Annotated in this window: 103 protein-coding genes and 6 tRNA genes (1 of these 109 cut by a window edge); 57 read left to right on the top strand and 52 right to left on the bottom strand. The window is 63.2% G+C overall.

What is annotated here, in order from left to right; all coding sequences use genetic code 11:
* Together ctaA and MB818_RS02970 are read left to right on the top strand one after the other, a co-directional pair.
* A protein-coding gene (gene ctaA / locus MB818_RS02975; RefSeq protein ID WP_238903868.1) for a heme A synthase crosses the window boundary here: on the top strand, window positions 1-468 show its 3' portion. The gene continues 675 nt to the left of window position 1, outside the view; only the last 468 of its 1,143 coding nucleotides appear in the window; its start codon lies off the left edge, out of view; the stop codon is at window positions 466-468.
* Window positions 469-474: 6 nt separating this feature from the next.
* On the top strand, window positions 475-1,944 hold the full coding sequence (locus MB818_RS02970) for a carboxypeptidase M32 (RefSeq protein WP_234215616.1): 1,470 nt from the start codon (window positions 475-477) through the stop codon (window positions 1,942-1,944).
* 93 nt (window positions 1,945-2,037) lie between these two features.
* On the opposite strand, the gene MB818_RS02965 is transcribed toward MB818_RS02970, so the two are convergent.
* Entirely contained in the window at window positions 2,038-2,388 is a 351-nt protein-coding gene (locus MB818_RS02965) for a DUF6614 family protein (protein WP_234136842.1), read from the bottom strand.
* A gap of 119 nt (window positions 2,389-2,507) precedes the next feature.
* The gene (gene gyrA / locus MB818_RS02960; protein WP_238903865.1) at window positions 2,508-5,246 is read right to left on the bottom strand and encodes a DNA gyrase subunit A; all 2,739 of its coding nucleotides are present in this window, start codon (window positions 5,244-5,246) and stop codon (window positions 2,508-2,510) included.
* A 190-nt stretch (window positions 5,247-5,436) separates the two neighbouring features.
* Between gyrA and MB818_RS02955 the strand changes: the two genes are divergently transcribed.
* Window positions 5,437-5,706, top strand: coding sequence for an usg protein (locus MB818_RS02955; RefSeq protein ID WP_234136840.1), 270 nt, complete (start codon window positions 5,437-5,439; stop codon window positions 5,704-5,706).
* A 20-nt stretch (window positions 5,707-5,726) separates the two neighbouring features.
* Here the strand turns inward: MB818_RS02955 and MB818_RS02950 are convergent, their stop codons facing one another.
* Window positions 5,727-6,680 carry a radical SAM protein gene (locus tag MB818_RS02950; protein WP_234215618.1) on the bottom strand — a complete coding sequence of 318 codons (954 nt, stop codon included), beginning with the start codon at window positions 6,678-6,680 and terminating at the stop codon, window positions 5,727-5,729.
* Between the two features lie 158 nt (window positions 6,681-6,838).
* Between MB818_RS02950 and zwf the strand changes: the two genes are divergently transcribed.
* The 4 genes from zwf to dmdB all read left to right on the top strand — a co-directional run bounded on the left by zwf (window position 6,839) and on the right by dmdB (window position 12,374).
* Complete coding sequence (gene zwf, locus MB818_RS02945) at window positions 6,839-8,296, top strand: glucose-6-phosphate dehydrogenase (protein ID WP_238903863.1); 1,458 nt, start codon at window positions 6,839-6,841, stop codon at window positions 8,294-8,296.
* A complete protein-coding gene (gene pgl / locus MB818_RS02940; RefSeq protein WP_234136837.1) occupies window positions 8,293-8,964 on the top strand; it encodes a 6-phosphogluconolactonase in 672 nt (223 codons plus the stop codon). The genes zwf and pgl overlap by 4 nt, the downstream gene beginning before the upstream one ends.
* A gap of 9 nt (window positions 8,965-8,973) precedes the next feature.
* The gene (gene pgi / locus MB818_RS02935; protein WP_238903861.1) at window positions 8,974-10,593 is read left to right on the top strand and encodes a glucose-6-phosphate isomerase; all 1,620 of its coding nucleotides are present in this window, start codon (window positions 8,974-8,976) and stop codon (window positions 10,591-10,593) included.
* 161 nt (window positions 10,594-10,754) lie between these two features.
* Window positions 10,755-12,374: a 3-methylmercaptopropionyl-CoA ligase gene (dmdB, locus tag MB818_RS02930; protein ID WP_238903858.1), complete on the top strand. Its 1,620-nt coding sequence runs from the start codon at window positions 10,755-10,757 to the stop codon at window positions 12,372-12,374.
* A 547-nt stretch (window positions 12,375-12,921) separates the two neighbouring features.
* Here dmdB and MB818_RS02925 read toward each other — a convergent pair.
* Window positions 12,922-12,996: transfer RNA gene (locus MB818_RS02925), tRNA-Asn, on the bottom strand.
* Window positions 12,997-13,073: 77 nt separating this feature from the next.
* On the bottom strand, window positions 13,074-13,991 hold the full coding sequence (locus tag MB818_RS02920) for an MBL fold metallo-hydrolase (protein ID WP_234136834.1): 918 nt from the start codon (window positions 13,989-13,991) through the stop codon (window positions 13,074-13,076).
* A 41-nt stretch (window positions 13,992-14,032) separates the two neighbouring features.
* Between MB818_RS02920 and MB818_RS02915 the strand changes: the two genes are divergently transcribed.
* The gene (locus tag MB818_RS02915) at window positions 14,033-15,358 is read left to right on the top strand and encodes an ATP-binding protein (RefSeq protein ID WP_234136833.1); all 1,326 of its coding nucleotides are present in this window, start codon (window positions 14,033-14,035) and stop codon (window positions 15,356-15,358) included.
* Window positions 15,359-15,378: 20 nt separating this feature from the next.
* Here MB818_RS02915 and MB818_RS02910 read toward each other — a convergent pair.
* Window positions 15,379-15,454: transfer RNA gene (locus tag MB818_RS02910), tRNA-Ile, on the bottom strand.
* A gap of 106 nt (window positions 15,455-15,560) precedes the next feature.
* On the opposite strand from MB818_RS02910, the gene purM reads away from it, so the two are divergent.
* From purM to rnd, 3 genes are all read left to right on the top strand, one after another.
* Window positions 15,561-16,607, top strand: a complete 1,047-nt coding sequence (purM, locus tag MB818_RS02905) for a phosphoribosylformylglycinamidine cyclo-ligase (protein WP_234215627.1) — start codon at window positions 15,561-15,563, stop codon at window positions 16,605-16,607.
* A complete protein-coding gene (gene purN, locus MB818_RS02900) occupies window positions 16,604-17,200 on the top strand; it encodes a phosphoribosylglycinamide formyltransferase (RefSeq protein WP_234215629.1) in 597 nt (198 codons plus the stop codon). Before purM ends, purN begins: the two co-directional genes overlap by 4 nt.
* A gap of 120 nt (window positions 17,201-17,320) precedes the next feature.
* Window positions 17,321-18,478, top strand: coding sequence for a ribonuclease D (gene rnd, locus MB818_RS02895; RefSeq protein WP_238903856.1), 1,158 nt, complete (start codon window positions 17,321-17,323; stop codon window positions 18,476-18,478).
* A gap of 57 nt (window positions 18,479-18,535) precedes the next feature.
* On the opposite strand, the gene MB818_RS02890 is transcribed toward rnd, so the two are convergent.
* On the bottom strand, window positions 18,536-19,060 hold the full coding sequence (locus MB818_RS02890) for a hypothetical protein (protein WP_234136829.1): 525 nt from the start codon (window positions 19,058-19,060) through the stop codon (window positions 18,536-18,538).
* 145 nt (window positions 19,061-19,205) lie between these two features.
* Between MB818_RS02890 and MB818_RS02885 the strand changes: the two genes are divergently transcribed.
* A complete protein-coding gene (locus MB818_RS02885) occupies window positions 19,206-19,616 on the top strand; it encodes a SufE family protein (RefSeq protein WP_234170217.1) in 411 nt (136 codons plus the stop codon).
* Between the two features lie 6 nt (window positions 19,617-19,622).
* On the opposite strand, the gene MB818_RS02880 is transcribed toward MB818_RS02885, so the two are convergent.
* A complete protein-coding gene (locus tag MB818_RS02880) occupies window positions 19,623-20,333 on the bottom strand; it encodes a helix-turn-helix transcriptional regulator (RefSeq protein ID WP_238903854.1) in 711 nt (236 codons plus the stop codon).
* Between the two features lie 95 nt (window positions 20,334-20,428).
* Between MB818_RS02880 and MB818_RS02875 the strand changes: the two genes are divergently transcribed.
* Window positions 20,429-21,058, top strand: coding sequence for a glutathione S-transferase family protein (locus tag MB818_RS02875; RefSeq protein WP_238903852.1), 630 nt, complete (start codon window positions 20,429-20,431; stop codon window positions 21,056-21,058).
* 17 nt (window positions 21,059-21,075) lie between these two features.
* On the opposite strand, the gene MB818_RS02870 is transcribed toward MB818_RS02875, so the two are convergent.
* The 3 genes from MB818_RS02870 to MB818_RS02860 all read right to left on the bottom strand — a co-directional run bounded on the left by MB818_RS02870 (window position 21,076) and on the right by MB818_RS02860 (window position 23,743).
* Complete coding sequence (locus MB818_RS02870; protein WP_234162601.1) at window positions 21,076-21,741, bottom strand: DUF1638 domain-containing protein; 666 nt, start codon at window positions 21,739-21,741, stop codon at window positions 21,076-21,078.
* An 85-nt stretch (window positions 21,742-21,826) separates the two neighbouring features.
* The gene (locus MB818_RS02865) at window positions 21,827-22,867 is read right to left on the bottom strand and encodes a Hint domain-containing protein (protein WP_234162600.1); all 1,041 of its coding nucleotides are present in this window, start codon (window positions 22,865-22,867) and stop codon (window positions 21,827-21,829) included.
* 177 nt (window positions 22,868-23,044) lie between these two features.
* The gene (locus MB818_RS02860) at window positions 23,045-23,743 is read right to left on the bottom strand and encodes a corrinoid protein (protein ID WP_234145181.1); all 699 of its coding nucleotides are present in this window, start codon (window positions 23,741-23,743) and stop codon (window positions 23,045-23,047) included.
* Window positions 23,744-24,011: 268 nt separating this feature from the next.
* Here MB818_RS02860 and MB818_RS02855 point away from each other — a divergent pair, with 268 nt between their 5' ends.
* Window positions 24,012-25,100, top strand: a complete 1,089-nt coding sequence (locus MB818_RS02855; protein WP_238903851.1) for a PA0069 family radical SAM protein — start codon at window positions 24,012-24,014, stop codon at window positions 25,098-25,100.
* A 13-nt stretch (window positions 25,101-25,113) separates the two neighbouring features.
* Here MB818_RS02855 and MB818_RS02850 read toward each other — a convergent pair whose 3' ends face one another.
* The 3 genes from MB818_RS02850 to gltX form a co-directional block, all read right to left on the bottom strand.
* Window positions 25,114-26,295, bottom strand: a complete 1,182-nt coding sequence (locus MB818_RS02850; RefSeq protein ID WP_238903849.1) for a hypothetical protein — start codon at window positions 26,293-26,295, stop codon at window positions 25,114-25,116.
* A 305-nt stretch (window positions 26,296-26,600) separates the two neighbouring features.
* Window positions 26,601-27,896 carry a citrate synthase gene (locus MB818_RS02845; RefSeq protein WP_234136820.1) on the bottom strand — a complete coding sequence of 432 codons (1,296 nt, stop codon included), beginning with the start codon at window positions 27,894-27,896 and terminating at the stop codon, window positions 26,601-26,603.
* Window positions 27,897-28,019: 123 nt separating this feature from the next.
* On the bottom strand, window positions 28,020-29,426 hold the full coding sequence (gene gltX / locus MB818_RS02840) for a glutamate--tRNA ligase (protein ID WP_234136819.1): 1,407 nt from the start codon (window positions 29,424-29,426) through the stop codon (window positions 28,020-28,022).
* An 81-nt stretch (window positions 29,427-29,507) separates the two neighbouring features.
* On the opposite strand from gltX, the gene MB818_RS02835 reads away from it, so the two are divergent.
* Entirely contained in the window at window positions 29,508-31,550 is a 2,043-nt protein-coding gene (locus tag MB818_RS02835; protein ID WP_238903847.1) for a ComEC/Rec2 family competence protein, read from the top strand.
* Here MB818_RS02835 and lexA read toward each other — a convergent pair.
* From lexA to MB818_RS02805, 6 genes are all read right to left on the bottom strand, one after another.
* Window positions 31,544-32,239, bottom strand: a complete 696-nt coding sequence (lexA, locus tag MB818_RS02830) for a transcriptional repressor LexA (protein WP_234136817.1) — start codon at window positions 32,237-32,239, stop codon at window positions 31,544-31,546. The two genes, MB818_RS02835 and lexA, sit on opposite strands and share 7 nt — an antisense overlap.
* A gap of 79 nt (window positions 32,240-32,318) precedes the next feature.
* Window positions 32,319-33,488 carry a molybdopterin molybdotransferase MoeA gene (locus MB818_RS02825; RefSeq protein ID WP_238903845.1) on the bottom strand — a complete coding sequence of 390 codons (1,170 nt, stop codon included), beginning with the start codon at window positions 33,486-33,488 and terminating at the stop codon, window positions 32,319-32,321.
* A complete protein-coding gene (gene moaC / locus MB818_RS02820) occupies window positions 33,485-33,958 on the bottom strand; it encodes a cyclic pyranopterin monophosphate synthase MoaC (RefSeq protein ID WP_255699839.1) in 474 nt (157 codons plus the stop codon). Before moaC ends, MB818_RS02825 begins: the two co-directional genes overlap by 4 nt.
* Window positions 33,958-34,770 (bottom strand): indole-3-glycerol phosphate synthase TrpC, encoded by an 813-nt coding sequence (trpC, locus tag MB818_RS02815; RefSeq protein WP_234162595.1) that lies wholly within the window; start codon window positions 34,768-34,770, stop codon window positions 33,958-33,960. Before trpC ends, moaC begins: the two co-directional genes overlap by 1 nt.
* Window positions 34,767-35,786 carry an anthranilate phosphoribosyltransferase gene (gene trpD / locus MB818_RS02810; protein ID WP_234136813.1) on the bottom strand — a complete coding sequence of 340 codons (1,020 nt, stop codon included), beginning with the start codon at window positions 35,784-35,786 and terminating at the stop codon, window positions 34,767-34,769. Before trpD ends, trpC begins: the two co-directional genes overlap by 4 nt.
* The gene (locus MB818_RS02805) at window positions 35,783-36,364 is read right to left on the bottom strand and encodes an anthranilate synthase component II (protein WP_234145190.1); all 582 of its coding nucleotides are present in this window, start codon (window positions 36,362-36,364) and stop codon (window positions 35,783-35,785) included. Before MB818_RS02805 ends, trpD begins: the two co-directional genes overlap by 4 nt.
* Window positions 36,365-36,524: 160 nt before the next feature.
* On the opposite strand from MB818_RS02805, the gene MB818_RS02800 reads away from it, so the two are divergent.
* Window positions 36,525-37,967 carry a divergent polysaccharide deacetylase family protein gene (locus MB818_RS02800; protein ID WP_238903841.1) on the top strand — a complete coding sequence of 481 codons (1,443 nt, stop codon included), beginning with the start codon at window positions 36,525-36,527 and terminating at the stop codon, window positions 37,965-37,967.
* 88 nt (window positions 37,968-38,055) lie between these two features.
* On the opposite strand, the gene MB818_RS02795 is transcribed toward MB818_RS02800, so the two are convergent.
* From MB818_RS02795 to fabI, 6 genes are all read right to left on the bottom strand, one after another.
* A complete protein-coding gene (locus MB818_RS02795) occupies window positions 38,056-38,580 on the bottom strand; it encodes a HutD/Ves family protein (protein ID WP_234162593.1) in 525 nt (174 codons plus the stop codon).
* Entirely contained in the window at window positions 38,580-40,091 is a 1,512-nt protein-coding gene (gene trpE, locus MB818_RS02790; protein ID WP_234136809.1) for an anthranilate synthase component I, read from the bottom strand. The genes MB818_RS02795 and trpE overlap by 1 nt, the downstream gene beginning before the upstream one ends.
* A gap of 9 nt (window positions 40,092-40,100) precedes the next feature.
* The gene (locus MB818_RS02785; RefSeq protein WP_234136808.1) at window positions 40,101-41,945 is read right to left on the bottom strand and encodes a peptidylprolyl isomerase; all 1,845 of its coding nucleotides are present in this window, start codon (window positions 41,943-41,945) and stop codon (window positions 40,101-40,103) included.
* Window positions 41,946-42,036: 91 nt separating this feature from the next.
* Entirely contained in the window at window positions 42,037-43,212 is a 1,176-nt protein-coding gene (locus MB818_RS02780) for an aminotransferase (RefSeq protein ID WP_238903839.1), read from the bottom strand.
* A 72-nt stretch (window positions 43,213-43,284) separates the two neighbouring features.
* Complete coding sequence (gene gpt / locus MB818_RS02775) at window positions 43,285-43,800, bottom strand: xanthine phosphoribosyltransferase (protein ID WP_234136806.1); 516 nt, start codon at window positions 43,798-43,800, stop codon at window positions 43,285-43,287.
* Between the two features lie 15 nt (window positions 43,801-43,815).
* Window positions 43,816-44,622, bottom strand: a complete 807-nt coding sequence (gene fabI, locus MB818_RS02770) for an enoyl-ACP reductase FabI (protein ID WP_234145196.1) — start codon at window positions 44,620-44,622, stop codon at window positions 43,816-43,818.
* Between the two features lie 134 nt (window positions 44,623-44,756).
* Here fabI and pdxH point away from each other — a divergent pair, with 134 nt between their 5' ends.
* From pdxH to MB818_RS02740, 6 genes are all read left to right on the top strand, one after another.
* Entirely contained in the window at window positions 44,757-45,362 is a 606-nt protein-coding gene (pdxH, locus tag MB818_RS02765) for a pyridoxamine 5'-phosphate oxidase (RefSeq protein ID WP_234215642.1), read from the top strand.
* Between the two features lie 120 nt (window positions 45,363-45,482).
* The gene (locus tag MB818_RS02760) at window positions 45,483-46,010 is read left to right on the top strand and encodes a cold-shock protein (protein WP_234136803.1); all 528 of its coding nucleotides are present in this window, start codon (window positions 45,483-45,485) and stop codon (window positions 46,008-46,010) included.
* A gap of 10 nt (window positions 46,011-46,020) precedes the next feature.
* Window positions 46,021-46,488: a DUF192 domain-containing protein gene (locus tag MB818_RS02755; RefSeq protein WP_234175677.1), complete on the top strand. Its 468-nt coding sequence runs from the start codon at window positions 46,021-46,023 to the stop codon at window positions 46,486-46,488.
* A 43-nt stretch (window positions 46,489-46,531) separates the two neighbouring features.
* Window positions 46,532-46,608 (top strand) — tRNA-Pro (locus MB818_RS02750).
* 708 nt (window positions 46,609-47,316) lie between these two features.
* Complete coding sequence (locus MB818_RS02745; protein WP_234136801.1) at window positions 47,317-50,961, top strand: vitamin B12-dependent ribonucleotide reductase; 3,645 nt, start codon at window positions 47,317-47,319, stop codon at window positions 50,959-50,961.
* Window positions 50,962-51,513: 552 nt separating this feature from the next.
* Window positions 51,514-51,759 carry an EF-hand domain-containing protein gene (locus MB818_RS02740; protein WP_234136800.1) on the top strand — a complete coding sequence of 82 codons (246 nt, stop codon included), beginning with the start codon at window positions 51,514-51,516 and terminating at the stop codon, window positions 51,757-51,759.
* 48 nt (window positions 51,760-51,807) lie between these two features.
* On the opposite strand, the gene MB818_RS02735 is transcribed toward MB818_RS02740, so the two are convergent.
* The gene (locus tag MB818_RS02735) at window positions 51,808-53,352 is read right to left on the bottom strand and encodes a trimethylamine methyltransferase family protein (protein WP_234136799.1); all 1,545 of its coding nucleotides are present in this window, start codon (window positions 53,350-53,352) and stop codon (window positions 51,808-51,810) included.
* 418 nt (window positions 53,353-53,770) lie between these two features.
* Between MB818_RS02735 and MB818_RS02730 the strand changes: the two genes are divergently transcribed.
* From MB818_RS02730 to MB818_RS02715, 4 genes are all read left to right on the top strand, one after another.
* A complete protein-coding gene (locus MB818_RS02730; RefSeq protein WP_238903837.1) occupies window positions 53,771-54,289 on the top strand; it encodes an outer membrane beta-barrel protein in 519 nt (172 codons plus the stop codon).
* Between the two features lie 356 nt (window positions 54,290-54,645).
* On the top strand, window positions 54,646-56,016 hold the full coding sequence (gene cysS / locus MB818_RS02725; RefSeq protein WP_238903835.1) for a cysteine--tRNA ligase: 1,371 nt from the start codon (window positions 54,646-54,648) through the stop codon (window positions 56,014-56,016).
* A gap of 115 nt (window positions 56,017-56,131) precedes the next feature.
* Window positions 56,132-57,766 carry a citramalate synthase gene (gene cimA, locus MB818_RS02720; RefSeq protein WP_238903833.1) on the top strand — a complete coding sequence of 545 codons (1,635 nt, stop codon included), beginning with the start codon at window positions 56,132-56,134 and terminating at the stop codon, window positions 57,764-57,766.
* Window positions 57,763-58,545: a squalene/phytoene synthase family protein gene (locus tag MB818_RS02715; protein ID WP_238903831.1), complete on the top strand. Its 783-nt coding sequence runs from the start codon at window positions 57,763-57,765 to the stop codon at window positions 58,543-58,545. Before cimA ends, MB818_RS02715 begins: the two co-directional genes overlap by 4 nt.
* A gap of 128 nt (window positions 58,546-58,673) precedes the next feature.
* Here the strand turns inward: MB818_RS02715 and MB818_RS02710 are convergent, their stop codons facing one another.
* Complete coding sequence (locus MB818_RS02710; RefSeq protein WP_234136794.1) at window positions 58,674-59,891, bottom strand: MFS transporter; 1,218 nt, start codon at window positions 59,889-59,891, stop codon at window positions 58,674-58,676.
* 104 nt (window positions 59,892-59,995) lie between these two features.
* On the opposite strand from MB818_RS02710, the gene MB818_RS02705 reads away from it, so the two are divergent.
* Together MB818_RS02705 and MB818_RS02700 are read left to right on the top strand one after the other, a co-directional pair.
* Window positions 59,996-60,628, top strand: coding sequence for a DNA-3-methyladenine glycosylase family protein (locus MB818_RS02705; protein ID WP_234145147.1), 633 nt, complete (start codon window positions 59,996-59,998; stop codon window positions 60,626-60,628).
* Window positions 60,625-61,290: an alpha/beta hydrolase gene (locus MB818_RS02700; protein WP_238903829.1), complete on the top strand. Its 666-nt coding sequence runs from the start codon at window positions 60,625-60,627 to the stop codon at window positions 61,288-61,290. Before MB818_RS02705 ends, MB818_RS02700 begins: the two co-directional genes overlap by 4 nt.
* A 19-nt stretch (window positions 61,291-61,309) precedes the next feature.
* Here the strand turns inward: MB818_RS02700 and MB818_RS02695 are convergent, their stop codons facing one another.
* The gene (locus MB818_RS02695; protein ID WP_234215650.1) at window positions 61,310-61,906 is read right to left on the bottom strand and encodes a pseudouridine synthase; all 597 of its coding nucleotides are present in this window, start codon (window positions 61,904-61,906) and stop codon (window positions 61,310-61,312) included.
* Window positions 61,907-62,121: 215 nt separating this feature from the next.
* Here MB818_RS02695 and MB818_RS02690 point away from each other — a divergent pair, with 215 nt between their 5' ends.
* Window positions 62,122-62,706 (top strand): HNH endonuclease, encoded by a 585-nt coding sequence (locus MB818_RS02690; RefSeq protein ID WP_011047847.1) that lies wholly within the window; start codon window positions 62,122-62,124, stop codon window positions 62,704-62,706.
* A gap of 14 nt (window positions 62,707-62,720) precedes the next feature.
* Here MB818_RS02690 and MB818_RS02685 read toward each other — a convergent pair whose 3' ends face one another.
* The 4 genes from MB818_RS02685 to rocF form a co-directional block, all read right to left on the bottom strand.
* Window positions 62,721-63,056, bottom strand: a complete 336-nt coding sequence (locus MB818_RS02685) for a zinc ribbon domain-containing protein YjdM (RefSeq protein WP_234136790.1) — start codon at window positions 63,054-63,056, stop codon at window positions 62,721-62,723.
* A 161-nt stretch (window positions 63,057-63,217) separates the two neighbouring features.
* Complete coding sequence (ocd, locus tag MB818_RS02680; protein ID WP_234136789.1) at window positions 63,218-64,282, bottom strand: ornithine cyclodeaminase; 1,065 nt, start codon at window positions 64,280-64,282, stop codon at window positions 63,218-63,220.
* Window positions 64,279-65,208 (bottom strand): citrulline utilization hydrolase CtlX, encoded by a 930-nt coding sequence (gene ctlX / locus MB818_RS02675; protein WP_238903827.1) that lies wholly within the window; start codon window positions 65,206-65,208, stop codon window positions 64,279-64,281. The genes ocd and ctlX overlap by 4 nt, the downstream gene beginning before the upstream one ends.
* Window positions 65,205-66,131 carry an arginase gene (rocF, locus tag MB818_RS02670; protein WP_234136787.1) on the bottom strand — a complete coding sequence of 309 codons (927 nt, stop codon included), beginning with the start codon at window positions 66,129-66,131 and terminating at the stop codon, window positions 65,205-65,207. The genes ctlX and rocF overlap by 4 nt, the downstream gene beginning before the upstream one ends.
* A gap of 106 nt (window positions 66,132-66,237) precedes the next feature.
* Between rocF and MB818_RS02665 the strand changes: the two genes are divergently transcribed.
* The gene (locus MB818_RS02665) at window positions 66,238-66,663 is read left to right on the top strand and encodes an Lrp/AsnC family transcriptional regulator (protein WP_234136786.1); all 426 of its coding nucleotides are present in this window, start codon (window positions 66,238-66,240) and stop codon (window positions 66,661-66,663) included.
* Between the two features lie 101 nt (window positions 66,664-66,764).
* Here MB818_RS02665 and MB818_RS02660 read toward each other — a convergent pair whose 3' ends face one another.
* Window positions 66,765-67,226 (bottom strand): disulfide bond formation protein B, encoded by a 462-nt coding sequence (locus tag MB818_RS02660; RefSeq protein WP_234175688.1) that lies wholly within the window; start codon window positions 67,224-67,226, stop codon window positions 66,765-66,767.
* Window positions 67,226-67,804: a YqaA family protein gene (locus tag MB818_RS02655; RefSeq protein ID WP_234145154.1), complete on the bottom strand. Its 579-nt coding sequence runs from the start codon at window positions 67,802-67,804 to the stop codon at window positions 67,226-67,228. Before MB818_RS02655 ends, MB818_RS02660 begins: the two co-directional genes overlap by 1 nt.
* Window positions 67,805-67,938: 134 nt before the next feature.
* On the opposite strand from MB818_RS02655, the gene MB818_RS02650 reads away from it, so the two are divergent.
* Window positions 67,939-68,024: transfer RNA gene (locus MB818_RS02650), tRNA-Leu, on the top strand.
* A gap of 495 nt (window positions 68,025-68,519) precedes the next feature.
* Here the strand turns inward: MB818_RS02650 and MB818_RS02645 are convergent.
* From MB818_RS02645 to MB818_RS02625, 5 genes are read right to left on the bottom strand one after another with little or no spacing between them, the layout of a single operon-like run.
* A complete protein-coding gene (locus MB818_RS02645) occupies window positions 68,520-68,873 on the bottom strand; it encodes a hypothetical protein (RefSeq protein ID WP_238903825.1) in 354 nt (117 codons plus the stop codon).
* A 24-nt stretch (window positions 68,874-68,897) separates the two neighbouring features.
* On the bottom strand, window positions 68,898-71,753 hold the full coding sequence (locus MB818_RS02640; protein ID WP_238903823.1) for a type I restriction endonuclease subunit R: 2,856 nt from the start codon (window positions 71,751-71,753) through the stop codon (window positions 68,898-68,900).
* Window positions 71,750-72,373, bottom strand: a complete 624-nt coding sequence (locus MB818_RS02635; RefSeq protein ID WP_238903821.1) for an abortive infection family protein — start codon at window positions 72,371-72,373, stop codon at window positions 71,750-71,752. The genes MB818_RS02640 and MB818_RS02635 overlap by 4 nt, the downstream gene beginning before the upstream one ends.
* Window positions 72,374-72,385: 12 nt before the next feature.
* Window positions 72,386-73,582 carry a restriction endonuclease subunit S gene (locus tag MB818_RS02630; RefSeq protein ID WP_238903819.1) on the bottom strand — a complete coding sequence of 399 codons (1,197 nt, stop codon included), beginning with the start codon at window positions 73,580-73,582 and terminating at the stop codon, window positions 72,386-72,388.
* 9 nt (window positions 73,583-73,591) lie between these two features.
* Window positions 73,592-75,175 (bottom strand): type I restriction-modification system subunit M, encoded by a 1,584-nt coding sequence (locus tag MB818_RS02625; RefSeq protein WP_238903817.1) that lies wholly within the window; start codon window positions 75,173-75,175, stop codon window positions 73,592-73,594.
* A 213-nt stretch (window positions 75,176-75,388) separates the two neighbouring features.
* Here MB818_RS02625 and MB818_RS02620 point away from each other — a divergent pair, with 213 nt between their 5' ends.
* The 6 genes from MB818_RS02620 (at window position 75,389) to MB818_RS02595 (ending at window position 81,295) form a co-directional block, all read left to right on the top strand.
* Window positions 75,389-76,552: a tyrosine-type recombinase/integrase gene (locus MB818_RS02620; RefSeq protein WP_238903815.1), complete on the top strand. Its 1,164-nt coding sequence runs from the start codon at window positions 75,389-75,391 to the stop codon at window positions 76,550-76,552.
* Window positions 76,553-76,984: 432 nt separating this feature from the next.
* Window positions 76,985-77,239 (top strand): helix-turn-helix transcriptional regulator, encoded by a 255-nt coding sequence (locus MB818_RS02615; protein ID WP_238903813.1) that lies wholly within the window; start codon window positions 76,985-76,987, stop codon window positions 77,237-77,239.
* On the top strand, window positions 77,229-79,511 hold the full coding sequence (locus tag MB818_RS02610; RefSeq protein WP_238903810.1) for a virulence-associated E family protein: 2,283 nt from the start codon (window positions 77,229-77,231) through the stop codon (window positions 79,509-79,511). Before MB818_RS02615 ends, MB818_RS02610 begins: the two co-directional genes overlap by 11 nt.
* Window positions 79,512-79,846: 335 nt before the next feature.
* The gene (locus MB818_RS02605; RefSeq protein WP_238903809.1) at window positions 79,847-80,560 is read left to right on the top strand and encodes an HNH endonuclease signature motif containing protein; all 714 of its coding nucleotides are present in this window, start codon (window positions 79,847-79,849) and stop codon (window positions 80,558-80,560) included.
* Window positions 80,547-80,957: a hypothetical protein gene (locus MB818_RS02600; protein WP_238903807.1), complete on the top strand. Its 411-nt coding sequence runs from the start codon at window positions 80,547-80,549 to the stop codon at window positions 80,955-80,957. The genes MB818_RS02605 and MB818_RS02600 overlap by 14 nt, the downstream gene beginning before the upstream one ends.
* Complete coding sequence (locus MB818_RS02595) at window positions 80,957-81,295, top strand: hypothetical protein (RefSeq protein WP_238903805.1); 339 nt, start codon at window positions 80,957-80,959, stop codon at window positions 81,293-81,295. The genes MB818_RS02600 and MB818_RS02595 overlap by 1 nt, the downstream gene beginning before the upstream one ends.
* A 147-nt stretch (window positions 81,296-81,442) precedes the next feature.
* Here MB818_RS02595 and MB818_RS02590 read toward each other — a convergent pair.
* A tRNA-Thr gene (locus tag MB818_RS02590) sits at window positions 81,443-81,518 on the bottom strand.
* 413 nt (window positions 81,519-81,931) lie between these two features.
* On the opposite strand from MB818_RS02590, the gene MB818_RS02585 reads away from it, so the two are divergent.
* From MB818_RS02585 to MB818_RS02565, 5 genes are all read left to right on the top strand, one after another.
* Window positions 81,932-82,351, top strand: a complete 420-nt coding sequence (locus MB818_RS02585; protein WP_234162581.1) for a GNAT family N-acetyltransferase — start codon at window positions 81,932-81,934, stop codon at window positions 82,349-82,351.
* A 254-nt stretch (window positions 82,352-82,605) separates the two neighbouring features.
* Window positions 82,606-83,574, top strand: a complete 969-nt coding sequence (locus MB818_RS02580; RefSeq protein ID WP_234136782.1) for a TAXI family TRAP transporter solute-binding subunit — start codon at window positions 82,606-82,608, stop codon at window positions 83,572-83,574.
* A gap of 123 nt (window positions 83,575-83,697) precedes the next feature.
* Window positions 83,698-86,307: a TRAP transporter permease gene (locus MB818_RS02575; RefSeq protein ID WP_238903803.1), complete on the top strand. Its 2,610-nt coding sequence runs from the start codon at window positions 83,698-83,700 to the stop codon at window positions 86,305-86,307.
* Window positions 86,304-86,741 carry a universal stress protein gene (locus MB818_RS02570; protein ID WP_234136780.1) on the top strand — a complete coding sequence of 146 codons (438 nt, stop codon included), beginning with the start codon at window positions 86,304-86,306 and terminating at the stop codon, window positions 86,739-86,741. The genes MB818_RS02575 and MB818_RS02570 overlap by 4 nt, the downstream gene beginning before the upstream one ends.
* Window positions 86,742-86,834: 93 nt before the next feature.
* Window positions 86,835-87,887 (top strand): catalase family protein, encoded by a 1,053-nt coding sequence (locus MB818_RS02565; RefSeq protein ID WP_234166551.1) that lies wholly within the window; start codon window positions 86,835-86,837, stop codon window positions 87,885-87,887.
* A gap of 52 nt (window positions 87,888-87,939) precedes the next feature.
* Here the strand turns inward: MB818_RS02565 and MB818_RS02560 are convergent, their stop codons facing one another.
* From MB818_RS02560 to MB818_RS02550, 3 genes are read right to left on the bottom strand one after another with little or no spacing between them, the layout of a single operon-like run.
* Window positions 87,940-88,983: a lipocalin-like domain-containing protein gene (locus tag MB818_RS02560; protein WP_238903801.1), complete on the bottom strand. Its 1,044-nt coding sequence runs from the start codon at window positions 88,981-88,983 to the stop codon at window positions 87,940-87,942.
* The gene (locus MB818_RS02555) at window positions 88,973-91,387 is read right to left on the bottom strand and encodes an FtsX-like permease family protein (RefSeq protein ID WP_238903799.1); all 2,415 of its coding nucleotides are present in this window, start codon (window positions 91,385-91,387) and stop codon (window positions 88,973-88,975) included. The genes MB818_RS02560 and MB818_RS02555 overlap by 11 nt, the downstream gene beginning before the upstream one ends.
* Window positions 91,384-92,034, bottom strand: coding sequence for an ABC transporter ATP-binding protein (locus tag MB818_RS02550; protein WP_238903797.1), 651 nt, complete (start codon window positions 92,032-92,034; stop codon window positions 91,384-91,386). Before MB818_RS02550 ends, MB818_RS02555 begins: the two co-directional genes overlap by 4 nt.
* Before the next feature lie 157 nt (window positions 92,035-92,191).
* On the opposite strand from MB818_RS02550, the gene MB818_RS02545 reads away from it, so the two are divergent.
* Together MB818_RS02545 and MB818_RS02540 are read left to right on the top strand one after the other, a co-directional pair.
* Complete coding sequence (locus MB818_RS02545; RefSeq protein WP_238903795.1) at window positions 92,192-92,497, top strand: hypothetical protein; 306 nt, start codon at window positions 92,192-92,194, stop codon at window positions 92,495-92,497.
* A gap of 97 nt (window positions 92,498-92,594) precedes the next feature.
* On the top strand, window positions 92,595-93,029 hold the full coding sequence (locus MB818_RS02540; protein ID WP_234136774.1) for a potassium channel family protein: 435 nt from the start codon (window positions 92,595-92,597) through the stop codon (window positions 93,027-93,029).
* On the opposite strand, the gene cls is transcribed toward MB818_RS02540, so the two are convergent.
* The 3 genes from cls to MB818_RS02525 are packed head-to-tail and all read right to left on the bottom strand — an operon-like array spanning window position 93,026 to window position 96,692.
* Window positions 93,026-94,438: a cardiolipin synthase gene (cls, locus tag MB818_RS02535; protein ID WP_238903794.1), complete on the bottom strand. Its 1,413-nt coding sequence runs from the start codon at window positions 94,436-94,438 to the stop codon at window positions 93,026-93,028. The two genes, MB818_RS02540 and cls, sit on opposite strands and share 4 nt — an antisense overlap.
* 50 nt (window positions 94,439-94,488) lie before the next feature.
* Window positions 94,489-95,619: an acetoin utilization protein AcuC gene (locus MB818_RS02530; protein ID WP_238903792.1), complete on the bottom strand. Its 1,131-nt coding sequence runs from the start codon at window positions 95,617-95,619 to the stop codon at window positions 94,489-94,491.
* Window positions 95,616-96,692, bottom strand: coding sequence for an AI-2E family transporter (locus MB818_RS02525; protein WP_234136771.1), 1,077 nt, complete (start codon window positions 96,690-96,692; stop codon window positions 95,616-95,618). The genes MB818_RS02530 and MB818_RS02525 overlap by 4 nt, the downstream gene beginning before the upstream one ends.
* Before the next feature lie 156 nt (window positions 96,693-96,848).
* On the opposite strand from MB818_RS02525, the gene MB818_RS02520 reads away from it, so the two are divergent.
* Together MB818_RS02520 and MB818_RS02515 are read left to right on the top strand one after the other, a co-directional pair.
* Window positions 96,849-97,277 carry a hypothetical protein gene (locus tag MB818_RS02520; protein WP_234136770.1) on the top strand — a complete coding sequence of 143 codons (429 nt, stop codon included), beginning with the start codon at window positions 96,849-96,851 and terminating at the stop codon, window positions 97,275-97,277.
* Window positions 97,278-97,313: 36 nt separating this feature from the next.
* Window positions 97,314-98,162, top strand: coding sequence for a YihY/virulence factor BrkB family protein (locus MB818_RS02515; protein ID WP_234136769.1), 849 nt, complete (start codon window positions 97,314-97,316; stop codon window positions 98,160-98,162).
* 360 nt (window positions 98,163-98,522) lie between these two features.
* Here MB818_RS02515 and MB818_RS02510 read toward each other — a convergent pair whose 3' ends face one another.
* The 3 genes from MB818_RS02510 to MB818_RS02500 form a co-directional block, all read right to left on the bottom strand.
* Complete coding sequence (locus MB818_RS02510) at window positions 98,523-99,224, bottom strand: RlmE family RNA methyltransferase (protein WP_238903790.1); 702 nt, start codon at window positions 99,222-99,224, stop codon at window positions 98,523-98,525.
* A 72-nt stretch (window positions 99,225-99,296) separates the two neighbouring features.
* Window positions 99,297-100,559, bottom strand: a complete 1,263-nt coding sequence (locus MB818_RS02505; protein ID WP_238903788.1) for a SulP family inorganic anion transporter — start codon at window positions 100,557-100,559, stop codon at window positions 99,297-99,299.
* A 68-nt stretch (window positions 100,560-100,627) separates the two neighbouring features.
* Complete coding sequence (locus MB818_RS02500; protein WP_234136766.1) at window positions 100,628-101,740, bottom strand: Ppx/GppA phosphatase family protein; 1,113 nt, start codon at window positions 101,738-101,740, stop codon at window positions 100,628-100,630.
* Between the two features lie 181 nt (window positions 101,741-101,921).
* Between MB818_RS02500 and MB818_RS02495 the strand changes: the two genes are divergently transcribed.
* The 6 genes from MB818_RS02495 (at window position 101,922) to MB818_RS02470 (ending at window position 108,155) form a co-directional block, all read left to right on the top strand.
* Window positions 101,922-103,805, top strand: coding sequence for a PhoX family protein (locus MB818_RS02495; protein ID WP_238903786.1), 1,884 nt, complete (start codon window positions 101,922-101,924; stop codon window positions 103,803-103,805).
* A 250-nt stretch (window positions 103,806-104,055) separates the two neighbouring features.
* Window positions 104,056-104,352 carry a virulence factor gene (locus tag MB818_RS02490; RefSeq protein WP_011047594.1) on the top strand — a complete coding sequence of 99 codons (297 nt, stop codon included), beginning with the start codon at window positions 104,056-104,058 and terminating at the stop codon, window positions 104,350-104,352.
* A gap of 26 nt (window positions 104,353-104,378) precedes the next feature.
* The gene (locus MB818_RS02485; RefSeq protein WP_238903784.1) at window positions 104,379-105,308 is read left to right on the top strand and encodes a methylenetetrahydrofolate reductase; all 930 of its coding nucleotides are present in this window, start codon (window positions 104,379-104,381) and stop codon (window positions 105,306-105,308) included.
* A gap of 10 nt (window positions 105,309-105,318) precedes the next feature.
* Window positions 105,319-106,380 carry a methyltetrahydrofolate cobalamin methyltransferase gene (locus MB818_RS02480; protein ID WP_234136763.1) on the top strand — a complete coding sequence of 354 codons (1,062 nt, stop codon included), beginning with the start codon at window positions 105,319-105,321 and terminating at the stop codon, window positions 106,378-106,380.
* A 564-nt stretch (window positions 106,381-106,944) separates the two neighbouring features.
* Window positions 106,945-107,337: an integrase core domain-containing protein gene (locus MB818_RS02475; protein ID WP_238903782.1), complete on the top strand. Its 393-nt coding sequence runs from the start codon at window positions 106,945-106,947 to the stop codon at window positions 107,335-107,337.
* Between the two features lie 293 nt (window positions 107,338-107,630).
* Window positions 107,631-108,155: a DUF3833 family protein gene (locus MB818_RS02470; RefSeq protein WP_234136761.1), complete on the top strand. Its 525-nt coding sequence runs from the start codon at window positions 107,631-107,633 to the stop codon at window positions 108,153-108,155.
* Window positions 108,156-108,565: 410 nt separating this feature from the next.
* Here MB818_RS02470 and MB818_RS02465 read toward each other — a convergent pair whose 3' ends face one another.
* The gene (locus MB818_RS02465; protein ID WP_234136760.1) at window positions 108,566-109,096 is read right to left on the bottom strand and encodes a hypothetical protein; all 531 of its coding nucleotides are present in this window, start codon (window positions 109,094-109,096) and stop codon (window positions 108,566-108,568) included.
* 130 nt (window positions 109,097-109,226) lie between these two features.
* Here MB818_RS02465 and MB818_RS02460 point away from each other — a divergent pair, with 130 nt between their 5' ends.
* The 3 genes from MB818_RS02460 to MB818_RS02450 all read left to right on the top strand — a co-directional run bounded on the left by MB818_RS02460 (window position 109,227) and on the right by MB818_RS02450 (window position 110,892).
* The gene (locus MB818_RS02460; RefSeq protein WP_234237245.1) at window positions 109,227-109,445 is read left to right on the top strand and encodes a hypothetical protein; all 219 of its coding nucleotides are present in this window, start codon (window positions 109,227-109,229) and stop codon (window positions 109,443-109,445) included.
* A gap of 2 nt (window positions 109,446-109,447) precedes the next feature.
* A complete protein-coding gene (locus tag MB818_RS02455; protein ID WP_234136758.1) occupies window positions 109,448-109,927 on the top strand; it encodes a hypothetical protein in 480 nt (159 codons plus the stop codon).
* Window positions 109,928-110,088: 161 nt separating this feature from the next.
* A complete protein-coding gene (locus MB818_RS02450; protein ID WP_234215975.1) occupies window positions 110,089-110,892 on the top strand; it encodes a competence protein CoiA in 804 nt (267 codons plus the stop codon).
* A gap of 98 nt (window positions 110,893-110,990) precedes the next feature.
* Here MB818_RS02450 and MB818_RS02445 read toward each other — a convergent pair.
* Window positions 110,991-111,080: transfer RNA gene (locus MB818_RS02445), tRNA-Ser, on the bottom strand.
* A gap of 122 nt (window positions 111,081-111,202) precedes the next feature.
* Here MB818_RS02445 and MB818_RS02440 point away from each other — a divergent pair.
* Window positions 111,203-112,042 (top strand): DUF2059 domain-containing protein, encoded by an 840-nt coding sequence (locus tag MB818_RS02440; RefSeq protein WP_238903779.1) that lies wholly within the window; start codon window positions 111,203-111,205, stop codon window positions 112,040-112,042.
* Complete coding sequence (locus tag MB818_RS02435) at window positions 112,042-112,845, top strand: DUF2059 domain-containing protein (RefSeq protein ID WP_238903777.1); 804 nt, start codon at window positions 112,042-112,044, stop codon at window positions 112,843-112,845. The genes MB818_RS02440 and MB818_RS02435 overlap by 1 nt, the downstream gene beginning before the upstream one ends.
* The last annotated feature ends 27 nt before the right edge of the window (window positions 112,846-112,872 follow it).

Genomic DNA, 112,872 nt, shown 5'->3' with positions numbered 1-112,872 from the left:
CTGTTCGGTCTGGCGACGGGCTGGCTACATCTTGCATTCCTGCAAATCCTGATCGGCGCGCTGGTGGCGGGCCTCGATGCCGGGCGAAACTATGTCGACTGGCCGCTGATGGCGGGGCAGGTGATCCCGCCCGACCCGCTGGAACTGAGCCCGGTCTGGCGCAACTTCTTTGAAAACCCCGGACTGGTGCAGTTCATCCACCGTATCGTCGGCTATCTGCTGCTGGCCTATGGGGTGATGGCCTGGCTGCGCGGGCGCCGCAGCGCGCATGCGCAGACCCGATTTGCCTTCAACGCAGGCTTTGCGGCGTTGAGCCTACAGGTGGTGCTGGGCATCGTCACCGTCCTATATGCCGCGCCCTGGCAGATCGCCATCCTGCACCAGTTGCTGGCGGTCGGGGTGTTCGTGCTGATCCTGCGGGCGCGGTTCCTCTGCGCCTATCCGATTGTAACCTCCATCCGGGGATAAGACATCATGAGCGCATTCGAACAGTTGATGGCGCATGCCCGCGAGACGGCGGCGCTGGACCAGATCGCAGGGCGGCTGGGCTGGGATCAGGAAACCATGATGCCGCGCGGCGCGGCGCCGCAACGGGCCGAGGAAAGCGCCGCCATCGCCGGTGTGCTGCATGCCCGTCGCACCGACCCGCAGGTGGGCGACTGGCTGGCGGCGGCCGCGGCGCCGGACGAGGCCGGTGCCGCGCAGCTGCGCGAGATCCGGCGCAGCTTCGATCGGACCGCGCGCGTGCCCGCCGATCTGGCCCGTGCGCTGGCCCGCACCACGGCACGGGCGCAAGGCATCTGGGCCGAGGCGCGGGCGACCGAGGACGTGGCGGCGTTTCTGCCCGTGCTGAAGGAGGTCGTTGCGCTGCGCCGCGAAGAGGGGCAGGCGCTGGCCCAGGGCGGCGATCTCTATGACGCGCTGCTGGAGGAATACGAGCCCGCCACCAGTGCGGCCCAGATCGCCGAGACCTTTGACACCATGCGCCCGCGCCTGGTGGCGCTGCGTTCTGCGGTGCTGGACCGTCCGATGCCACAACGGCTGGAAGGGCAGTTCGACGAAAACGCCCAGATGAAGCTCAGCCGGCAATTGGCGCGCAGCTTTGGCTATGACATGGCGCATGGCCGGGTCGACAAGGCGGTGCATCCGTTCAGCTCCGGTTCCGGTCTCGATGTGCGGATCACCACGCGGACCAATCCGGCCGATCCGTTCAACTGTTTCTACTCGACCATTCACGAGGTGGGCCACGCGGCCTATGAACAGAATATCGACCGCGCCTATCTGCTGACCCCGCTGGGACGCGGCGTGTCGATGGGCGTGCATGAAAGCCAGAGCCGGATTTACGAGAACCAGCTGGGCCGCAGCCGCGCCTATACCGGTTGGCTGTTTGGCCAGATGCGCGAGGCGTTTGGCGATTTCGGGATTGCGGATCAGGACGCGTTCTATGCCGCCGTCAACACGGTGCATCGCGGCTATATCCGCACCGAGGCGGACGAGGTGCAGTATAACCTGCATATCATGTTGCGCTTCGATCTTGAGCGGGCGCTGATGGCGGGAGATCTGACGGTCGACGATCTGGAGGCCGCCTGGAACGACCGCTTTGCCGCCGATTTCGGCTATCAGGTGGACAAGCCCTCGAACGGGTGTTTGCAGGATGTGCACTGGTCGGTTGGCCTGTTCGGCTATTTTCCGACCTATGCGTTGGGCAATGTCTATGCCGGCTGTCTCTATCAGGCGCTGCGTCAGGCGGTTCCGGGGCTGGAGACGGACCTGGCACAGGGCGAGACGACGGCTGCGACCGGCTGGCTGGCAGATCGGGTGCAGCGTCATGGCGGGCTTTATGCACCGCGCGAGGTGATCGCGCGGGCCAGCGGTATGGAGCCGGGGCCCGAGCCTCTGCTCGACTATCTCGAGGCCAAATTCAGCGCGCTTTACGGGCTTTGAGTCCGTGTTTGGACGGCGCCGTTTTCCGTCGCGGAAAACGGCCCGGAAAACGAATGTTTTCCGAGCCGGAAATCTACGATTTCCGGTCTGCGCTCAAAGCAGCGCCATGCGCTCGGCTCGCTCGGGGTCCGGGAAGGGGCGGTAGAGGCCAAAGTCGGACCGGGCGATCAACGCGCTGACCGCGCCATAGAGGCGCTCGACCTCTTCATCATGCTCGCCAAGCACCCGAAAGGCACGGTCGAGTTGGGCCATGTCATCAAACTCGATCTCGAGCAGGAAATCGCGGCAGCTGTCGGCGGCCAGGTTCAGCTTGCGCCGCAACAGCCGCCAGTCGTGCACCACACCGCGTGCCTTGAGATACTGCATCCAATGGTCAAGTGCTGCGGCAAAGGCCAGTGCCTTGGCCTCGTGTTTCAGGTCGATTGCGCAATGGTAGAGGTTCATGGCCGGAACGTCCTGTGTGACCGTTCGCTCCAGTCTGCCGTGACAGCACTTGCCAACAGGTTAAAACGCAAAAGAAAAGGCGCGGTTTCCCGCGCCCTTTTCCATCTCGCCCGGCGTGGTTATTCCGCGCCGTCCTCTTCTTCGTCGTCGCGCTCGGCGATCCAGGCGACGCTGACGACCTCTTCACCCTTGCCGGTGTTGAAGACCCGGACACCACCGGCACCGCGCGAGCGGAAAGAGATGCCTTTGACCGGACAGCGGATCGACTGGCCCTTGGAGGTGGCCAACATGATCTGGTCCTCAAGCTCGACCGGGAAGGTGGCGACAATGGCGCCGCCCCGCATCGCGCCGACCCCCTGGCCACCGCGCCCGCTGACGCGGTAATCATGGGCCGAGGTCAGATTGCCGATGCCCGCGCGGTTGATGGTCACCAGCAGATCGTTGGCGGCCAGCATCTCTTGATAGCGTTCCTCGGACAGGGTGCCTTCGGCGACTTCGCCCTCGGCGTCATCGCTGGCGTCGTCCTCGGTCACATCGTTGCCCAGTTCGCCCCGGAACCGTTTGATGAAGGCATTGCGCTCCCACGGTTCGGCGCTGAAGTGGCGGATGACGGACATGGAAACGACCTCATCGCCTTCATTCACCAGCCTGATCCCGCGCACACCGGTGGATTCACGCGAGTTGAAAACGCGCACATCGGTGGAACGGAAGCGGATCGCCCGACCCGAGTTGGTCACCAGCAACACGTCATCGTCTTCGGAACAGATGCGCGCATTGACCAGGCGAATGGACCCGTCTTCGGGCAGTTTCATCGCGATCTTGCCATTGCGACGCACATTGGTGAAATCCGACAGTCGGTTCCGACGCACGTCTCCGCCAGTGGTTGCAAACACGATTTGCAGGTTTTCCCATTCCTCGTCCGGCACATCGACCGGCATGATCGCGGCGATTGAAACCCCGGTCGGGATCGGCAGGATGTTGACGATGGCCTTGCCCTTGCCGGTGCGCCCCGATTGCGGCAGGCGCCAGGTCTTGAGCTTGTAGACCATGCCATCCGTGGTAAAAAACAAGAGCTGCGTATGCGTGTTGGCCACGAAGAGGGTGGTGACCACGTCCTCTTCCTTGGTCTGCATGCCGCTCAGACCCTTGCCACCGCGTTTCTGAGCACGGAAATCGGCCAGCGGGGTACGCTTGATATAGCCGCCCGAGGTCACGGTCACCACCATGTCCTCGCGCTCGATCAGGTCCTCGTCGTCCATATCGCCGGCCCAGTCGACGATCTCGGTGCGGCGGGGCACCGCGAATTGCTCGCGCACTTCGCGCAGCTCGTCGGCGATGATCCCCATGATCCGCTCGCGCGATCCCAGAATCTCAAGGTATTCCTTGATCTTGCCGGCAAGAACCTCAAGCTCGTCGGTGACTTCCTTGACCCCCAGTTGGGTCAGGCGCTGCAAGCGCAGGTCAAGGATGGCGCGGGCCTGCACCTCGGTCAGGTTATAGGTGCCGTCCTCGTTCATCTTGGACAGCGGATCGTCGATCAATCGCAGGTATCCGGCGATCTCGGCGGCGGGCCAGCGCCGCGTCATCAGTTTCTCGCGCGCGTCCGCGGCATCGGCAGACGAACGGATGGTGGCGACCACCTCGTCGACATTCGACACCGCAACCGCCAGGCCGCACAGGATATGGCTGCGTTCGCGCGCCTTGCGCAGCTCATAGGCGGTACGGCGGGCGACCACTTCCTCGCGGAAGTCGATGAAACAGGTGAGAAAGCGGCGCAGGGTCAGCTGTTCGGGCCGGCCGCCATTCAGCGCCAGCATGTTGCAGCCAAACGAGGTCTGCATCGGTGAAAAGCGATAGAGCTGGTTCAGAACCACCTCGGGCGTGGCGTCGCGCTTGAGTTCCACCACCACGCGCACGCCGTTGCGGTCGCTTTCGTCCTGCACATGGGCGACGCCTTCGATACGCTTTTCGCGCACCGCCTCGGCGATCTTTTCGATCATCGCGGCCTTGTTCACCTGATAGGGGATCTCGTCCACGATGATGGCATAACGGTCCTTGCGCAGCTCTTCGACGCGGGTCTTGGCGCGGATGATGACGCTGCCGCGCCCCTCCAGATAGGCCTTGCGCGCACCCGAGCGGCCCAGCATCACACCGCCGGTGGGGAAATCGGGGCCGGGCACATAGTCGATCAGCTGCTCGCTGGTCAGGTCCGGGTCGTCGATCAGCGCCAGGGTGGCATCCACCACCTCGCCCAGGTTGTGGGGCGGGATGTTGGTGGCCATGCCCACGGCGATGCCGCCGGCGCCGTTGACCAGCATGTTGGGGAAGCGCGCCGGCAGCACCGTGGGTTCACGGTCCTTGCCGTCATAGTTGTCCTGGAAATCGACGGTTTCCTTGTCGATATCGCTCAGCAGAAAGGCGGCGGGCTTGTCCATCCGCACTTCGGTATAACGCATGGCGGCGGGGTTATCGCCGTCCATCGAGCCAAAGTTGCCCTGACCGTCCAGAAGCGGTAGCGACATCGAGAAATCCTGCGCCATCCGCACCAGCGCGTCATAGATCGCGCTGTCGCCATGGGGGTGATATTTACCCATGACATCACCCACCGGACGCGCCGATTTGCGATAGGGTTTGTCGTGGCTGTTGCCGGTCTCGTGCATGGCGTAGAGGATGCGCCGATGCACCGGTTTCAGCCCGTCGCGCAGGTCGGGGATGGCACGACTGACGATGACCGACATCGCATAGTCGAGATACGAGGTGCGCATCTCGGATTCGATGGAAACGGTCGGCCCCACATAGGCGCTGCGCGCAATGGGGGTTTCGTCTTCGTTTTCAGGGGTTTCTGGCGTATCGCTCACGTAAACTGCCCGTTTCTTGTGCAGGTTCTATATATTGTGGGCGCATCTTAACAGACCCCGTACATAAGGTGCAATGCATAGAGCGAAATTAGGCTGGCAGCCACGACGCCACAGTGCCAACATGCTGTTTTTATGGATTTTTTATTAGAATCAGGCATCCTGATTGAACCGGGGGCAACTGGAGGTTCAAATGGCTGCAACAGAAACCGAGCTGATGCTGAAAGGGTATGGGCTGACCACGGCGGAATTCTTCTATCACATGCCGGACCATATCCATGTGCTGAATACCTTTGTCTGGCAGGATTATGACCTTGCGCCGGACCATCCCAGGCTGTTCGGCTTCATCGAATTCTGGCAGCGCGAGATCGACGGCCCGCTGCATTCGGTGCGGTTTACCCACCGCAAGATGATCTCGCCGGGTGAATGGCGCAATGTCGTGGGCGAGTTCCGGCTGCACTGAGCCGTTCCACCTCGGCGGCTTCAGGCCGAGCAGCTGGCCCCGCCCAGCACGCAGAACTTGGCGCAATGGGGGTGGTTCAGCTGAACCGGGCGTTCCGCCTCGGCCAGCGTCTGGCCCAGTTCGAATTCGGGCGCATAGGGCAAAAGGGTGCAGGCCAGCACCACAGGATGCGCCGCGCCCTTGCGTTTCACCACCATGCGCGAACTGGCGCACATGACCGTTTCGGGCGATTTGCCCAGGATTTCCCAGCAGGCAGTGGTGATCTCAGGCACTTCGACCCGTTCGTCCATCTCGGGGAACAGCACGGTCTGGCCGGGATCTGTCGCGTCGATCGCAAATCCGTGTTCGGTATAAAGCGCGGCATAACCCGCGCGCGCCTCGGCCTCGCTTTCACCCCAGACTGTGCGTCCGGCCACGGTCATTCGCGCGCCGCAATCGCGTAGCCAGGCCATCCCAGCAAGTGTCCGGGCAAAACTGCCGGTACCGCGTTCGGCGTCATGACAGGCGGCGCTGTGATGATCGACCGAAATGCGCAGGGTCAGCCTGTCACCGAATTCGCGCACCAGCGCCGCCAGCCCCTGCCGCATCGCCTTGCGCATCATCGGGCGCATGGCATTGGTCAGAATCAGCACCTCAAATCCACGCACCAGCGCCGCCCGCGCCATGCCGATGATCTGAGGATTCATGAAAGGTTCGCCACCAGTGAAGCCGATCTCGCGCACCGGCCAGCCGCGCGCCGCGATCTGATCCAGATATCCGCTGACTTCATCCTCGGTGATATAGACCAACGCGTCGTTTTTCGGGCTCGACAGGATATAGCAATTGGCACATTCGATATTGCACAGGGTGCCGGTGTTGAACCACAGCGTCTCAGGACGGGTCAGGGCCACGCTGGCCCGTTGCTGCCCGTCTGCTGTCACGAAACTGTCCTGAAACTTGCCGATATTGGCGGTCTGTTGCGCGTGATCCTTCATCTATCCTGCCTGTGCCTGCTTATGGGCTTGATCTAGCAGTAATCACACGGGAAAAGGAAGCGGGATCAGATGGTTTGACGGGCTTGTGATGCCGGGAGAGCTTGGAGTTGTTTGCGCTAACAGTGGACAGAACCCCGGCAAGGCGATAAGGAGCAGCCATGGTATCGCGCGTCATTCCGGTGGAACCCTTCGATCTGGTCGTCTTTGGCGGTACCGGCGATCTGGCCCGTCGCAAGATCCTGCCCGCGTTGTTCCGTCGCTCGGTCGCGGGCCAGATGCCCGATGGCAACCGCATCATCGGTGTCGCACGTCAGGACATGGGTGCCGAGGCGTATCGTGCCCTGATCGCTCAAGGCCTGCGCGAGCTGTGGCCCGAGGCGGTGCAGTCTCCCGATGCGCTCAACCGTTTCCTATCGCGGCTCGATTACATGGCGCTGGATGCCACCCGGCCCGAGGGCTGGGACGGACTGGCCGCGGCGTTGGGGCACGGCGTTCGCGCCTTTTACTTCTCGGTCGGGCCGGGTCTATTCGGCGCGCTGGCCGAACGGCTGCATCAGCACGGGCTGGTCAGCCAGGACACCCGCATCGTGGTCGAGAAACCCTTCGGCCACGATCTGGCCAGCGCGCAGGCGTTGAACGCCACGTTGGCCGCGCATTTTCATGAACGCCAGATCTATAGGATCGACCATTACCTGGGCAAGGAGACGGTACAGAACCTGATGGCGGTCCGCTTTGGCAACATGCTGTTCGAACCGCTCTGGAACAGCCAGTATGTCGACCATATCCAGATCACCGTGGCCGAAACCGTGGGGGTCGGCGGCCGGGCCGATTACTATGACCGGGCCGGCGCGATGCGCGACATGATGCAGAATCATCTGATGCAGCTCTTGTGCCTGATCGCGATGGAGCCTCCGGCCAAGTTCGATCCCGACGCGGTGCGCGATGAAAAGCTCAAGGTGATCCGGGCACTCGACCCGGTCAAGCCGCATCATATCGTGCGCGGGCAATACGCGGTGCCGGTGGGCGGTGCCGGACAGGGCTATCGCGACGAGGTGGGCGATGCCCGCTCGATCACCGAAAGCTATATCGCGCTGCGCGCCCATATCAGCAACTGGCGATGGGCGGGGACGCCGTTCTACCTGCGCACGGGCAAGCGGCTGGTGGCGCGGTCCTCTGTCATCAACGTGATGTTCAAGGACGCGCCGCATTCGATTTTCGGCGAAGAGGCCGGGCGGCATGCCAACGTGTTGTCGATCCGGCTGCAACCCAATGAGGGCATCACGCTCAAGGTGACGATCAAGGAACCGGGGCCGGGCGGCATGCGGCTGGTCGATGTGCCCCTGGACATGAGTTTCGCCAAGGCGCTTGGCCCCGAGAACCAGAACCCGCCCGATGCCTATGAACGGCTGATCATGGATGTGATCCGGGGCAACCAGACCCTGTTCATGCGCGGCGACGAGGTCGAGGCCGCCTGGGCCTGGACCGACCCGATCATCGCGGGCTGGCAGGCCCGTGGCGATGTGCCCAAACCCTATGATTGCGGCAGCACCGGCCCCGGCGACGCCGAGCTGCTTATGAGACGCGACGGTCGCCGTTGGCAGGGGATAAACCCATGAATATCCAAGACTATCCCGACCGCGAAATGCTCGCCATCGACCTCGCCAACCACCTGGCCGGAGAGTTGGAGGCGACACTGCTGACCCATGACCGCGCCACGCTGGCAGTGGCGGGCGGCACCACGCCCGGCCCGGTCTTCGACGTGCTCTGCGCCGCCGATCTGGACTGGCACCGGGTCATGGTGCTGCCGACCGACGAACGCTGCGTGCCGCAGGACCATCCGCGCGCCAATGCCCGGCTGATCACAGAGCAGTTGCTGGTCAACCGCGCCGCCAGCGCCAGCTATTTGCCGCTATACCTGCCCGGCGCCGAACCCGAGGATTGTCTGGCCGAGGTCGAGACGCTACTGACCCCGGCGCTGCCCCTGTCGGTGCTGGTGCTGGGCATGGGCGAGGACATGCACACCGCCTCGCTTTTCCCCGGCATGCCGGGGCTTGAGGCGGCGCTGGACGGGGACGCGCCGGTGCTGGCCGTCGCCCGACCCGAAACCCAGCCCGAGGCCCGGATCACGCTGACCGCCCCGGTGCTGAACGGGGCGCTGTCAAAGCACCTGATCATCTATGGTGCCGCCAAACGCAAGGCGCTGGAACGGGCGATGTCCTTGCCCCCCGAAGAGGCGCCGGTGGCGGCGGTTCTGGACGGTATCACGGTCCATTGGGCGGAATAGGTTTCTTCCATGTTTCAAGATTTGCACGCGCTTCACACTGACCGGTCGGGCCGCCGCATCCTCGACCTTTTCGCCGCCGACCCTGGGAGGGCCGAACGGTTCTGTGCCGATCTGGGTGAGATGCGGCTGGATTACTCCAAGACCCTGATCGACGCGGATATCCGGGCCGCGCTGATCGCGCTCTGCGAACAGGCCGGGTTGGCCGCGCGCCGCGAGGCGATGTTTTCGGGCGACGCGATCAACGAGACCGAGGGCCGCCCCGTGCTGCACACGGCGCTGCGTAATCTGGATGGCGGGCCGGTTCTGGTCGAGGGCCGCGACGTGATGCCCGAGGTGCGCGCGACCCTTGCACGGATGCGGGTGTTTGCCGATGCGGTGCGGACCGGCACGCTGAGCGGGGCAGGCGGTGCTTTTACCGATGTGGTCAATATCGGCATCGGTGGCTCCGATCTGGGTCCGGCCATGGCCACGCTGGCGCTTGCGCCCTATCACGACGGGCCACGCTGCCATTTCGTGTCGAACGTGGATGGGGCCCATATCGCGGATACCCTGCGGGGGCTGGATCCGACGCGTACTCTGGTGATCGTCGCCTCCAAGACCTTTACCACCATCGAGACAATGACCAATGCCCGCACCGCCCGCGACTGGATGCAGCGCGGCGGCGGCGACCCGGCGCGGCAATTCGCGGCGCTCTCCAGCGCGACGGACAAGACCGCCGATTTCGGCATCCCGGACGCACATGTGTTTGGCTTCGCCGATTGGGTCGGCGGGCGATATTCCATGTGGGGTCCGATCGGGCTGAGCCTGATGATTGCCATCGGCCCCGACGATTTCGACGCCTTCCTGCGCGGCGGGCAGGCGATGGACGATCATTTCCGCAGCGCGCCCTGGGCCGAGAACATGCCCGTGATGCTGGCCCTGACCGGTATCTGGCATCATCAGGTCTGCGGCTATCCCAGCCGCGCGGTGCTGCCCTATGACCAGCGGCTTGCACGTCTGCCGGCCTATTTCCAGCAACTCGAAATGGAATCGAACGGCAAATCGGTTGCGATGGACGGCACCGCGCTGGATCAGGCCGCCGGTCCCATCGTCTGGGGTGAGCCGGGCACCAATGGCCAGCATGCGTTCTATCAGCTGATCCATCAGGGCAAGCAGATCGTTCCCTGCGAATTCATGGTGGCCGCCCGCGGACACGAGCCGGAGCTGGACCACCACCACCGCCTCCTGCTGGCCAATTGCCTGGCCCAGTCCGAAGCGCTGATGCGGGGCCGGTCCCTGTCCGAGGCGCGCGCCATCGTCGCGGGCCGGGGTCATGACGATGCCGAGCTGGACCGCCAGGCCCGTCATCGGGTGTTCGAGGGCAACCGCCCTTCGACCACGCTGATCTATCCGCAACTGACGCCCGACATGCTGGGACGGATCGTGGCGCTTTACGAACACCGGGTGTTTGTCGAAGGCGTGATCCTTGGCATCAACTCGTTCGATCAATGGGGTGTCGAGCTGGGCAAGGAACTGGCGACCTCTCTGGGCCCTATTGTCGAGGGCACGCAGCCCGCCACCGGCAAGGATGGGTCGACCGCCGCGCTGGTGGCCTATGCGCTGCGTCATCGTGACCACGGGCTGACGTAGGGTTCCGGTCCGTCAAAGGGACACAAAGTTATTGTCACGCGGCCCGCTGATTGGCAGGGTCCGGCATTGGGCGGGGCCGCGTCGACGCGGCCACGAAGAGGAGACATGTGACACCGCGCAGGGCGCGGCCGTCACCGGAAGAACAGGGAAGGAACCCAAGAATGCTGGGACAGATGATGTATCAGCCGCTGCTGATCTCGTCGCTGATCGACCATGCGGCGCGTTATCACGGCGAGGCGCCGATCTGGTCGGTCAGTACCGAAGGCGGGGTCGAGGAGACCAATTGGGCCGGGATCGCGGCCAATGCCCGTTGTCTCGGCTCGGCCCTGACCGGGGCCGGCCTGGCGCCACAGTCACGGGTGGCGACTCTCGCCTGGAACAACCGGCGGCATCTGGAGATCTATTACGGCGTGTCCGGCGCCGGCTTCGTGCTGCATACGATCAACCCGCGCCTGTTCCCCGAACAGCTGGTCTATATCCTCAACCATGCCGAGGATCGCATCCTGTTCTTCGATGCCACCTTTCTGCCGCTGGTCGAGGGGATTCGCCCGCATCTGACCACCGTCGAACGGCTGATCCTGATGGGGCCGCGCGACGAGGCAGCGGCGGCACGGATCGAGGGGCTGGAATTCTACGACGAGTTCGTCGCCACGGGCGATGCAGGTTTTGAATGGCCCGATCTGGACGAGCGCACGGCCTCGAGCCTGTGCTACACATCCGGGACCACGGGCAACCCCAAGGGGGTGCTCTATTCTCACCGTTCCACCGTGCTGCACAGTTTCGGGTCGAACACCCGCGATTGCATCGGCTTTTCGGCGCGCGACGTGGTGATGCCGGTGGTGCCGATGTTCCATGTCAACGCCTGGGGCACGCCCTATGCCTGTGCCATGTCGGGCTCGTGCATGGTGCTGCCGGGGCCGGACCTGCATGGCGAGGCGCTGGTGGGTCTGATCGACCAATATGGCGTGACCATCGCGCTGGGTGTGCCGACCATCTGGCAGGGGTTGCTGACGACCGCCCGTGCCAAGGGCAGCAAGTTGGAGAGCCTGACACGCACGGTGATCGGCGGCGCGGCCTGTCCGCCCTCGATGATCGCCGAATTCCGCGACCGTTACGGCGTCGACACCGTGCATGCCTGGGGCATGTCCGAGATGAGCCCGCTGGGCACCACCAACCAGCCATTGGCGAAACATGCGGGGCTGCCGGTCGAGGCACAGCACAAGCTGCGCGAAAACCAGGGCCGGCCGCCCTATGGGGTCGAGCTGAAGATCGTCGATGACGACGGCAACCAGTTGCCCAATGACGGCCAGACCCAGGGCGACCTGATGGTGCGGGGCCATTGGGTGTTGGACAGTTATTTCCAGTTGCAGGACCAGCCGATCCTGTCGGATGGCTGGTTCGCCACCGGCGATGTGGCGACGCTGGACCGCGACGGATACATGACGATCCGGGACCGGTCCAAGGATATCATCAAGTCGGGCGGGGAATGGATCAGCTCTGTCGAGCTGGAGAATATCGCCGTGGCGCATCCGAAACTGGCCACCGCCGCGGTGATCGGTGTTCCGCATCCGAAATGGGACGAACGCCCGCTTCTTGTGGCGGTGAGCGCCGAGGGCGAAACGCCCGACGAGGCGGAGCTGCTGGCTTTCTTCGACGGCAAGATCGCCAAATGGCAGGTGCCTGACCGGGTCGTGTTTGTCGATGCTCTACCGCTGAATGCCACCGGCAAGGTGCTGAAACGGACGCTGCGGGATCAGTTCAAGGACGTTCTCACCGGCTGAGCCGGGCAGAACCGGCAAGCGGGGATTTCCGGCCCGGAAAACACATGTTTTCCGGGCTCTCCTTGTCTGTCGTCTGAGTTTCTCGGAAAGATGAGGTGGTTTCGTAGCGGAGGCTCTGGTTGGTTTCTGTTGGAGCCTATGCGGCAGCGGATTGGTGCTTTGTTTTGGCGTTTTCCGTTTGTCTGTGTTCTTTTGTCTCTTCTCAACTGCAGGATCCGCGCGCTGCGACCGTGGTAGACGTCGACAGCGGACAAGTTGTCAGGTGGGCGCTGACGCAAGACACCGCTTGATTAATATGCCCCGCTTCCAGGTCATGTTGATAAAACGCGCGGCGAACGGTGGATCGATGAAATGCCGATGAACCGAGGAAGCTCTCTGCGGTTTTATCGTAATTGTTGGTGCGCGACTGCCGTTTATCAGAGTGTTGAAGAGGCGCCCCCGGTGAACCACTTTTGTCAACAGGACCTAAACGGTCTCTGAACGAAAAAACAACCCCTTCGCAACAAGCAAAAAAGCCCTCAAGTCTTTGAGACTTAAGGGCTTTTCATGGCTCCGGCGGTAGGGATCGAACCTACGACCAATTGATTAACAGTCAACTGCTCTACCGCTGAGCTACGCCGGAACGGTTCGCGCCGTATAGCAATCCCGATTCACATCGTCCAGAGGGCGAAAAGAAAATTCACAGAATTTTCTCGAGGCTCAGGATAGTCGTTGAAACCGCGCCACAACCGAGAGTTTCTCCTCGGGCGCGACCCGGTTACGGCCAGTCAGATCGACCAGATGGGCGAACACGTTTCGTGTGGCGGCGGGCAGCAGCGCAGCGGGCGTTTCTGTGTAGATGCGCCGGGCCAGCGCCTCGGCCGTGGCGGGGCCATCAGCCAACGCTACCAGAATCGCCTCCTCGCGCCCCATCCGGTGCCCGATCAGCCAGTCGAGCCGCGCTCCGGGCGCGCTCACCGGTGCGCCGTGGCCCGGATGGAACAGCCTCCAGTCGCGGGCGCGCAGGTCGCGGCAGGCGGTCATGAAATCGGTCAGGTCGCCATCGGGGGGCGAGACCAGCGAACTGGCCCAGCCCATCACGTGATCGGCGGTAAAACACACATCCTGCCAGGCCAGCGCGATATGGTTGCCCAGATGCCCCGGTGTGTGGATCACCTCCAGTTGCCAGCCATCGCCCTCGATTCGCGCTCCATCGGCGACCGTGTGATCGGGCAGAAATCCGGTGTCGATACCCTCGCCACCCCCCGCCAGCCCCTGCGCTGCCAGATCGCGCATCACCGCGCTGCGTCCGGCCTCGGGCCCGCCAAAGGCCAGAACCGGCGCGCCGGTGCGCTTGGCCAGCGGACGGGCCAGCGGCGAGTGGTCCAGATGGGTATGGGTCACGACGATATGACTTATGCTCTCGCCCGGGCCAAGCGCGGCCAGAATCGCCTCCAGATGCGCCTCGCTCAGGGGGCCGGGGTCGATCACCGCCAGCTCTCTTGTGCCCACCAGATAGGTATTGGTGCCGCGATAGGTCATCGGCGAGGGATTGGGCGCCACGATCCGCCGGATCCCGGCCTCCAGCTCGATGGGGATGCCGATGGGCGGGTCGAAATCGTCGGGCGGGTGGGTCATCTGTCTCTTTTTCTCGCTCTGGCACCGGGTTAGGTTTAGCCATGACATTCCGCTGGCTCAAACACTATATGCCGCGCAGCCTCTATGCCCGCGCGGCGATCATCATCGTCGTACCGGTGATCGCGGTGCAGATCGTGGTTTCTGTCGTGTTTCTGCAACGGCATCTGGAGGATGTGACCACCCAGATGACGCTGACCGCCGTGCGCGAGATCGAACTGATCATGGGCCAGGTCGCCGGCACCGAAACCCAGGCCCAGGTTCAGGCGCGGCTGCGGCCGGCTCTCGACGCCTTGCAGGTCAGTCTGCGATTCGTGAATGACGGCGACGTGCCCTCAGACGATCTGCGACCCTGGTATGACTATACCGGCCGACAGGTAGAACACGTTCTGCGCAGCAGGGTGCAGGATGTGATCGCGGTGGAACTGCCCGATACCCGGGTGGTGCGGCTCTATCTGGGCAGCGCGCTGGGTCCGGTCGAGCTGATCTTCGACCGCCGCCGCATGTCGCCCGCCGCGCCGCACCAGCTGATCGTGACGATGGTGGTCTTTGGTCTGTTGATGACCGTGATTGCCTTTCTCTACATGCGCAACCAGCTCAGGCCGGTCAAACGGCTGGCCGATGCGGCGCAGGCTTTTGGCCGGGGGCATACGGTTCCCTATTACCCCTCGGGCGCCATCGAGGTACGGGCAGCCGGCAGCGCCTTTCTGGACATGCGCGCGCGGATCGAACGGCAGATCGAACAGCGCACCCTGATGCTCTCGGGGGTCAGCCACGATCTGCGCACACCGCTGACCCGGTTGAAACTGGGACTGGCGATGATCGACGAAGAGGATGCCGCGCCCATGTTGCAGGACGTGGCCGAGATGCAGCAGATGCTGGACGCGTTCCTCGATTTTTCGCGTGGAGTGTCTGAAAGCACACCCGAAAAGGTCGATCCGGTCGCCTTGCTGAAGCAGGTGGTGGAGGATGCCCGTCGCGCCGACCGCAATGTCGCGCTGGTGGCCTGCGAGGTGCCCGAGGGCGATACCGTCACCCTGCGGCCCACAGCGATCCGCCGCGCGGTCGAGAATCTGATTGCCAACGCCGTTCGCTATGGAACCAGGGTGGAGGTCAGTCTGGCGGTCACGCCAAAGTTCCTGCGTATCCGGGTCGAGGATGACGGTCCCGGTATTCCCGCCGACAAGCGCGCCGAGGCGGTGAAACCGTTCCAGCGGCTGGATGCGTCGCGTAACCAGAACCAGGGCGGCGGCGTGGGCCTGGGCCTTGCCATCGTTGCCGATATTGCCCGCGCCCATGGCGGCGCGCTCCGGCTGGGTGACAGTGAACGGTTGGGGGGTCTCTGCGCCGATATCGTGATCGGACGCTGACCCGACGAATGCGGAGAATGTGGTAGGCCCGGCAGGATTTGAACCCGCAACCAAAGCGTTATGAGCGCTCTGCTCTAACCGTTGAGCTACAGGCCCGCCATGGGCCATGCCTAACACGATCCGCTCCCGCGTCAAGCCTGACCGTTGCATGCAAGGGCGCAATGCACTAACTCCGCGCGCAAGCAATCGTGAGGATGAACCGATGACAGCGGGCAAGAACGGTATGACCTATGCCGAGGCGGGTGTGGATATCGACGCGGGCAACGCCCTGGTCGACCGGATCAAGCCGGCCGCCAAGCGCACCAATCGCCCCGGCGTGGCCAGCGGGTTGGGGGGCTTTGGTGCGCTCTTCGACCTCAAGGCGGCGGGGTATCAGGATCCGGTCCTGGTGGCCGCGACCGATGGGGTCGGAACCAAGCTGCGCATCGCGATCGACACCGGGCTGGTCGACGGCGTCGGCATCGACCTGGTTGCCATGTGCGTCAACGATCTGGTTTGCCAAGGCGCCGAGCCCTTGTTTTTCCTTGACTATTTCGCGACTGGCAAGCTTGAAACCGACACCGCCGCCCGCATCATCGAAGGCATTGCCGAGGGCTGCGTTCAGTCCGGCTGCGCCCTGATCGGCGGCGAGACGGCGGAAATGCCCGGCATGTATCCGGCAGGCGATTTCGATCTGGCGGGCTTTGCCGTCGGCGCGATGGAGCGCGGCACCGCGCTGCCCGAAGGCGTGGCAGAGGGTGACGTGCTGCTGGGTCTCGCCTCGAACGGGGTGCATTCCAACGGCTATTCGCTGGTGCGCAAACTGGTGGAAATCTCGGGCAATAGCTGGGAATCGGATTGCCCCTTTGGCCCCGGCAAGCTGGGTGAGGCGCTGCTGGCGCCGACCCGGCTTTATGTGACCCAGGTTCTGTCGGCAATCCGCGCCGGTGGCGTGCATGCGCTGGCCCATATCACCGGCGGTGGCCTGACCGAGAACCTGCCGCGCGTCCTGCCCGAGGGCATGGGCGCCACCATCGACCTCGACACATGGGAACTGCCGCCCGTGTTCCGCTGGATGGCCGAAACCGGCGGCATCGCCGAGGGTGAAATGCTCAAGACCTTCAACTGCGGTATCGGCATGATCGTGGTCTGTGCCGCCGACCGGGCCGAGGCGCTGACCGAGCTGCTGAGGGCCGAGGGCGAGACGGTCGCCCGCATCGGCACCGTCACCACCACGCCCGGCATTGCCTACACGGGCAAGTTGCTGTGAGCTCAAAGCGCGTCGCGATCCTGATCTCGGGCGGCGGGTCGAACATGGTCACGCTGGTCGACAGCATGACCGGCGACCATCCGGCGCGGCCCTGTCTGGTGCTGTCCAATGACGCAAACGCGGGCGGGCTGGCCAAGGCCGCTGCGCGCGGCGTGGCCACCGCAGTGGTCGATCACCGCCCCTATGGCAAGGACCGCGCCGCGTTCGAGGCCGAACTGATCAAGCCGATCCTCGACGCGGGGGCCGATATCGTCTGCCTTGCCGGGTTCATGCGGGTGCTGACCGCCGGTTTCACCGACCGCTTTCAGGGTCGGATGCTGAACATTCACCCCTCGCTGCTGCCCAAGTACAAGGGGCTGCATACCCATGCCCGTGCGCTGGCCGCGGGTGAAACCGAACATGGCTGCACGGTGCACGAGGTGACGTCCGAGCTGGATGACGGCCCGATCCTGGGTCAGGCCCGTGTCTCGATCGAACCGGGCGACACGCCGGAAACGCTTGCCGCCCGTGTGCTGACCTGGGAACACAAACTCTATCCCGCGGTCCTGCGCCGCTTTGCCGGTGGCGACCGCCGCCCTGTCTGGCTGCCCTGACGCAGGGACGGGCGTTCCATAGGGGGTTTGCAGAGCAGGGGTGTTGGCCCTAAGGTGAGCGAAACCGACCCGTTCCGGGGGCACGGTCGGAACCAAGGAAAAGAACAAGATAAAAACCGTATGAAGACCCTGACAACCACTCAAGAACTGGCCGCGTTCTGTACGGCGGCCGCCAGCCAACCTTATGTGACCGTCGATACCGAGTTTCTTCGGGAACGGACCTATTACTCGAAACTCTGCCTGATTCAGCTGGCCTATCCCGGTGACGGCGACGACTGCGCCGTTCTGGTCGATCCGCTGGCCGAGGGGCTGGAGCTGGAACCGCTTTACACGCTGTTCCGCGATACCTCGGTGGTCAAGGCGTTCCATGCCGCCCGGCAGGATCTCGAGATTTTCTGGGTGGATGCGGGGGTGTTTCCCGAACCGCTGTTCGACACCCAGGTCGCGGCCATGGTCTGTGGCTTTGGCGAGCAGGTCGGATACGAAACGCTGGTACGCAAGATCTGCCGGCAGGGGCTGGACAAGACCTCGCGCTTTACCGACTGGTCGCGCCGTCCGCTGACCGATGCGCAGAAAACCTATGCCCTGGCCGATGTCACCCATCTGCGCCAGATCTATGAACATCTGGCCGCTGATCTGGCCAAGACCGGGCGCAGCCACTGGGTTGCCGAGGAATTGCGCACGCTGACCGACCCGGCAACCTATGACATTCGCCCCGAAGAGGCCTGGCGCCGCATCAAGACCCGCACCAACTCGGGCAAGTTCCTGGCGGTGGTGCGCGAACTGGCGCAGTTCCGCGAAAGCTATGCCCAGGACAACAACGTGCCACGCAACCGGGTATTCAAGGATGACGCGTTGATCGAGCTGGCCTCGACCAAGCCGCGCACCCATGCCGATCTGGGTGGTTCGCGGCTCTTGTTGCGCGAGGCACGCAAGGGGGCGATCGCCGACGGTATCCTGGCGGCCGTGGGGCGCGGGATCGACTGCCCGCCCGAGCGGATGCCCAAGGTGAAGAACGGGCGCGAGAACCTGCAGGTGAACCCGGCGCTGGCCGATCTGTTGCGGGTGCTGCTGAAGGCCAAGACCGAGAATGTGGGCGTTGCCGCCAAGCTGATCGCCAACAGCGCCGAGCTGGACCTGATTGCGGCCGGCGAACGCGATGTGCCGTCGCTGACCGGTTGGCGGCTGGAAGTGTTCGGCGCCGATGCGCTGCGGTTGTGTCAGGGTGAGATCGCGCTGGCCGCCAAGGGTCAGAATGTCGAGGTGGTGTCGCTGTAACGCCAGCGCCGCCCGCCCGTATCCGAACAATCGCTCTGGCCGAGACGCCGCCGGGCCTTAGCGGCGCCGGGTTTCCAGAGCACCTTCCTTCGCCTCGACCCGGATCACCTTGATCCCGGCCAGATCCTGACGCGACACGCTGACCGCCTCGCGGATGGTGCGGGTCTGGACCGGACCCTGTGGTGTCGCGTCCTCGGGATAGACCACACGGAACGCATAGGCGAGGATGCCGGCCTCGGTATTCTCGGGCGTCACGATCGGGCGCAGTTCGGTGTTGAACGCGCCCTGGCGATTGGCAACGCCGACGACCGAAATGATGGCCCCCGTGGTGGTGGGCTCGACTTTCAGCTCGGTCACCTGTGTGATCAGGATGCTGCGGTCCTTGGGGTCGGGGCGCGCAAAGAGCCCTTTGCCGGAACTGTTGGGGATCAGCGGGTTGACGTCCTCGGACGCGGCAGCCTCGACCGGTGCCGGGGTCGAGGGGCCGAACCAGTTCGACGGATTGACCCGCGAGTCGCGCCAGCCGCCACAGGCCGTCAGCACCGATCCGGCGGTCACGAGAGCAATCAGTGGTTTCAGCATGGGGTGCCCCGCAAGTCCTTGGTGTTTTCCTGTCTATCGGTTAGCGCATCGCGGCACGCTTGAAAAGCCATGGCAGGTCTGGACAGCGGGTCGGACGGGGCTTAGGTCACTGCTGACCCGCATATGACCTGAGCAGGAGCGAGACATGGCCAGCCCCGCCTTTGAGGAGATTGTCGAGGATTTCGAGTTTCTCGACGATTGGGAAGACCGCTATCGCCATGTGATCGAGCAGGGCAAGGCGATGGACCCGCTGGACGAGGCGCTGAAAGTGCCCGCGACGCGGGTGCATGGCTGTGCCAGCCAGGTCTGGCTGCATCCGGTGATCGAGGATGGCGTGTTCCGCTTTGACGGGGACAGCGATGCGATGATCGTACGCGGGCTGATCGCGGTCTTGCGCGCGCTCTACAACGGGGTGCCGGTGGCCGAGGTGGCGCGGATCGATGCGCGCGCCGAACTGGCGCGGCTGGGGTTGAACGACCATCTGTCGGCGCAGCGCTCGAACGGGCTGCGATCCATGATCGAGCGGATTCGCGAAACGGCTGCTGCCGCCACGTAATCCGCGTCACGCAAGGTCGGCCAGGCAGGCCCGGTCCCGTTCGCGGAGTTTTTCGAGAAAGTCCCGCAACAGCGTCACCCGGCGCGGGCGAAAGCTTTCGCCGGTCTTTTGATAGCCTTCGATACGCGTGACGTGAAAGCTGCGAAAATCCTGTCGCTTGCAGCACCAGGCCAGCAGCATCACGCTGCGGTCATGATAGGACAGCGCCAGCGGATAGATACGTCGCCGGGTCCGGTCCTGTTTCAGATCGCGATAGCCGATGTCCAGCGCCTCTTCGGCCCACATCGCCTCGCGCAGCAGGGTCATGTCGATGGTGGGTGTCGCGGGGGTGATCAGGCGTTGCACCAAGTTGACCGCGTGCATGGCCTGACGTTGCTGGCGTTCGGGCAGGGTGGCCAGGATCTTGACCAGCGCATCGCTTGCGGCCTGGGCCAGGTCGCTGTCTCCGCGCTGGGTCACGTCGGCAAGCCCCAGTGTCAGCGCCTCGATCTCGATCTGGGTAAAGGTCTGCGGGGGCAGGGCCGGGTCCTCGACCATGGTATAGCCAAGCCCCGCCGCGCCCTCGATCCGGGCGCCGGCCGCGCGCAGACTGTCGATGTCGCGATAGATCGTCCGTTCGGAGACCTCCATCGCGGCGGCCAGCCGCGCGGCGGTCACCGGCGGGCGCAATCCCCGGATCAGGTGCAGCAGTCGGAACAGGCGGTCGGTCTTGGGCATGGCAGAGTATGGCCGGAAACATCCTGACAGGAACTGGCAAGAGGGTACGGGCACATGGGGGCATCATCAACCCGACATGTCAAAGGTCAAAAAACATGCCAACGCTCTACTACTCGCCAAATACCCGTGCCTCGCGCGTGATCGCACAGCTGATGCTGATGGGAAAACTGGATCAGGTCGAGGTGGTCACTGTCGAGGTTCCGCGCTTTGACGGCAGCGGGCGGCGCGACCCGCGCAATCCCCACCCCGAGGGCAAGGTTCCCTTTCTGGTCACCGATGACGGTGAAGAGGTGCGCGAAAGCGCGGCCATCATGATGTATCTGGACGAACTGTTCGGCCAGCCCCTGAGCCCCGCCATCGGCGCGCCGGGGCGCGGGGCTTACCTGAGCTGGATGGCCTATTCGGGCGGGGTGCTGGAGCCGGTGCTGGTGGCCGCCTTTTCCGGGCTGGATCACCCGGCGCTGACCGAGACCTTTCGCGGCATGGATGAGGTCTGCGCCGTGCTGGAGAGGGGGGTGAAAGATCGGCCGTTCCTGCTGGGCGACACGGTGAGTGTCGCGGATATCCTGCTGGCCTCGCCCTTTCAGTGGGCGCCGCACCTGATGCCTGACACTCCGGCGATCAAGGCCTGGGTCGAGCGCGTCGGCAACAGCCTGGATGGCGCGGCAATCGCCGCTTATGAGGCAAGCGCCATGGCACGTCTGGACACGCTGAAAGAGGCCTGAGCAAGGAGCGCGCGGCGCTAGTCGCTGCGCGCGACACCGCCCGCCCAATCGGCAAGCGTTGTTTCCAGATCGCCATAGCCCGTGAAACGACGCTCGAATGCAAGGCCTAGCCGTTCGGCGCAGGCGCGCGCCTTTTCGGTCAGGACCGGATCGTCGGTCTGGGCCTGATAGACCAGCTTGGTGTAATTGCCGAACATCATCGGGATTAGGTCCGGGTGGCGGTCGAACCCCATTGGTTTCCATACAAACGCGTCGAATTGCCGGACCAGGAAATCTGTCAGGTAAAAGGCGGTGATCTCGTCTTCCGAGACTTCGGCGAAGCGCGCGTTGCCTTCGAAGAAGGAATAGCAATGCGGCCCCTTGACCATCTCGACCCCCAGCCGCTCGCACGCGGCCTCGAGCAGGCCGCCGGTGCCGCAATCGGCATAGACCACAAAAATCTGCTGATACGTGTCGCGGTGTCGCGCCACTGCCTCCTCGACCGCGGCGGTGATCCGTTCGGGATAGACATGCAGGATGGCGGGCAGGCAGGTCAGGTCCATATGGGTCCAGCCGTTGCGGTCGCGCAGCGCCAGGATCTCGCGGGCCAGGGCACCGCAGGCGATCAGCAGAATACGTGCGTCGCCGCTGCTCAGGCTGAGCCCGCTGCGGGTCAGTTGGGCGTCATCGGGGAGCATGGTCATGTCGGGACCGCCTTGTGCCGGTTGGTGTCAGGACAGAATGCCCAGTCCGGACCCGCAAAGGCAAGCGCGCTGGCGACGGGTGGTGTCAGGCGACCGACAGCAGCGCCTCGTGCTTGCGGATGGTGGGGCGGGCCAACGGTCCATAGGCGATCATGCCGTTTGCGGCCAGTTCGGGAAACAGCGCCAGGATTTCATCGCGCGCCTCTTTTTCAAGGCCAGTCCATCCCATCTGTCCGGGGTGGAAGCTTTCGGTCGGACACCCTTCGGCCCAGATGATTTCATGCCGGTCGAACAACAGGTGGATATAGGTAACCTCGCTTCCGGGGGCAAACCTGATGTCGCGATTGTTGACCAGATGCTTGGCGGCCACCAATGCCTGAGAATGACCGGTGACCAGCTCGGCCCGCCAACCCTGGATCAGCATCCGGTGCTGGGGCGATACGATCAGGTCGCGGCGATTGTCCAGCGCCCCGGCGCAGATCAGGACCGGCGCAAAGGCCCCGGTGGCGCGCACAGTGGTGCGCCCGATCCAGCGCAGCGGCTGGTTGCCATTGTCCAGCGTACGAATCTTGTCGCCCGCTTGTAGCTCCTCGATCAGGCGTGGCCCTTTGGGGGTTTCGATCATGGTGCCGGGGGTGAAACAGGTGACCAGCTGCCAGTCTTGCCGGTTAGCGGTCAGGCCCGAGAAATTGGCACCGCCCCCGGTCAGCCCGTCAAGCGTCAGCGACTGAATGATTCCCGCCTCAAGCGAAGATTGATCGGCATTGTCCGCAAATTCCGGCACCAGATAGGTATTGCCGTTCACGTCCTGGGCCAGCACCGCGGTAATGGTTGCCGTGCTGCCATCGGTATAGGTGATGGTGGCGTCATAGATGGCTGTGCCGTCAAAGGTTTGCGCCGGGCCGCCATCTACCGAGAATTGATCGGCCGGGCTGTTGTCCATGTCGAAGATACTGCCGGGATTGCCTACTGCGCTCCAGGTCACGGCGCTGTCGACCAGCGGGTTGGCAATCGTGCCAAAGGTCAAGCCAACCAAGGCACCGGCATTTTCGGCAGAATTGTTACCCTCGAACGTGTCGATATCGGCCAGATTACCGAGGAACAACGCTGTGAATGTTGTTGGCATGGGGCACCTGTCAGCAGCTTTGGGGCACTGACGAAAATTAGGCTCTGATGGTGGCCAAAGTCAGGGGGAATGTTGGCGGTTGTGTGACACTGGCAGATTTCAGCCACCCCAAGAGGTGATCGCAAACAAAAAAGACCGCCCCGGAGGGCGGCCTTTGAACATTGCAAGTATGGCGGCTCAGCCGGCCATGCGGTTATGCTTGCGACCGACGAAATCCTTGGCGGTTTCCACCGCAACGGCGGCATCGCGGCAATAGGCGTCGGCACCGATCGCCTTGCCGAATTCCTCGTTCAGCGGTGCGCCGCCGACCAGAACGATGTAGTCGTCGCGCTTGCCCTGTTCGACCAGCGTGTCGATCACCACCTTCATATAGGGCATGGTGGTGGTCAGCAGGGCGGACATGCCCAGAATGTCGGGCTGCTCGTTTTCAAGCGCTTCCAGGTAGTTCTCGACCGGGTTGTTGATGCCAAGGTCGACCACCTCGAAACCGGCGCCTTCCATCATCATCGACACAAGGTTCTTGCCGATGTCGTGGATGTCACCCTTGACGGTGCCGATCACCATCTTGCCCACACGGGGCGCGCCGGTTTCGGCCAGCAGCGGCTTCAGGATGGCCATGCCGCCCTTCATCGCGTTGGCGGCCAGCAGCACTTCGGGAACGAAGAGGATACCGTCGCGGAAGTCGGCGCCGACGATCGTCATGCCGCCCACCAGAGCCTTGGTCAGAACGTCATAGGGCGCCCAGCCGCGTTCGATCAGGATGTTGACGCTTTCTTCGATCTCTTCCTTGAGACCGTCGTAAAGGTCGTCGAACATCTGCTGGACAAGTTCTTCGTCGTCGAGTTCCGACAGGATGATGTCTTCTTCTTCCGACATGGCGCAATTCCTCAATCTTGGGCGGGGCGGGCCCCGGGGGTGCCGTTTTTTTCCTTTTTGCCCGAAGGTCACTTTTCGACTGCGTTGATTGCGACATGGGCGGTGTTGCAACCGACCTATAGGATGAAAAATGCCCGAATGATAATGAGTATTGCGCAGCTAGATCATCAATGTCCTGCATATACCTGCTGTCGGACAGGTCGCTTGCGACCAGATCGGAAGCATCTTTTGCCTTGCTGGATGTTCGCCGAATGTTCTAGTTTTGGGCATGCAGACTCACCCCATACCCCCCTTGATTTCGGCCCGGCCCGTCGGGCGTGGCGCGCGCAGCAACGATGCGGGCCGGTTCGAACCGCTGGATCGCGTGGCCGAACCTGATGGTTGGGACCGGGAGGAGGATCTGCCGCCGCTCAGAACCCAGGTCTCGCTGGAAACCGCGCGCAGCCTGATCAGCTATAACCGCTCGCCAGATCTGCCCTTTGATCGCTCGATCAACCCCTATCGGGGCTGCGAACATGGCTGCGCCTATTGCTTTGCCCGGCCCAGCCACGCCTATCTGGGCCTGTCGCCGGGGCTGGATTTCGAAACCCGGCTGGTGGCGCGGCCCAACGCGGCCGAAGTGCTGCGGGCCGAGTTGAGCGCGCGCCGCTACAAGGTGGCGCCCATCGCCATCGGCACCAATACCGACCCTTATCAGCCGCTGGAAAAGACACATGCGATCACCCGTGGCTGTTTGCAGGTGCTGGATGCGTTCAATCATCCGGTTGCCATCGTCACGCGCGGGGCGCTGATCGAACGCGATCTGGACATTCTGGCGCCGATGGCGGCGCGTGGGCTGGTGCGGGTGGGGATCTCGCTCACCACGCTGGATGCGGGGCTGGCCCGCCGGATGGAGCCGCGCGCGCCATCGCCTGCGCGGCGTCTGGCGATGATCCGGGCGCTCAGCGGGGCTGGGGTGCCGGTGCGGGTGATGACCTCGCCGCTGATTCCCGGCCTGACCGATCACGAGCTTGAGGCGCTGCTCGCTGCCGGGGCCGAGGCGGGCGCCGATACCGCCAGCTGGATCATGCTGCGGCTGCCGCGCGAGGTGTCGCCGCTGTGGCAGGAGTGGCTGGCCGAACACGCGCCCGCCCGCGCGGCCAAGGTGATGGCCCGCCTGCGCGAGATGCATGGCGGGCGCGATTATGACCCGCGCTGGGGTCACCGGATGCGGGGCGAGGGAGAGTATGCCCAGATGATCGCGAAACGGTTCCGCGCCGCCTGCAAACGCATCGGGCTGGCGCAAGAGGCGCCAGCCCTGAGATGCGATCTGTTCCGGGTGCCCCCGCAGCCCGGCGATCAGCTGAGCCTGTTCTGAGCGGGCAGGGTGCTCAGTAGGTCTCGACCAGTTCCGTGTCCTCGACCGGGTCGCTCGCCATCATCTCATAGGCCAGTTCGTCATGCATGGGCTGGGTCATCAGCGCCATCACATCGTTCAGGTAATACTGGTCGTCACAGATCGGCGGCTGCGGGTCGTCCTCACACTGGCCGATCAGCTTCAACGAGCCATCGCGGTCATCGCTGCCCTCGTCCCCGACCGAGGTCAGGCGCAACCCGAAATACTCGCCGCTGAAATCCTCCAGGCTCAGCCCGTCGGGATGCGACAGCGTAAAGCTGGTGGCGCGGATATCGTCGCCATGCCCGATGCCGTTCTTGCCAATCGAGATGCCGGCATCGAAGCCGTTTGCGGTCTCGCCCGTCTCGCCATCCTGGGCGCCCTCCATATTGGCACCGTTGCCCAGGTCGTTGACCGAACCGGCTGCGAATTTCGATCCCGTGACATCGTCGCCGGTCACGGTCATGCCATCCAGCAGGCTGTCATCGCCAACATTGAAGAACAGGCCGGTGATATCGCCGATCTGCCCCGTCGCGTCGGGGTCGTCGCCCTCGAGCACTTCAAGATCGACGCGGATCTCACCATTCTCGAGCTGGGTCAGCACCACCTCGGTGTTGACCGGACCCTCGATGACAAAGGCGCATTCGTCCTCGTCATGGTCGTCCCCGTCATCGCCAGTGTCGCCGGTGCTGTCGCTGACGGTCTTGACGATGCCATTGCCGGTGTCGGAATCCACCACCGCGGCCAGGCTGTCGAGGTCGATATCCGAGATGCTGAGCGGCCCGTTCTCTGACCACATGGTGAAATTGGCGGCGCTGACATAGCCGTCGGTCGAGTCCGGGGTTGTCCCGAACTGGATGCCCGCATCATAGCCTTCGGCCAGCTGGGCGCCGTTGCTCAGGCTGTCGACCGCGTCCGGGTTCAGCTGAACATCGGTGACCGGCGACCATTGCGTGCCTTCGTTCTCGGCGGGCCAGATATGCAATCCGTCCAGCGTCGCATCATCGTTGAAATTGAAGAAGAACCCGTCGAGATCGCCCACCTCGACCGAAGGATCCTCGGACTTGATGTCGATGAACAGCCCGCCGTCGGGCTTTTCCACGATGGTGACCAGAAGGCGCGGTTCGCAGCCCAGTGTCACGGTGATCTGTGTTTTTTCTCCAATGGTCCCGGTCATGAAATCCCCCATTCGAAATCCGAACCCGAAACTATGAATTGCGCTGAGTTGCTGCCACGAAAATGACGCATTCGGCGCGGGAAACAGGGTTCTGCGGCCGGGAATGTTTCACATGGGGCGACGATGCCGCTCTCCGGCGCTGATAGCAGCCGCGAGCGAAAAAACGTTTTGGTGCTGAGCCGCAAAGGGACGGTCGGGGGATTCGCCCCGTTCCTTCATCCTGCCGCTTGAACCGGATCGCAAACAGGCACAGAAAAACCCCGGCGGAGGGCTCCGCCGGGGCTTGTAACCGGATCGACCGCGGATCAGCGGTCTTCGATATCCACATAGTCGCGCGCGGTCGAGCCGAGGTACAGCTGACGCGGGCGGCCGATCTTGTGCTGCGGGTCGGCCAGCTGCTCTTTCCACTGGCTGACCCAGCCCACGGTCCGCGACACGGCGAAGATGGGCGTGAACATCGAGGTGGGGAAGCCCATCGCCTCGAGGATGATGCCCGAATAGAAATCGACATTCGGGAACAGCTTTTTCTCGGCGAAATAGTCGTCGGCCAGCGCCGCGCGTTCCAGTTCCTTGGCGGTGGCCAGGATCGGGTTGTTTTCCACGCCCAGCAGATCCAGCACCTCGTCGGCGGACTGTTTCATCACCGTCGCGCGCGGGTCGAAGTTCTTGTAGACCCGGTGACCAAAGCCCATCAGGCGGAACGGGTCGTTCTTGTCCTTGGCGCGGGCGATATATTCGGGGATGCGGTCGGGCGAGCCGATCTCCTTCAGCATCTCCAGACAGGCCTGGTTGGCGCCGCCATGGGCCGGGCCCCAGAGACAGGCAATGCCGGCGGCGATACAGGCAAACGGGTTCGCGCCCGAGGACGACGCCAGACGAACGGTCGAGGTCGAAGCGTTCTGCTCGTGATCGGCATGCAGGGTGAAAATCCGGTCCATGGCGCGGGCCAGGATCGGGTCGACATGGTAATGCTCGGCCGGCACGGCAAAGCACATTTGCAGGAAGTTGGCCGCATAATCCAGATCGTTGCGCGGATACATGAACGGCTGACCGATCGAGTACTTGTACGCCATTGCCGCGATGGTCGGCATCTTGGCGATCAGGCGGTGGCTAGCGATCTCGCGCTGATGCGGGTCGGCGATATCGGTCGAGTCGTGGTAGAAGGCCGACATCGCGCCGACCACGCCCACCATGGTTGCCATAGGATGCGCATCCCGGCGGAAGCCGCGGAAGAAATAGTGCATCTGCTCATGGATCATTGTGTGGCGGGTGATCGTAGTCTCGAACTTCTCCAGATCGGCTGCTGTCGGCAGTTCACCGTATAGCAGCAGATAGCAGACCTCGAGGTAATGCGATTTTGCCGCCAGCTGGTCGATTGGATAGCCCCGGTGCAGCAGCTCGCCCAGTTCGCCGTCGATATAGGTGATGGTGCTGTCGCAACTGGCGGTCGAGGTGAAACCGGGATCATAGGTGAACACGCCCGCCTGGCCATAGAGTTTGCGGATGTCGATCACATCCGGGCCTGTCGAGGGCGAAAGGATTGGCAAATCGTAGGATTGGCCGTTCAGGCTGAGCGTGGCGGTTTTCTTGTCTTCAGTCATCGATTTCCCTTCCTCATGGCAGGCACGGACACGGGCGGAGTCCCACGCATCGCATGCGTCAGGGCCTGCGCACAGCCGCGCAAGCCCAGGTCTTAACCGCGCAACATTGCCTGATCGTGAATGTCAGGCTGCGTTCGCCGCGTCCCGGAGACGGGCCAGACTTTCGTCCCGGCCCAGCACCAGCATCATGTCGAATACCGAAGGCGTCACGGCCCGTCCGGCAAGCGCGGCCCGAAGGGGCGCGGCAAGCTTGCCGAACTTGGTTCCATGCGCCTCGGCAAAAGCGTTCAACGCTTCTTCCAGACACTCTCTCGTCCAGCTAGCATTTTGCAACTGCGGCGTCAATTCTGTCAGTATACCATCGGATACACTGGCCAGGGCCGCCGCTGCCTTCTCATCTGGCTCGATCGGGCGAGTGGCGAGGATAAATGAAGCTTTTTCAAGAAGTTCAGGGAAGGTGCGCGCCCGGTCCTTGAGGCAATACATCGCACGTTCCAGATCACTGGATTGTGTGTCGGTAAGAGCTGGAAGATCTGCTGCCGCAAGATAGGCCTGAATCTCTTGCTGCAACGCAGCGTCATCTGAGGCGGCAATGTGCTGACCGCTCAGGTTTTCCAGCTTTTTCAGGTCGAACCGGGCAGGGGATTTGCCGATTCCATCCAGATCGAACCATTCGCGCGCCTGCGCGTCGGTAAAGAACTCGTCGTCGCCATGGCTCCAGCCCAGCCGCGCCAGATAATTGCGCATGCCTGCGGCGGGATAGCCCATGGCCTGGTATTCCTGCGCCCCCAGGGCGCCGTGGCGCTTGGACAGTTTCTTGCCGTCGGGGCCGTGGATCAGCGGGATATGAGCCCAGACCGGAACGTCCCAGCCCATCGCCTGATAGATCATCATCTGGCGGGCGGCGTTGTTCAGATGGTCGTCGCCCCGGATCACATGGGTCACCCCCATGTCGTGGTCATCCACCACCACCGCCAGCATATAGACCGGTGTCCCGTCCGAGCGCAGCAGCACCATGTCGTCAAGCTGGTCGTTGCGGATGGTCACATCGCCCTGCACCCGGTCGCGGATCACGGTTTCACCGCTCTCGGGCGCCTTGATACGGATCACATAGGGCCGGTCGGGATGGGTCGCCGGATCGGCGTCGCGCCAGGGGCTGCGGAACAGGGTCGAGCGTTTCTCGGCCTGGGCGGCCTCGCGAAAGGCCTGGATCTCGTCCTGCGTCGAGAAGCACTTATAGGCCTTGCCCTGGGCCAGCAGCTCCAGCGCCACCTCGGCATGGCGCGGCGCGCGCTCGAACTGGCTGATCACCTCGCCGTCATGGTCCAGCCCCAGCCAGGCCATGCCCTGCAGGATCGCCGCCGTCGCCTCGGGGGTTGAGCGCGCGCGGTCGGTATCCTCGATCCGGAGCAGGAACTTGCCCCCGCGCCCCCGCGCGTAAAGCCAGTTGAACAGCGCCGTCCGGGCGCCGCCGATATGCAGGAAACCGGTGGGAGAAGGGGCAAAGCGGGTGACGACCTGATCCGGCATAAGGGCAATTTACCTTTTGGTAACCGTGAAGGGGCTAGGGTTCTGCGGTCTGTCTAACGAGCCGGACGAGTGGGAGCAAGCATGCGCGTTCTGCCACGGATCGAGGCCGCGCTGCTGGCGCAGCGGGGTTATCTGTTTCCCTGGGTTCCGGTCTGTCTGGCGCTGGGGATCGGTGGCTATTTCCTGCTGCGCGTCGAACCGGGCCTGATCCACTATGCTCTGATCGCCGGGATTGGCCTGTTGCAAGGCCTCTGGGCGCTGCTCCGTCCCGGTGCCTGGTCGCCGCTGGGTTGGGCGCTGGCGCTGATCGCGGCGGGGTTTGTTCTGGCGGGTGCGCGCGCGCATCAGGTCGCCGCTCCGGTGATCGAAGGGCGCTATTACGGCCCGGTCGAAGGGCGGGTGGTCGCGCTTGACCGGTCCGCCTCGGACAAGCTGAGGGTGACGCTCGATCAGGTTCGGCTGGATCGCTGGATGCCCGCAGGGCCGCCGCGCCATGTGCGGATCTCGCTGCATGGTGACGAGCGTGTGCCTGAACCCGGCAGCCGGATAATGACCACCGCGCATCTGTCACCACCGCAGGGGCCGGTCGAGCCGGGCGGCTTCGATTTCCGCCGCCACGCCTGGTTTCAGGGGTTGGGCGCCATCGGCTATACCCGCGTGCCGGTGCTGCTGGCGCGTCCGCCTGACCGGGCCGAGCGTGACATGAGCGTGTTCGCCCTGCGCATGGCGGCCTCGGTTCATATCCGCGAGCAACTGCCGGGCGATGTGGGCGGCTTTGCTGCCGCTGTCACCACCGGCGACCGTAGCGGCGTGAGCCAGGGCGCGCTTGATGCGCTGAGGGCTAGCAATCTGGCGCATCTTCTGGCGATCTCGGGCCTGCATATGGGGCTGCTGGCGGGGTTTGTCTTTACCGCGCTGCGGGTGGCACTGTCGCTGATCCCGCCTTTGGCGCTGCGCCTGCCGGTGCGCAAGCTGGCCGCGCTTGGCGCATTGACAGTGGCAGTGGGCTATCTGGCGCTGTCGGGCGGCAATGTGGCGACCCAGCGTGCCTTTGTGATGGTGGCGGTGATGCTCTGCGCCATTCTGGTCGACCGGCGGGCGCTGTCGATGCGGGCGGTGGCAATGGCCGCGCTGTTCGTGCTGGTGCTGCGACCCGAGGCGCTGCTGGGCCCGGGGTTCCAGATGAGCTTTGCCGCCACTGTGGCGCTGGTCGCGGTGTTCGGCTGGTTGCGCGAGGCCGAAATCGGGTTGGGGCCGCGCTGGCTGAACCCGGTGGCGGGGGTGGTGATTTCCTCGGCTGTGGCGGGGCTGGCGACGGCGCCGATCGGGGCCGCGCATTTCAATACGCTGGCCCATTACGGGTTGGTGGCCAATCTTCTCTCGGTGCCGCTGATGGGGCTGGTGGTCATTCCGGCGGCGGTGCTGGCGCTGGTGCTGGCGCCGCTCGGGCTCGACTGGATCGGGCTCGAGGTGATGGGGCTGGGCCTGCGCTGGATCCTGGGCGTGGCCGATTGGGTTGCGGAGCTGGAGGGCGCGCGCGGCTACGTGATGCGGCCCGATTGGGTGGTGTTGCCGGTATTGTCGCTGGGCGCGCTGTGGCTGGTGCTGTGGCGCGGGCGGGCACGGCTGGCGGGCCTGCCGGCGATGGCGGCGGCCTTCTGGCTCTGGTCCGGGGCAGAGCGGCCCGGCGTGCTGATCGCCGATACCGGTGGGCTGGTGGGGGTGATGACCGACGCGGGCCGCGCGCTGAGCAAGCCGCGCGGGGCGGGCTTCATCGCTGGGGTCTGGCTGGAAAACGATGGCGACGGCGCCGACCAGATGGCGGCGGCGGCGCGCTGGCCAGGAGAGCATATGCTGCGCAAGATACGTGTCGGCGAGGTCGAGATCGTGCATGTGACCGGCAAGCGCGCGGCGCAGGGGGTGCGCGGCTGTGACGGGACGCAGCTGATCGTCTCGGCCGTCCCGCTTGCGGTGAGCGGACCTTGCGAGGTCTATGACCCCAAGCGGCTGGCCCTTACTGGTGCACTCAGCATCGGACCGAAGGGCCTGGAAAGCGCCGCGCGCCTGGCTGGGCGGCGCCTGTGGAACGGCGCCGCGCATCGGACCGCAAACGCGGATCAGTAGGTGCGGATCAAGCCGACCAGCCGGCCCTGTACCCGAACACGTTCCGAAGGCAGCACGCGGGTCTCATAAGCCGGGTTCGCCGCCTCGAGCGCGATGCTGGCGCCACGGCGATAAAAGCGTTTCAGCGTTGCCTCGCTGTCATCGACCAGCGCCACCACGATATCGCCATTGTCGGCGGTTGAGGTCTCGCGGATCACCACCACGTCGCCATCGTTGATGCCGGCCTCGATCATCGAATCGCCTTTGACCTCGAGCGCGTAATGTTCGCCCTGGCCGACCATGCTGCCGGGGACCGCCACCTGATGCGAGACCTGGCTGATCGCCTCGATCGGCACACCGGCGGCGATGCGGCCCATCACCGGCAGTTCCAGCGCGTGGATCGTCACTGGTTCGGCATTGGCAGGGCGGGGCCGGTCGGGCCGGTCGCCGTCGATCACGCGGGGCTGAAAGCCCACGGTGGGTTCGCCACCAAGGCTTTCAGGCAATTTCACGATCTCGATGGCGCGGGCGCGGTGGGCGAGACGGCGGATGAATCCACGCTCCTCCAGTGCGGTGATCAGCCGGTGAATGCCCGATTTCGAGCGCAAATCCAGCGCCAGCTTCATTTCGTCGAAACTGGGCGGCACGCCATCCGCTTGCAGTCTTTTGTGAATGAATTCCAGCAGATCGAGTTGCTTCTTGGTCAGCATTCCCCATACCTCTCCGGTCACGCGTTTACATTTGTTCTACGCATGTTCCTGTTTTGTGTCAACAATCCAGGTCAGAGGATCAGATCGGGACGTATCGAACCCGCTCGCCGGCGGTGCGGGCCGGGTCCTCGGGCGGGCGCATCAGCAGTGCGTTGGCTTGGGCCAGGATCGACAACAGGGAACTGTCCTGATCACCAAAGGTGGCGATCTGCCCATCGTCCACCCGGGCACGCATGTAGTGCTCGCGCGGTCCATTGGGCCCGAGGGGCGCGCTCAGCACGGCCTCGCACAGGGTGATACCCGGATCAAGCTCGAGCATCCGGCGCAGCATGGGAAGGATGAAGATGTATCCGCAAACCATTGCAGACACAGGATTACCTGGAAGGCCTACCATCGGCATGTCACCGATCCGGCCCGCCATCAGCGGTTTGCCGGGCCGCATCCGTACCTTGTAGAACGACCGTTCCATCCCGAGATCTCCGGCCACATGCGCCACCAGATCGTGATCTCCGACCGACGCGCCGCCGATGGTGATCACCAGATCGGCGCCTTGGGCCAGATCAAAGGCGGTGGTCAGCGACGCGCGGGTATCGCGTGCGATGGGCAATACCCGGACCTGTGCGCCATTGGCCTCGAACAGGGCCTTGAGACCGAACGTGTTGGAGGCGATGATCTGATCGGGGCCGGGTGTTTCTCCGGGCATCACCAGTTCATCCCCGGTCGAGATCAGAGCCACCACCGGGCGCCGACGTACCGGCACGCGTGGGATGTTCATCGAGGCCAGCAGCGCCACATCCTCGGGCCGCAGAATACGCGGCGCGGCAAGGGTCTGTCCGACCCGAAAATCGACGCCAGCCGGGCGGATATTGGGCTTGTCGCCGGGCGCGTCCGTGATGGTGACCAGGTCGCCGGTGCGGCTCACATCTTCTTGAATTACAACGAAATCGGCGCCTGCTGGCACTGGCGCACCGGTAAAGATACGCACTGCCTGACCAGCGCCCAACACCCCGTCGAACCGGTGCCCCGCCGCGGCCTCTCCGATCACCTTGAACATGGCGTGACGTTCGACCTCGGCGGATTTTACCGCATATCCGTCCATCGAGGCGGCGGCAAAGGGCGGTTGATCCCGTGTCGCGGCAACGTCGTGTGCCAGAACCCTGCCTGCGGCCTCAGCCAACGGCGCCTCTTCGGCGCCAAGCGGGCGCACCAGGTCGAGCAGCAGCGCGCGGGCCTCTTCGACAGTGATCATGTCGCCTCGTAACGCCCTGATTTTCCGCCGTCTTTCAATGCGACCCGGATGCCGCCGATCTGCATCGCCTTGTCCACCGCCTTGACCATGTCATAGACGGTGAGCGCGGCGGTCGACACTGCGGTCAGGGCCTCCATCTCGACACCGGTCTGGCCGGTGGTGCGAACAGTGGCGGCGATGCGCACGCCGGGCAGGTCGGGGTCCAGCGTCAGTTCGACCGCGACCTTGGTCAGCGCCAGCGGATGGCAGAGCGGGATCAGATCGGGTGTTCGCTTTGCGCCCATGATGCCCGCAAGCCGCGCAACCGCCAGCACGTCCCCCTTTTTCGCGCGTCCCTCCGCCACGATATCAAAGGTTTCCGGTGCCATGCTGATGTGACCCTCGGCCACGGCCACGCGGTCGGTCACCGCCTTGTCGGTGACATCCACCATATGCGCATCGCCTTTGGCGTCGAAATGGGTCAGGCTCATCACATCGCTCCGGGCATCAGCGGATCGGCCAGCAGGGTGCGGGTTGCCTCGGCCACATCGTCCTGGCGCATCAGGCTTTCGCCGATCAGGAAGCAGCGGGCGCCATAGCGCGCCATGTCGGACAGGTCGGCGGGTGTGTTCAACCCGCTCTCGCAGACGATGATCCGGTCCGGCGGCACCAGTTTCGACAGTTTCCGGGTGGTATCAAGCGTCGTCTCGAATGTCTTGAGATTGCGGTTGTTTATGCCGATCAGCGGGCTTTTCAGCCGCTCGGCACGTTCCAGTTCCTCGGCGTCATGCACCTCGATCAGGACATCCATGTTCCAGTCGAACGCGGTCTGTTCCAGTTCCTCGGCCTGGGCATCGTCGACCGAGGCCATGATGATCAGAATGCAATCGGCCCCCAGCGCGCGCGCCTCGACCACCTGATAGGGGTCATACATGAAATCCTTGCGCAGCGCGGGCAGGTTGCAGGCGGCGCGCGCGGCGGTCAGATAGGATTTGGCGCCCTGGAAACTGGGCGTGTCGGTCAGCACCGACAGGCACGTCGCGCCGCCCTCGGCATAGGCACGCGCCAGCGCGGGCGGGTCGAAATCGGGGCGGATGAGGCCCTTGGAGGGGCTGGCCTTCTTGATCTCGGCAATCAGGCCATAGCCCTGGCGCGTGGCCGCGATCAGCGCTTCGGCAAAGCCGCGCACCGGATCCGCCTCGCGCGCCTCGGCCTCGACCACCTCCAGCGGTTTGGCGGCCTTGTCGGCGGCGACCTCTTCCAGCTTGTAGGCCTTGATCTTGTCGAGAATCGTATCGGTCATCTTGCGTCCTGTGTGATGCGGGAAAGAGCCTCGACCTTGGCGCGGGCCTGGCCGCTGTCGATGCTCTGGGCGGCGAGGGCGACACCCTCGCGCAGGTCGGCGGCGCGGTCGGCTACGACCAGCGCGGCGGCGGCGTTCAGCAGCACCGCGTCGCGATAGGCCGAAGGCGCTCCGTCCAGCAGCGCGCGAAACGCGGTGGCGTTTTCCTCGGGGGTGCCGCCGACGATCGTCTCGAACGGGTGCACCGGCAGGCCCGCATCCTCGGGATGCAGTTCAACCTCTTTGACAGTGCCGTCCTCGAGGGCCGCGACCCAGCTGACCCCGGTGATCGTCAGCTCGTCGGTGCCGTCCGAGCCATGCACCAGCCACGCGCGCTCCGAGCCCAAAAGGCCCAGCGTCTCGGCCATGGGCCGGATCAGCGCGCGACTGAAAGCGCCGGTCAGTTGCCGCTTGACCCCTGCCGGGTTGGTGAGCGGCCCGAGAATGTTGAAGATGGTTCGGGTGCCCAGTTCGGCCCGGGTGGGCATCACATGGGCGGTGGCCGGGTGATGCATGGGCGCCATCATGAAGCCGATCCCGGCCTCGTTCAGAGCCTTTTCAACCACTTGCGGGCCAACCATCACGTTGATGCCCATCTGGCTCTGCAAATCGGCGGTACCGGATTTCGAACTCAGGTTGCGATTGCCGTGCTTGGCCACCACCACGCCGGCGCCGGCCACGACAAAGGCGGTGGCGGTCGAGATGTTCAGCGTGTTCTTGCCATCGCCGCCGGTGCCGACGATATCCATCGCGCCCTCGGGCGCGCGCACCGCGTTGCATTTGGCGCGCATCACGGCGGCGGCGGCGGCGTATTCGTCGACCGTTTCGCCGCGCGTGCGCAGCGCCATCAGCAGGCCGCCGATCTGGCTGGGCGTCGCCTCGCCATCGAACAGGATGGTAAAGGCCTGCTCGGCCTCGGCGCGGGTCAGCGAGCGGTCGGCAGCGGCACCGATCAGCGGTTTCAGCGCATCACTCATGCCGGTACCTTCATGACATCAAGGAAATTGCGCAGCAATGCGTGCCCATGTTCCGAGGCGATGGATTCGGGGTGGAACTGCACGCCATGGATCGGCAATTCCTTGTGTTGCAGCCCCATGATGGTGCCATCCTCCAGCCAGGCGGTAACCTCGAGACAGTCTGGCAGGCTGTCGCGGTCGACCACCAGCGAGTGATAGCGGGTCGCCTCGAACGGCGAGGGCAGGCCGGCAAACAGACCTTTTGCGCTGTGATGCATCTGGCCCATCTTGCCATGCACGATCTCGTGGCAGCGCACCACCTTGCCGCCAAAGGCCTGTCCGATGGTCTGATGCCCCAGGCACACGCCCAGCAATGGCGTGCGGGTCTCGGCGGCGGCCTCGGTCAGTGCAAGGCAGATGCCCGCCTGATCAGGGTCGCAGGGGCCGGGGCTGAGCAGGATGCCAGCGGGGTTCAGCGCCATCGCCTCCTGCACATCCAGCGCATCGTTGCGGCGCACCTCGATCTCGGCGCCAAGCTCGCCCAGATAGTGCACGAGGTTGTAGGTGAAACTGTCGTAATTGTCGATCAAGAGCAGCATCTTGAGCCTTGTCCCGTCGGGTAATAGGGGCTGGTGGCACGGGGGCCAGCCAAGGTATAGTAATCGCGCCCCTACATGTTCAGTCTTGTGCGGCAGCGTCAAGGGCAGACGGGGCGAACGGGCAAAAAGTCGAAGCAGGACCAACAAGAGGCGTGAGGATATGGGCGGATTCATCGGAGGACTATTGGCCGGGGCGGTGCTGGTCTTGGCGGCGGCGGCCTGGCTGTCGCTGACGACACCTTTGCCGCAGCGTCCCGAGGTGGCGGCAACACCCGCGGCGGCGGAACCGGCGGCGGAACCTGCCGAGGACGGGGGAATCGCGGCCCCCGGTCGTGACGCCGATCTGGTGGAACTGGCGCCGCGCCAGCCCGAGGCGGCGCCCGGCGCCGAAACGCTTGGCGCCCTGGACGAGGCCGACCGCCAGCCCGCTGACAAACCACAGGTGGGCGGCGCGACCGATGCCATCGACCGGCCCGAGGGCAGCGAAACCGCCGCCGTGCAGGTGCCGGGGACGGGTGCCGGTGTGACCCAGCCGCAACTGGCGAGCCCCGCCGCTCCGCAGGATCGCAGCGAACCCGAGGTGAATACCGAAGCACCCGCGCAACCCAACGTGCCCTCGACCAGCGTGACCGCCGAGGTGACCGCGCCCAGCCTGCCGGAGGCCGCACCAGAGCAACCCGTCGTCGCGACCGATCCGCAGGTGTCCCAGGAAGGGGGAAGCGTGACCGAGGCGCCCACGACCGACAGTGCACCAGCGCCGGATACCGCAACGGCGGCGCCCGCAGTGCCGCAGGAAGAAGAGAAGCCGCGCATCGCCGCCCTGCCGCAGATCGGTGGGGCCGAAGAGGGCGCGACACCACGCGTCGGCACCCCTGTGGTGCCGCTGACCGAACGCGATAGTGGCACCGATGCCGCGGCCGAGGAGGGCCCGCGCCCGATCGAGGCCTATGCGGCGACATTCGAGAACCCCGAGGACAAGCCGCTGATGTCGATTGTCCTGATCGACGATGCCGAGGGTCTGGGCAGCGAGGCGCTGCGCGATTTTCCCTATCCGTTGACCTTTGCGCTGGATCCGGCGGACCCGCAGGCCGCCGAGAAAATGGCCCGCCACCGCGCCGCCGGGGTCGAGGTGATGCTGATTGCCGATCTGCCCGCCGCCGCCAGCGCGCAGGATGCCGAGGTCTCGATGGCGGTCTGGCTGAAGGCACTGCCCGAAACGGTCGGCATCCTCGAGGGTACCGGCACCGGCATCCAGGGCAACCGGGCGCTGTCCGATCAGGTCACGGCCATTGTCGGTGGCAGTGGGCGCGGGCTGCTGACCCAGGATAACGGGCTGAACACGGTGCAGAAACTGGCCGCACGCGACGGTGTGCCCTCGGCCGTGGTGTTCCGCGATTTCGACGGGGCCGGACAAAGCCCCACGGTGATGCGCCGCTTCCTTGACCAGGCGGCATTCCGCGCCGGGCAGGAGGGCGCGGTGGTGATGCTGGGCCGACTGCGGCCCGACACGATTTCGGCGCTGCTGCTGTGGGGGTTGCAGGATCGCGCCAGCCGGGTGGCGCTGGCGCCGGTCTCGGCAGTGCTGACACGCGATCCGGGCTGAGGCCGGGGGGTGTTGCCAAAAGGAGCGCCTGCGGCGCGCTCTTTTTCTTGTGCGCCTCCGGCGGGAGTATTTGCGGCGGAATGAAGGATCAGGTTTGGCGTGAGATCGCAACGCAAAGCGCCAGGGCGTCTGGGCCGAGCTTGAGGGGCGTCCCTCGGGCGAGCAGGACCTGGCCCGCGGCTATGGCGGTGGTTTGACAGCTTGCCGTGCCGCTGAGGAGATAGAGCGCGACTTCTTCGGGGTTGGCGGCAAGGGTGCGCGCCCCGGCATGAACGCTGACCGAGCCGGTTACCCGGCGGGGATCGAAGATCAGGTTCAGGTTGCGCACGGGACCGTCAGGCAATCGTCCGGTGACCGGGAGGTCGCCCGAGAAAGGCAGGGGGGCGCCAAGTTGGGCCCGCAAAACGCGCCCGTCGGTGTGCAGTTCCATTCCGCTGCCGTGGACCACGGTCAGAATACGCATCTGCCCAGGAAACAGGGAAAACGGACCCTCGGCGGTAACCTCGGCCAGGCTGAGCCGCCAGTGCCCGGGGTCTCCGGCGATCTCGCGCGTCACGCCGCCGCCGTTCTTCCAGGGAACCGGGGGCAGGCTGCGCGGATCGAGCAGGTGCATCAGCTGTTGCGCGAACCGGTGAACCGGGCCGCATCCGCCGCCGCGCGTCGGATGGCGTTGGACTTGTGCACCGTCTCCATGAACTCGGCCTCGGGGTCGCTGTCATAGACCACGCCGCCGCCGGCCTGGATATAAAGCTTGCGGTCCTTGACGATGGCGGTGCGCAGGGCGATGCACATGTCCATGTCGCCCCCGGCGCTGAAATAGCCGACACCGCCGCCATAGATGCCGCGTTTTTCCGGCTCCAGCTCGTCGATGATCTCCATCGCGCGCACCTTGGGGGCGCCGCTGACCGTACCGGCGGGCATGCCGGCAAAGAAGGCATCCAGCGCGTCCTTGTCCGGGGCCAGCTCTCCGACCACGTTCGACACGATATGCATCACGTGGGAATAGCGCTCGATGATGAATTTCTCGGTCGGGCGCACGGTGCCGATCTTGCTGACCCGGCCCGCATCGTTGCGGCCGAGATCGAGCAGCATCAGATGTTCGGCAAGTTCCTTCTTGTCGGCGAGCAGATCGGCCTCGTTGGCGCGGTCCTCTTCCGGGGTGGCGCCGCGCGGGCGGGTGCCCGCGATGGGGCGGATCGTCACCTCTTGCCCAAAGACGCGCACCAGGATCTCGGGGCTGGCGCCGACCACCTGAAAGCCGCCGAAGTTGAAATAGAACATGAAGGGCGACGGGTTGGTGCGCCGCAGCGAGCGGTAGAGCGCAAAGGGCGGCAGCGGAAATTCCTGCGTCCAGCGCTGTGCCGGGACCACCTGAAAGATGTCGCCCGCGCGGATGTAATCCTTGGCCTTTTCGACCGCCGCCTTATAGCCCTCGCGGGTGAAGTTCGACACCGGCGGCGCGACCTCATGCGCCTCGCCCAGATCGCGGGTCTCGGCGGGCATGGCGCGTTCCAGATCGCGCACCGCATCCATCACTCGCTCAGCCGCCTGGGCATAGGCGGCGCGCGCCGATTGGCCGTCGCTGACCCAGGCGGGCGAGACCACGGTGACCTCGCCCTTGACCCCGTCGAGCACCGCCACGACCGAGGGGCGCATCATCACAGCATCGGGCAGGCCCAGCGGGTCGGGGTTCACATCGGGCAGATGTTCGACCAGCCGCACCATGTCATAGCCGAGATAGCCGAACAGCCCGGCCGAGGCCTGCGGCAGATCCTCGGGCAGGGCGATGCGGCTTTCGGCCAGAAGCGCGCGCAGGTTGTCGAGCGGATTGCCCTCTTGCGGCTGGAACCCATCGGGATCGAACCGCGCCTGCCGGTTCAGCGCAGATTGTTCGCCATGACAGCGCCAGATCAGGTCCGGCTTCATCCCGATGATCGAATAGCGCCCGCGCACCTCGCCCCCGGTCACCGATTCGAGCATGAAGGCGTCTTTCTGCGCGCCTGTCAGCTTGAGCATCAGCGACACCGGCGTGTCGAGATCGGCGGCCAGGCGGGTATGAACGACCTGGTTCTCGCCCGCCTCATAGGCGCGGGCGAAGGTTTCGAAATCGGGTGTCAGCGCCATGGGGACCCCTTATTGAAAGCTGGCCTGCACCGCGTTCAGCGCGCGCTGGTCCAAGGTCGGCTGTGCCCGTGTCTGGGCGTCGCGGACATAGATGTCGAACAGGTTCTGTGCCAAGGCCTGGCTCATCTGTGCATTCAGCGCCCGCTTCATCTGGGTCAGCTCGTCGGTATCGGCGGGCGGCAGTTCCTCTTCCAGCCGCACGATGAACGCGGCATCGTCGCCCGCGATCACCTTGAGGTCGCCGGGCCTCATGGCAAAGACCTGCTCCATGAAGTCAAACGGCGTGCCGTCGATGAAGGCGGTGCGGGTCAACCCGTTTTCCACCCGATGCGACAGGCCGGTGGCGGTGAAATCGCCATCGGTGGCGAGGCTTGTCACAACGCTGGCGGCCTTGTCCTGAAGCGCGCGGCGGGTGGCGTCGGCGGTCCAGGCGGCGACCACGCGCTCGCGGGCGCTGTCGAGCGGTTCGGGGCGTGGCTCCAGCTCTTCGTCCAGGCGCAGGGCAAAAACGGCGCCGTCTTCGAGAAAGCCGATTTCGGGGAAATCGCCCTCGGCCACCTCGGTCGCGGCCTCGCGGAACCCGGCATAAGCGGCGACCCCGTCCGAGCTGTCCTCGGTCCAGTCGATCTGGCCCAGTTCCATGTCGGTATCCTGCGCCAACTCTTCCAGCGTGGCGCCACCGGCCAGCATGTCGTTGAGGGATTCGGCCTGTGCCTCGATCAGGCGGCGGGCGCGTTCGCCGGCAAGCTCATCGCGCAGTTCGGCCTCGACGCTTTCAAAGGCGGTGATGCGGGCATCGAGCGTGCCGTTCACCCGGAACAGCGCGGGGCCCAGATCCGAGGGCAGGGGGCCGACCACATCACCGACCTCGGCGGCGAACACCGCCTCGGCGGCAGCGCCCAGATCCTGCGCGGTCAGGTCTCCCATGTCGACGTCGGTCAGCGAGAGACCGCGCCCCTCGACCAACTGTTCGAAGGTGGCGCCGCCAACTTCGACCTGGGCCATGGCGCTTTCGGCGCTGGCCTGATCGGCAAAGACCAGACGTTCGACCAGACGGCGCTCGGGCTGCTGGTAGTTGCTTTCGCGTTCCTCGAAGAGACGGCGCACCGCGCCCTCGTCCAGCTCGACCCGGTCGAGCAGCATTTCGGGCGTCAGCAGCGCATAAGTCAGCCGCTTGCTGCGCGGCAGCATGAACTGGTCCTGATTTTCGGCGTAATAGGCCTCGACCTCGGCCGCATCGGGGGTGGCAACCGGGGCATCCAGCGCGCTGGTATCGACGGTGGCCATGGTAAAGCTTCGACGGGCACCGACGAACTGCGCCAGCGTGTCGGCATAGGTGTCAGGCATGACCAGCCCTTCCATGATCGCGCCCTGCACCAGGGTACGCGCCGATTCGCGGCGCAGATCGGCCTCGAACTCGGCCTCGCTCAGCCCCGCGTTGTCGAGCGCATAGCGATAACCCTCGGGGTCGAACTTGCCGTCGACACCCTGAAAGGCGGGGATCTGCACGATCTCGCGGCTCAGGTTCTCGTCGCCGATCGAGATACCCAGTCCGGCCACCTCGTTATCCAGCGCGGCAATCGCCACAAGGCGTGCCAGAACGGCCTGGTCGATACCCAGATCGCGCACCTGGCTCATTTGCAGGGGTTGGCCGGTCTGCGCCTCGATGGCGCGGATCTCGCGTTGCAGCTCGCGGGCATAGGCGTCGACGCTGACCGTCTGCTCGCCCACCTGCGCCACGGTGCGTACCGTGCCGGTGAGGTTGACGGCGCCGAAGCCGGCAAGCCCCGCCATCAGCAGACCCATCAGGATCCAGACAAAGGTCTTCGATAAGCTTTTGACACCTGCGGCCATGTCGCCCCCTTGTTGCGGCTGGAATGCGGCGGTTTCGCCTTGCCCGTTCGTTTGCCGCCCTGTCTACGCTGGGCGTCCGGGCTGGGCAAGGTCAGAAGCGGAGCCCTTTGAGCCTGTCGAACAGCTGGCCGATCCCGGCGCGGTCGAGATTGGCAAAGGCCACCCGCAACTGGCGGGCCCCTGCGGGGTCGCCCTCGGGCATGAACATGGTACCGGGCAGCACCAGCACCCCGGCATCCCGCACCAGCCGTCGGGCCAAATCGTCCGAGGGGATATCGAAGGGATGTTCGAGATAGGCGAAATAGGCGCCCAGCCCCAGCAGTTTCCAGCCCTCGGCCGCGAGCGCGGGCATGCCTTCGGCAATGGCGGCGCGGCGGTCCAGGATCTCGTCCCTTTCACCTGCCACCCACTGGCCCAGATTGCGCATGCCCCACAGCGCGGCATGCTGGCCGATCTGGCCCGGGCAGATGGCAACGGTGTCGAGGAACTTCTCGATCTCGGCCAGCAGTCCGGTGTCGCTGGCCAGCGCGCCGACCCGGTGTCCGGTCAGCCGGTAGGCCTTGGAAAACGAATAGAGATGCACCAGCGTCTTGTCCCAGTCGGGCCGGGTGAACAGGTCATGCGGGGCACCGCTGCGGCTGTCGAAATCGCGATAGGTCTCGTCCAGCAGCAGGCGCAGCCCGTGTTCGGCGGCCAGATCGTAAAAGGCGCCGACCAGTTCGCCGGGGTATTCCACGCCACCCGGATTGTTCGGCGTCACCAGCGCGATGGCGCGGGTGCGCGGCGTGATCAGGGCGCGCGCGGCCTCGACATCGGGCAGCAGATCGGGACCGGTGGCCAGCGGCACTGCCGTGACCCCTTCCATGTCGAGCCACATTTTATGGTTGAAATACCATGGCGTTGGCAGGATGACCTCATCCCCTTCGCCGGTAATGGCCGAGATGGTGGCGGCAAAGGCCTGATTGCAGCCCGAGGTAATCGCCACCTGTTCCGGTCCGACCGCGCCGCCATAGTGGCGGCTGATCTGGGCGGCCAGTTCGGCGCGCAGATCGGCGTTGCCCAGTACCGGACCATAGAGATGCGCGCTGTCCTCGGTCAGCGCGAAATCGGCCATCGCCTGACGCAGCGCTTGCGGCGGCGGCTCGACGGGCGCGGCCTGGCTGACATTGATCAGCGGCCGCTCGGGCGAAAAGCTGACGCCCTCCAGCCAGCGTCGCGCCTCCATCACCGGCGGCGCGAATGTGGTGGCGGTACGGGTCGGGGCCATCTTGGGTACTCTGTTCAGGAGGTGGGGTCTTGGTGCAGAAAGCGCGCCCCTTCGGGCGCGCTGGCAGTTGGATCAGTCGGTGCCCCGATAGGGTTCGACATATTGCAGCGCCATGTCCCATGGAAAGAAGATCCAGGTGTCCTGGCTGACCTCGGTGATGAAGGTATCGACCATCGGCCGGCCCTTGGGTTTGGCATAGACCGTGGCGAAATGGGCGTTGGGATACATCTCGCGCACCAGTTCCAGCGTCTTGCCGCTGTCGACCAGGTCGTCGATGACCAGAATACCGGTTCCGTCGCCCATCAGCGCCTCATCCGGCGCCTTCAGCACCTGTGCCTGTCCCTGGGCCTGATGGTGATAGGATTTCACGCTGATCGTGTCGACGGTGCGAATGTCCAGCTCGCGGCTGACGATCATCGCCGGGGCCATGCCGCCGCGCGTGATCGCCACCACCGCGCGCCAGGCGCCCTCGTCGGGGCCCTGGCCATCCAGCCGCCAGGCCAGCGCCCGGCTGTCGCGATGGATTTGGTCCCAGCTGATGTGAAAGCCCTTTTCATGGGGCAGGCGATGCGGATCCTTGGTGCTCATGCCGACTTACCCCCGTTATCCCTTGTCGATGTCGGGGGCGTCGACCGCCTTCATCCCGACAATGTGATAGCCGCTGTCCACATGCAGGTTCTCGCCCGTGACACCCGAGCTGAGATCCGAGAGCAGGTAGAGCGCCGACTTGCCCACATCGTCGATCGTGACATTGCGGCGCAGCGGCGAGTTATACTCGTTCCACTTCATGATATAACGGAAATCGCCGATGCCGCTGGCGGCCAGCGTCTTGATCGGCCCGGCGCTGACGGAGTTGACGCGGATACCGTCCTTGCCCAGATCCTCGGCCATGTATTTGACCGACGCCTCCAGCGCCGCCTTGGCCACGCCCATCACATTATAGTGCGGCATCACCTGTTCGGCGCCGTAATAGGTGAGGGTGATGGCGCTGCCGCCCTCGGTCATCAGCTTTTCGGCCCGCTTCATCACCGCGGTGAAGGAAAAGACCGAGATATCCATGGTCAGCTTGAAATTCGCCCGGCTGGTGTCGACGTAGCGACCGCGCAGCTCGTTCTTGTCGGAAAAGCCGATGGCGTGCACGACAAAGTCGAGCTTGCCCCATTTCTGTTCGAGCGCGTCGAACAGCGCGTCGATCGAGTCCTCGTCACCCACGTCACAAGGCAGCACGATCTCGCTGCCCAGTTGCGCGGCCAGAGGGTCGACCCGCTTCTTCAGCGCATCGCCCTGATAGGAAAAGGCCAGCTCTGCGCCCGCATCCGCAAGCGCTCGGGCAATGCCCCAGGCGATGGATTTGTCATTGGCCAGTCCCATGATGAGGCCGCGTTTTCCGGCCATCAACTGATTTGACATGTTCGGTTCTCCGCCTGTCGTCGCGTCATGAGCTTGTGGTTTATGCTATAGAACATGTCCCTTCAAGGGCGCGCGCTCTTGCCCGTGTCGGGAAGAGGGCCTAGGCTCTGTCGCAGTTGTTCAAGGGGATGGACATGAGTGACAGGACTGGCATCTTCGCCGGTGATGACCCGTTTGCTATTGCACGGGAGTGGTTGGCCGAGGCCGAACAGTCGGAACCCAATGATCCGAACGCAATCGCGCTGGCGACGGTGGATGCCTCGGGGCTGCCGAATGTGCGGATGGTGCTGCTGAAAGAGATCGAACCGGCGGCCTTCGTTTTCTATACCAATTACGAAAGCGCCAAGGCGATCGAGCTGGAGCAGGCTGGTAAGGCCGCCTTTGTGATGCATTGGAAATCGCTGCGCCGCCAGATCCGGGTGCGCGGCACGATCACCCGCGAAGCGGGGCCGCAGGCCGATGCCTATTATGCCTCGCGCTCGCTCAAGAGCAGGCTGGGCGCCTGGGCCTCACGCCAGTCACGGCCGCTGTCGAGCCGCGCCGCGCTGATGGCCGAGGTTGCCAAGATCACCGCGGCCAAGGGACCGAACCCGCCGCGCCCGCCGTTCTGGGGCGGGTTTCGCCTGACACCTGTCGAGATCGAATTCTGGGCGGATGGCGCATTCCGACTGCACGACCGCTTTGTCTGGCGTCGGGCGGACCCAGGGGAAAGCTGGAATATCCAGCGTCTCAACCCCTGACATTCGCGGAACGTGAAATGCAAGTGTCAGAAATGGAAGAACTTTTTTTCCTTGTGTTTCCGGTGTAAAATCCGGCAAACCAAGGGGCTTACAGCAACGTCAAATCACGATGGATAGCAAGTGTCCGAAGAACTGAGCAGTGCATACAAAGTCCATGGACGAGTCAAATGGTTTGATCCGACCAAGGGATATGGTTTCGTGGTCTCCGACGAAGGTGGCCCGGATATCTTGCTGCATGTCAATGTACTTAGGAACTTCGGCCAGAGTTCGGTTGCCGATGGCTCTGCAATCGAGATTGTAACCCATCGTACCGATCGCGGTGTGCAGGCGGTCGAGGTCATAAGCATCGTTCCGCCCGAACGGCCCGAAGCCGTGATGCTGTCGGATTTCGCCGAGATGGATTCGGATGCGATCCGAGCCGCGCCGCTGGAACCGGCCCGGGTCAAATGGTTCGACAAGGGCAAGGGTTTTGGCTTTGCCAATGTCTTCGGTCGAAACGAGGATGTTTTCCTGCACATCGAGGTACTGCGCCAATCGGGCCTCTCGGACTTGCAACCGGGCGAGGCGCTTGCGATGCGGGTAGTCGACGGTAAGCGCGGACGCATGGCCGCCGAGGTGTTGGCTTGGGAAGCGGCGCTGAATACATGAAGGCGCTGTCGTGATCCGCGCGAAGCTTGGTCTGCTGGTCTGGCTGGCTGGCGCCACCACGCTTTGGGCGGAGAACTGCCGGGATGGCGAGTTGCGCCTGCGCAGCGAAGGGGCCGAGCTGCGCTTCACAATCGAACTGGCGCAAACGCCAGCGGAGCGGTCGCAAGGGCTGATGTTCCGCGAAAGTCTGCCGCGCGGTGCGGGTATGCTGTTCGTCTTCGAACGTCCACAGCGAGTTGCATTCTGGATGAAGAACACGCTGATCCCACTTGATTTGATCTTTGTCGATCGGGCTGGCATCGTAACCCACGTTCATCCCAACGCGATCCCGCATGACGAAACAGCGATCCTGGGCGGCGATGCGGTGTTTGCGGTGCTCGAGATCAATGGCGGGCTGGCTGAGCGTTACGGGATTGTACCGGGCACTCTGCTGCAGCATCAGGTTTTTTCGGACGGACCGGCCGCCTGGCCCTGTTAGGCCTTTTCAAATCGGATTTCGGCGGATAGGAAGGCGCACGGTCCGGGGCGTGGCGCAGTCTGGTAGCGCACCTGTTTTGGGTACAGGGGGTCGTGAGTTCGAATCTCGCCGCCCCGACCACTTTCTTCTCGTCTTCCTCGTGTTGTTCTGTTTGCGCCTTGTAGCGTAGGTTTGGAGAGCGCGATTCCCGGCACCTGCAATATGCAGGGATTCGGTCAAGATGACGGTCTGACCGCTACATCTAGTGTGCCTCCGGCCACAGTTTTCGTTGCGACAGATCCCCGAAAAGCCGGCGTTCAAGCGACTGCAATGGGTCGTCATTGGGGGGCGGTCCGTGATTTGGCTTGATTGCAGGCGTTGCCCGGGCAATAGGCCGCGACTTGTTAGATGCTGTGTTTTCTGCATGGCAGCATTGGTTCGATCCCAAAAGCGCCCGAGACATAAGGAAAAAATTTTTGCCCCTCTGGCATCGGCTACGGCAGGCGCTGGGGATGGCTTTGTGGAGGAATCGCGATCACGCCAAAAGGCACGCGGGTCAACAAAAAAGATTCGCGGAGAGGGGTAAAAATCACGTTGACCTACTATGCCTGGATACGCCAGATTGTATGAGCCGACCGGTTAGCCACAAAATCTGGTGGCTGCGCGAATTGAGCGGGCAGGTCGGGAAGGAGAAACCAAAGATCAAGAATTGTTGAGCGCGAGGCCTTGCTTCGCGCTGCTGTTAGAATTCGTTCTGCTGCACGAAAGTGCAATCGGTAGACATCGGAGAGCGCGCAGGCGTGCCACCACGCAGGCTGTGAAATCAAGAAACGACCAGGGGCTGGGGACATGAAGATCGAAAGAAAGTTCACGACGGCGGGACAGGATGCTTATGCGGATCTGGAGTTCCGATCCGCGACCTCCGAGATTCGCAATCCGGATGGCACCATCGTGTTCCGCCTCGACGATATCGAGGTTCCCACCAGCTGGAGCCAGGTCGCCAGCGACGTGATCGCTCAGAAATATTTCCGCAAGGCGGGCGTGCCCAGCCGTATCAAGAAGGTGCGCGAAAAGGGCGTGCCGGAATTCCTGTGGCGTTCGGTTCCCGACAGCGACGCCGAAATGGGCGGTGAGATCTCGTCCAAGCAGGTGTTTGACCGGCTGGCGGGCGCCTGGGCCTATTGGGGCTGGAAAGGTGGCTATTTCACCACCGAAGAGGATGCGCGCGCCTATTTCGACGAGATGCGCTATATGCTGGCCACTCAGCGCGCCGCGCCCAACAGCCCGCAATGGTTCAACACCGGCCTGCACTGGGCCTATGGCATCGACGGTCCGGCGCAGGGCCATCACTATGTCGACTACAAGACCGGCAAGCTGACCAAGTCGGACAGCGCCTATGAACATCCGCAACCGCATGCCTGTTTCATCCAGTCGGTCAGCGACGACCTGGTGAACGAGGGCGGCATCATGGATCTGTGGGTGCGCGAGGCGCGCCTGTTCAAATACGGGTCCGGCACCGGCACCAATTTCAGCCATCTGCGCGCCGAGGGCGAGAGCCTGTCGGGCGGTGGCAAATCCTCGGGCCTTATGGGCTTTCTCAAGATCGGCGACCGCGCCGCGGGCGCCATCAAATCGGGCGGGACAACCCGTCGGGCAGCTAAGATGGTGATCGTCGATGCCGATCACCCCGATATCGAGCAGTTCATCCAGTGGAAGGTGCTCGAAGAGCAGAAGGTCGCCAGCATCGTCGCCGGCTCGAAGATGCATGAAAAGATGCTGAACGGCATCTTTGCCGCGATCCGTGCCTGGGACGGCGCCGAGGTGGATGCCTATGACCCGGCGGTGAACGAGGGGCTCAAGGCCGCGATCCGCGAGGCCAAAAAGGTCGCGATCCCGGAAACCTATATCAAGCGGGTGCTGGATTACGCCAAGCAGGGCCATACCAGCATCGAGTTCCCCACCTATGACACCGATTGGGACAGCGAGGCCTATAACTCGGTTTCGGGCCAGAACTCGAACAACTCGATCCGGGTCACCAATGCGTTCCTCAAGGCGGTGGAAAAGGATGCCGATTGGGAGCTGATCAACCGAGTCAACGGAAAGGTCGCAAAGACCGTCAAGGCGCGCGAGCTATGGGAGAAGGTGGGCCATGCGGCCTGGGCCTGCGCCGATCCGGGCATCCAGTTCCACGACACGGTGAACGAGTGGCATACCTGCCCGGCAGACGGCCCGATCCGTGGCTCGAACCCCTGTTCGGAATACATGTTCCTCGACGATACCGCGTGTAACCTGGCGTCGATGAACCTGCTGACCTTCCTCAAGGATGGCGAGTTCCAGGCCGAGGATTACATCCATGCGACCCGCCTGTGGACGCTGACGCTGGAAATCTCGGTGACCATGGCGCAGTTCCCGTCCAAGGAGATCGCGCAGCTCAGCTATGATTTCCGCACGCTGGGTCTGGGCTATGCCAATATTGGCGGCCTGCTGATGAACATGGGCTACGGCTATGACAGCGACGAGGGCCGCGCGCTCTGCGGTGCGCTGACCGCGATCATGACCGGTGTCGCCTATGCCACCTCGGCCGAGATTGCCGGAGAGCTGGGGCCCTTTGCCGGGTATGAGCGCAACGCCGCCCATATGCTGCGGGTGATGCGCAACCACCGCACCGCTGCCCAGGGCAAGGCCAATGGCTATGAAAAGCTGAGCGTCAAGCCGGTGCCGCTGGATCATTCCAACTGCCCCGACCCGCGTCTGGTCGAACTGGCGATGGCCTCGTGGGACGAGGCGCTGAGCCTGGGCGAGAAGAACGGCTATCGCAACGCGCAGACCAGCGTGATCGCGCCCACCGGCACCATCGGCCTGGTGATGGATTGCGACACCACCGGGATCGAACCCGATTTTGCACTGGTCAAGTTCAAGAAGCTGGCGGGCGGCGGTTATTTCAAGATCATCAACCGCTCGGTCCCCGCCGCGCTGGAGAACCTGGGTTATTCCAGCGCCCAGATCGAAGAGATCGTGTCTTATGCGGTGGGTCATGGCACCATCGGCAATGCGCCGGGGATCAACCACACCTCGCTGACGGGCCACGGCTTTGGCCCCAACGAGCTGCGCAAGATCGACGCCGCGCTGGAAAGCGCCTTTGATATCCGCTTTGTCTTTAACCAGTGGACCCTGGGCGAGGATTTCTGCACCGGCGTTCTGGGTATCCCGGCGGCCAAGCTGAACGACCCCACCTTTGACCTGCTGCGGCATCTGGGCTTTACCAAGAAGGATATCGACGCGGCCAACGACCATGTCTGCGGAACGATGACGCTGGAAGGGGCGCCGCATCTGTCCGAAGAGCATTACGCGATCTTCGACTGCGCCAATCCCTGCGGCAAGAAGGGCAAGCGTTTCCTGTCGGTGGACAGCCACATCACCATGATGGCGGCAGCGCAGAGCTTTATCTCGGGGGCGATCAGCAAGACGATCAACATGCCCAACAACGCCACCATCGAGGATTGCCAGAAGGCCTATGAACTCAGCTGGTCGCTGGGGGTGAAGGCCAACGCGCTCTATCGGGATGGCTCCAAGCTGAGCCAGCCGCTGGCTGCCGCCCTTATCGAGGATGACGACGAGGCCGCCGAGGTGCTGGAAACCGGCACCCCGGCCGAAAAGGCCGCCGTGCTGGCCGAGAAGGTGATCGAGAAGGTGGTGGTCAAGGAGGTGATCCGCAGCCATCGCGAGAAACTGCCCCATCGCCGCAAGGGCTATACCCAGAAGGCGATCGTGGGCGGTCACAAGGTCTATCTGCGCACCGGCGAATATCAGGACGGTTCGCTGGGCGAGATCTTCATCGACATGCATAAGGAAGGCGCCGGGTTCCGGGCGATGATGAACAACTTTGCCATCGCGGTCTCGGTCGGCCTGCAATACGGGGTGCCGCTGGAGGAGTTTGTCGATGCCTTCACCTTTACCAAGTTCGAACCGGCCGGCATGGTGCAGGGCAACGACTCGATCAAGAACGCGACCTCGATCCTGGACTATGTGTTCCGGGAACTGGCGGTCAGCTATCTCGACCGTACCGACCTGGCCCATGTGAAGCCCGAAGGTGCCACCTTTGACGATATCGGCAAGGGTGAGGAAGAGGGTGTGTCGAACGTTGCCACTGTCAGCGACAGCGCCGCATCGAAGTCGCTGGAGGTGCTGAAACAGATCAGCTCGACCGGCTATCTGCGCAAGCGTCTGCCGCAGGAGCTGGTGGTGCTGAATGGTGGTGCCAGTGTTGGCGCGGTGGCGCTGGACAGTGCCGGCGACCCCGTCGCGGCGCTGCAGACGCTGGTGCCCGAAACCGGACAGGCCGCCGTGGCCGCCACCGGCATGGATGCCCGCACCAAGGCCCGCATGCAGGGATACGAGGGCGAGGCCTGCGGCGAATGCGGCAACTACACGCTGGTGCGCAACGGCACCTGCATGAAGTGCAACACCTGTGGTGCGACGAGCGGCTGCTCGTAACCACGGGGCGACAAATCGCGCCCCCGCCGGGGCGCGTAGGGGCCGGGGGCTTCCCTCGGAAATCCGGCCCCGACGAAATCCGGAACCGGCGGCGCGGCCCATCCGCGCCCGGCGTTCCAGCCGACAGCCCCAGCTGCTGGGGCTGCCGGGTCCCGGGTGGGGCGGGGTGACCAGCCCCCTCACTCGAACACGGGGCGGGTGCGCTCGCCCCCGACGCGTCCAGGCCGCAGGCAGAAAATACCGGGCGGTCAACGATTGAGCCTGGCACGCGAGACTCAATAGGGGGCTTCGGCCCCCTTTTTTTTGTCCGCGATTCGGGAGAAATCCGGCAGGCTCTTGCCGGATCGCCGCGACCCGCTCTGGGGACATCCGCCGATCTCGACTGCGCGTGTACTGCCGGGCGGCGGTTCGCCGACCGGATCAGCGGCAACCGGCGCCAGTCAGCGCGAATCCGCGCTGTTCGACGCAAGCCGATGACAACGCCCCGCGAAGGGTGGAGGGTGTGCCTGTCCGGACATGACAGAGACATAACCCACTTGAGGAGAGACTCAAATGACACCGAAACTGCTGGCCCTGCTGGGCGCCTTGGGTATGGCCCTGCCTGCAACCGCATGGGCGCAGAGCAGCGCGGATACAGATGGCGACGGCGTTTTGACCCTGACCGAGGTTCAGGCCGCAAATCCCGAGGTGAACGCAGAAACCTTTGTGCGGATGGATTCCAATGGCGATGCGGTCCTGGATGCCGAGGAAGTCGCCGAAGCACAGCAGGCAGGCTTGCTTCCCGCAAGCGATGGCTGATCGCCATCTGGAACGGCGGCCTTCGGGCCGCCGTTCACTTTCAATAGCTTACGGCGCCAAGTGAATGTTGAACTTCGCCCGAATCGCCGCATCTGTAACGGGATCGAAACGCGCCGCTGACCTCTCTGCCAGAATAGCCTCCTTGCGGGCCACGGCCTTGGCGATCAGGTCGGGCTTGTCCTTTTCCACCCATTCCTTGGGCGAGGTCCGGTCCCCCAGCGTGGGATAGACATAGTCCACCTGCATCCGGCCCAGCGTCTGGTCGGTGCCCAGATAATGGCCGCTGCCGCCCAGACAGACCTCGGCGATCTGATCCACCGCAAGCGTCTCGTCGGTCACTTCGATGCCGCGCACGCAGCGCAGCGCCTGGCCGATCAGGTCGTCGGACAGGATCAGGCTTTCATGGCAGAAGCCCAGCAGCGACGCATGCATGCCCGCCGCCTCGTAGACCATGTTCAACCCCGACAGACCCGCCATGACGTTCGAGCACATCTGCTCCCACCCGGCCTGCATGTCCGGCAGTTTGCTGTCGGCGATCCCCGCCGCCGCGCCGCCAGGCAGATCGTAGAAGCGGTGCATCTGGGCACAGCCCGCTGTCAGCAGCGCCTGTTCGCCCGACCCGCCGGTCATCGCGCCGGTGCGCAGGTCCAGGCCAAAGGGCCAGGTGCCAAAAATCGCGGGCGCGCCCGGCTTGACCGCGTTCACGTAAACCAGACCGGCCAGACATTCGGCCACCGCCTGAACGATGGCGCCCGCCACGGTCGAGGGCGCGGTGGCCCCGGCCATGCCCGCCGACAGCAACAGCACCGGCATGCCGTGCTTGATGCATTCCTCCATCACCAGGCAGGATTCGGTGGCAAACTTCATCGGCGGCACGACAAAGCAGTTGGAGTTCGACACGAAGGGCCGCTCGCGCCAGTTGGCCTCGCCTCCGGCGATCATGTGCAGCATTTCGATGGCAGGCGCCACATAGGACGGGTCGGTAAAGGACACGCCGACATGCTTGTACGTGCCTGAGCAACAAGCATAAATCGTGTTCATATCCATTTCGAAATTGTCGCTGATATCGCGACAGACCATCGGGCGTTGCACGAAATGAATATTGTCGAGCCGTTCGCAGATCCGCGAGGCGTCGTGCAGATCCTGCACCGTCGAATCGCGGTATTCGCGGCCATCGACATCGACCATGTGAACCGCCGCGCCTGCGGTGCCGTAATGGACCCGCGTACCCGCAAGCTCGAGGTCGGTCTTGCCGTCGCGACTGTAGAGCGTCACCGAGCGGTTGGCGCGGGCCAGCGTGTCCTCGACCAGCGCGCGGGGAAAGCGGATGCGCTTGTCCTCGCCCAGGATACAGCCGGCGCCGACCAGATAGTCGATGCCGCTTTGCGGGGCATCGGCCAGGCCGATACGTTCCAGCGCGTCAAGGGCCGCGGCATGGATACGCTCCATGTCCTGTTGGCTCAGAAGGTTCAGCGCGCCACCGCTCATACCGGGGCGGATGGGGCGCAGATGGTCGGGAAGCGCGGCAGAGCGGGCGGCGCGACGGGCCGAACGCCCGCCCGCACGGGCAGTGCTACGAGTCTGATCGTTCATGCAGGTAGAATCCTGGTGAGTTTGGGAATGGAAAGGAAGAAAACGCGTCAGCGGTGGCCAGGCCGACCCCGTGCGGCACGCCCCCGGTCGGCACCGATGGTGCGGCTGACCAGGCAGATCTTGCTGCGTTCCTCTTGCATGCTTGCGCTCCTCATCCTGTGGCAGAATGCCATCCCGATCCGACCTGATCTGTCCTGTTTGCGACCTGCGTGTCGCAGCGCTCGTGCGCGGGATTCCGCGACGCTTTAGCCCCCCTGTGGCGGGTTCCGGCCCAGCCTGCAGAGCCGTGGCCTTGGCGGCTTGAAGCAAGTGACGACAAGGCGCATCTGTCTGGTGGCGACAGGAGAGCGGCGCTGAAAAAGATATTGGTGACAATATCTTGCCGGGTTTCTCTTGTCCCGTGGCAAGGAGTAGAACAATGAAGCATTTGGTTCCCGCGCTGGTCGCGGTATCTATGGCCGCCGCCCCGGCAATCGCAGGTAACTGGAGCGGCGCCTATCTGGGTCTGGGTGTCGGTTATGGCGATGTCGATGGCCCCGGCGCGCGCGATGGCGAGGCCGCCACATTTGGTGGCCATATCGGCTACAACTTTGATCTGGGCAACCGGTTCGTCATGGGCGGTGAACTGGAATATGACCGGGTCAACAACGATCTGGGCGGCGGGGGCGGCACGCTGGACGAGATCGGGCGGCTCAAGGTCAAGGCCGGTTACGACTTTGGCCCGGTGCTGGCCTATGGCGTGCTGGGGGCGGCGCGCGCCACCTCGACATTCGGCAATGAAAACGGCTTGGTCTATGGTTTGGGTCTGGCGATGCCGGTGACCGACTATTTGTCGGTCAGTGGCGAGGTTCTGCGCCACCAGTTCAAGGATTTTGGCGGCGCCGGAAGCGATTTCGACGTCAACACCTTCAACCTGCGGGCATCGCTGCGGTTCTGAGTGCGGGCAGGCGGCGCGCAACGCAGTGCGCCGCCGACCTGCCCGGGCATCCGGTCACACAAGAGGTCCGCAGCCCGGTTCAAGCGGACCTCGTTCCCCGCGCCCGGTTGCCACCGCGGTCACGGTTTCTCGACGCATGCCGGCGACGGCTCCCCTGCGGCGTGCGGTTTCAAGGCTTGGATCAGCGAACAAGCCGTGTTATGGCTCTGCCATGACCCGCACCATTCGCATCATTATCTGCTGCATTACCCGCTGATCCATTCGCGGGCTGGTCATTCGTCGTTTTCTTCGCAAAGACAAGTTGCTAAGCCCGCGCTGACAAGCGCCTGCCGCATGCTGTTGAGGAACAAGACCCGATGACGACGATCAAGCTGCACAACACAAGGACGCGGACAAAGGAAGAGTTTGTCCCGATCGACCCCCGGAACGTGCGCATGTATGTCTGCGGCCCCACCGTCTATGACCGGGCGCATCTGGGCAACGCGCGGCCGGTGGTGGTGTTCGACGTGCTCTACCGGTTGCTGCGCCATGTCTATGGCGCGGATCACGTGACCTATGTGCGCAACTTCACCGACGTCGACGACAAGATCAACGCGCGCGCCGCTGAAAGCGGGCGGCCCATCGGCGAGATCACCGCCGAGACGACCCAGTGGTTTCTGGACGACATGGGCGCGTTGGGCGCGCTGGAGCCCGACCACATGCCGCGCGCCACAGAGTATATCCCGCAGATGGTGGCGATGATCGAGAGCCTGATCGCCAAGGGCCATGCCTATGCGGCCGAGGGGCATGTGCTGTTCGCGGTGGATTCTTGGAAAGAGCATTACGGCAAGCTCTCGGGCCGCTCGGTCGATGACATGATCGCGGGCGCCCGGGTCGAGGTGGCGCCCTACAAGAAGAACCCGATGGATTTCGTTCTGTGGAAACCCTCGACCCCCGATCTGCCCGGCTGGGACAGCCCCTGGGGCCGGGGGCGGCCGGGCTGGCATATCGAATGCTCGGCCATGAGTTACGAGCTCTTGGGCGAAAGCTTCGACATCCATGGCGGCGGCAACGACCTGATGTTCCCGCATCACGAGAACGAAATCGCGCAAAGCTGCTGCGCCCATCCCGAGGGTCGCTTTGCGAATGTCTGGCTGCATAACGAGATGTTGCAGGTCGAGGGCAAGAAGATGTCCAAGTCGCTGGGCAACTTCTTTACCGTGCGGGACCTGCTTCATCAGGGCATCCCGGGCGAGGTGATCCGCTTCGTGTTCCTGAGCACGCATTATCGCAAGCCGATGGACTGGACCGAGAAGAAGGCGAAAGAGGCCGAGGCAACCCTGCGCAAGTGGCGCGCGCTGACAGCGGGTATCGAACCCGCCGCCAGCGCGGCGCCCACAGTGATCGAGGCACTGGCCGATGACCTGAACACGGCGGGCGCCCTTACCGAGCTGCATCGCCTGGCCGCCGAAGGCGAGCTGTCGGAACTGCTCGCCTCTGCCCAACTCATGGGGCTTTTGAGTGATGAACTCTCGGGTTGGGATGGTGCCTCCGTCGATCTGACGGGGTTCGAGGCGCAACTCGCCGCCGCCCGAAGCGTCGCGATGGAGAGCAAGGATTTCTCCGAAGTGGACCGGCTCAAGGCGGCCTTTGTCGCTGCCGGGCTTGAGGTGCGGATGAGCAAGGAGGGCGTCTCGCTGCTGCCCTCGGCCGGGTTCGACCCCGCCAAGCTGGAGGCCCTGAAATGACCTTCCATCGCGAATGCCCCGCCCGGGCTTGCCCGGGCCGCGCCCGACCCGCCCCCATGGGCGGGCGCCATGCGCCCACCCCGGGCCGGGCGCTGCCCTGTCGAGGAGACACCGCATGACCCGCGACCGCCTCTACCTTTACGACACCACCCTGCGCGACGGGCAGCAGACCCAGGGCGTGCAATTCTCGACCCCGGAAAAGCTGCGCATCGCGGCTGCGCTCGACAGCCTCGGCATCGACTATATCGAGGGCGGCTGGCCCGGCGCCAACCCCACCGACAGCGCGTTTTTCGAGGCCGCGCCAGCGACCCGCGCCAAGCTTACTGCCTTTGGCATGACCAAACGGTCGGGCCGCTCGGCCGAGAACGACGATGTGCTGGCCGCCGTGATGAATGCGGGCACGGGCACCGTCTGTCTGGTCGGCAAGGCGCATGACTACCACGTGACCCATGCGCTTGGGATCGAGCTGGCCGAGAATACCGAGAACATCCGCGCCTCGATGGCCCATATCGTGGCGCAGGGGCGCGAGGCGCTGTTCGATGCCGAGCATTTCTTTGACGGCTATCGCGACAATCCCGCCTATGCGCTGGAGGTCTGCCGGGCCGCGCTGGAGGCAGGCGCGCGCTGGATCGTGCTGTGCGACACCAATGGCGGCGCCATGCCCGCCGATGTGGCCCGCGTGGTGGGCGAGGTGATCGCCGCCGGTATCCCCGGCGACCGTCTGGGCATCCATTGCCACAACGACACCGATCAGGCGGTGGCCTGTTCTCTGGCCGCCGTAATGGCGGGCGCGCGCCAGATCCAGGGCACGCTGAACGGGCTGGGCGAGCGCTGTGGCAATGCCAACCTGACCTCGCTGATCCCGACGCTGTTGTTGAAGGAACCCTATGCCAGCCGGTTCGAAACCGGTGTCGACGCGGGGGCGCTGGCCGACCTGACCCGGATCAGCCGCATGCTGGACGATATCCTGAACCGGGTGCCGGTGAAACAGGCGCCCTATGTCGGCTCGTCCGCCTTTGCCCACAAGGCCGGGCTGCATGCCAGCGCCATCCTCAAGGACCCTTCGACCTATGAACATATCGACCCCGCGCTGGTCGGCAACGAGCGCATCATCCCGATGTCGAACCAGGCGGGCCAGTCGAACCTGCGCAAGCGGCTGACAGATGCGGGGCTGAGCGTGCCGCCGGGCGATCCGGCACTGGGGCATATCCTGGAGCGGATCAAGGCGCGCGAGGACGAGGGCTATTCCTATGACACCGCACAGGCCAGTTTCGAGCTGCTGGCGCGGCGCGAGCTGGGCCAGATGCCCGCGTTCTTCGAGGTCAAGCGCTACAAGGTCACGGTCGAGCGGCGCAAGAACAAGTATGACCGCATGGTCAGCCTGTCCGAGGCGGTCGTGGTGGTCAAGGTGGATGGCGAAAAGCTGCTTTCGGTCAGCGAGTCGCTGGACGAGACCGGCAGCGACCGCGGCCCGGTCAACGCGCTCTACAAGGCGCTGGCCAAGGATCTGGGGCGCTATTCGGCGATCCTCAGCGACATGCGGCTGGTGGATTTCAAGGTGCGCATCACCCAGGGCGGTACCGAAGCGGTGACCCGCGTCATCATCGACAGCGAGGATGGCAAGGGGCGGCGCTGGTCCACCGTGGGCGTCAGCGCCAACATAGTTGACGCCTCGTTCGAGGCGCTTCTGGACGCGATCAACTGGAAACTGCTGCGCGATTGCGCGGGGCAAGGGGTGGCGGCGGAGTGAGCGACGTCTTCGACGCCGATCTGACCGCCTGCGCCGATCTGGTGCAGCGCGCCGACCCGGACCGTTTCGCGGCGGCGATGGCGGCGCCGGTGGCGGCGCGGCGGGTGCTGTTTCCGCTCTATGCGCTGGCGGTCGAGGTGGCGCGCGCGCCCTGGGCCTCGGCCGAGCCGATGATTGCCGAGATGCGGCTGCAATGGTGGCGTGACGCGTTGGAAGAGCTTGCCCTGGGCAAGCCGCCACGCCGGCATCCGGTGGTGACGCCGCTGGCGGGTATTCTCAGCCCGCAGATGGCGGCGCGGCTCGATGGATTCGTGGCGGTGCGGCGTTGGGACATCTATCGGGATCCGTTCGAGGATGACGCCGACCTGACCCGCTATCTCGAAGAGAGCAGCGCCAGCCTGCTTTGCGCCGCGGCGACCGCGCTGGGGCAGGCCGATGAGGGCGTCTTGCGCGAATACGGCTATGCGACGGGATTGGCCAATTGGTTCCGCGCCATCCCGGAACTGGAGGCGCGTGGGCGCATCCCGTTGCTCGACGGTACCCCCGCAGGTATCCGGCAACTGGCCGAGGAGGGGCTTGACCGGCTGTCTCGGGCGCGCGCGAAACGCGCCATGATCTCACCTGCTGCGCGGCCCGCGCTGCTGGCGGGTTGGCAAAGCGGTGCGCTGTTACGTCAGGCACACAAGGAACCCGCACGCGTGGCGGCGGGCCAGCTTGGCCTCAGCCCCTTTGCGCGCAACCTGCGACTTGGCCTCCAGGTCTCCACAGGCCGCTGGTGACGGTTTTGCGAGGCTCCGCCTCGCGCTCCGGAGTATTTGCAGCGGAATGAAGAAGTGCTGTCGCTCTTTCCTCTTGCTGCAAATATCCCGGGGGAGTCGCCGCCAGGCGACGGGGGCAGCGCCCCCGCTCAGGCCTCCTTGGGGCGCAGCATCAGCCAGATCAGCGCGCCGCCCGCCAGGGTCAGGAAGGGCACCATCGCCAGGTTGACAGCGGTCCAGCCCTCGACCGGCGAACCGCCCGAGCAGTTCATCAACCCGCCCGAGGCCAGCGAGGCCATGGTGACACCGCCAAAGACCAGGAGGTCGTTCAACCCTTGCATCCGGCCGCGCTCATGCGGCTCATGGGCGCCTGCCAGCATGGTGGTGGCGCCGATGAAGCCGAAGTTCCAGCCCAGACCCAAGAGGATCAGCGCGATGAAGAAGTTGTTGAGATCCACGCCTTGCAGAGCCACCACGCCGGCTGCGGCCAGCACGACCAGACCGGCGGCCACGACCTTCTCCACCCCGAACCGGGCGATCAGGTGGCCGGTAAAGAAGCTGGGTACATACATGGCCAGCACATGGCTGGTCACCACATCCGCCGCGTCACCCTGATCATATCCACAGCCCACCACCGCCAGCGGGGTCGAGGTCATCACCAGGTTCATTAGCGCATAGGAGACCATGGCGCAGATCACCGCTACCGCGATGCGTGGGGTCTTGAGAAGTTCCATCCGGCTGCGTCCGCGCGGGCTGTCGGCGGCGGGCGGGGTCGGGCGCGGGATGTCGAGGAAAAAGAACAGGAGCGCACCCAGCAAGTTGACCCCAATCACCGCGTAATAGGTGCCCAGAAACGGGATGACATAGGCGTCCGAGGTGGCCTTCACCAGTTGCGGCCCGATGATCGCGGCGGCCAGACCGCCGGCCATGACATAAGAGATCGCCTTGGGACGGAACGCGTCCGAGGCGGTATCGGCGGCGGCAAACCGATAGAAGCCATGGGCGCTCATATAGACGCCGGTCAGCAGGCTGCCCGCCAGAAAGACAGGGAAAGACGAGAGGTAAAGCCCATAGGCCCCGACAGCCCCGCCCAGCGCGCCTGCCAGTGCCCCGAGCAGGAACCCGGCGCGGCGTCCCCATTTCTGCATGATGGCCGAAATCGGTGTCGCTGACAGCATCGACCCCAGCACGATGAGCGAGATCGGCAGCGTCGCAAGGCAGACATTGCTGGCCAGCGACTGGCCGGCCAACCCGCCAATGGTAAAGATCATCGGCATCTGCGCGCCCAGAATGGCCTGGGCGGCGACGAGAACGGCGACGTTGCGCTTGGCGCGGCTGTCGTTGGTGTGGCTATCGGCGAGCGTCATGGACGCATGCGTATCGGCGAATGCATGTGGCGGCAAGCCGGTTGAAACCAATTGTGAACAGATTAACCTTTGCGCGATCTGGAATCGCATCGCTGGGGGATGAAATGACTGTTGGGCGCATCATCGAAACCCCCGATTGTGTGGCCGAAGGGGCGGCCTGGCTGGCCGAGAGCTGTCCGCGGATGGCCCATGCGATGACGCTGACCGGGCCTTTGCCCCTGCGCCGGCGGCCGGATGGCTTTGCCGAACTGCTCAGCGCCATTGTCAGCCAGCAGGTCAGCGTTGCCTCGGCCAATGCGATCTGGGGGCGGATGCGGGCGGCGGGGCTGACCGGCCCGCGCAAGATCCTCTGGGCCAGCGACGACGACCTGCGCGCCGTGGGGCTGAGCCGGCAGAAGATCCGCTATGCCCGCGAGCTTGCCAGGGCGCGCATTGATTTCAAAGGCTTGCGCACTGCTCCTGATGCGGATGTGGTTGCCGAGCTGACCCGGGTGCCCGGCATCGGGGTCTGGACGGCCGAGATCTACGCGATGTTCAGCCTGGGCCGCGCTGATGTGTTCGCGCCCGGCGATCTGGCCCTGCAAGAGGCCGCGCGCGCCCTCTATGATCTGCCCGAGCGCCCCAGTGAACGCGCCCTGCGACAGATGGCGCTGGCCTGGTCGCCCTGGCGCTCGGTTGCGGCGCGCGTGCTCTGGGCCTATTACCGGGTGGCAAAGGACAGGGAAGGGATCAGATGACACGTGTTCTGAGGGCCGAGCGCAAGGCGCCGGTATCGGGCGACACCCGCTCGGCGGTGGTATTCGTGCATGGCTATGGCGCCAACGGCGCGGACCTCTTGGGGCTGGCCGATGTTCTGGGCGAACATCTGCCGGACACGCTTTTTGTGGCGCCCGACGCGCCCGAGACGATCCCGGGCATGCCCTTCGGGTTCCAGTGGTTCCCGATCCCCTGGCTCGACGGGTCCTCGGAAGAGGAGGCGCGGCGCGGGATGGAGGCGGCAATGACCGATTTCAACGCCTTCCTCGACGCGCTGATGGTGGACGAGGATCTGCTGCCCGAACAGGTGGTGCTGTTCGGTTTCAGCCAGGGCACGATGATGAGCCTGCATGTCGCGCCAAGGCGCGAGGATCCGGTGGCGGGTGTCGTCGCCTTTTCGGGGCGCCTGCTGGAGCCGGACCTGCTGGCCGACGAGGTGGTCAGCCGGATGCCGGTGCTGCTGGTGCATGGCGATGCCGATGACGTGGTGCCGCCGCAATCGCTGCCGCAGGCGGCAGAGGCCTTGCAGGGCGCCGGTTTCAAAGAGGTCTATGCCCATGTGATGAAGGGCACCGGCCACGGCATCGCACCCGACGGGCTGAGCGTGGCGCTGGCCTTCATGCGCGACAAGCTGAGCCTGTGAGGCGTGCTGCGCCGCGCAATCAGCGGCGCGGGCGCCCTTTTGGAGGGGCGGATCGGGCGGCGGGCATCGGCAGGCTTTGCCATTCGCCCGGCGCCAGCCCGTCCAGCGTCCACTCACCGATCCGCGCCCGGATCAGGCGCAGGGTCGGGTGGCCGACCGCGGCGGTCATCCGGCGCACCTGCCGGTTGCGGCCTTCGCGAATGGTCAGCTCGATCCAGCTGTCCGGCACCGATTTGCGCTCTCTTATCGGGGGATTGCGCGGCCAGAGGCCGGGCGGTTCGGCCATGGTGCGGGCGCGGGCAGGGCGGGTCAGCCCGTCCTTCAGCGCGACTCCCTCGGCCAGCGCCCTGAGCGCGGCCGCATCCGGTATACCCTCGACCTGCACCCAATAGGTCTTGGCCAGCTTGTGTTTCGGGTCGGCGATACGCGCCTGCAACCGGCCATCGTCGGTCAGCAGCATCAGCCCCTCGCTGTCGCGATCCAGCCGTCCGGCGGGGTAAACGCCCGGCAGGTCGATATGGTCGGACAGGGTCGCGCGCGGGCTGTCGGCGCTGCCGCGATCGGTGAATTGCGACAGCACGTCATAAGGTTTGTTGAAGCGGATGAACCAGGCCATGGGCGTTGCCAATAGCGCGCGCCGCGCGTTGCGGCAAGCCTGTGGATAACCGTCACGACCCTGTTACTTGCACAAGCTAGTGCAGTGCCGACATGTAGTGGAAAATCAAGGCTTGCCAGCGACTGGACACGATATATAGTTGGTTCGAAGCCGGGGCGGGTGCTCCCCGCTCTGGACAGGTCTCACGGCAATCCGGGGCGAGGAGAGAATCCGGTATGGATGGCGATTTCAGGACTGATTTTGTGCGCGAACCGGGTGCGTTGAAACATCACCCGGCGCTGGTGCTCAATGCCGATTACCGCCCGCTCTCCTATTATCCGCTGTCGCTCTGGCCCTGGCAGGAGGCGATCAAGGCGGCCTGGCTGGACCGGGTCGATATCATCGCCGAATATGACGAGGTGGTGCGCAGCCCCAGCGTGGTGCTCCGAATACCCTCGGTTGTGGTGCTGAAAGACTATGTGAAACCTCAGAAGCGCGTGGCCTTCACGCGCTTCAATTTGTTTCTGAGAGACGAATTCCGCTGCCAGTATTGTGGTGGCAAGGGGGATCTGACCTTTGACCATGTGGTGCCGCGCGCCGCCGGGGGCGTGACCAGCTGGGAAAACGTGGTCGCCGCCTGCGCGCCCTGCAACCTGCGCAAGGGGTCGAAATCGCTGCGCCAGGCCAACATGTCGCTGCGCCGCCCGCCGCGTCGCCCGCAGGCCGAGGAATTGCAGAATGTGGGCCGCAAGTTCCCGCCCAACCACCTGCACGAAAGCTGGATGGATTTCCTCTATTGGGATGCCGAGCTGGACGCCTGACCGCTGCCTGAGGTTCAGTCGGAGGCTTTCTTCACGAATTGCGATTTCAACCCCATCGGGCCGATGCCGGGGATCTTGCAGTCGATATCGTGATCGCCCCCCACCAGGCGGATATTGCGTACCTTGGTGCCCACCTTGACCACGGCCGAGGATCCCTTGACCTTGAGATCCTTGATCACGGTCACCGTATCGCCATCGGCCAGCAGATTGCCGACACTGTCGCGGATGCCCGGCTCGGCTTTTTCTGTCGCCTGCCATTCATGGCCGCATTCGGGGCAGTTCAGCAGCGCATCCACCTGATAGGTGAAGGTAGAGGCGCAATCGGGGCAGGGGGGCAGGGTATCGCTCATGCTCCCGCCATACTGATCCGCTCGCCCGCTGGCAAGGCAGCTGTTCGCGCGTGCCGCGCGATGCCTCCGGCGGGGATATTTGCAGCAAGAGGAAAGACAGGGGTCCACTCCTTCATTTCGCTGCAAATACTCCGGAGCGCGAGGCAGCGCCTCGCATGCCTTTACCCCGCCGCAGGCGCCGCCCGCTGCAGCATGCCGAACAGGTCGCGCGGGTCGTCGGGGTCGGCCAGCAGGTCGAGCGCGTGATAGAGGCCGGTCTCCTGCAACCGGTCGCGCACATAACGCAGGGCCGAGAAATCCTCGATGGCGAAGCCCACGCTGTCAAACAGGGTGATCTGGCGGTCCGAGGTGCGGCCGGGCACCTTGCCGGTGATCACCTGCCACATCTCGATCACCGGATGGTCGGGGGCCAGTTGCTGGATCTCGCCCTCGATCCGGGTCTGCGGCGGGTATTCGACGAAGATGTCCGAGCGGTGCAGGATCGCCTCGGCCAGTTCGGTCTTGCCCGGGCAGTCGCCGCCGATGGCGTTGATATGCACGCCCGAACCCACCATGTTGTCGGTCAGGATGGTGGCATATTGCTTGTCGGCGGTGCAGGTCGTCAGGATCTGCGCGCCTTCGATCGCCTCTTCGGGGCTGGTGCAACTCACCACCTCGATCCCCTGACCAGACAGGTTACGGGCGGCCTTGGCGGTGGCGGCCGGGTCGGTGTCATATAGACGTACGGATTTCAGGCCGCAGATCGCCTTCATCGCCAGGGTCTGGAACTCAGACTGGGCGCCATTGCCGATCATCGCCATCGTATGCGCGCCCTTGGGGGCAAGGTACCTGGCCACCAGGGCGGAGGTTGCGGCGGTGCGCAGCGCTGTCAGCAGGGTCATCTCGCTCAGCAGCACCGGATAACCCGTTTCGACCGAGGCCAGCAGGCCAAAGGCGGTGACGGTCTGCAACCCTTCCCTGGTGTTCTTGGGGTGGCCGTTCACGTATTTGAAGCCGTAAAGCTCGCCATCCGAGGTCGGCATCAACTCGATCACGCCGACCGGCGAGTGACTGGCCACGCGCGGGGTCTTGTCAAAGCTTTCCCAGCGGCGGAAATCGGCCTCGATATATTCGGCGATGCCGCGCATCATCTCTTCGGCACCGATATGGTGCACCAGCTGCATCATGTGATCGACCGAGACGAAGGGCACCAGCGCCTTGTCCGAGGGGATGGTGGTGGCGGTCATGCGGCGGTCCTTTCCGGGCGGCGTGTCAGGTGGATGCCGGCGATCATGCAGCGGACGGATCCGCCGGCGGTTTCGATGGTGGGGATCGCGAGCGGCAGCAGTTGTGCCGAGCGTTCGATGACGGCGATCTGATCGGGGGTCAGCGCCCTGTGGGCGCGGGCCGACAGGGCCAGCAGGCGGCGGTGACCGGTCAGTTCGATGGCGTTTCCGGCAAACTCGCCGATCTGCTCCGGCGTCAGGTCGATGACGGTGCGCCCGTTTTCGGCCAGACGTTCGGCGACGGTACGGCGCCGTTCGGGGTCCGGGATCATCGACAGGCAGATCAGCGCATAGTCGGTGCCGATCCCCATCAGCACGTTTGTGTGATAAACCGGGCAACCCTGTGCATCGGCCGCGTCGAAACAGATGGGTTCATAGTTGAAATGGGCGCAGAAGCGTTCCAGCAGCACCGGGTCGGCCCGGTGCGAGCGGGCGACATAGGCGATGCGGCCGATATGGTCGAGCACCATGGCGCCGGTGCCTTCGAGCGCCAGGCCGTCCTGTTCCAGCCCGCTGTAGTCGATCACGTCCGAGACGCGATATTCGCGTTTCAACAGCTCGATCACGTCCGGGCGGCGTTCGCGGCGGCGGTTCTCTGTATACATCGGATAAAGCGCCACATGGCCGCCGGTATGGGTGGAAAACCAGTTGTTGGGAAAGACGCTGTCGGGCGTGTCCTGAGTGCCCGCGTCATCGAACACATGCACCCGGACGCCCGCCGCGCGCAGGGTGGCGACGGCGGCGTCAAACTCGGCCAGGGCGCGCGGCGCGGTGTCACCCGTGGCGCTGTCGGTCTGGAACGCGTTGTCGGCGCGGGTTTCCGGGTTCGAGCGGAACGCATGCGGGCGGATCATCACAACCGCCATAGGGGCCTGGATCGTGGTCATGAAAAGCTCCGCGTCGGGCGGTCGAAGACGCGGCGGCCCAGCGCCGAGGCAGCCAGATCGACCATCAACTGGGCGGTGCGGCCACGTTCGTCGAGGAAAGGGTTGAGCTCGACCAGATCGAGCGAGGTCATCAGACCGCTGTCGCAGATCATCTCCATCACCAGATGACCCTCGCGGATGGTGGCGCCGCCGGGCACGGTGGTGCCGACGGCGGGTGCGATCGACGGGTCGAGAAAGTCGACATCAAGCGAGACATGCAGCATGCCGTTCTCCTTGGCCACGGTATCCAGAAAGGCCTGCAGGGGGCGGGCGATTCCGGTCTCGTCGATCTGGCGCATGTCGTGAAAGCGGATCTTGGTCTGTTGCAGCGCCTCGCGCTCGGCGCGGTCGACCGAGCGCAGGCCGAGGATGCAGATGTTGCGTTGCTTCACCGGGTTGGTGATCACCGGGAAACCGGCAAAGCCACCGCGCCCGGTCACATAGCCCAGGGGCGTGCCGTGCAGGTTGCCCGAGGCGGAGGTTTCCGGTGTATGATAGTCGCTGTGGGCATCGAGCCAGAGCACGAATTGCGGGCGCCCGACGCGGGCGGCGTGGTTGGTCACGCCCGCCACGCTGCCGAGCGCCAGCGCGTGATCGCCGCCCAGAAAGATCGGCAGCCCGCGCGGCATCGCCTGTTCGGCGGCGCGGATCAGGCGGTTGGTCCAGCCGATGGTACGGTTGGGTTGATGCAGATGGGTGTCGTTCGGCTCGGGCGCGTGTTCGGCGGGCGAGAGATTGCCCAGGTCCTCGACGATATGGCCGAGATCGGAGAGCGCCTCGGCCAGGCCGGCAGTACGATAGGAATCGGGGCCCATCAGGCAGCCGGTGCGGCGCTTGCCGCTGTCGACCGGGGCGCCGATCAAAATGCAGCGTTTGGCAGTCATAGGGTGCAGTCTCTTTGCGTTTTTGTCAGATTCTGATCGAAACGTGTTGAATTCCAGTGGTGATTTTGCTCAGTAGGAAGGGGGATTGTGCAAATCGGAAATCATCATGGACAAAACGGACGAGCGCCTGATTGCCGCACTCAGACATGACGCGCGGGCGTCGCTGTCGGATCTGGCGCTGCAACTGAACCTGTCGCGCACCACCGTGCGGGCGCGAATCGAGCGGTTGATGCAGCGTGGCGATATCCTGGGTTTCACGGTCACGTTGAAAGAGGACGTGTTGAACGATCCGGTGCGCGGGCTGATGATGATCGAGATCGAGGGGCGCGGTGCCGCCCGTATCACGCGGCAGTTGCAGGGGCTGAAACAGGTGCGGGCGATCCACTCGACCAACGGCCGCTGGGACCTGATCGTTGAACTGGGGACCGAGACGCTGGAAGATCTCGATCACGCATTAGCGCGGATCCGCCTGTTCGAAGGCGTGCAGGCCAGCGAAACCAGCCTGCTGTTGTCGACCAAGAAAGCCACCTGAAGGGGGAGGGGGCGCTGCCCCCGTCGCCCCGGGGGCGACTCCCCCGGAGTATTTTCAGCGAAATGAAGGGGCTGGGCGGGTGCGTCGCCGCGAGAGCGCGGTCAGGCCCGCCGGGTCGCGGCCAGCAGCCAGACCAGCGCCAGTCCGAGCGAGACCAGCCCGTTCCAGCCCGCCATCGAGATGCCGAACAGATCCCACGGGATCTCGTCGCAGCGCACCAGCGGCGCCTCCATGATTTGCGCCATCAGCTGTTCGGCGCTAAGACCGCCGATCGGGCCGGAGGTGCAGGTTGTGGGACCCTCCCACCAGCCCTGTTCGACACCCGCGTGATAAAGGCCGATGCCAGCTGTGGTCAGGGCCGCCAAGGCGCCGGCCCAAGGCAGAATGCGCCAGCCGGTTGCCAGCGTCACCGCCCCGATGAGCACTGCCGCCCCATGCGGATAGCGTTGCCAGATGCACAGTTTGCAAGGCGCCATGCCGCCCAGATATTGAAATCCCCAGGCCGCCAGCAGCAGCGCCGCCGAGCCGCCCGCGGCCAGGAGAACCAAGCGGTTACGTGTCATCACAGATACCTCACCAGAAAGAAGCCGCCGATAAGCAGCGCCATGAAGACGGTCATCACCAGCCCGAGACGCTTTTCGATGAAATCGCGCACCGGGGCCCCGAATTTCCAGAGCAACGCGGCCACCAGGAAGAAGCGCAGCGCCCGCGCCAGGATCGAGGTGGCGATGAAGGTGCCCAGCGGCATGCCCGTCCAGCCCGACATGATGGTGATGACCTTGTAGGGGAAGGGGGTCACACCCGCCGTCAGCACCGCCCAGAAGCCGAAATCGTTGAAGCGGGTGTTGAAGGCCTCCATCGCCTCAGCCTTGCCCATCGCCTCGAGGATCGGCGCACCGATACTGTCATAGAAGAAAGCGCCGATGGCATAGCCCAGCAGACCACCCAGCACAGAGGCCACCAGTGCCACCAGCGCGATCAGCCAGGCCCGCGAGGGGCGGGCGAGAATCATCGGGATCATCAGAAGGTCGGGCGGGATCGGAAAGACCGAGCTTTCCAGAAACGCGACCAGCGCCAGCGCCCAGAGTGCGTGACGGTGATCGGCAAGCGCCATGGTCCGGTGATAGAGCGATGTCAGCATGCCGCCCGTGCCTGCCCTGTGATTGAGGTTGCAGGTTGCAAACCATGCGGCGCGGTTGGGGTCAACCGTCTTGCCGATCTCGTTTTTGCCTCTGGACCTTCGCCGCGGCTGCGGCTAATCCATGTCCCCAGGTGGCCCAAGTGGCGGAATGGTAGACGCAGGGGATTCAAAATCCCCCGCCTTTACGGGCGTGAGAGTTCGAGTCTCTCCTTGGGCACCAAACAATCTTGCAGGGCAGGTGCAATTGGATCGGGCTGAACGGGATGGATCCTGAGGGCGGTTTCCGTTTGGGGATCCTGCGCGTGAACCCGGCGAAAGAAATGCGGTCATAGCCGACCGGGAAACAGGCTCACCAAGCGTCGGAGTATTCTGAAGGAATGGAAGCCCGAGAGAAGACTGGTGCCGCTGAAGGGACTCGAACCCCCGACCCCATCATTACGAATTGTTTGGCGGTTCCGGTGGACCGTGTTGCACGAGGCTGCACCACGTATTTTAGAACTGTACAACACATTGGTACGAAACACAATTTTCCAGTCTTGGTCTTGCACCGCGTTGCACCCGACCGTCACCGGTTGTACCCCGCTCCCCTACTAATCCCCTACTGATTTCGGTTTGCCCTACTAATCCGCCAAATGCCTGTGTCGGGGCTCCACCCATTGGGTCTCTGGACCAAAGCGGATTCACAAGAACGGCTAGCGTCTATGAATCAACTATCTCAGCCTTCGGCTCTCTGGATTGTCACCACGTGCAGAAACCGGCGGCTGGGATGGTCGATTGCCCGTTCTTCCTTAGCTAGCACAGTCCAAGTCAGCGTATCGGGGTAAGCTTCTAAAGTCTTCATGTTCTGCGTTTCTGGGTCAAGTTCGCCTCTCTGCACAACAATGCGCACACTCATACCGGGTTCAAATGTGTCATAGGCGTTTTGGTGGACATGTGCTTCCGCCAGATCTGTCATGATATTCTCTTCCCAGACCGAGAGAACTTGCACGCCATCGCTCGCCGCAGCGTGCCATTGCGAGCGGTTGATGCTTGGCACGCCTTGACGCGAAAATGCTTCCTTGCGGTTCATGCCGCGCTCCCTTTGTTCATTCCTCTAATCAACCCCATCTACAAAGGTCTCAACGAAGGCTTTGATCTTCTCGATGACGCGTTCCGCAACAGTACGGCGTTCGCGCAGGGAAGGGCGTTTCTCCATGATTCCGATAACATCGTCGCGCATTGGGGTCTTCTCGGTGAAGAGGTAGGTTCCAATAACCTTCTCAAGGCCCTCTTGCTTCAGGCCTTCGTCTTCGCTCAGGTTCGCGATAGCTTCCTGCTTCCTCGCTTGCCAGTAGCTATCAAATTCCTCACCAACATCTGCGCTTGCCGGTAGGTCAGGGAAGTGCTGCGAGATGAAGCGTTCGATGAGCTCTTTCTTGCTGCGGAGCTGAGCCTCGGTGTCGAGCACATCCATGATGCTCTTGCGAGCCTTGGCCTGCTCTTCGGGCTTCTTGTTCTGCATATCGCGAAGCAGATTGATGATGTAGCTCACGTTGATTTTGTCGCGACTGATGAGCTCGACCTCGAAGTCCAGGTCATCCAGGATTGAAACCTTCTCTTTTTCTTTTTCACTGCGAACCTTGTCGTAGAGGTCAAGGTACTTGCTGCGGAAGTCTGCGAAGGTCTGTTCATCCAGGGGCAGGGTAGAGAAGTCGAATTGCGTGAAGCAATCCAGCACGTTCTTCACTCGGATCAACTCACGGAAGGCTTGCACGAAGGCAGCCTCATCCTCTTCGGTGAGGAGCTCGTCCACACTCTCAACGGTCGGCGTGATGGCAAAGAGCTTCGCGGTTGCTTCCTCGAACTTCTTTACATAGTCCTCGTAGGGAGCGAGGATGATTTCCTCCTGCGCGTTCTTGTTCGCGAAGAGCTCGATAGCCTTGTCGGTAGCGGGCTTGAGGTTGCGGAAGGCCACCACGTTCCCTTGGGATTTCTTCGCGCCCATTGTCCGGTTGGTGCGGGAATAGGCCTGCAAGAGCCCGTGGTACTTGAGGTTCTTATCGACGTAGATTGTGTTGAGCGGCTTGCTGTCAAAGCCGGTGAGGAACATGTTCACAACGAGCAAGATATCGACCTGCCGCGCTTTAACGCGCTTTCCGACATCCTTGTAGTAGTTGTAAAAAAGCTTGCTGTCCTTGGTCGAATAGTTGGTCCCGTACATCGCATTGTAGTCGGCAATGTACTCATCCAGCTTCTCCCGGCTGTGCTTGTTCACCGGGCGGCTTTCGTCCGGCAGGTCATCGGCATCACCAAGGCCATCGGCGTCGGCATCTTCCTCGTTCGCTTGGTAGGAGAAGATGGTCGCAATCTTGAGGTTGTGCTCTCCAGCATCCTTCTTCGCTTTGAAGAGCTCGTAGTAGGCGATCAGGCTCTTCACGTTGGAGACGCACATGATGGCCGTGAACTCGCGACTATGCGTCTTCCGGTCGTGGTTCGCGACGATGTAGTCCACGATCTTCTCGAGACGGGCAGGGGCCTCCATGACCTCGGCCGTGTCGATGGCTTCGACCTCGATGTCTTCCACCTGGTCCTTGCGTTTCACGGTTCGAATGTACTCGACCGAGAACTTCAGGACATTCTCATCTCGGATGGCATCGGTGATGACATAGCGATGCAACTGCTTTCCGAAGAGGTCCTTCGTCGTCCTTTTGCCCTTCACAACCCGCCCATCGGGCATCGTGTATGTATGGGTTCCGGCGTTTTTTTTGAAGATCGGCGTTCCGGTGAAACCGAACATCTGCACGTTATCGAAGTAGTCTGTGATCCGCTTGTGGGTCTCTCCGAACTGGCTGCGGTGGCATTCATCGAAGATGAAGACCATGCGCTTGTCCTTGAGCCTTTCCATCACCTTCAGGTGCCGCTCTTTGCTGATAGCCGTATTGAGCTTCTGAAGCGTGGTCACGATGAGCGGGGTATCATCCGCGAACTGGTCCACCAGCTTCTTGGTGTTGTTGGTCGCGTCAACGCTTCCTTCCTGGAAGCTGTTGAACTCTTTGATGGTCTGGAAATCGAGGTCTTTGCGGTCCACGACAAAGACCACTTTATGCACCTTCGAGCTCTGCGTGAGTATCTGAGCGGCCTTGAAGGATGTCAGGGTCTTCCCGGAGCCGGTCGTGTGCCAGATGTAGCCGTTCTTCTGCGTGTTAGCGACACGCTCGACAATCGCTTCAACGGCATAGAACTGGTAGGGACGAAGCGCCATGAGCAGCTGGTCACTCTCATGCAGCACGATGTACTTCGTGATCATCTTGGAGAGCTGGCACTTCTCCAGGAAGGCCTCAGCAAACTCGCTGAGCTGCGAGATTTTCTTGTTCTCTTCGTCGGCCCAGAAAAAGGTCTGCTTGAAGTCGCGCCGGTTTACCGGATTGTTTGCGTAGTACTTGGTGTTCACCCCGTTACTGATGACGAAGAGCTGAATGTAGCCAAAGAGCCCATAGCCTGCTGAAAAGCTGTGTCGGTGGTAGCGGTTGGTTTGGTTGAAGGCCTCTTTCATCTCAAGGCCTCGGCGCTTGAGCTCGATCTGCACGAGGGGCAGGCCGTTCACAAGCAAGGTCACGTCATAGCGGTTCGTGTACTTGCCCGTCATGGTGACCTGATGCGTCACCTGGTACTGGTTCTTGCACCACTGAATCTGGTTGATGAGCTCGATATAGCCGGTCGTTCCATCGTCGCGGGTGTAGTCCACCTTGTCGCGCAGAATCTTGGCCTTCTCGAAGATGTTCCCGCGAGCGAGCTTATTGAGAACTTGCCGGAACTCGAGGTCAGAGAGGAGCAGCTTGTTGTGCTTCTCCAGCTGACGCTTGAGGTTGACCAAGAGGTCATCCTCATCGGCAATCGTCACCTTATCCCAGCCTAGGTTTTCAAGCTGCGCGATAAGGGCGTTCTCTAGCTGTTGCTCTGTCTGTGTCATTCTTCTTCGGGGTTAAATTCTAAAAGGAAATCGCCAAGCTCGATCTCATAGGTTTCAAATTCTTGGTCGAATAGGGCTCGGCTGTACCGGGTTTTCCCAGGAAGCGGATTCTGCTCGTCAAGGAAGTCGTTGAACTCCGGGTGGTCCTCATATTCGGTGACCTTGTCTGCGAGACGGTCCAAGCGGCGCAGCATGTAGGTGCAGATGTTATCCGTGATCCCGACAATCAGGTCGGCAAATTCCGCATCGTTCACCTGCTCCTTGAGCGATGCGCGACCATGCCCGATGTCGCAGTGCTCATTGCGGACCTCACCGATGTAGTGAACAAACCCCGACATGCGGCGGCACGCTTCGGCATCGGAGAAGCCACGGCCTTTTTGAAGCTCGAGGAGCGCCCGTTTCACGAGCGCCTGAAACTTCTCATCTTTGTGGCTATCCAGCGGCTCCTGGTTGAGCAGGTGGAGCGAGAGCTTGGAGATGCCCTCAATGAGAGCCTTGCAGGTCTCAATCGAGATATCTGGCTTCTCGTCAATATAGCCTTCCACCAGGTCCAGGTGGCTGTGGTAGTATTCTAGCCGGTGGCGCTTGATCCGTTGGATTTCGTGTTTGAGTTTTTCCATAGGGCAGGGCGCCTAGACAAACATCTGTTGAAGCAGGCCTTGCTTAAAGCTGCGGGCGTGCGTCAACTCTTGGCTGATGAGGTCGATCTTGCGGTCGAGGGCAGAGAGGAAGTCTGCGATTTTGCGCTGCTCGTCGGGGTGGGGGAGAGCAACGGGTAGCTTTTCCAAGTCTCTCTTTTGGATGTTTGGTAGGCCTGACCCAACGCGCAAGGCCATGATGCCCGACTGGGCATTTTTCAGGAACTGAAGTAAATATCCAGCATGCGAGACGCTATCCTTCAATGGTAGCGCGTAGCAGTGACCACCAAGCCAAAAATCATGCGGTTGCCAATCAACATATCCACAAGAGTTACCTCCTTCACTGACGGTTATCACACTGCCCTTTGTGTTGAACGTGTCTGTGTATCCAGAAGCTGAAATTCCGCCGTTGATAACCGGATACTCCGCACCCTCAATCATATCGTCTCGATTAAGCTGATGCCCCTTCTTGATAGAAACGATCCCTCCCAACCGCTTCTCCTCCCAGTCCGGGAAGTCGTTGCCGATGTCGTCCTTGAAGCGGATTTTTTGGGAAAAGAGCTGCTGCATGCAGCCCTTTTTATAGTCTTCCACTAGGGCCTTCTTGCGTTCCAGCTGCGCAATCTTTGCGTCCATTGCGCCCGCGAAGCCCGCGATCTTCCTTTGCTCATTGAGGGTGGGGGCAATAGTGATCGGAACTGCCGACAACGATTCCTGCCCGACATTGTAGCGCGTACTACCACCGCTTCGGGCAGTCATGTCTTTGCGTACCCGTGCCGTTTTCAGGAGATTATGAAAATACTCCGGTTCGATTTCAGTAATTGGGCGGCCCCGGATAACAAAGCCTCCAAAAGTAGCGGTACGTTCTTGATCGAGGTAGACGTTGCTCTGGCCTACCTCCTCTCGGGTTTCGGAGCTTCGTTGAAATAGGATATCGCCGTAGCGCACTTCGTTCTTTTCGAACTCCTTATCTGAAATCTCAACGCTACCGATGATGGTGTCATACGTGATTGGCGTGTCCGAAATGATGTCGAGAACGTTGATGAATTTTCGGCCTTTTCCATAGGCTGATTTGTCGGCGTTTACGCCATTTTTGAAGGTGAAGAATTCACCCAAATTTTTCTCTTCCCAAGCTGTGTCGAACCCTGGAAACCTGAGCTTTGGCTCGTTCTGGTGATCGGTCTGTGTCATGTTGCAGGCTTAGGAATTAAACGGAGAAACGATGCCAAGTTCTTCACAGAATTTGGCGATGGAGGCGTCGGTCTGTGCCATATCAGATTCGAGCCCTTGCAGCGCTGTTGTCACCGCAGCTAGGTCCACCGGTTCTTCTTCATCGAAGGTATCTACATAGCGGGGGATGTTGAGGTTATAGTCGTTCTCCGCCACCTCGGAGAGAGGTGCAACATAGGCGTATCTTTCAACCGTTTCTCGAGCCTCATAGGTTTGAACAATTTTTTCGACGTGCTCGTCGGTAAGGTAGTTTTGGTTTCCTTTTTTCTCGTAGTGAGCGCTCGCGTCGATAAATAGGATGTCTTCATCATGCACACGGCACTTTTTGAGAACTAGGATGCAAGCAGGGATGGATGTCCCGTAGAAAAGGTTCGGTGGAAGGCCGATAACCGCGTCCAGGTAGTTGAGGTCTTTGATGATGTACTCGCGGATGGTGCCTTCAGCTGCGCCGCGAAAAAGCACCCCGTGTGGTAGCACTACGGCTGCGGTTCCGTTGTCCGCAAGCTGGTAGATCATGTGCTGTACAAAAGCGTAGTCAGCTTTTGAGCTTGGCGCTAGGCGGCCATATTGGCTGTACCTGTCATCGGTCTCGTGGAGGGGATTGTCAGAGCTCTTCCATTTCGCTGAGAAGGGTGGGTTTGCCACTACCGCCTCGAAGCGCTCTTCCAGATGCTGCGGCTCTTCGAGCGTGTCCTCTTGCCGGATGTCGAAGCGCGAAAAATGCACATCATGAAGGATCATGTTCATTCGAGCTAGGTTGTAGGTCGTGCGATTGAGCTCTTGCCCCGCGAACTCGCCAACGTCTGCCTCTTTCGCGATGCGAAGAAGCAAAGAACCTGAACCACATGCCGGGTCATAGGCGTTTTTGATCTGGGTCTTCCCAAGGGTCACAATCTTCGCGAGGACGCGCGAAACCTGTTGCGGAGTATAGAACTCCCCGGCTTTCTTCCCGGCTCCGGATGCGAATTGCCCGATAAGGTATTCATAGGCATCGCCAAGAACGTCTGAATCCACTTGTCCAAGTTGGAAGTCGATGGCGTCCAGGTGTGCCAGTACCTTGGCGATAAGCTTGTTGCGGGCGTTCGGGGTGCGTCCCAGCTTCGTGCTTGCCAGGTCGATATCTTCGAAGAGCTTGTTGAAGTCGTCTTCGCTTTCGTTGCCCATCGTGCTTTGCTCGATGGCATTGAGGATGCTCTGAAGGTCTTCAAGGATGAAGTTTCCGACTTCTTCCTCGTCGTCCTCATCAACCTTGATGTTTCCCTTCTCCGTGATGGCGCTGAAGAGCTCTTCGGGTTTCAGGAAGTACCCGAGTTTCTCGAGCGACTCCTCCTTGATGGCCTCAAGGTCATCCTCGTCGGTCACATTGACGTAATCAGTGACTGACTCAGTCTCGAGGAGCTTGTTTGCAAAGAGGTGCTGCTTCTCTGAGAGGTATTTATAGAAGATGAAGCCAAGGATGTAGTCGCGGAACTCATCCGCATCCATCTTCCCGCGAAGCTCGTTCGCGATCTTCCAGAGCTGGCTTTCAAGGCGCTGTTTTTGGGCTTCGGTCATTCGTTGTACTTTTTTGCTCGATTTCTAACGCACACTTGATTTGCGACGAGAACGCAGTCAGTGCCTGTTCACAGTTTATAGCGTGTGCATGGTCCAGTGTCACACACTTGGATAGCGTCGCCTTTTCTTTCTTTGTGTCGCATAACATGATGAAAAGTCGAGCTTTTTCTCGGCATGTGCCTATAATGGAGCGTGGCCAAAAAGGAGGTCACGATGCCCAGTTTACGTCTTACCCGCCGCGCAATCGATGAAATCCCCTTCGCCCAGAAGGGGCAGGTTTTGTACCGCGACACTATTCTTCCCGGCTTTGGGCTTCGTGTTGGCGCGCAATCCAAGGTGTTTTTTGCCGAAGGACAGGTGAACCGCCGCACGCGGCGTGTCACGGTAGGCCGCGCCGATGTCTTTGCGCCCGAGGTTGCCCGCAAGAAGGCCCTGACAATCTTGGGCGACATGGCGGATGGACATGACCCCAACGCTGAGAAGCGCCAAGAAGCCGCCGAACATGTGACGCTGGAGCTGGCGCTAAAACGCTTCTTGGAGGTTCGCAGCCTGTCCGAGCATACTGTCAGCCACTACCAACGCACCGAGCGCCTGTACCTCAAGTCGTGGCGCAAGAAGCCGTTGAACGAGATCACCCGCCAGATGGTGCTGAATAAGCATCAGGGCATAGGCAAGAAGCATGGCGAGACCACGGCCAACAACGTGATGCGGCACTTTCGGTCGATCTACAATTTCGTTGCAGCAACCCAAGACGACTTCCCGCCGAACCCTGTGCAGATCCTGACGCAGGCGCGCGCATGGTATAAGGAACGGCGGCGTCAGACCGTAGTTACCGCCGTGGACTTGCCCGCATGGTGGCAGGCCGTCATGGCGGAGCCGGAATACTCGCGCGACTTCCTGCTGACCGCGCTGTTCACGGGAATGCGCCGGGGTGAATTGACCAAGCTTCGCTGGGAGAACGTGGACCTGAAAGGCAAGGTGCTGCACCTGCCGACCACGAAGAACGGCGACCCGCTGCACCTCCCGCTGTCGGAGTTTCTGGCCGACCTGCTGAGCGAGCGCCAGGCACGCAACAACGGTTCGCCGTGGGTGTTTCCGGGACCGGGCAAGAGCGGGCATCTGGTCGAGACCAAGAAGTTCCTGTTGCGCGTGTCGGCCGGGTCCGGGGTCAGCTTCACCCTGCACGATCTGCGGCGCACGTTCATCACCATCGCGGAAAGCCTCGACGTGCCCTACTACGCGCTTAAGCGACTGCTGAACCACCGCACAAATGGCGACGTGACCGGCGGTTACATTGTGGTAAATGCCGAACGCCTGCGTGAACCGGTGGAACTGGTTGCCAAGCGCATCCTGGAATTGAAAGAGCCGCGCTACTGACTCTGGGTGACCCCGCCCCATCGACGGCGACTGGACCGAAGGGCAGGTGGGGCGATCCGGCTTCGAAGGAATCCACGATCAGCTTTCGTAGCTCGAAGATTCGGCAATGGATTCAGAAGCATTTAACCCCTGATCACACACCTGTTCCCTCGCGCGCGCGAGCGCGAAACCGTAAATTGCTGGAGCGTTTTGCATCCGTGCAAATGTTCCTTGACCGGTGCGCGGCATGAGGTTTAAGGCGGTTGACAGGAAGATTACCCAAAAGCGGTGTGACAACCGTGGGGCGGTGCAAGTCCGTAATCGGCGGTTGGGGATTCACCATTTATTTGGCCCCCATGTGCGGGATGATCCCGCCCGAGGTCTAAGGCCCACTCTGGCAGACTTAGAAACCTCACACGTGAAATATCACGTGATGCCGAAGGTAATCTGACAATGACAAATGAAGTCACAACACACGCGCATCCCCCTCGCAGCGAAAAAGCAGATCTGAAAAAATCCCTACTCACCACAAAAGAAGTAGCCACCCTTACCGGGTTCAGCACGTCGTATTTCGAAAAGGGCCGAATAAACGGATATGGACCTGACTTCCTGCGCATTCGTGGGCGGATTCTGTACCGCCTTGAAGCCGTGGAAAAATGGCTTGCGGCACATGAGTGCCAACCGAAAGGGGGCGCAGATGGCCGGTAATCTCAAACCCAATCCGACTCGCGCAATTGAGTTTGTCCGCTGGCTGACTTCAGAGGCGCCTGTGCACCTTGAGTCTATGGCAAGCCAAGGCAAGGCGGCACCGAAGGTCAAGGTGTTTGGCATTTCGGGCAACGATCAGGCCGTCGCCTTCGTTGCGTCCGGCAACACGGGGGAGGTTCAGCGCAATATGTACTTCCTGCCGAATGCCGAGTTCCTGGATGGCGTGCGAAAAAAGGTCAACCTGAGAGCTGCGCGTTTCCTGCATGTCGACCTAGATTTTAAGGACTATCCCGGCGACGAGACTGATCAAGAAGCGTTCGTCATGAGTATTCTGATGGACGACGATACGCGTCCTAAGGGCATACCGCGCCCATCCGCGATCTGGAAAACGGGAGGCGGCTGTCAAGCAGTCTGGAAGCTAGACGAACCGCTGGAGGTCGAGAAAGCGGAAGAACTCAACAAGGCCCTACTGTTCGTGCTTCAGGGTGGGCCGGGAACCCATAACACCGACCGCCTGCTTCGCCTGCCTTGGACGATGAACTGGCTCAATGACAAGAAGCGCGCGGATGGTCGTGAACCTGCTCTGGCATGGCACTTCGAACCGATGGATCTTAAGAAGCCACCTCGCACCTACTCAGCGGGTGACTTCCGGGTGAAGCTGCCTAAGGAAGTTAAGCAGCCTACTGCGGTGCTCGCACCTGTGGTCGAGATCGAACCGCTTCCGCTCCCTGACCATCTATACGAAGTGCTGCCGCCGGAACCGGATTGGGCCGAGGCAATTATGACTGGGAACAATCCCCCCGGTAGGACCTACGCATCCCGGTCCGAACTGGTTTTTGCGGCTGTCATTTGGATGCTTGGCAAAGGGATGCAGCCGGGTCATGTCCTTGCGATCATCGTCTCGCCCGATGCAGGCATCAGCGCCCACGTGCTGGAACAGCCTAACCCTCTTGGTTATGCGCGTCGCCAAGTGGCGCGTGCGATGGCTGCGATTGAGGTACGTTCGGATGGCTGGCCGATCCGCGATGAAGATGATCGGCCCATTAGGAATCTTCCACAAAACATCCGGTACGCGCTGGCGGTGCTGGGCGTCGATGCCCAGCGCAATACTCTCACGGAAACGGACGAGTTTCGCGGCTACGGGCTTGATGGGCGTGACCTGAACGATATCGTGGAAATACTGTCCAGCTCGTTCCTGCGCGACTTGGATTTCATCGCGGCACCCGCGTACATCAAGCGTGAGTTGCTCTCTATTGCGCATGAGCAGAAGTACCACCCGGTCAAGGACTATCTTGGTGGTCTCGAGTGGGACGGCAAGCCTCGTATCAACAGTTGGCTGGCTGACTACTGCGGTGCCGAAAACAACGCGCTAAACGCTGAATTCGGTAGCAAGCTTCTGATTGCTGGTGTGCGTCGCATCAAACAACCGGGCGTCAAGTTCGACACGATGCTGGTACTCGAAGGCGCGCAGGGGGCAGGTAAATCCCAAATTGCACAGCGCCTTGCCATACGCGAAGAGTGGTACTGTGGCAGCCTCGATCTCAGGAGCGATGACAAGACCAAGGCCGAGATGATGACCCGCTCGTGGATTGTCGAGTGTCAAGAGTTGGACGGCATGAACAAGACGACGAGTCAGAGCCTGAAAAAGTTTCTGAGCACTGCCGTCGACATGTTCCGCCCGGCCTACGCTCGCAATACTACAGAGTTTCGTCGTCACTGCATCATCCTGGGCACGACCAACGAACTCGCCTACCTTCGCGACCTGACTGGCAATCGCCGAATTTGGCCTGTGGCAGTCGGCAAGATTGATCTCGTGAGCTTTGCGGCTGACGTTGATCAACTCTGGGCAGAGGCGGTCGTGCGGGAAGCCAAAGGCGAGTCGATTACCTTGTCGCAGCATCTTTGGGATGCAGCATCGAAGGTACAGGGGCGGCGTATGGTCGAGGACGCCTACGCGGACGTTCTTGAGGATGCCTTTGGCGAGGCTAAGGGGCGAGTGTCTATGGACAGCATCAAACTGCTTCTTGGCATCGACACAGCCCGGATGACGCCTATGGACGCCCGGCGGATCAAGGCGGTCATGGCGGGACTGGGGTGGGACTACGGCACCCACCGCCTCCATGATCTCGGCAAGCGCGAAAAGGCCCAGCGCAAAGGGTTCGCACGTGGCGACGCGAATGAGCGTAAGATCGAGTTCATCGCCCAGCGTATGGAAGGTGGTGTGGTCGTGATCGTGCCTCTCGACGTAAGATATGATGAGCCACCGTTTTGAGCCGCCCAGCGCAACCTGTAACGTAACATAAGGCCCAAACTGGCCTTCACTACCCGGCGGGGCGCTATGGTGCCCCGCCTTTTACTTTTCCAAACCCTTCTGAGCTAAGTTACGGTTACAAGTTACAAAAAGGATATTTGGCAGACAAATGAGCCTACGGCTTTGTGGGGCGCTACAGAGGGGCGCACAGGGCGCTTTTGGGCTTGCGGTGGGTGGGTGCTAGGGCACGCCCCCGGCACGGCCTGCTCTAGGCCTCTCTGGCGGGCATATAGTGGCGTACCACCCACTACGATTTTTCACCTTGGCCTTGCGTAAGGCCGTGGTATCTATCCACAATGGCTATCACACAGAAATCAATAAAGATTCTATGGTCAGCGTCAGGAGGACGTTGCGCGTTTCCGGGTTGCTGGGAACGTCTGTGCTACCATGAGGCCGAGGACGCCGCGCCATTCACGCTCGGGGAGATGGCGCATATCTGCGGAGACAAGCCGGGGGCCAATAGGCACGATGCCAGCCAAACGGACGCTGAGCGAGACGCCTATCAGAACCTGATCTTGCTTTGCCCAACGCACCACACGCTGATTGACCGCAAAGAGAACGAGGCGGAATACACAGTCGATACCTTGCACAAGATGAAGGCCAGCCATGAAGCGCGCGTTCTTGCGCGCTTGGAAAAAGAGCCCATGACGACGAAAGTGGAAATTGCCCGTGCACTCCTCCCCCTGCTGGAAGAAAACAGGCAATCCTGGGCGCAATATGGTCCGAGCTCCGAGCTTGCTCTGTCGCAGCCCCACAATGAGGCGGCATATGCCGTTTGGGTGTCAGAACGGCTCTCAGTGATCGTGCCAAACAACCGCAGGATGGCAGCTGAGCTAGAAGCTCATCGGGGCATGTTCGAAAAGGGCGAACTGGCGACGATCACGACCTTCCTGATGCATGTGCGCAGCTATGAGCAATGGGTGCAGGATGTGATTCCCTATGAAGCGGTGAAGCGCTTCCCCGTGGATTTTGATGATTTGATAAGAGGGCTTGCCGATGGCAGCGCGTAGCGAAAATTTCCCATGGCCAAGCCATTACGGTCATTACAAGTACTTCGAATCCCAGATGAACAAGCATGGCAAAGTGGCCTCCCTGACGGCACAGGGCGACGGGCTCTATGAATTAACCCGCGAGCAGGGGGATACCCTGCGCGTCTTCATCTGCGAGTGCTATGCATTTGGCGTAGCGGAACATATGGAGACGGTCGAGAACCTTGGTGATGTCGATGTCGTGATCATAAACTCCGCGTGGTGCGGATACTCGCCAGATGCTAAATTACATTGCCGTGAGTCAAATGTCGGGCTGTTCACAATAGGGGAATTCATGGGCGCTCTGCACCGCGACGACTACTGGCGATATCTGACGGACAAAGAAAAAGAATACTTCAGGAAACAAGGCTGGCTGTGATGCACAGCGTCACAGTGTACGGCTTCGGTTCAGCCTTCGCCACAACAGACTCCGCGAAGAAAGTCGCAAACGATGTTGATCTGCTAATCGTGCACCAAAACACCGGTCACGCGTCCTGCAAGTTGGCGATCGACTGTAAACGGCTACTCGTCGAGAACATTTCCCATGCTCACGTCACCATGCTCTCGGAAGGCGAAGAAGCTTTTCTTCTGTTTATCAAAACCGCCAATGCGACCCCGTTAGGAACCGTTCGCGCAGGTCTGTTCCATAGTGATCTCGAACTCTTGTGTAAGGACCTAGCCCTCATCGTTGGGAGTGAGAAAGTTCGCAAGAAATGACGCTTTGGAAAGCACTGGAGAGGCACAAAGCTCGAAGCGCCCTGATGCGGGCATCTATTCCTTGGGCAGCACGCCGCATTAACCCCAACCTTAAAGTGGCTAAGGTCTAGGTAAGTTCTCTTTAAGTGATTGTTTTATTTTGAGGAATGGTGCCGCTGAAGGGACTCGAACCCCCGACCCCATCATTACGAATGACGTGCTCTACCAGCTGAGCTACAGCGGCATTCCTCTGTCGCACGGCCCTACTATGGCCCTACTAGTTACTGTGCGCCCCTTGTAAGCGACTGGTTTTGCGTATCATTCCAGCGGGGACCCGCTACTTACGAATGACGTGCTCTACCAGCTGAGCTACAGCGGCACTCTTCTCTTTGTGCGGGCCGAACGCTGGCCACCACCATCAACACCGCGCCGCATCAAAGCGGCTTGAACTGCCCGGATTCTCGGGCAATGCGGCCGAAGGAAAGGCGCACATCCTGACGCTCCGGCGTTGCGCTCGCCGTTTAAACGCAACGGCCAGACCACGCAAGGCCAAATCGGAGAACCGCGGCCGCGTGAGTGGGGCCAACGCCGCCGCGCAAAGGATGGACAGGCGCGCGCGTCCGCTGTTGGTTGCGGCGGGCACAACGGGATCGGACCATGCGGATCAGACCGGCTTGTATCAGCGATATCGACGCCCTGATGACGATCCGGGGCGCAGTGAGTGAAAACCGGCTTTCGAATCCGGCGCGCGTCCCGCGTTCGGACTATCTGGACTTTCACCGGAACTCGACCCTCTGGATATGTGAAACCGGCGGGCAGGTGGTCGGTTTTTCCGCCTGCGATCCACGCAATGGGAGTATCTGGGCGCTGTTCGTGGCCCCGGGCCGCGAAGGGGGCGGCTGTGGCCGCACGCTCCTGGCGCGGGCCTGCGCCGATCTGCGGCGCGCAGGCTGGAGCAAGGCGTGGCTTACGACCGGGGCAGGGACGCGGGCCGAGCGGTTCTATCGCCGCGCCGGTTGGCAGGTCTTTCGCGAGATGTCGGATGGCGACCTGCTGCTTTGGCGCAGTCTGCGGTAACGGGCGGGCAAGCGCGGGGGGAAAATCTGCGATATCGGTTCACATCTGGCGATTTCGCCAACCGGTTCACCCCTGCGGGTTGACAAGTCCAAAGCCCGGGTGGAACCCTTGATCCATCGGGTCCCGCGCCCCGCGCGCCCTGACGGGTTGCAGCCCGCCCCTGCGCTTCGTATGGGCGATGGCCGGCGGAGGCAGTCCCGAATCTATCTCTCGGGCGTTTCTGCCCGCGTATAATAACTAACGGGAGTTACAGCATGAATCGGAACAGCAAGCTTGGTCTTGGCGCATTGGTCACGGCGGCCTTCATGGCGCCCGCGGCGATGGCCGAAGAGTTCATCACCATCGGTACCGGCGGTGTGACCGGCGTCTATTACCCGACCGGCGGTGCCATCTGCCGTCTGGTGAACAAGGGGCGCAAGGAACATGGCGTGCGCTGTTCGGTCGAATCCACCGGCGGTTCGGTCTATAACATCAACACCATCCGCGAGGGCGAGCTGGAATTCGGTGTGGCGCAGTCGGACTGGCAGTACCATGCCTATAACGGCACCTCGAAATTCGAAGAGGCGGGCAAGTTCGAAGGCCTGCGCGCGGTCTTCTCGATCCATCCCGAGCCCTTTACCGTGGTTGCCCGCGCCGATGCCGGCATCAAGAGCTTTGACGATCTCAAGGGCAAGCGGGTGAATATCGGCAACCCCGGTTCGGGTCAGCGCGGCACCATGGACGTGGTGCTCGAGGCTAAAGGCTGGACCACCGGCGATTTTGCCCTGGCCAGCGAGCTGAAGGCGGCGGAACAGTCGGCGGCGCTCTGCGACAACCAGCTCGACGCGATGATCTATACCGTCGGCCACCCGTCGGGCTCGATCCAGGAGGCCACCACCGCCTGTGACTCCGTGCTGGTGAGCGTTGATGGTGACGCCATCGACAAGCTGATTGCCGACAACAGCTTCTATCGCAAGGCCACCATTCCCGGCGGCATGTATCGCGGCAATGACGGTGACACCACCACCTTTGGTGTGGGCGCCACGCTGGTGACCTCGGCCGATGTGTCCGAGGACGCGGTTTATGCGCTGGTGCAGGCGGTGTTCGACAATTTCGAAGACTTCAAGAAGCTGCACCCGGCCTTTGCCAACCTCAAGGAAGAGGAAATGATCAAGGACGGTCTGTCGGCGCCGCTGCATGCGGGCGCCGAGAAGTATTACCGCGAGCGCGGCTGGATCAACTGATCCGCGACGCGATGATTTCGGGCGGGGCGCGATGGCGCGCCCCGCTCACTCCCGGCGGGGGCCGGGCAATGGATAAATGACGCCACCAGCCAAAGCAGCACGGCGTGACAGGGAGAGATTTTCATGACCTCTGAGATTCAGGGCAAGCGGCCGCTATCCGAAGAAGAGCTTCAGGACCTTGTCGCCTCGTCCGATGCGGGTGCGCGCGATCCGGCTGGCAGCATCGGGCTGTTCCTGGCCATCGTCGCGGTGATTTGGTCCGTGTTTCAGTTGATCCTGGCCTCGCCGATGTCGAACATGATCCTGCCCGGCAGCATCGTGAACAACTCGCGTCAGGTGCATCTCGCCTTTGCCCTGTTTCTGGCCTTTGCCGCCTATCCGGCGCTGAAATCCAGCCCGCGCGACCGCATTCCCGCCCAGGACTGGGTGATGGCGGTGCTGGGCGCTGGCATCGCGCTCTATGGCTATATCTTTTATGACAAGCTGGTGAATTCGGGCGGTCTGGCCGACGATACCGACAAATGGGTCGCGCTGGTCGGTCTGATCCTGCTGTTCGAGGCCGCGCGCCGCGCGCTGGGGCCGGCCATGGCAATCATTGCCACCATATTCCTGGCCTATGTGTTCTGGGGCGCCTCGGAATGGGTGCCCGAGGTGATCCGCTGGAAGGGCGCCAGCCTGAAAAAGGCGATGAGCCATATGTGGATCACCTCCGAGGGCGTGTTCGGCATCGCGCTGGGGGTCTCGACCAAATTCGTGTTTCTCTTCGTGCTGTTCGGCGCGCTTTTAGACAAGGCGGGCGCGGGCAACTACTTCATCAAGATGGCGTTCGGCGCGCTGGGGCACCTGCGCGGCGGCCCGGCCAAGGCCGCTGTTGTCGGCTCGGCCGCGACCGGCCTGATCTCGGGCTCGTCCATCGCCAACGTGGTTACCACAGGCACCTTTACCATCCCGCTGATGAAGCGGGTGGGCTTTACCAGCGAACAGGCCGGCTCGGTCGAGGTGGCCAGTTCGGTCAACGGCCAGATCATGCCGCCGGTGATGGGGGCCGCTGCCTTTCTGATGGTGGAATATGTGGGTATCTCCTATGTCGAGGTGATCACCCATGCCTTCCTGCCTGCCGCGATCAGCTATATCGCGCTGATCTATATCGTGCATCTCGAGGCGGTGAAGCGGAACATGCCGACGTTGGGCGACCGCGAGGTGCATCTGATCCGCACCGTGGCGGGCATGCTCAGCTTCTTCGTGATCTTTGCCGGGCTGTGTTATGCGACCCAGTTCCCGGCGCAGGCGATTGCCGCATGGGCGCCCAGTTCCGCCGGGCTGATCATGGGGCTGATCGTCACCGCAATCTACATCGTGCTGGTGTGGTTCGCCGCGCAGGTGCCCGATCTGGAACCCGACGACCCCAATGCCGAGGTGGTCGAACTGCCCGATATCGCCCAGATCTACAAGGCGGGGCTGCATTACCTGCTGCCCATCGTGGTGCTGGTCTATTTCCTGATGATCGAGCAGAAATCGCCCGGCCTGTCCGCCTTTTGGGCGACCGCGCTGCTGTTCGTGATCCTGCTGACGCAAAAGCCGCTGAAATCGCTGTTCCGGGGTGAATCCGAGATGGCGACCAGCTTCATGTCCGGGGTCGCCGATCTGTGGCAGGGGCTGATCGACGGCGCCCGCAACATGATCGGCATCGCGCTGGCGACCGGCACGGCGGGCGTGATCGTGGGCACCGTCACCCTGACCGGGGTGGGGCAGGTGATGGCCGATCTGGTCGAGTTCCTGTCGGGCGGCAACCTGGTGCTGATGCTGGTGATGGTGGGTCTGCTGAGCCTCGTTCTGGGCATGGGCCTGCCGACCACAGCCAACTATATCGTGGTCAGTTCGCTGATGGCCGGCGTGGTGGTTCAACTGGGCGCACAATCGGGGCTGATCGTGCCGCTGATCGCGGTGCATCTCTTCGTCTTCTATTTCGGCATCATGGCGGATGTGACGCCACCGGTGGGGCTGGCCAGTTTCGCCGCCGCCGCGGTGTCGGGGGGCGATGCGATCAAGACCGGTTTCACCGCTTTCTTCTATTCCCTGCGTACCGTGGCGCTGCCGTTTGTGTTCATCTTCAACACCGACATGCTGCTGATCGACGTGGGCTGGGTGGGCGGCATCTTGGTGGCCATATCCGCAACCATCGCGGTGCTGGTCTTTACTGCCGGTACCATGGGCTTTTTCCTGACCCGCAACCGCATCTATGAAAGCGTTGCGCTGATCCTGGTGGCCTTTGTCCTGTTCCGGCCCGATTATGTGATGAACCGGATCGCACCGCCGTTCGAGCTGTTCGAACCCGCCCGCCTGGAACAGGCGGTGGGCGATGCCGCGCCGGGCGACGTGCTGCGGGTCATCGTCTCGGGGCCCGATTTCGACAGTGGCGAGATGAAGGACCTGAGCCTGGAGCTGACCGTGGGCGACGAGGCCGACGGCGCCGCCCGGGTCGAGGCGATGGGCTTTCTCCCGTTCGAGGAGGACGGGCTGATCAAGCTCGAAGAGCCGCTCTTTGGCACGCCGATCGCTGAATCGATGCAGGATTTCGACTTTTACGGTGACGAGGCGGTACGTGTCGTCACCGTCAAGGCCCCGGCCAATCAGCCGCCCAAGGAGCTGGTGTTCATCCCGGCGCTGCTGCTGCTTGGTCTTGTCGCCTTTCTCCAACGCGGCCGCGCCGCCAGACAGGGAGTCCCCGCATGAGCAGCTCTGTTCTTTGTGCCGTCGATATCAGCAATCCCGACAGCGACGCCCCGATCCTGAAACAGGCCGCGCGCCTGGCCGATCTGGACGGGGCGCGGCTGGACGTGGTGACCGTACTGCCCGATTTCGGCGAGACCTGGGTTTCGGGTTTCTTCGAGGCGGGCCATCACGACAAGGCGGTCAAGGCCGCTCATGACGCGCTGGTGCAGCTGTGTACTCAGACATTGGGGGCCGAGCGCAATGCCGATATCCGCCATGTCGTGGCCACCGGCACCGCGTACAAGGAGATCCTGAAAACCGCTGAAAGCGCGGGCAGCGATCTGATCGTGGTGGGGGCGCACAAGCCCGATCTGGCCGATTACCTGCTGGGTCCCAACGCCGCCCGCGTGGTGCGCCATGCACCGGTCTCGGTCTATGTGGTGCGCGCGGGCTGACCCCGCCTGCCGCATCTGGATTTCTCAACCATCCGTGGTAGCCTTGGCTGCCGGCGCTATTTCGCCGGCAGTTTCTTTGAAGGGTAATTTGACATGACGGATATTCGCGCCGATCTGGGCGAGGCGCCGATCTTGGCCAATGAGGACGAGATCATCGCCGACATCATTCAGGCGAATCTCAAGATGATGGAGGTCGAGGAGAACGGCTTCAAATGGCGGGCCCAGCATCCCAAGGGGCATGGCGCCATTCCGGCCCGCTTCATCGTCGGCCCGGACGTGCCGCAAGCCCATCGCGTGGGGCTGTTTGCGCAACCCGGTGAGTATGCGGCGCTGATCCGGTTTTCCAACGGTACCGAACGGCGCGACGATCCCAAGGGTGGCGATGCCCATGGCATGGCGATCAAGCTTTTCGGCGTGCCGGGCGCGCGGGTCGAGGGCGCGGCGGATGCCAAGGGCACGCTCGATTTCGTGCTGGTCGACAACGAAACCTTTTTCGAGGGCGATCTGAACGAGTATTCCGCCTTCAACGATCTGGTTTCCGAGGTTCTGAATTTCAAACGCAACGGAGACGAGGCGCTTGCCGCAATAGTGAACGGTATCTACCTGAAATTCCTCAAGAAGTATTTCAGCCACGATATCTATGCGGTGGCCCAGAAATTCGGCGATCAGCATCCGACCTCGCCCCTGCGGGCGATTTATTGGAGCACGACACCGTTTCTGCATGGCGATATCGCGGTCAAGCATCGCGTGGTGCCCGATCCCGCGCCCGCACCCGGAGAGCTGCGCGACGGGGTCGAGGGCGCGGATGGGCTGACCGAGCAATTGCTCGACGGATTGTCGGGCAAGGCAGCGGCCTTTGACTTTTATATCCAGCCGCAAGAGGACGTGGCCGCGCATCCGATCGAGGATCCCAACGTGAACTGGACCGAGAATGGGGCGGGTTGGGTGAAACTGGCGCGGATCGAGATCCCGGCGCTTGACGCGGGCGATGCGGTGGCGCGCGCGGCTCGGGTCGCGGCGGGGGACAGGATGGCCTTCAACCCGTGGAACACGCTGCCCGAACACCGCCCGCTGGGTGCTGTGAACCGGGTGCGCAACAAGGTCTACAAGGAGCTTGCCCGCGCCCGCAACGCCGAAGGGGTATAGGCCAGAAAGCAGAAGGTCGTGCCCGTCCTGCAAGTTCGAGCGCGACCCAGCCTTACTCGGCCCCGTAGCCGGTCATTTCCAGATAACCACGTCCGGCATGGCTGCCGCTGACGCGCACCGGCCCTTCCCAATAGGCAAAAGACGTGCCCATCCAGGCCTTCGGGTTCAGCGCCTCGACCGTCACGTCCAGCCCCCGCGCCGGGATCGCCAGCCGCCAGCGTACCGGCACCTCGGGGCCTGCTCCGCTGGGCGCAGTGGCCAATGGCTCGGCGCGGATACTGCCATCGGGCAGGGCGGTCGCGTGCCCATCGGCTCCAATCCATGTTCCGGATGTGAAATCCGTGTCGCCGCGCAAGCGAAAGGCCATGACGCGGCTGCCGTCGTCCAGCACCAGCGAGAACCAGTCCCAGCCGCTCTGATCCTCGGCCAGCGGTTGCGAGGACCATTCCCGGTCGATCCAGGCCTGTCCGGTCACAGGCATCTCTCCGTCGGGCAGGGTCAGGCTGCCCGAAACCTCCAGAAACGGTTGTGAATAGTAATAGCTGGCCTGACCGGCCGCGGATTTGACCGAATAACCGCCCTCGCCATGCAGGACCAGCGGCCCCCTGGCGCGCATGGTCAGGTGATAGGCGAAATCGCTTCCCCCGGCGCGCAGCACCATGTCGCCCCTCATGTCGCCCGCCATCTCCCATTCGTCGATCCAGGCGTGAAAGGGGGTGGCCTGGGCGCCTGCCTGTCCAATGCCGCCCCGCGACAGCCGCTCGGCAAAGAGGTGGCTGTCGGGCGTGGTCACGGCGGCATGTCCCATCCACAGTTGCGGGCTGTGCCATCCCGGTGCCTCGCCCGGTTTCAGGGCCGAGCGGAACAGGGTCCATTGCAAGCCATACTCGCGCCCGTCCGCCCCGGTCAACGTCGCGGTCAGATACCACCATTCGATGCGGAAATCGGGATGTGACCCGTGATCGGCGGGAAAGACCGGACTGTGCCCGCGCTCTGGCACCGCAAAGCCCTCGGCCTCGGTTCCCAGCCCGGCAAAGCCCTGCGCCAGCGCCGCCCAGGGGCAGAGCAGCAGAAAGACAAGAAGCCTAGCGTTCATTGGCAAAGACCCTCAGCAGGTGGGCGGGCGGCAGGCGGTACAGGCGGAGCGCGGGCAGGGCGGCGGCCAGCGCACCGGTGGCCAGCGCCAGCCCGATCAGCCGCAGCCAGTCGAGCGGGAACAGGTACATCGGCAGCCGCCAGCCAAATGCCGCCACGTTGATGACTGCCAGCAGCAGCCAGGCCAATACCAGCCCCAGCGGTAAGGCCAGCACTGCCGTCATCGCCGCCAGCGCCACCGCGCGCGCCAGTTCCAGCCGTGCCAGTCGCGCACGGGTCAGCCCCAGAGCCCAGACCGGTGCCAGCTGCGGCAGTCGTTGTGTCCACAGCGTCAGCAGGCTGGTGAGGATGGCAAACCCCGCCACCCCCAATGTCAGGATGTTGAGCGCGCCGGTCACCAGGAATGTATTCTCAAAGATCGCGCGTGAGCGGGCCTTGAGCGTCTCCTGACGGATCACCGAGCCGGCGGGCAGGTCGAATGTGGCGTCGATCTCATCGGCCAATGCCTCCGCCCGCTCAGGCGCCAGATGTACACCGAACCTTGTATTCGGCGTGCCAGGGTAGCGGTCCAGCAACTGCTCCAGCGCCACGATGGCCTGACCGGTCGGGTTGCCGTAATCGGAATAGACGGCGGCGACAGGCAGGCTCCAGCCGGGGGCAAGCTCGACCCTGTCGCCGGGCCATAGCCCTTCGCGCCGCGCCATCTGTTCGTTGATCAGCGCCGCCTCTCCGCGCATCACCCGGTCCCAGTCCTGCGCGCTGCGCGCGATCAGCGGCCAGTGGGTGCGATAGCTCGGGTGATCGACGATGCCATAGACGAACAGCGGCGTGCCTGCGCGGTCGATCTCGACTGACCGGATCGGCAGCACCGCATCGGCGCGCGGCTCCAGCCAGTCCGCCAGCGCGGCGCCCTGCGCATCGTCGCGGGCGGTGACATAAAGGGTCGAGGTCAGTCGCTGGTCAAGCCAGCCGTCGAAGGTGAGGCGAAAGCTCGCCACCATGGTTCCTACGCCGATATTGGCGGCCAGTGCGAGCAGCAGCGCCATCAGCGCAAGTGACAGGCCGGGCAGCTGTGCCCGCATGTCGGACCACAGCCATTCTGCAACCGGGCCACGCGCCCGGGCAGCGCCGATCGTCAGCAGAACCGAGAGGGTCGGCGGCAGCGCCAGCGCGGCGGCCATCAGCACCGCGCCCAACAGGACAAAACCGCCGATCAGCCCGCCGCTCAGCGCAAAGCCCGCCAGCCCACCCAGCAACAGCGCCAGCGCCAGCAGCAGCTGGGTCCGGGCGCGCGGGCGCCCGCTGCCCCAGGCGCGCTGCCCGGGAGCGGCCAGGATCGGCATGCGCGCCAGTCGCCACAGCGCCTGCGCGCTGGCCAGCAGGGTGCCCGCCACCGCCATGCCAAGGCCCGACAGCAGCCAGACGGGCCTGAGTTCCAGTGCGCCCGAGACCGGCGCCCCGTAGAGACCGCGCAGGGTGGCGGCCACGTCCGGCAGCAGGGCGGCAGCCACCAGATAGCCCAGCACCAGCCCCGCCGCGCCGCCCAGCAGCGCCAGCAGGCACAGCTCGGCCAGCAGCAGCCGGGTCAACAGCCGTAGCGGCAGGCCCAGCGCGCGCAGCGTGCGGATAAGGCCGCGCCGCTGTTCAAACGCCAGCCCGACCGCACCATGCACGATGAACAGGCCCACCACGAAGGAGAGCAGCCCAAAGGCGGTGAGGTTGAGGTGGAAACTGTCCGTCAGCCGCGCGATGTCCTGCGCGCCGGATGCGGGCTGGCGGATCAGGTCGGGCGCGATCTCGGCCAGAGGGGGGCGGATCAGTGGCTGCTCGGGCAGGACCAGCAGATGCGAGATCTGGCCGGGGCGTTTCAACAGCGCTTCCGCGGTGCCGATATCGGTCAGCACCGTATCGGGGGGCAAGGCGGTGGTCGCGACCACGGGTGGCAGGCCGGGTTCGCCCTGCAAGGTCAGCGCCAGCCCTGGCGCGGCAAACAGGCGTCCGGGCGCGGTCAGCGCCTCGACCGGGGCGATTTCGGCGGCGGCGGCGCTTTCGGCGATGGCGGGCAGGTCGGGATAGGCTAAAAGGTCGATGCCGGTTACCGCCACCGCACGCAGTCCCAGCCGCATCTCGCCTTCGAGAACCGCCGCCACCTGCCAGCCTGTCCGTCGCAGCGCAAGATAGTCATCAAGCGTCAGTGTCGCCCCATCCGCGCGGCGCAGGCGGTCCAGTCCGCCAGCGCCGATCTGGTTGGCGGCCTGTGCGTAAGAGGCGCGCGCCTCACCGTTGATGGCCTGCACCGCCGACCACAGACCGGTGGCCAGCGCCACGCCCAGAAGCAGCGTCACCAGTTGCACCGGATGGCGCCGCCAATGCGACCCCAGTGCCAGCAGCGCGGCGCCGATCACGCCGCCACCCGCCCGCCGGTCAGATGCGCGCGCCGGTCCAGCCGGGCGGCGATGGCCTGCGAATGGGTGACCAGCAGCAGCGCCGTGCCGCTGTCGCGCACCAGGTCCAGCATCAGGTCCAGCACGGTGCCGGCGGCGGTCTCGTCGAGGTTGCCGGTCGGCTCGTCCGCCAGCAACAGTTTCGGGCGCCCCGCCATGGCCCGACCGATGGCGACCCGCTGTTGCTGCCCGCCCGACAGCTGCTCGGGATAGCGTTCGGTCAGATCGCCCAGCCCCAGCCGCGCGGTGATCTCTTTCAGCCAATCGGCATCCAGCCGACCGGCCAGCCGCGCCTGGAACGAGAGGTTCTGTGCCACGGTCAGGGCCGGGATCAGGTTGAACTGCTGGAACACCAGCGCCACGTGGTCGCGCCGCAGCGCCGCCCGGCCCGCATCGTCAAGCCGCGACAACGCCACCCCGTCCAGAATGATCTCGCCGCTGTCGAACCCGTCCAGCGCGCCGGTCAGGTTCAAGAGCGTGCTCTTGCCGCTGCCACTTTCGCCGGTCAGCGCCAGGCTCTGCCCCCGATCCAGCGTGATCGAGGCGCCGCGCAGCACCGGGCGCCCCCCCGGATAGGTCTTGGTCACGGTATCGACAGTCAGAAGCATGGGCGCGCGGCCTCCGGGCAGTTATGGGTCAGAGAATGGTCCGTCCACCGCCGCTGTCCAGCCCCAAGCCGCGATGGCCACCTTTCGCCGCAGGACACGGGTCGCGATTGCAATCGGTCGCACGCGGCCCCATGTGCAGAGGGTCAGGAGCCGTTTCATGTTCAGAACTACCCTTTTGCTTGTTGTCCTCGCCGCCGCGCCCGCCTTGGCACAGGACCGCGCCGCCCTTTGCCATGAGAGGTCGCTGAAACAGGCGGGTATCCGTCACACCGAATGGTCGCAGGGGCGCACGACGCTGCGCCTTGGAGGGTCGGTGGGCGTGGGGGTGGCGCGCTCCTCGGGGCCCGCGACGCAGGGGGCGCCGGCCTATGCCGGGTCGGCTGCGTCGGAGCGATTCGAGGAAAAGCGGCGCAAGAAGATCTACACCCGGACCTATGACGACTGCATGGCGCAGACGCGCTGAGCGTGACGCCGCGGCCTGAGGGGGCGGCGGGGTTGCACCCACTGGCCAGCACCGTCATCCTGCGCCCGGAGCGAACAGGCGCAAAGGCGGGGATCCGATGACACTCTTGCAACAGATCATGTGGGGCAGCCTGTATCTGGGTCTGTGTTTCGTGGTCGAGGTTCTGCTGCTGGTCTGGTGTACCTTGCTGCTCGTGCGGCTTGCGGCGCGGCTGCGGCATCTGTCGCAGGCGATGCGGACGGCGGCGGTGATGTCGGTCTCGCTGGTCTTTATCGTGTTGGCCCATACCTTGCAGGTCTGGCTCTGGGCCGGGGTCTGGATCTGGAGCGATGTTCTGGCCGACTGGAACGAGGCGCTCTATTTCTCGCTCGTTACCTATACCACGCTGGGCTATGGCGACATCGTGCTGGGCCCGGGGCTGCGCATCTTTGCGGCCTTTGCGGCGGTGGCGGGGCTGCTGACCTTTGGTTTGTCGACCGCCTATCTGGTGGCGCTGATGACCCGTGTCTTTGAAGGGCGGTTGCCGCGCTAGAGGATCGGGGCAAACAGCCGTGCCAGCGGCGCGCCATAGCGGATGAACGCCGACTGCGCCTCCAGGCTGCGCGTCAGCTCGGTGCTGCTGGCAAAATCATGCTCCAGCATGGCCGCCACCTGCGCGGCCACGGTAGCGTCAAAGAACAGCGCCATCGCCTCGAAATTCAGGCGGAAGGACCGGTTGTCCAGGTTGGTTGTGCCCACGGCGGCGATGGTGTCATCGACCACGAACACCTTTTGATGCAGGAATCCGTCGGTATAGCGCATCACGCGCACCCCGGCCTCGCGCACCTCGTCGAAATAGGCGAATGCCGCCAGCCAGGGGATGGTGTGGTCGGCCTCGTCGGGTACCAGAAGGCGCACATCGACCCCGCGCAGGGCGGCATGTTTCAGCGCCGCCAGAATGTCGAGATCGGGCACGAAATAGGGCGAAGCGATCCAGAACCGGCGCTGTGCCGCGGTGATCGCGGCAAAGAACATCATGGCGCCGCTCTCGGTCCGGTCACCGGGGCCGGTGGCGACGATCAGGGCATTTGCATCCTGCTGGGCAAGCCGGGTATCCCAAAGGAGATGATCCAGCAGGTCCTCGCCCCGCGCCCAGTGCCAGTCCTCGGCAAAGACCAACTGGAGTTGCAGGACAGATGGACCGGTGATTTCCACATGAGTATCACGCCAACGGCCCATCGCCGGGTCCTGGCCCAGATATTCGACGCCCACATTGTGGCCGCCGATATAGCCGGTATGCCCATCCACCACGACCGTCTTGCGATGGTTGCGATAGTTTACCTGAAACCGGGTATTGGGACCGCGCTGCTTGCGCGGGTCGGCGATGTCGATCCCGGCGGCGCGCAGATCCTCGACATAGCTGTCGGACAAACGGTAGCTGCCGATCGCGTCGGTGAGGAACCGCACCTTGACGCCACGCCGGGCCGCCGCGATCAGCCGGTCGCGCAGTTCCAGCCCCAGATCGTCGTCGCGCACGATATAGAACTGGATCAGCACATAGTGGCGCGCGGCATCGATGGCGGCAAAGAGCGCGGCAAATGTGGCCTCGCCATCGACCAGCAGCCGGGCGCCATTGCCCCGGCTCACCGCCATATGGGCGATCTTTTCAAAAGGGCGGGTGTTGACCAGAACCCGGTCGGGATCGGGGGCGGTGGCATCGGCATGGGCGCGCAGCCCGGCCACCACCCGCTCACTCTCGCGCCGCGCGATGCGGTAGCCGCGAAACCGGTGATGGCCAAGGAACAGGTAGAGCGGCACCGAGGCCCAGGGCAGGGTGAGCAGGAACACCACCCAGCCGACCGCGCCCTGCGGCGTGCGCGCGGTGCGCGCCGCTTGCACCGCGCAGACGATCGACGCCCCGTAGAGGCAGAAGACGATCAGCGACAGAAGAGCGGTCCACATGTCAAAGCCTTAGCAGGCGCACGCGCGATGGCATAGCCCCGGATGCCGGTTCAGACCTCGGCCCGCATCCTCTGTTCCAGCCGGGACAGGTCCGCGCGCAGCTCAGACCGGATCGGGCCGGGGCGCGGCGTGTCGGCCAGCGTGGTGAACCAGGTCTCGGGGCGGGGCGTGTGGCGCTGCCGCTGCCACGTGAGGTCGCGCAGCACCGCCTCCGCCTCAGGCGGCAGGCGGTCGGGGATCTCGGCGCCGCTGAGCGTGGCCCAGACCCCGGTCCAGGCACGTGCCACGCTCCACGGGTTGTAGCCGCCGCCGCCCAGCACCAGCAGGCGTGGGCAGAGCGCCGCCAGCGCCCGCACCGTGTCCCGGTGCGCGCAGTTGGACAGCGTCAGCCGCGACAGCGGGTCCTCGGCCACCGCATCGGCGCCGCACTGCAACACAACCGCGTCGGGGCGGAAACCGGAGACCGCAGGCAGGATCAAGTGATCTAGGATCAGCGCGAACTCGCTGTCATTGAGATTGCGCCCCACCGGCAGGTTCAGCGCCGCGCCGCCCGCGTCCTCCTCGAGCGCGCCGGTAAAGGGCCAGCGCCGCGCCTCGTGCACCGAGATCATGCGCACCGTCTGCGACCCCTGAAAGGCCGAGGCGACCCCGTCGCAATGATGCGCGTCGATATCGACATAGGCGACGCGGGTGCAGCCCAGCCGTTGCAGCGCCAGGATCGCCAGCACCGGGTCGTTGAGATAGCAGAAGCCGCCCGCGCGGTCGGCAAAGCCGTGATGCGTGCCGCCGCCGGGGTTGAACACGCGATGGCCCTGCGCCACCAGTTCGGCCCCCAAGAGCGAGCCGCCCGCTGCCGTGGCCGGGCGTCGGAACATCTCGGCAAAGACCGGGTTGGGCAGGGTGCCCAAACCGTGGCGGGTGCGGGTCTCCTCGCTCACCGCCTGTTCGGCCTCGGCCCGTTGCAGCGCGGCGATATAGTCGGGTGTGTGAAACGCGGTGAGCGCGGCCGGACGCGCGCGCGGGCTGGTGCGGTATTGGCCGGGTGCGAACCAGCCCAGCGCCCGGCATAGATCGATCACGGTGGACACGCGCGGGATCGCCAGCGGATGCACCGCGCCATAGGTCGAGCGACGATAGATCTCGGAACCGATGAACAGGGCCTCGTGCAGGGGGGCTGTCACGCGTTTGGGCCTTGCGCGTCGGGGTGGCCGTCCTTGGACATCAGCACCGCCACCGGCCGCAGCGCGGGAACATGGCGGAACACGATCAGCATGCAGACCGTGAGTGGCACGCTGAGAAAGGCACCGATCAGCCCCCAGACCGCCGTCCAGAAGGTCAGCGCCAGGATCACCATGAAGGTGGACATGTTCAGCGACCGCCCCAACAGCGCCGGGTCGAGGAAATTGCCGATCAGGAATTGCACCGTGCCGCAAAAGAAAACGATGACCAGAAAGGGCGTGATGGTGTCGAACTGCACCAGCGAGGCAAGCGCCGGAAAGATCACCGCCACGATAGACCCGATCGAGGGAATGAAGTTCAGCGCGAATGTCAGCACCGCCCAGGTCTCGGCAAACTCCAGCCCCAGCAGGGTGAACACGGCATAGCTGATGCCGGCGGTCAGCAGGCTGACGAATGTCTTGACCCCCAGATAGCTTTGCAGATTGTGCGAGATCGCCTCCATCACCTGACTCATGTCCCGGCCCAGTTGGGGGTCACGGGCGGCCAGCAGCAGCTTGATGCCAAGCACCCGCCGCTCGGCCAGCAGGAACGCCACATAGAGCGAGACCAGCAGGAAAGTGTTGAGCAGCGAGGTAGCGCCGCCCAGCGCGGTCCGTGTCAGGGCCGACAGATCGATGCGGATCAGGTTGTCGCGCACGAACGCGGTGACCTCTTCGCCCAAGAGTGCCGCAACCCGGGTCACCGCCTCGTCAAAGGCATTCTCGTAACTTGCGATGGCGCGGGCGAATTGCGTGGCCTGCCCCCCGATCACCGCGATCATGACGAAGAGACCCGCCAGCACCACCGTGATCCCCGCCAGCGTGGTCAGCCATTCGGGCGCGCCGGTGGCGGCATGTACCCGGTCGCTGATCGCGGTTACAAGAACATAGACCAGAAAGGCCAGCGCCAGCGGGATCAGAAACCCCGCCCCGGCATAAAGCGCCAGCACGGCCAGCGCCAACACGATGGCAATGTCGCGCAGCTGGGCCAGCTGCGGGTCGGAAGAGGGCGCGGGATCGGACGGTGTTTGTTGCATATCCGGGCTATGTTGCACCGGGCGCGCCGCGGCTGCAATCGTTGCCGTTTTGGAGACACAGAGAATATGTAAAAGAGCATTGACAACCGTTGGTTGTTTTTGGTTTTTTGCCGCCAGCAGTGAGTACGTAGTTGGTTAGTGTTGGAGTTGAACTGAATGAGACCCGCGTTCTATTTGTTGTCAGGTTCCGCGATTGCCCTAATGGTACTCTCCTCACTTCTCTTCCTCTTCACATCTGATTTCGACAAGTTCGCCAGAGCAACGATCAGAGAGCTGGGGCACAATTCCGACCCGCAACAGGTGACTGACGCTGTCCTTCGCTACTTGGAGCAAAAGCGGATTGATGATCCGATCGCATTTTTCGGCGAAAACATGGACGAAACCATTGTTCTTAAGGCGGACGATCCGAAACTGGCGGATGAACAGAGAAGATTGGTTGCCCGGGCAGACGCAAAGCTGTTGACCTCGTTCAGCAGCAAATATTTCCGAAGGCCGCTGGCCAATTACGAATTGCAGGTTCGCGTGTGGGACCTGTATTCGGGTGATCGCGAGATAACGACCCAGATCTATCTGAACGCGCCCTAGCTGGAACCCCGCTCGGCAAACCGCTAGGTTACCGTTATGATGCGTTCTGCAATTCCCTCGCTCTCCCTTCCGCTGCGCGCGGTCTGGCTGGCGCTCAGCCGCTTTCAGGCCAAAAGCGGTTTCGTCATGAGCAGCCATGTCGCGATGTCGATGATGATGGCGCTGTTTCCTTTCATCCTCTTCACCGTGGCGCTGGCGGGCAGTCTCAGCCAGAATCTCGTGACAGACGACCTGATCCAGCTGATCTTTGGCACCTGGCCCGAACAGGTTGCCACCCCCATCGTGGCCGAGCTGAACGCGGTGCTGGAGGGAGCGAATTCGCGCGTCATGACGCTGGGTGGCGTGCTGGCGGTCTATTTTGCCTCGAACGGGGTGGATGCGGTGCGCGAAGCGATGTCGCGGGCCTATCACGACGCGGAAACGCGGCCCTTCTGGAAGACCCGGCTCCTGTGCATCGGGATCGTGGTGGGCGGCGGCGCCATCGTGCTGGCGGTGGCCGCGGTCGAGGTGGTGATGCCGATCTATACGCGACTGGTCACCGAAGCCCTGCCGGGAGAGGCGCCCGACTGGCTGTCGGTCGAACGGCTGAGCTGGATTTTCGTGGTTGCGATGCCGGCGGGCGCGGTTCTGGCCTGCCATGCGCTCTTGCCCGCGCGGCGGCATCCGCTCAGGCGGATCCTTCCGGGGGTGGTGCTGACGCTGGTGCTCTGGGCCGGTTGCGGCTGGGGTTTCTCGCTCTATATCGCCAATTTCGCCAGCTATTCAGCGACCTATGCCGGGCTGGCGGGGGCGATGGCGGCGCTGATCTTTCTGTATCTGAATGCCGCGATCCTGATCCTGGGGGCCGAGTTCAACGGCGCCTTGATAGACTTGGCGGGCGAGTAGGCTGAGAGCCGACTGCCTCGAAGCGGCCCCGATTGTGCCATCGGATCGGCAGATCCTCGTGGCAGGCTGACAGTTCATCGGCCAGAAGGCCCCTGCTGCCGGAGAAATCGGATGCCAGTTCTTTGCGACGGAGGCAGACATGCCCGGCTGTTCATGTTCTTGGATCAGCAAGGCCGGGCCGAGGCGATGGGCGCGCGGCTTTTCGCGCAATCGTTGAACGCCGGCGATGCGCTATGCCTGCTGTCGCGTGCCACGGCATCGTTTCAGCCACAACGGCTTGGGTGTCCAGATATGCTTGAGACCGGAGCCGGAAAACAAGTGTTTTCCGGGCCGTTTTCCGCGACGGAAAACGGCGCCCGCCTAGCCGCGAAAGCCGGTGGCCACCACAAACTTTTCGGAACTGTCCGACCGTGAGGCGGGCGGCTTCACGTTGGCGACCTTGGTGAATTTCTGCTTGAGCAGTTTTTGCAGGTCGCCCTCGGCCCCCCCGGCCAGTACCTTGGCCACAAAGGTTCCGCCCTCTTCGAGCACGCCGAAGGCCAGATAGGCCGCCGCCTCGCACAGCGCGATGATTCGCAGGTGATCGGTCTGCTTGTGGCCCGAAGACGAGGCCGCCATGTCCGACATCACCACATCCGCCTTGCCGCCCAGCCACTCCTTGATCCGGTCATCCGCACCGTCGTCGAGGAAATCGAGCTGATGGATCTCGGCCCCCGCGATCGGTTCGACCTCTTGCAGGTCGATGCCCAGCACCCGGCCCACGCGCTTGTCGCTGCGCTCGCCCAGCGCGTTGACACGTTTGACCGCCACCTGACACCAGCCGCCGGGGGCGCAACCCAGATCGACCACCCGCGCACCCGGCACCAGAAAGCGGAACTTGTCGTCCAGTTCGAGAATCTTGAACGCCGCGCGCCCGCGATAGCCTTCGGCCTGCGCCCGCTTGACATAGGGGTCGTTCAACTGCCGTTGTAGCCAGCGCGTCGAGCTGAGTTTACGCCCGCGCGCGGTCTTTACCTTGACTTTAAGGTCACGCTGTCCGCGTCCGGATGTATTCTTGGCCATGGTGCGCTCCTGTCGGATAGGCAAGTCGAGATAGCGGCTTGCCCGGTTTGAGGCAAGCGGGAAAGGCACCTATTACCTGTCCGGAGGCGACCAATCAGCGGGCGGCACCTTGCGCCGACGCAGCCGCAGGGCCAAGCCCACGGAAACACCGACGCCGATGGCCACGGTCAGATCGGCAAACACCGTGAGCAGCAAGGTGAGGAACATGAGAACCGTATCAGAACGGGAACCGCTTAGGTAGCCACGCCATTTGTGAGGCTCGCTCATGTTCCATGCTGTGAGGATCAGCAAACCCGCCAAGGCGGGCAAAGCAAGTTGACCAACAAGATCACCGGCAAAGACCAGTACCGAAAGGACAGTTACCGCATGAACCAGCCCGGCCACAGGGGTACGCCCGCCGGCCCGGATGTTGGTCGCAGTCCGTGCGATGGCTCCGGTCGCTGGAAGGCCGCCGAACAAGGCTGAACCAAGGTTTGCTGCTCCTTGCGCCAGGATCTCGGCATTCGGACGATGGCGCGCGCCGATCATCCGGTCCGCAACTAGGGCGGACAGCAGCGACTCCACCCCCGCAAGGAAGGCGATGACGAATGCCGATGGCAGCAACTCGACGACGCGCGCGTATGAGAGCTCGGGCAGTTTCGATACAGGCAGACCACGGGGGAGGTCACCGAACCTGGACTGGATGGTTTCAACGGGCAGGTGAGTCAGAACGGCCAATATCGAAGCGGCCCCGATGGCAAGGATCAGACCTGGAAACCGAGGAAAACGGGCACGCAATACAGCAATCAGGAGGATGGAGAGAACGCCGATCGCGAAACTGCTCCATTGAACGGTGTCGCGGGCCTCCCAGAGGGTATGAAGCTTTGGCAGAAACGCCGCAGGCATGTCTGCTGTCGTCATTCCCAACAGATCAGCGATCTGGCTGGTCGCAATGATCACCGCGATACCGATGGTAAAGCCGGTGACGACCGGTTCTGGCACCAATGCGATTAGGTTTCCCGCCCTGAGGAACCCCGCAACCACCAGAATTGCGCCCGCCATTAGCGTGGCCAAGACCAAGCCGTCGTATCCGTGTGCCGCGATAACCCCATAGACCACCACGATGAATGCGCCGGTCGGTCCACCGATCTGAACATGGCTGCCGCCAAGCAGCGAGATGAGGAACCCGGCGACACAAGCCGTCACCAAACCCGAGGACGGCGATGCGCCAGAGGCGATTGCAATTGCCAGGCTGAGGGGGACCGCAACCATTGCAACGGTCAGACCCGCACCAAGGTCTGCGGCGAAGGCACCTTTCGTATACCCTGGCAGGGTTGACAGAATCTGTGGTTTCATCTTGGCACCCGTTGCACGCAACCAGCCCGGCCCGGTGATGTCCGGGACTGGAAAAGATGCGCGTTACTTCAGAACGGTCCATCCTCCAGTACCCCGTCGGCGCTCATCTGCGCGTAGAGCAAGCCTTCGCGCAGGCCCCGGTCGGCGACCGACAGCCGGTTGGTGGGCCAGCATCGGAGCAGCGCCTGAAGAATGGCCGAACCCGACATGATCAGCGCATGGCGGTCTTCGCCGATGCGCGGGTCGCGGCGGCGTCCCTGCGGACCCAGGTCCAGATAGCCCCGGATTACCTTGTCGATCTGCTCGCTGGTCATGCGCAGCCCGTCGACCTTGGTCCGGTCATACCGCTTCAGCCCCAGATGGCTGGCCGCCACCGTGGTGACGGTGCCACTGGTGCCGACGATCTGGAACCGGTCACGGCCCAGCTGGCTGCTATAGGGCACGAAATCGGCCAGCTGCTCTTCGAAGAACCAGCTCATCAGCGCAAAGCGCGCAGAATCATCTTCGACATCGTTGAACTGGTCGCGCAGGGTCGCGACCCCCAGCGGCACGCTGATCCAGTCCACCACCTTGGCGGCGGGAAAGGGGCTCTCGGGCGGGTGAAACCCCGCGTGCAGCCGCATGATGGCCGAGGGTCGGTCACGGCGCGGCACCGAAGTGAGGTCGATCCAGACCAGCTCGGTCGAGCCACCGCCGATATCCACCACCAACAGCTGCTCCGAGCGGGTCGAGACCAGCGGCGCGCAGGAGATCACCGCCAGCCGGGCCTCTTCCTCGGGCTGGATGATCTCCAGTGTCAGACCGGTCTCGCGCTTCACATCGCGGATGAACTCGCGCGCGTTCTTGGCCCGGCGACAGGCCTCGGTCGCGACCAGCCGCATCCGGTGCACCTTGTTGCGCTTGATCTTCTGCTGACAGATGCGCAGCGCCTGGATGGTGCGTGCCATCGACGAGCGCGACAGCCGACCTGTCCGTTCCAGCCCGGCACCGAGCTGGACCGATTTCGAGAAGCTGTCTACCACATGGAACCCGCTGCCCTTGGGCTGGGCGATCAGCATGCGGCAACTGTTTGTACCAAGATCGAGCGCCGCATAGAGGGCGTCCGGATCCGGCCGGTTCGGCGCGGGGCTTTCGACCGCTTTCGGGAACGCGCCCGCACCTTTGGGACGCTTGGGCGCCATGTTTCACGCCCTCCGATTTCGTGTTAGGTTGAACCTAGGATCCGATCCGGCGCGGCGCAAGAGATTTCCCTGCGATCAGGGGCAGAACCGTCACACAGGTTTAACACTCCCATGCGACAGCATCCGCGATCGCCGGCCCTCGTGCCGGTCCGGATTCTGCTGGCAAGCCATGGAGCACGCTGTGAAAAACGACGCTACCCTGACATTCGACGAATTTGACGAGGCGGTGAACCCTCGCCCCGAGGACTGCGATTTCGACCATGTGGTCGAAGAGGCGCTGTCGCGCCGCGGCTTCCTGGGCGGGGTGCTGGCGATGGGCGGGTTCGCGGCCCTTGGCGGTGCGGTTCTGCCGCGCGGGGCCGAAGCCGCGACCAACCGCTTTGCCTTCGAGGCGGTGGCGGCCTCTACCGCTGACGAGATCGTCGTGCCCAAGGGGTTCAAGGCCGAGATTCTGGTGCGCTGGGCCGACCCGCTGTGGTCCGATGGGGTGGCCTTCGATCAGGCGACGCGCGGCACCGCCGCCAGCCAGGCGCGCGCCTTTGGCGACAATACCGACGGGATGGAGGTGTTCCATCACCAGGGCCGCACGCTGCTGGTGGTGAACAACGAATACACCAACCGCGAGATCATCTGGGGCAACCGCGCCGACGGCAAGGCCGAGACCGATGATGACGTGGAAAAGGGCCTGCTGGCCCATGGCGTCACCGTGGTCGAACTGGCCCATGACGGCAGCCATTGGCAGGTGGTCACCGACAGCCCCTATAACCGCCGCATCACGCCGCGTACCGAGATGGCGCTGACCGGCCCCGCCGCAGGCCACGACCTGATGAAGACCGACACCGATCCGACCGGTACGGTGACCTTCGGCACCTGGAACAACTGCGGTTCAGGCAAGACCCCATGGGGCACCTATCTGGCCTGCGAAGAGAATTTCAACGGTTACTTCTCCGCCGCTGACGAGGCGCATGAGGTCTCGGCGGAATTGGCGCGGTACGGCGTTTCGGCCAAGGACTGGGGCTATGGCTGGGCGCGGGTGGATGAGCGCTTTGACGTCGCAAAGAACCCCAACGAGCCCAACCGCGCAGGCTACGTGGTCGAGATCGACCCGCGTGACCCGAGTTCGACCCCCAAGAAGCGCACCGCGCTGGGCCGGTTCAAGCACGAGAATGCCGAATGTGTCGTCAATCGCGACGGGCGACTGGTGATCTATATGGGCGATGACGAGCGGGGCGAGTTTCTGTACCGCTATGTCTCGGACGGGGTCTATGCCGCCGGTGTCGATACCGACGCGCTGATGGAAAACGGCACGCTTTACGCGGCCAGGTTCGACGCCTCGGGCAAGGGCATGTGGCTGGCGCTGACGTCTGAGGCCACCGGTATGAGCCAGGCCGAGATCTGTATCCATACCCGGATCGCGGCCTCGAAACTGGGCGCCACCACCATGGACCGCCCCGAATGGGTCACCGCCAATCCGAACGCGGACGAGGTCTATTGCGCGCTGACCAACAACAAGAACCGCGGCGTCAAACCGAACAAGGGTGGCGACGACACCCCGGCCGAGGGGCCCAATCCGCGCGAAAAGAACAACTATGGCCAGATCGTGCGCTGGCGCCCCGAAGGCGGCGACCACACCGCCGAAGGGTTCGACTGGGATCTCTTCGTGCTGGCGGGCAATCCGACGGTGCATTCCGACACTTACGCCGGGTCGGAAAACGTCAACGCGGGCAACATGTTCAACTCGCCTGACGGGCTGGCATTCGACAGCAACGGGTTGCTCTGGATCCAGACCGACGGCAAGTATTCGAACGAGGGCGACTTTGCCGGTCATGGCAACAACCAGATGCTGGCGGGCGATCCGGTGACCGGCGAGATCCGCCGCTTTCTGGTCGGCCCGCGCGAGGCCGAGATCACCGGCCTGTGCTGGTCGGGCGACCGCCGCACCATGTTCGTGGGCGTGCAGCATCCGGGCGAGGATGGCGACAGCCACTGGCCCGATGGTGGTGACAGCGTGCCGCGCTCGGCGATCATCGCCGTCACGCGCGAGGATGGCGGCCTAGTCGGCTGACACAACTCGCTTTGCAAACCAGAGCCCCGGGCGCCGCAAGGCCCCCGGGTTTTTCGTGACATGATCATGGCTCATCATCTTGCTGAAGAATTCGGGCGGGCGCGGGCGCGCAATTCGCGTTAAGCCGTGTTGCGCGGAAGGTCCGAAAACGACAAAGGTCGCTGCACATCGCGCACGTGTCGAAATCGGACCGACCCCGCCCCATATTGACCGCTAGAACCGGCTCACCGGATCAGGAGGAATCGACTGCATGCCCGAGGTTACCATCGTCTACTGGCGGGACATCCCGGCTCAGGTCATCGTCGGCAAGGGCCGCCGCGGCGCCAAGCGTCAGCTGGAGGAACGGTTCGAGCAGGCCATCGACCGCGCCGCGATGAAAGTGGGCGCGCAGGACACCGATGCCTATCTGGCCGAGTGGCGCAAGGCCGAACCTTACGAGGTCGCCGGTGACCCGGCGGATATCGTCGAGGCCGAGGCCCAGCGTCTGGAACGGGAATACGATCGCGACCGGATCAAGGCGCTGATCGCAAACGACGGTTGGGCATGAGCCCGCAGAGCATATGGGAGGCCGTGATGGCTTTGCTGAACTTCAAGAAACGCGAGACGGTCGAAAACGGCCCCGTGAACCCCACCGTCGAGGCCTTTCTCAAGGGTTACTCGATCGAGGTGATGCCGCGCACCGCGGAAAAGGTCGAGGATTTCCGCGCCCTGCTGCCCGAGGGCACCCGCGTCTATATCGCCCATATCGAGGGCACCCCGATCGAGGACATGGTGGCAACCGCCAAGCGGCTGGCCGCCGAAGGCTATCCGGTGATGCCGCATTTCCCGGCGCGTATCATCAAGGATGCCAAGACGCTGGAAAACTGGATCGCCATGTATCAGGGCGAGGCCGGGGTCGAGCAGGCGCTGCTGCTGGCCGGGGGCGTGGCAGAGCCGCACGGCGATTTCCACTGCTCGATGCAACTGATGGAAACCGGCCTGTTTGACAAGGCAGGGTTCAAGCGCCTGCACGTCGCGGGCCACCCCGAGGGCAACAAGGATATCGACCCCAAGGGCGGCGATGCCAATGTGATGGACGCGCTGCGCTGGAAGCAGAAGTTCAACGAGACCACCGATGCCCAGATGGCACTGGCCACCCAGTTCTGTTTCGAGGCCAAGCCGATCATCGCCTGGGCCAACGGGCTCAAGGATGCCGGCATCGACCTGCCGATCCATATCGGCATCGCCGGTCCGGCCAAGCTGCAGACCCTGATCAAGTTCGCCATCGCCTGCGGCGTCGGCCCCTCGCTGAAAGTGCTGCAAAAGCGCGCGATGGACGTGTCCAAGCTGCTGCTGCCCTATGAACCCAACGACGTTGTAACCGAACTGGCCGCCCACAAGGCCGCCAACCCCGATTTCAACATCACCAATGTGCACTTCTTCCCGCTGGGCGGCATCAAGACCAATGCCACCTGGGCGATCAATAACGGCGGTGCCAGCACCCGCCCCGTAAACCCGACCTGAAAGGCCAGACATGACCCGCACCATCGTTGAAAGCAAAACAAAAACCGCGATCATCGGCTTTGACCAGCCGTTCTGCGTGATCGGCGAGCGGATCAACCCCACGGGCCGCAAGAAACTGGCCGCCGAGCTGGAAGCGGGCGATTTCTCGACCGTGGAAAAGGACGCCATCGCCCAGGTTGCCGCCGGGGCCACCGTTCTCGATATCAACGCGGGTGTTGTCTATAACTCCAACCCCAACCCCAACGAGACCGAACCGCCGCTGATGCGCAAGATCGTCGAACTGGTGCAGGGGCTGGTCGATGTGCCGCTCTGCATCGACAGCTCGGTGCCCGGCGCGCTCGAGGCCGGTCTGGCGGCGGCCGAGGGCCGTCCGCTGCTGAACTCGGTCACGGGTGAAGAGGAACGGCTGGAGCAGATCCTGCCGCTGGTCAAGAAATACAACGTGCCCGTGGTGGCGATCTCGAACGACGATACCGGCATCTCCGAAGACCCCGATGTGCGCTTTGCCGTCGCCAAGAAGATCGTGCAGCGTGCCGCCGATTTCGGCATCCCGGCCCATGACATCGTGGTCGACCCGCTGGTCATGCCGATCGGCGCCATGGCAACCGCTGGCCAGCAGGTCTTTGCCCTGGTGCGTCGCCTGCGCGAGGAACTGGGCGTGAACACCACCTGCGGTGCCTCCAACATCTCGTTCGGCCTGCCCAACCGGCATGGCATCAACAACGCCTTCCTGCCGATGGCGATGGGTGCGGGCATGACCAGCGCGATCATGAACCCGGTGGCGCTGCCGGTGACGCAAAAGGCCATTGCTGAAAAGCGCGAGGCCGTCGCCGCCGCCGGCATCATCCTGCCCGAGGGCATGGATGACGAGACCTTTGTGACCATGTTCGGTTTGGGCTCGACCCTGCCGCGCGCGGGCAAGGAAATGGAGGCCATTCGCGCCGCCAACCTGCTGACCAATAACGACCCTCACGGCGCCGAATGGATCCGCTCCAACAAAGCGCCCGCGGCCGAGGGGGACGAAGGCCGGGGCCGGGGTGGCCGCGCCGGTGGCCGTCGCCGCCGCGCCTGAGTCTACGAGTAAATGAAGTTAAAGGGCCGGGCCATGTGCCCGGCCTTTTGGTGTCTGGGTTAGGCTCAGGACCCATTCATCCTGCATCACTGGTTTGACAGATTTGCTGTCTGACGACGTCCAATGCCGCAGGAATAGTGGTACTATTTCAAGGCATTGAAAGGACGTCAGGCGGCAAATCTGTCAAATCCGAAGGACGCCAAATCCACTTCATCTCAGCGTCTTGGCGCGCTTGGGAATAGCCGGAGGGGATGGGTCTGGCGTCCAACCTTCTCCACGTCCTAATGCATTGTTTTAATTGATATGGGTGATGGTTTAGATGGTCATTTGGTTCAATCGCGACGAGCAGCGAAATGCGCCCGCAACATCGCGATCGAGTAGACCAACAGGCGAGCAAGGGCCCAGTCGCACCCCGAGCCCGAGTTTGACGACGACGATCCGCCGTCCCGGGCGCCTTTGGCCTTCCCTGAGAAGGGTGCCAAAATGTAGGCGAGCCCCATCACGTTGACATAGTGGCATTTTTTTAAACGTCGCAGTGGAGCCCGGCAAGATGAAGTCGACCTTATGTGGTGCTCCAAGCAAGGGGTCGAACCGAGCTTCCTCATCCGAGACGCCGACACCAAGTTCAGCGCCTGCTTCGATATAGTCTGGGCATCGGAAGGTGCCAGGGTCATCCAGATCCCGCACAGAGCACCGGACGCCAACGCCTTCGCTGAGTCCTTCATCGGTACCATCAAGCGCGAATGTCTGGATTTTTTCGTCTGCTTCAGCCGGTCGCAGCTCGACTACATCCTCCGCACTTGGGTGCGCCATTACAACACCGAGCGCCCGCATCGTGGACGGGGTATCGGTAACAATGTGTTGCAACTCGATTTCCGGCCCGTGCGCGACGGCCCGATCCGGCGCAATCGTAAGCTTGGCGGCGTTGTCACATCCTACACCCGCGAGGTGGCATGAGTGCCATCGCCGAGCGAAACCAATCCCAAAGATGGACAGCGACGGTTTCGTCGTGTCGGATTTCACCACGGCCCATGTCGTTTCGCGATGACAATACATCAGGCCTTGCATGCATTCTGACACCTGAGAGCGCCCTTTTTTCGGAGCGGCCGGAACGTGAGCTCTGCCGCCGAGGAAGCACCAAGTCAGGGAGCTTTCATTGTCTTTCTCTGTTATCGACTCAGCGACGTGTTGGACTAGATAGACAAGTCATGTCCGCAGTTGCTGAGCTGCGTAGGACCCATAGGTGATTTATGTCGATAGTGCGCCGCTCCTTTATTTTTGGCTCTCTTGCACTGGCCGCATGCGCGCGCGTGCCGACCTCGCCCGAAGGGCCGCGCGATCCGATCACACTCGATCAAGCGTTCTCGGGAAAGGCGACCGGCGCAGGTGTCTTCAGAGTTGACCTGACAGACAATGAGCGAAGGTTCACGGCGCGCCTTGACGGTCGATTGGACGGCGATCGCCTGACGGTCGTGGAAGATTTCTTCTATGACGATGGAGAGCAAAATCGCCTGACATGGGTGTTTGACCGAGCAGGGCCTGGCAAGTGGACGGGACGGCGGGAAGACACAGTAGGGGTGGCGAATGTCGTGGAGACTGGAAACGAGATCCGGCTTTCTTATTTGGCCGATTTCCGGTCAGAAGACCAAGTGACCAGACTGGGCTTCGAGGATGTCATCTATTTCGATCCCGATGGTAGGGTAATCAACGATGCGATCGTGACACGTTTTGGCATTCCGATCGGGCGCGTGCGCTTTGAAATGCAACGGCTTTGAGGGCGTACGGGCCGATGAACGGGGCCAAGTAAATGCCATTACGCTGTGCAGAAGTAGGTACGGAAGGCAGGCGTGCAAATGCGGCGATGCAGCGATTTGGCCTGGCAAAACAGCATGGTTTGGGTCATGCATTTGAAACGAGGCCGCCCGTTGATTGCGCACTGCACCAGTCGAACGGTACACAACATATGTCGCTATGGGCTCGTTGCCTTCATCCGGGTGTTTTCATCGAATTTCTACTCCTTGCCAGTGAGCAGATGTTGCTGCCTCGGCGTCCCAGGTACCGCTTGCAACAATACACGTCCCCCCAAACATTTCCCTTCCGGGGCGTCCGGCAAGCCTCGCAGGTTTTCGGAAGGACTGTAGGGCGGCCCCGGTCGGGCCGCCCCGGTCCTGTGATCCGGCGTGGCTCAGGCAGTCATCACCGCGTCGGCGACGTCCAGCCTGGCGCGCAGTCGGGCGACGCGGGCCTCGTGGTCGGCCTTGAGCCGGGCCTTCTGCGCCGCGAGCGTCTGGCGCGTCTTCTTCGAGGCGTCCTCGATGCGGGCGTCGATCGCGTCGAGCCGGGCGTCGAGATCGGCGTTCATCTGGTCGATGCGGGCGTCGATCCTTGCGTTGTTCGCCTCGATCTTTGCCTTGGTTGCATCGCTCCGGGCCTTGATGGCGGCCTTGTTGTCGGAATGCGCCTGGAGCAGATGCGCTTCCAGCGCGCGGGCCTCGGCCTCGTAATGGGCATCGGCCACCGAGTAGCGCGGCTTGTGGATCACGGTGCCGCCGAGCGCCTGCATCCGGGTGTCGATCGGCGCGGTCCAGGTCTCGTCCACCGCGGCGACCAGGCAGGTCTGGCCCGGCTCGAGCCCGCGCTGGACCTCGTTGAAGGCCGCGAAATCGACCTCGGAGGTGTCGACGTCATAGACGACGCCCATGGCGCTACCGGTCATGCCGCCCAGCAGGGCGCCGCCCGCGCCCCGCTCACCGTTGCCGAGGTCGAGTCCCCAATCATCAACTCGCCCTTAGAGGAACCGAAGTGTCACTGGAAGATCGAGAAGGCGAAGCCCCCCTACAAGGCTGATGGCCGCCGCCGGGCGAGCTACTTCTATCGCGTGCCGGAACACACCGGGCGTGGACGTCGTAGAGAAACACGCCCCCAACGCATACAAGGCGATGGATCAAGGCGTTGAAATACAAAGCCTTCTGTCGCGCTACGACAAGGCAATCGCCGGAGTCCATTCCAGCTTCTACAACCCGACCGTCGCGGCGCAGGCCGAAACGCACGTCGCGGTAGCGTAGCCATGAACCAAGCCCAAACCGATATCGCCGCCATTGCCGATTGGCTGGCCCAAGCGTCACGTTTCAAGAAAGCGCCCATGTCCGGTGAAATCGCGTTTGGGCCGTATGCCACGATCCTGCCGACCGACCCGGATACGACGGACTATCCAGACGTCGCGGACCTCGCAGAAGGGGGCGCGGTGTTCTTCGTGCCCACATCGCAGCTTGTCAAAGTCCCTGTGCCGCACTTGGACATGAAGCCCGAAGGCCACCCGGTCTTGATCGAACGTATCCGGCACTTGTTCACGTTCAAGCTTGGCGGCGATCTGCCCGCCGTCTGGACCCTCGCAATCGCCAATCCGGCAACCTCGATTAGGGACGTCCTTGCCGCCGAAGGCTTGGCCGGGCTGGAGCTCGACGCGGTGGCGATCTTGGCGGTTCCGATCTGGACGCCACCCGCCGAAGACCGCGCGACCGTCGCGGACCTGTGCCGGTATCCGTAGCGTTTTTCGCATTGTGATGGCGCGGCGTACTCTGCGGCACGCCCCATCGCATAGGCGCTGACATTGACCAGCGCCGAACTGGCCGCGTCTTCGGGCGCGGCCTTTTTCTTGCGCAACCCAATGTGATATCGTCGTATTATCAAACAATATGTTGGGGTGCTATGCTAATCGCGGAACTTGAGGGCAATCGAATCGACGCGTTTTCAGCGGAACGCGGCCCTTCGTATTTCTGCCCCAAGTGCAAAGGTGAAGTGGTCTTGAAGAAAGGCCGAAAGGTCGTTCACCACTTCGCACACAAACCCCCAACGGATTGCACATGGGCTAAAGGCGAAACGCGTGCCCACATGGAATCCAAGGTCGTCGTTGCTGACGCGCTCAAGGAACGCGGCTTGCGTGCCGAAGTGGAATTCGTAGTCAACACCATGCCCGGCGATAGAAGGGCCGATGTAATGGCATGGTCCCCAAAGGGTCTGCAAATCGCATTTGAGTTACAGCATACGCCGATTGGCATAGACGAAATCGAACGCCGCGCATTCTCGTACGCTCGTGCCGGTATCGCCCAAAGCTGGATACCTTTCTTGTCGTCGAAGGTGTGGGACGACGGCTTGCCCCGGCATGGCGGTTGGTTCGTCGAACGATATGTGCCGCGCATCTTCGAACGTTGGGTGCATGGCTTCAACGGCACGAACGGCATGTGGATGTACGACCCTAACGACAAGGCATTCTGGCTAGGGCGACTAGCGGGACACCAAACCTACGTCGAAGAATCCTCGTGGTTCTCTGAAGGCGGCGAAGAAAACTATAGCGGCGGTTTCTGGAAGTATTCGACGCGGTACAAGGAACTCACCTTGGAAGGTCCGTTCAAGATTGAAGGCCTGCGTATCAAGACGCCGTATCACAGCGCATTCAACACGCGTGAATATCGCTGGCCTGCCGGTCGCAGAGCGCGGTTTGTGCCCGCTTGAACTCAAGCCGCCTGTGGGAAGACTGTGGGTAGCGAAAATTTGCCCCAAACGAAATGCCTCTTAAGGCATTGAAATAAAACAATAATATTGGGGCAAAGTGGCGGAGAGACAGGGATTCGAACCCTGGGTGGGCTTGCACCCACAACGGTTTTCGAGACCGCCCCGTTCGACCACTCCGGCACCTCTCCGCGGGGGTCTGTGAGGGGGGGATTTAGTGAGGTTCGCGCGGGGGTGCAAGCGGAAAGTGACAAGTTTTTGCACCGGCCCGAATTTCCATTGCCCGTGCGGGCAAATGGCTTAGGCTTGGCATATGACACGACTGTTTCGCGGCGCCTTGCCTCTTCTTTTCGGCTTTCTGCTTATTGGTCTCGCGCTTGCGCAGCCGCTCAAGGCGGCGGACCGGGCGCGGATCGAGGCGTTTCTCGTCACCACCGGTTTCGACGTGGCGCTGGATTCGATTGCCCAGGCCTCTGCCTCGGCGCCGGGGATGCTGGGGCTGGAGGCCGAGAGTTTCGGCAGCCAGTGGACCACATTGACCCGCGAGGTGTTCGATACCAAGGGAATGCGCGTACAGGCGCTGGATATTCTGGAACAGACGCTGAGCGATGCGGCGCTTGATCATGCGGTCGAATTCTATGCCTCGGACCTTGGTCAGCGGCTGGTGGTGGCCGAGAACGACGCGCATATGGCCGATGACGATCTGAAGGAAGAGGCGGGCGAGGCCATCGTGTCCGAACTGGTCCGGCATGGCTCGGGCCGGGTCGAGAGTCTGAAGCGGATGAACCGGGCCATCGATTCCTCGGGCACCGCGCTGCGCGCCTTGCAGGAGATCCAGCTGCGGTTCCTGCTGGCGGCCAGTGCCGCCGGGGTGATCGATCTGCAAATGGAGGTCGACGATCTGCGCGAGCTTTTGCGCGGCAACGAGACCGAGATGCGCAATGCGCTCCAGCTCTCGGCGCTGGCCTCGGCGGCTTATACCTATCAGGCCTTTTCCGATGACGAGGTGGACGCCTATACAGAGGCGCTGGAACAGCCGCTGATGCAGGAGGTCTATGAATTGCTGAACGCGGTGCAATACTCGATCATGGCCGACCGGTTCGAGGTGCTGGCGGTTCGCATGGCGGAGCTTCAGCCGGTGCAGGAGTTGTGATGCGGCGCGTCTGGGCGGTTCTGTGTCTGTGGCTGGTGACGCCGGTAGCGGCCGAACCCGCGTATGACGATCTGGCGCGGGCAATGCGGTTGACCGAGGTGGTCGAGATCCTGCGCGAAGAAGGGCTGCGTTACGGCGCGACACTCGATACCGAATTGCTTGAAGGGTCGGGGGGTGCGTTCTTTGCCGCTCAGGTGGCGCGGATCTATGCGCCGGATCGGATGCATGCGGCGCTGCGTAATGCTTTGTCAGATCATCTGGACCCTGAGCAGGCTGCGGCAGCCACCGCGTTCTTCAGCACCGCGACCGGCCAGACCATTCTGACGCTGGAAAATTCGGCCCGGCGTGCCTTTGCCGATGATGGCATCGAGGAGATGGCGCTGGATCGGGCCGAAGAGGCGGGCGAGGGCGATCCCCGTCTGGGTCAGGTGGCCGCCTATGTGGCGGCCAATGACCTGATCGGCCAGAATGTCAAAGGGGCGATCAGCGCCGATTTCCAGTTCTATCGCGGTCTCAGCGACGGGCAGGGAACCGCGCGCGATGATGGCGCGGTGCTGGCCAGCTTGCTTGAGGCGCGCGACGAGACCGAGGCCGAAACGCGGCGCTGGGTGATGGGGTTTCTCTACTTTGCCTATACGCCGCTGGAAGATGACCAGATGCAGGCCAATATCGCGTTTTCTCAAAGCGCCGCCGGAAAGGCGCTCAATGCGGCGCTGTTTGAGGGTTTCGACCGGCTTTATGGTGAGATATCCTATGACCTGGGCCGGGCGACAGGATTTGCTCTCAAGGCGTCTGATATCTGAGCGCGCCACTGACGGACGTGTATTCAG

It is taken from the genome of Ruegeria alba (assembly GCF_022321465.1).
Lineage (GTDB): Bacteria > Pseudomonadota > Alphaproteobacteria > Rhodobacterales > Rhodobacteraceae > Ruegeria_B > Ruegeria_B alba.
The sequence above is the reverse complement of the archived record's forward strand: the minus strand, read 5'-3'. Positions and strand labels throughout refer to the sequence as shown.

Excerpts from the sequence above, each read along its gene's own strand:
- pdxH (WP_234215642.1), top strand. The coding sequence starts at position 44,757 with ATGAGTGACAGGACTGGCATCTTCGCCGGTGATGACCCGTTTGCTATT.
- cls (WP_238903794.1), bottom strand. The coding sequence starts at position 94,438 with ATGTGGACCGCTCTTCTGTCGCTGATCGTCTTCTGCCTCTACGGGGCG.
- MB818_RS02470 (WP_234136761.1), top strand. The coding sequence starts at position 107,631 with ATGTCGATAGTGCGCCGCTCCTTTATTTTTGGCTCTCTTGCACTGGCC.
- rnd (WP_238903856.1), top strand. The coding sequence starts at position 17,321 with ATGAAGACCCTGACAACCACTCAAGAACTGGCCGCGTTCTGTACGGCG.
- MB818_RS02505 (WP_238903788.1), bottom strand. The coding sequence starts at position 100,559 with ATGAAACCACAGATTCTGTCAACCCTGCCAGGGTATACGAAAGGTGCC.
- MB818_RS02690 (WP_011047847.1), top strand. The coding sequence starts at position 62,122 with ATGGATGGCGATTTCAGGACTGATTTTGTGCGCGAACCGGGTGCGTTG.
- MB818_RS02480 (WP_234136763.1), top strand. The coding sequence starts at position 105,319 with ATGACCCGCACCATCGTTGAAAGCAAAACAAAAACCGCGATCATCGGC.
- MB818_RS02875 (WP_238903852.1), top strand. The coding sequence starts at position 20,429 with ATGCCAACGCTCTACTACTCGCCAAATACCCGTGCCTCGCGCGTGATC.
- pgl (WP_234136837.1), top strand. The coding sequence starts at position 8,293 with ATGAATATCCAAGACTATCCCGACCGCGAAATGCTCGCCATCGACCTC.
- ocd (WP_234136789.1), bottom strand. The coding sequence starts at position 64,282 with ATGACCGCCACCACCATCCCCTCGGACAAGGCGCTGGTGCCCTTCGTC.
- MB818_RS02520 (WP_234136770.1), top strand. The coding sequence starts at position 96,849 with ATGAGACCCGCGTTCTATTTGTTGTCAGGTTCCGCGATTGCCCTAATG.
- lexA (WP_234136817.1), bottom strand. The coding sequence starts at position 32,239 with ATGCTGACCAAGAAGCAACTCGATCTGCTGGAATTCATTCACAAAAGA.
- MB818_RS02545 (WP_238903795.1), top strand. The coding sequence starts at position 92,192 with ATGTTCAGAACTACCCTTTTGCTTGTTGTCCTCGCCGCCGCGCCCGCC.
- purM (WP_234215627.1), top strand. The coding sequence starts at position 15,561 with ATGACAGCGGGCAAGAACGGTATGACCTATGCCGAGGCGGGTGTGGAT.
- MB818_RS02745 (WP_234136801.1), top strand. The coding sequence starts at position 47,317 with ATGAAGATCGAAAGAAAGTTCACGACGGCGGGACAGGATGCTTATGCG.
- cysS (WP_238903835.1), top strand. The coding sequence starts at position 54,646 with ATGACGACGATCAAGCTGCACAACACAAGGACGCGGACAAAGGAAGAG.
- MB818_RS02585 (WP_234162581.1), top strand. The coding sequence starts at position 81,932 with ATGCGGATCAGACCGGCTTGTATCAGCGATATCGACGCCCTGATGACG.
- MB818_RS02710 (WP_234136794.1), bottom strand. The coding sequence starts at position 59,891 with ATGACGCTCGCCGATAGCCACACCAACGACAGCCGCGCCAAGCGCAAC.
- MB818_RS02475 (WP_238903782.1), top strand. The coding sequence starts at position 106,945 with ATGTGGTGCTCCAAGCAAGGGGTCGAACCGAGCTTCCTCATCCGAGAC.
- MB818_RS02785 (WP_234136808.1), bottom strand. The coding sequence starts at position 41,945 with ATGGCCGCAGGTGTCAAAAGCTTATCGAAGACCTTTGTCTGGATCCTG.
- MB818_RS02700 (WP_238903829.1), top strand. The coding sequence starts at position 60,625 with ATGACACGTGTTCTGAGGGCCGAGCGCAAGGCGCCGGTATCGGGCGAC.
- MB818_RS02560 (WP_238903801.1), bottom strand. The coding sequence starts at position 88,983 with ATGAACGCTAGGCTTCTTGTCTTTCTGCTGCTCTGCCCCTGGGCGGCG.
- MB818_RS02605 (WP_238903809.1), top strand. The coding sequence starts at position 79,847 with ATGGCTATCACACAGAAATCAATAAAGATTCTATGGTCAGCGTCAGGA.
- zwf (WP_238903863.1), top strand. The coding sequence starts at position 6,839 with ATGGTATCGCGCGTCATTCCGGTGGAACCCTTCGATCTGGTCGTCTTT.
- MB818_RS02740 (WP_234136800.1), top strand. The coding sequence starts at position 51,514 with ATGACACCGAAACTGCTGGCCCTGCTGGGCGCCTTGGGTATGGCCCTG.
- MB818_RS02825 (WP_238903845.1), bottom strand. The coding sequence starts at position 33,488 with ATGATCACTGTCGAAGAGGCCCGCGCGCTGCTGCTCGACCTGGTGCGC.
- MB818_RS02565 (WP_234166551.1), top strand. The coding sequence starts at position 86,835 with ATGACGGATATTCGCGCCGATCTGGGCGAGGCGCCGATCTTGGCCAAT.
- fabI (WP_234145196.1), bottom strand. The coding sequence starts at position 44,622 with ATGTCAAATCAGTTGATGGCCGGAAAACGCGGCCTCATCATGGGACTG.
- MB818_RS02965 (WP_234136842.1), bottom strand. The coding sequence starts at position 2,388 with ATGAACCTCTACCATTGCGCAATCGACCTGAAACACGAGGCCAAGGCA.
- MB818_RS02540 (WP_234136774.1), top strand. The coding sequence starts at position 92,595 with ATGACACTCTTGCAACAGATCATGTGGGGCAGCCTGTATCTGGGTCTG.
- MB818_RS02485 (WP_238903784.1), top strand. The coding sequence starts at position 104,379 with ATGGCTTTGCTGAACTTCAAGAAACGCGAGACGGTCGAAAACGGCCCC.
- MB818_RS02695 (WP_234215650.1), bottom strand. The coding sequence starts at position 61,906 with ATGGCCTGGTTCATCCGCTTCAACAAACCTTATGACGTGCTGTCGCAA.
- trpD (WP_234136813.1), bottom strand. The coding sequence starts at position 35,786 with ATGAGTGATGCGCTGAAACCGCTGATCGGTGCCGCTGCCGACCGCTCG.
- MB818_RS02525 (WP_234136771.1), bottom strand. The coding sequence starts at position 96,692 with ATGCAACAAACACCGTCCGATCCCGCGCCCTCTTCCGACCCGCAGCTG.
- MB818_RS02435 (WP_238903777.1), top strand. The coding sequence starts at position 112,042 with ATGCGGCGCGTCTGGGCGGTTCTGTGTCTGTGGCTGGTGACGCCGGTA.
- MB818_RS02450 (WP_234215975.1), top strand. The coding sequence starts at position 110,089 with ATGCTAATCGCGGAACTTGAGGGCAATCGAATCGACGCGTTTTCAGCG.
- MB818_RS02510 (WP_238903790.1), bottom strand. The coding sequence starts at position 99,224 with ATGGCCAAGAATACATCCGGACGCGGACAGCGTGACCTTAAAGTCAAG.
- MB818_RS02490 (WP_011047594.1), top strand. The coding sequence starts at position 104,056 with ATGCCCGAGGTTACCATCGTCTACTGGCGGGACATCCCGGCTCAGGTC.
- MB818_RS02920 (WP_234136834.1), bottom strand. The coding sequence starts at position 13,991 with ATGACCCACCCGCCCGACGATTTCGACCCGCCCATCGGCATCCCCATC.
- MB818_RS02440 (WP_238903779.1), top strand. The coding sequence starts at position 111,203 with ATGACACGACTGTTTCGCGGCGCCTTGCCTCTTCTTTTCGGCTTTCTG.
- trpC (WP_234162595.1), bottom strand. The coding sequence starts at position 34,770 with ATGACCGATACGATTCTCGACAAGATCAAGGCCTACAAGCTGGAAGAG.
- MB818_RS02950 (WP_234215618.1), bottom strand. The coding sequence starts at position 6,680 with ATGAAGGATCACGCGCAACAGACCGCCAATATCGGCAAGTTTCAGGAC.
- MB818_RS02850 (WP_238903849.1), bottom strand. The coding sequence starts at position 26,295 with ATGACCGGGACCATTGGAGAAAAAACACAGATCACCGTGACACTGGGC.
- MB818_RS02780 (WP_238903839.1), bottom strand. The coding sequence starts at position 43,212 with ATGGCCCCGACCCGTACCGCCACCACATTCGCGCCGCCGGTGATGGAG.
- MB818_RS02805 (WP_234145190.1), bottom strand. The coding sequence starts at position 36,364 with ATGCTGCTCTTGATCGACAATTACGACAGTTTCACCTACAACCTCGTG.
- MB818_RS02885 (WP_234170217.1), top strand. The coding sequence starts at position 19,206 with ATGGCCAGCCCCGCCTTTGAGGAGATTGTCGAGGATTTCGAGTTTCTC.
- MB818_RS02870 (WP_234162601.1), bottom strand. The coding sequence starts at position 21,741 with ATGACCATGCTCCCCGATGACGCCCAACTGACCCGCAGCGGGCTCAGC.
- MB818_RS02800 (WP_238903841.1), top strand. The coding sequence starts at position 36,525 with ATGGGCGGATTCATCGGAGGACTATTGGCCGGGGCGGTGCTGGTCTTG.
- MB818_RS02645 (WP_238903825.1), bottom strand. The coding sequence starts at position 68,873 with ATGAACCGCAAGGAAGCATTTTCGCGTCAAGGCGTGCCAAGCATCAAC.
- MB818_RS02860 (WP_234145181.1), bottom strand. The coding sequence starts at position 23,743 with ATGTCGGAAGAAGAAGACATCATCCTGTCGGAACTCGACGACGAAGAA.
- MB818_RS02620 (WP_238903815.1), top strand. The coding sequence starts at position 75,389 with ATGCCCAGTTTACGTCTTACCCGCCGCGCAATCGATGAAATCCCCTTC.
- MB818_RS02580 (WP_234136782.1), top strand. The coding sequence starts at position 82,606 with ATGAATCGGAACAGCAAGCTTGGTCTTGGCGCATTGGTCACGGCGGCC.
- rocF (WP_234136787.1), bottom strand. The coding sequence starts at position 66,131 with ATGACTGCCAAACGCTGCATTTTGATCGGCGCCCCGGTCGACAGCGGC.
- MB818_RS02625 (WP_238903817.1), bottom strand. The coding sequence starts at position 75,175 with ATGACCGAAGCCCAAAAACAGCGCCTTGAAAGCCAGCTCTGGAAGATC.
- MB818_RS02735 (WP_234136799.1), bottom strand. The coding sequence starts at position 53,352 with ATGAACGATCAGACTCGTAGCACTGCCCGTGCGGGCGGGCGTTCGGCC.
- MB818_RS02915 (WP_234136833.1), top strand. The coding sequence starts at position 14,033 with ATGACATTCCGCTGGCTCAAACACTATATGCCGCGCAGCCTCTATGCC.
- MB818_RS02575 (WP_238903803.1), top strand. The coding sequence starts at position 83,698 with ATGACCTCTGAGATTCAGGGCAAGCGGCCGCTATCCGAAGAAGAGCTT.
- MB818_RS02465 (WP_234136760.1), bottom strand. The coding sequence starts at position 109,096 with ATGACCGGTAGCGCCATGGGCGTCGTCTATGACGTCGACACCTCCGAG.
- MB818_RS02855 (WP_238903851.1), top strand. The coding sequence starts at position 24,012 with ATGCAGACTCACCCCATACCCCCCTTGATTTCGGCCCGGCCCGTCGGG.
- dmdB (WP_238903858.1), top strand. The coding sequence starts at position 10,755 with ATGCTGGGACAGATGATGTATCAGCCGCTGCTGATCTCGTCGCTGATC.
- moaC (WP_255699839.1), bottom strand. The coding sequence starts at position 33,958 with ATGAGCCTGACCCATTTCGACGCCAAAGGCGATGCGCATATGGTGGAT.
- MB818_RS02610 (WP_238903810.1), top strand. The coding sequence starts at position 77,229 with ATGGCCGGTAATCTCAAACCCAATCCGACTCGCGCAATTGAGTTTGTC.
- gltX (WP_234136819.1), bottom strand. The coding sequence starts at position 29,426 with ATGCCGGATCAGGTCGTCACCCGCTTTGCCCCTTCTCCCACCGGTTTC.
- MB818_RS02865 (WP_234162600.1), bottom strand. The coding sequence starts at position 22,867 with ATGCCAACAACATTCACAGCGTTGTTCCTCGGTAATCTGGCCGATATC.
- ctlX (WP_238903827.1), bottom strand. The coding sequence starts at position 65,208 with ATGACCACGATCCAGGCCCCTATGGCGGTTGTGATGATCCGCCCGCAT.
- MB818_RS02665 (WP_234136786.1), top strand. The coding sequence starts at position 66,238 with ATGGACAAAACGGACGAGCGCCTGATTGCCGCACTCAGACATGACGCG.
- cimA (WP_238903833.1), top strand. The coding sequence starts at position 56,132 with ATGACCCGCGACCGCCTCTACCTTTACGACACCACCCTGCGCGACGGG.
- MB818_RS02570 (WP_234136780.1), top strand. The coding sequence starts at position 86,304 with ATGAGCAGCTCTGTTCTTTGTGCCGTCGATATCAGCAATCCCGACAGC.
- MB818_RS02615 (WP_238903813.1), top strand. The coding sequence starts at position 76,985 with ATGACAAATGAAGTCACAACACACGCGCATCCCCCTCGCAGCGAAAAA.
- MB818_RS02660 (WP_234175688.1), bottom strand. The coding sequence starts at position 67,226 with ATGACACGTAACCGCTTGGTTCTCCTGGCCGCGGGCGGCTCGGCGGCG.
- MB818_RS02730 (WP_238903837.1), top strand. The coding sequence starts at position 53,771 with ATGAAGCATTTGGTTCCCGCGCTGGTCGCGGTATCTATGGCCGCCGCC.
- MB818_RS02890 (WP_234136829.1), bottom strand. The coding sequence starts at position 19,060 with ATGCTGAAACCACTGATTGCTCTCGTGACCGCCGGATCGGTGCTGACG.
- MB818_RS02515 (WP_234136769.1), top strand. The coding sequence starts at position 97,314 with ATGATGCGTTCTGCAATTCCCTCGCTCTCCCTTCCGCTGCGCGCGGTC.
- MB818_RS02845 (WP_234136820.1), bottom strand. The coding sequence starts at position 27,896 with ATGACTGAAGACAAGAAAACCGCCACGCTCAGCCTGAACGGCCAATCC.
- MB818_RS02640 (WP_238903823.1), bottom strand. The coding sequence starts at position 71,753 with ATGACACAGACAGAGCAACAGCTAGAGAACGCCCTTATCGCGCAGCTT.
- MB818_RS02550 (WP_238903797.1), bottom strand. The coding sequence starts at position 92,034 with ATGCTTCTGACTGTCGATACCGTGACCAAGACCTATCCGGGGGGGCGC.
- MB818_RS02595 (WP_238903805.1), top strand. The coding sequence starts at position 80,957 with ATGCACAGCGTCACAGTGTACGGCTTCGGTTCAGCCTTCGCCACAACA.
- MB818_RS02970 (WP_234215616.1), top strand. The coding sequence starts at position 475 with ATGAGCGCATTCGAACAGTTGATGGCGCATGCCCGCGAGACGGCGGCG.
- gpt (WP_234136806.1), bottom strand. The coding sequence starts at position 43,800 with ATGAGCACCAAGGATCCGCATCGCCTGCCCCATGAAAAGGGCTTTCAC.
- MB818_RS02685 (WP_234136790.1), bottom strand. The coding sequence starts at position 63,056 with ATGAGCGATACCCTGCCCCCCTGCCCCGATTGCGCCTCTACCTTCACC.
- MB818_RS02500 (WP_234136766.1), bottom strand. The coding sequence starts at position 101,740 with ATGGCGCCCAAGCGTCCCAAAGGTGCGGGCGCGTTCCCGAAAGCGGTC.
- trpE (WP_234136809.1), bottom strand. The coding sequence starts at position 40,091 with ATGGCGCTGACACCCGATTTCGAAACCTTCGCCCGCGCCTATGAGGCG.
- MB818_RS02600 (WP_238903807.1), top strand. The coding sequence starts at position 80,547 with ATGGCAGCGCGTAGCGAAAATTTCCCATGGCCAAGCCATTACGGTCAT.
- MB818_RS02460 (WP_234237245.1), top strand. The coding sequence starts at position 109,227 with ATGGCCGCCGCCGGGCGAGCTACTTCTATCGCGTGCCGGAACACACCG.
- MB818_RS02795 (WP_234162593.1), bottom strand. The coding sequence starts at position 38,580 with ATGCACCTGCTCGATCCGCGCAGCCTGCCCCCGGTTCCCTGGAAGAAC.
- MB818_RS02630 (WP_238903819.1), bottom strand. The coding sequence starts at position 73,582 with ATGACACAGACCGATCACCAGAACGAGCCAAAGCTCAGGTTTCCAGGG.
- MB818_RS02635 (WP_238903821.1), bottom strand. The coding sequence starts at position 72,373 with ATGGAAAAACTCAAACACGAAATCCAACGGATCAAGCGCCACCGGCTA.
- MB818_RS02705 (WP_234145147.1), top strand. The coding sequence starts at position 59,996 with ATGACTGTTGGGCGCATCATCGAAACCCCCGATTGTGTGGCCGAAGGG.
- MB818_RS02955 (WP_234136840.1), top strand. The coding sequence starts at position 5,437 with ATGGCTGCAACAGAAACCGAGCTGATGCTGAAAGGGTATGGGCTGACC.
- MB818_RS02455 (WP_234136758.1), top strand. The coding sequence starts at position 109,448 with ATGAACCAAGCCCAAACCGATATCGCCGCCATTGCCGATTGGCTGGCC.
- MB818_RS02880 (WP_238903854.1), bottom strand. The coding sequence starts at position 20,333 with ATGCCCAAGACCGACCGCCTGTTCCGACTGCTGCACCTGATCCGGGGA.
- pgi (WP_238903861.1), top strand. The coding sequence starts at position 8,974 with ATGTTTCAAGATTTGCACGCGCTTCACACTGACCGGTCGGGCCGCCGC.
- MB818_RS02655 (WP_234145154.1), bottom strand. The coding sequence starts at position 67,804 with ATGCTGACATCGCTCTATCACCGGACCATGGCGCTTGCCGATCACCGT.
- MB818_RS02835 (WP_238903847.1), top strand. The coding sequence starts at position 29,508 with ATGCGCGTTCTGCCACGGATCGAGGCCGCGCTGCTGGCGCAGCGGGGT.